This is a genomic window from Pedobacter sp. GW460-11-11-14-TSB4 (assembly GCF_059423705.1).
The window spans coordinates 1-115,343 of the sequence record NZ_JBWKYI010000013.1; the positions used below are offsets into that span (position 1 = coordinate 1).

93 protein-coding genes and 1 tRNA gene (1 of these 94 running past the window's edge) are annotated in these 115,343 nt (G+C 40.5%); 29 read left to right on the top strand and 65 right to left on the bottom strand.

Features of this window, described 5'->3' with window-relative positions:
• Positions 1-137: 137 nt before the first annotated feature.
• The 10 genes from AC07YT_RS14180 to AC07YT_RS14225 form a co-directional block, all read right to left on the bottom strand.
• Positions 138-902: an SDR family NAD(P)-dependent oxidoreductase gene (locus AC07YT_RS14180; RefSeq protein ID WP_086544784.1), complete on the bottom strand. Its 765-nt coding sequence runs from the start codon at positions 900-902 to the stop codon at positions 138-140.
• A gap of 71 nt (positions 903-973) precedes the next feature.
• Entirely contained in the window at positions 974-1,813 is an 840-nt protein-coding gene (kduI, locus tag AC07YT_RS14185) for a 5-dehydro-4-deoxy-D-glucuronate isomerase (RefSeq protein WP_086544783.1), read from the bottom strand.
• Positions 1,814-1,899: 86 nt separating this feature from the next.
• Complete coding sequence (locus tag AC07YT_RS14190) at positions 1,900-3,123, bottom strand: DUF2264 domain-containing protein (protein ID WP_086544782.1); 1,224 nt, start codon at positions 3,121-3,123, stop codon at positions 1,900-1,902.
• 346 nt (positions 3,124-3,469) lie between these two features.
• Entirely contained in the window at positions 3,470-4,654 is a 1,185-nt protein-coding gene (locus AC07YT_RS14195; protein WP_478358459.1) for a glycoside hydrolase family 88 protein, read from the bottom strand.
• Between the two features lie 67 nt (positions 4,655-4,721).
• A complete protein-coding gene (locus AC07YT_RS14200) occupies positions 4,722-6,752 on the bottom strand; it encodes a polysaccharide lyase family 8 super-sandwich domain-containing protein (protein WP_494945375.1) in 2,031 nt (676 codons plus the stop codon).
• Positions 6,753-6,841: 89 nt separating this feature from the next.
• Entirely contained in the window at positions 6,842-9,136 is a 2,295-nt protein-coding gene (locus AC07YT_RS14205) for a glycosyl hydrolase family 95 catalytic domain-containing protein (RefSeq protein ID WP_086544780.1), read from the bottom strand.
• Positions 9,137-9,261: 125 nt separating this feature from the next.
• Positions 9,262-11,013 carry a RagB/SusD family nutrient uptake outer membrane protein gene (locus AC07YT_RS14210; protein ID WP_086544779.1) on the bottom strand — a complete coding sequence of 584 codons (1,752 nt, stop codon included), beginning with the start codon at positions 11,011-11,013 and terminating at the stop codon, positions 9,262-9,264.
• A 97-nt stretch (positions 11,014-11,110) separates the two neighbouring features.
• Positions 11,111-14,221, bottom strand: coding sequence for a SusC/RagA family TonB-linked outer membrane protein (locus AC07YT_RS14215; RefSeq protein ID WP_086544778.1), 3,111 nt, complete (start codon positions 14,219-14,221; stop codon positions 11,111-11,113).
• A gap of 41 nt (positions 14,222-14,262) precedes the next feature.
• Positions 14,263-15,945, bottom strand: coding sequence for a RagB/SusD family nutrient uptake outer membrane protein (locus tag AC07YT_RS14220; RefSeq protein WP_086544777.1), 1,683 nt, complete (start codon positions 15,943-15,945; stop codon positions 14,263-14,265).
• Positions 15,946-16,031: 86 nt separating this feature from the next.
• Positions 16,032-19,091, bottom strand: a complete 3,060-nt coding sequence (locus tag AC07YT_RS14225; protein WP_086544776.1) for a SusC/RagA family TonB-linked outer membrane protein — start codon at positions 19,089-19,091, stop codon at positions 16,032-16,034.
• A 342-nt stretch (positions 19,092-19,433) separates the two neighbouring features.
• Between AC07YT_RS14225 and AC07YT_RS14230 the strand changes: the two genes are divergently transcribed.
• The gene (locus AC07YT_RS14230) at positions 19,434-23,483 is read left to right on the top strand and encodes a hybrid sensor histidine kinase/response regulator (protein WP_494945376.1); all 4,050 of its coding nucleotides are present in this window, start codon (positions 19,434-19,436) and stop codon (positions 23,481-23,483) included.
• Here the strand turns inward: AC07YT_RS14230 and AC07YT_RS14235 are convergent.
• Both AC07YT_RS14235 and AC07YT_RS14240 read right to left on the bottom strand, forming a co-directional pair.
• Complete coding sequence (locus AC07YT_RS14235; RefSeq protein ID WP_086544774.1) at positions 23,480-24,307, bottom strand: HEPN domain-containing protein; 828 nt, start codon at positions 24,305-24,307, stop codon at positions 23,480-23,482. The genes AC07YT_RS14230 and AC07YT_RS14235 overlap by 4 nt on opposite strands.
• Positions 24,289-25,476, bottom strand: a complete 1,188-nt coding sequence (locus AC07YT_RS14240) for a hypothetical protein (RefSeq protein ID WP_086544773.1) — start codon at positions 25,474-25,476, stop codon at positions 24,289-24,291. Before AC07YT_RS14240 ends, AC07YT_RS14235 begins: the two co-directional genes overlap by 19 nt.
• Positions 25,477-25,576: 100 nt before the next feature.
• On the opposite strand from AC07YT_RS14240, the gene AC07YT_RS14245 reads away from it, so the two are divergent.
• Positions 25,577-26,224, top strand: coding sequence for a LexA family transcriptional regulator (locus AC07YT_RS14245; protein ID WP_086544772.1), 648 nt, complete (start codon positions 25,577-25,579; stop codon positions 26,222-26,224).
• Here AC07YT_RS14245 and AC07YT_RS14250 read toward each other — a convergent pair.
• Positions 26,129-26,695, bottom strand: coding sequence for a hypothetical protein (locus tag AC07YT_RS14250; protein ID WP_494945377.1), 567 nt, complete (start codon positions 26,693-26,695; stop codon positions 26,129-26,131). The genes AC07YT_RS14245 and AC07YT_RS14250 overlap by 96 nt on opposite strands.
• 122 nt (positions 26,696-26,817) lie before the next feature.
• On the opposite strand from AC07YT_RS14250, the gene msrA reads away from it, so the two are divergent.
• The gene (gene msrA / locus AC07YT_RS14255) at positions 26,818-27,306 is read left to right on the top strand and encodes a peptide-methionine (S)-S-oxide reductase MsrA (protein ID WP_086544770.1); all 489 of its coding nucleotides are present in this window, start codon (positions 26,818-26,820) and stop codon (positions 27,304-27,306) included.
• A 371-nt stretch (positions 27,307-27,677) separates the two neighbouring features.
• Here msrA and AC07YT_RS14260 read toward each other — a convergent pair whose 3' ends face one another.
• From AC07YT_RS14260 to uvrA, 5 genes are all read right to left on the bottom strand, one after another.
• Entirely contained in the window at positions 27,678-30,119 is a 2,442-nt protein-coding gene (locus AC07YT_RS14260) for a bifunctional YncE family protein/alkaline phosphatase family protein (protein ID WP_086544769.1), read from the bottom strand.
• A gap of 25 nt (positions 30,120-30,144) precedes the next feature.
• Positions 30,145-30,984 (bottom strand): hypothetical protein, encoded by an 840-nt coding sequence (locus AC07YT_RS14265; protein ID WP_086544768.1) that lies wholly within the window; start codon positions 30,982-30,984, stop codon positions 30,145-30,147.
• 18 nt (positions 30,985-31,002) lie between these two features.
• Entirely contained in the window at positions 31,003-31,845 is an 843-nt protein-coding gene (locus AC07YT_RS14270) for a metallophosphoesterase family protein (protein ID WP_086544767.1), read from the bottom strand.
• Positions 31,846-32,339: 494 nt separating this feature from the next.
• Entirely contained in the window at positions 32,340-32,993 is a 654-nt protein-coding gene (locus tag AC07YT_RS14275; RefSeq protein ID WP_086544766.1) for a LysE family transporter, read from the bottom strand.
• A gap of 8 nt (positions 32,994-33,001) precedes the next feature.
• Positions 33,002-35,815 carry an excinuclease ABC subunit UvrA gene (uvrA, locus tag AC07YT_RS14280; protein ID WP_086544765.1) on the bottom strand — a complete coding sequence of 938 codons (2,814 nt, stop codon included), beginning with the start codon at positions 35,813-35,815 and terminating at the stop codon, positions 33,002-33,004.
• Between the two features lie 258 nt (positions 35,816-36,073).
• On the opposite strand from uvrA, the gene AC07YT_RS14285 reads away from it, so the two are divergent.
• From AC07YT_RS14285 to AC07YT_RS14295, 3 genes are all read left to right on the top strand, one after another.
• Positions 36,074-36,658 (top strand): RNA polymerase sigma factor, encoded by a 585-nt coding sequence (locus AC07YT_RS14285; protein WP_057933765.1) that lies wholly within the window; start codon positions 36,074-36,076, stop codon positions 36,656-36,658.
• An 88-nt stretch (positions 36,659-36,746) separates the two neighbouring features.
• Positions 36,747-36,941: a hypothetical protein gene (locus tag AC07YT_RS14290; RefSeq protein WP_086544764.1), complete on the top strand. Its 195-nt coding sequence runs from the start codon at positions 36,747-36,749 to the stop codon at positions 36,939-36,941.
• A 344-nt stretch (positions 36,942-37,285) separates the two neighbouring features.
• Positions 37,286-38,470, top strand: coding sequence for an MFS transporter (locus tag AC07YT_RS14295; protein ID WP_086544763.1), 1,185 nt, complete (start codon positions 37,286-37,288; stop codon positions 38,468-38,470).
• 265 nt (positions 38,471-38,735) lie between these two features.
• Here AC07YT_RS14295 and AC07YT_RS14300 read toward each other — a convergent pair whose 3' ends face one another.
• Genes AC07YT_RS14300 through AC07YT_RS14315 form a run of 4 tightly spaced genes read right to left on the bottom strand, consistent with a single transcriptional unit; the run spans position 38,736 to position 42,140 of the window.
• Positions 38,736-39,311 (bottom strand): hypothetical protein, encoded by a 576-nt coding sequence (locus AC07YT_RS14300; RefSeq protein WP_145954178.1) that lies wholly within the window; start codon positions 39,309-39,311, stop codon positions 38,736-38,738.
• A 27-nt stretch (positions 39,312-39,338) separates the two neighbouring features.
• On the bottom strand, positions 39,339-40,397 hold the full coding sequence (locus tag AC07YT_RS14305) for a fatty acid desaturase family protein (RefSeq protein WP_086544761.1): 1,059 nt from the start codon (positions 40,395-40,397) through the stop codon (positions 39,339-39,341).
• Complete coding sequence (locus tag AC07YT_RS14310) at positions 40,387-41,484, bottom strand: fatty acid desaturase family protein (protein WP_086544760.1); 1,098 nt, start codon at positions 41,482-41,484, stop codon at positions 40,387-40,389. Before AC07YT_RS14310 ends, AC07YT_RS14305 begins: the two co-directional genes overlap by 11 nt.
• 8 nt (positions 41,485-41,492) lie before the next feature.
• Positions 41,493-42,140: a hypothetical protein gene (locus tag AC07YT_RS14315; protein ID WP_086544759.1), complete on the bottom strand. Its 648-nt coding sequence runs from the start codon at positions 42,138-42,140 to the stop codon at positions 41,493-41,495.
• 205 nt (positions 42,141-42,345) lie between these two features.
• Here AC07YT_RS14315 and AC07YT_RS14320 point away from each other — a divergent pair, with 205 nt between their 5' ends.
• Complete coding sequence (locus AC07YT_RS14320) at positions 42,346-43,305, top strand: hypothetical protein (RefSeq protein WP_086544758.1); 960 nt, start codon at positions 42,346-42,348, stop codon at positions 43,303-43,305.
• Position 43,306: 1 nt separating this feature from the next.
• On the opposite strand, the gene AC07YT_RS14325 is transcribed toward AC07YT_RS14320, so the two are convergent.
• Together AC07YT_RS14325 and AC07YT_RS14330 are read right to left on the bottom strand one after the other, a co-directional pair.
• A complete protein-coding gene (locus AC07YT_RS14325) occupies positions 43,307-45,598 on the bottom strand; it encodes a multicopper oxidase domain-containing protein (RefSeq protein WP_086544757.1) in 2,292 nt (763 codons plus the stop codon).
• 15 nt (positions 45,599-45,613) lie between these two features.
• Positions 45,614-46,090, bottom strand: a complete 477-nt coding sequence (locus tag AC07YT_RS14330) for a DUF3347 domain-containing protein (protein ID WP_086544756.1) — start codon at positions 46,088-46,090, stop codon at positions 45,614-45,616.
• 355 nt (positions 46,091-46,445) lie between these two features.
• On the opposite strand from AC07YT_RS14330, the gene nth reads away from it, so the two are divergent.
• The gene (gene nth / locus AC07YT_RS14335; protein ID WP_086544755.1) at positions 46,446-47,111 is read left to right on the top strand and encodes an endonuclease III; all 666 of its coding nucleotides are present in this window, start codon (positions 46,446-46,448) and stop codon (positions 47,109-47,111) included.
• A 135-nt stretch (positions 47,112-47,246) separates the two neighbouring features.
• Positions 47,247-48,260, top strand: a complete 1,014-nt coding sequence (gene recA / locus AC07YT_RS14340) for a recombinase RecA (RefSeq protein ID WP_086549214.1) — start codon at positions 47,247-47,249, stop codon at positions 48,258-48,260.
• 114 nt (positions 48,261-48,374) lie between these two features.
• Here the strand turns inward: recA and AC07YT_RS14345 are convergent, their stop codons facing one another.
• The gene (locus tag AC07YT_RS14345; protein ID WP_057930348.1) at positions 48,375-48,572 is read right to left on the bottom strand and encodes a hypothetical protein; all 198 of its coding nucleotides are present in this window, start codon (positions 48,570-48,572) and stop codon (positions 48,375-48,377) included.
• Between the two features lie 223 nt (positions 48,573-48,795).
• A complete protein-coding gene (gene tsaD / locus AC07YT_RS14350) occupies positions 48,796-49,797 on the bottom strand; it encodes a tRNA (adenosine(37)-N6)-threonylcarbamoyltransferase complex transferase subunit TsaD (RefSeq protein WP_086544754.1) in 1,002 nt (333 codons plus the stop codon).
• A 74-nt stretch (positions 49,798-49,871) separates the two neighbouring features.
• On the opposite strand from tsaD, the gene AC07YT_RS14355 reads away from it, so the two are divergent.
• Entirely contained in the window at positions 49,872-54,302 is a 4,431-nt protein-coding gene (locus AC07YT_RS14355) for a translocation/assembly module TamB domain-containing protein (protein ID WP_086544753.1), read from the top strand.
• Between the two features lie 1,212 nt (positions 54,303-55,514).
• Here the strand turns inward: AC07YT_RS14355 and AC07YT_RS14360 are convergent.
• The 3 genes from AC07YT_RS14360 to AC07YT_RS14370 form a co-directional block, all read right to left on the bottom strand.
• On the bottom strand, positions 55,515-56,726 hold the full coding sequence (locus AC07YT_RS14360; RefSeq protein WP_086544752.1) for a bifunctional 3,4-dihydroxy-2-butanone-4-phosphate synthase/GTP cyclohydrolase II: 1,212 nt from the start codon (positions 56,724-56,726) through the stop codon (positions 55,515-55,517).
• Between the two features lie 139 nt (positions 56,727-56,865).
• The gene (locus tag AC07YT_RS14365) at positions 56,866-58,290 is read right to left on the bottom strand and encodes an LptF/LptG family permease (protein WP_086544751.1); all 1,425 of its coding nucleotides are present in this window, start codon (positions 58,288-58,290) and stop codon (positions 56,866-56,868) included.
• A 30-nt stretch (positions 58,291-58,320) separates the two neighbouring features.
• Positions 58,321-58,701, bottom strand: a complete 381-nt coding sequence (locus tag AC07YT_RS14370) for an START-like domain-containing protein (protein WP_029278206.1) — start codon at positions 58,699-58,701, stop codon at positions 58,321-58,323.
• Positions 58,702-59,855: 1,154 nt separating this feature from the next.
• Here AC07YT_RS14370 and AC07YT_RS14375 point away from each other — a divergent pair.
• A tRNA-Met gene (locus AC07YT_RS14375) sits at positions 59,856-59,929 on the top strand.
• 147 nt (positions 59,930-60,076) lie between these two features.
• Here AC07YT_RS14375 and AC07YT_RS14380 read toward each other — a convergent pair.
• Together AC07YT_RS14380 and AC07YT_RS14385 are read right to left on the bottom strand one after the other, a co-directional pair.
• Positions 60,077-60,901: a hypothetical protein gene (locus tag AC07YT_RS14380; protein ID WP_086544750.1), complete on the bottom strand. Its 825-nt coding sequence runs from the start codon at positions 60,899-60,901 to the stop codon at positions 60,077-60,079.
• Between the two features lie 141 nt (positions 60,902-61,042).
• Positions 61,043-61,516: a DinB family protein gene (locus AC07YT_RS14385; protein WP_086544749.1), complete on the bottom strand. Its 474-nt coding sequence runs from the start codon at positions 61,514-61,516 to the stop codon at positions 61,043-61,045.
• Between the two features lie 275 nt (positions 61,517-61,791).
• On the opposite strand from AC07YT_RS14385, the gene AC07YT_RS14390 reads away from it, so the two are divergent.
• A complete protein-coding gene (locus AC07YT_RS14390) occupies positions 61,792-62,562 on the top strand; it encodes a nucleotidyltransferase family protein (protein ID WP_086544748.1) in 771 nt (256 codons plus the stop codon).
• 180 nt (positions 62,563-62,742) lie between these two features.
• On the opposite strand, the gene drt3b is transcribed toward AC07YT_RS14390, so the two are convergent.
• Positions 62,743-64,941 carry an antiviral reverse transcriptase Drt3b gene (gene drt3b, locus AC07YT_RS14395; RefSeq protein ID WP_086544747.1) on the bottom strand — a complete coding sequence of 733 codons (2,199 nt, stop codon included), beginning with the start codon at positions 64,939-64,941 and terminating at the stop codon, positions 62,743-62,745.
• Complete coding sequence (gene drt3a / locus AC07YT_RS14400) at positions 64,941-66,575, bottom strand: antiviral reverse transcriptase Drt3a (protein ID WP_086544746.1); 1,635 nt, start codon at positions 66,573-66,575, stop codon at positions 64,941-64,943. Before drt3a ends, drt3b begins: the two co-directional genes overlap by 1 nt.
• 271 nt (positions 66,576-66,846) lie before the next feature.
• Between drt3a and AC07YT_RS14405 the strand changes: the two genes are divergently transcribed.
• A complete protein-coding gene (locus AC07YT_RS14405) occupies positions 66,847-67,308 on the top strand; it encodes a DUF4262 domain-containing protein (protein WP_494945378.1) in 462 nt (153 codons plus the stop codon).
• A 29-nt stretch (positions 67,309-67,337) separates the two neighbouring features.
• Here the strand turns inward: AC07YT_RS14405 and AC07YT_RS14410 are convergent, their stop codons facing one another.
• The 8 genes from AC07YT_RS14410 to AC07YT_RS14445 all read right to left on the bottom strand — a co-directional run bounded on the left by AC07YT_RS14410 (position 67,338) and on the right by AC07YT_RS14445 (position 78,448).
• Positions 67,338-68,150, bottom strand: coding sequence for a helix-turn-helix domain-containing protein (locus AC07YT_RS14410; protein ID WP_086544745.1), 813 nt, complete (start codon positions 68,148-68,150; stop codon positions 67,338-67,340).
• Positions 68,151-69,122, bottom strand: coding sequence for an aldo/keto reductase (locus tag AC07YT_RS14415; RefSeq protein ID WP_086544744.1), 972 nt, complete (start codon positions 69,120-69,122; stop codon positions 68,151-68,153).
• A 72-nt stretch (positions 69,123-69,194) separates the two neighbouring features.
• Entirely contained in the window at positions 69,195-70,040 is an 846-nt protein-coding gene (locus tag AC07YT_RS14420) for a helix-turn-helix domain-containing protein (protein WP_086544743.1), read from the bottom strand.
• Positions 70,041-70,157: 117 nt separating this feature from the next.
• Complete coding sequence (locus tag AC07YT_RS14425) at positions 70,158-70,646, bottom strand: hypothetical protein (protein WP_086544742.1); 489 nt, start codon at positions 70,644-70,646, stop codon at positions 70,158-70,160.
• Between the two features lie 293 nt (positions 70,647-70,939).
• Complete coding sequence (locus AC07YT_RS14430) at positions 70,940-71,788, bottom strand: NAD(P)-dependent oxidoreductase (protein WP_086544741.1); 849 nt, start codon at positions 71,786-71,788, stop codon at positions 70,940-70,942.
• A gap of 147 nt (positions 71,789-71,935) precedes the next feature.
• The gene (locus tag AC07YT_RS14435; protein WP_086544740.1) at positions 71,936-72,781 is read right to left on the bottom strand and encodes a sugar phosphate isomerase/epimerase family protein; all 846 of its coding nucleotides are present in this window, start codon (positions 72,779-72,781) and stop codon (positions 71,936-71,938) included.
• Between the two features lie 108 nt (positions 72,782-72,889).
• Complete coding sequence (locus AC07YT_RS14440) at positions 72,890-74,062, bottom strand: efflux RND transporter periplasmic adaptor subunit (protein ID WP_086544739.1); 1,173 nt, start codon at positions 74,060-74,062, stop codon at positions 72,890-72,892.
• Positions 74,063-74,071: 9 nt separating this feature from the next.
• Positions 74,072-78,448 carry a CusA/CzcA family heavy metal efflux RND transporter gene (locus AC07YT_RS14445; RefSeq protein ID WP_086544738.1) on the bottom strand — a complete coding sequence of 1,459 codons (4,377 nt, stop codon included), beginning with the start codon at positions 78,446-78,448 and terminating at the stop codon, positions 74,072-74,074.
• Between the two features lie 614 nt (positions 78,449-79,062).
• On the opposite strand from AC07YT_RS14445, the gene AC07YT_RS14450 reads away from it, so the two are divergent.
• Complete coding sequence (locus AC07YT_RS14450; RefSeq protein ID WP_086544736.1) at positions 79,063-80,178, top strand: acyltransferase family protein; 1,116 nt, start codon at positions 79,063-79,065, stop codon at positions 80,176-80,178.
• A gap of 82 nt (positions 80,179-80,260) precedes the next feature.
• On the opposite strand, the gene AC07YT_RS14455 is transcribed toward AC07YT_RS14450, so the two are convergent.
• The 11 genes from AC07YT_RS14455 to AC07YT_RS14505 form a co-directional block, all read right to left on the bottom strand.
• Positions 80,261-80,722: a (2Fe-2S)-binding protein gene (locus AC07YT_RS14455; RefSeq protein WP_086544735.1), complete on the bottom strand. Its 462-nt coding sequence runs from the start codon at positions 80,720-80,722 to the stop codon at positions 80,261-80,263.
• A gap of 30 nt (positions 80,723-80,752) precedes the next feature.
• Positions 80,753-83,014, bottom strand: a complete 2,262-nt coding sequence (locus AC07YT_RS14460) for a xanthine dehydrogenase family protein molybdopterin-binding subunit (protein ID WP_086544734.1) — start codon at positions 83,012-83,014, stop codon at positions 80,753-80,755.
• A gap of 29 nt (positions 83,015-83,043) precedes the next feature.
• Positions 83,044-83,691, bottom strand: a complete 648-nt coding sequence (locus AC07YT_RS14465; RefSeq protein ID WP_086544733.1) for a hypothetical protein — start codon at positions 83,689-83,691, stop codon at positions 83,044-83,046.
• Positions 83,692-83,774: 83 nt separating this feature from the next.
• Positions 83,775-84,251, bottom strand: a complete 477-nt coding sequence (locus AC07YT_RS14470) for a cupin domain-containing protein (RefSeq protein WP_086544732.1) — start codon at positions 84,249-84,251, stop codon at positions 83,775-83,777.
• Between the two features lie 2 nt (positions 84,252-84,253).
• Complete coding sequence (locus tag AC07YT_RS14475) at positions 84,254-85,315, bottom strand: alpha/beta hydrolase (RefSeq protein WP_086544731.1); 1,062 nt, start codon at positions 85,313-85,315, stop codon at positions 84,254-84,256.
• 20 nt (positions 85,316-85,335) lie between these two features.
• Positions 85,336-86,070, bottom strand: coding sequence for a carboxymuconolactone decarboxylase family protein (locus tag AC07YT_RS14480; RefSeq protein ID WP_086544730.1), 735 nt, complete (start codon positions 86,068-86,070; stop codon positions 85,336-85,338).
• Positions 86,071-86,099: 29 nt separating this feature from the next.
• On the bottom strand, positions 86,100-86,630 hold the full coding sequence (locus AC07YT_RS14485; protein ID WP_494945383.1) for a flavodoxin family protein: 531 nt from the start codon (positions 86,628-86,630) through the stop codon (positions 86,100-86,102).
• A 179-nt stretch (positions 86,631-86,809) separates the two neighbouring features.
• Positions 86,810-87,880 (bottom strand): alpha/beta hydrolase, encoded by a 1,071-nt coding sequence (locus tag AC07YT_RS14490; protein WP_086544728.1) that lies wholly within the window; start codon positions 87,878-87,880, stop codon positions 86,810-86,812.
• Positions 87,881-87,894: 14 nt separating this feature from the next.
• Positions 87,895-88,356, bottom strand: a complete 462-nt coding sequence (locus AC07YT_RS14495) for a nuclear transport factor 2 family protein (protein ID WP_086549212.1) — start codon at positions 88,354-88,356, stop codon at positions 87,895-87,897.
• A 46-nt stretch (positions 88,357-88,402) separates the two neighbouring features.
• Positions 88,403-89,386 carry an aldo/keto reductase gene (locus AC07YT_RS14500; protein WP_086549211.1) on the bottom strand — a complete coding sequence of 328 codons (984 nt, stop codon included), beginning with the start codon at positions 89,384-89,386 and terminating at the stop codon, positions 88,403-88,405.
• Between the two features lie 13 nt (positions 89,387-89,399).
• Positions 89,400-90,251, bottom strand: a complete 852-nt coding sequence (locus AC07YT_RS14505; protein WP_086544727.1) for an aldo/keto reductase — start codon at positions 90,249-90,251, stop codon at positions 89,400-89,402.
• A 149-nt stretch (positions 90,252-90,400) separates the two neighbouring features.
• Between AC07YT_RS14505 and AC07YT_RS14510 the strand changes: the two genes are divergently transcribed.
• The 3 genes from AC07YT_RS14510 to AC07YT_RS14520 all read left to right on the top strand — a co-directional run bounded on the left by AC07YT_RS14510 (position 90,401) and on the right by AC07YT_RS14520 (position 92,301).
• Entirely contained in the window at positions 90,401-91,303 is a 903-nt protein-coding gene (locus AC07YT_RS14510) for a helix-turn-helix domain-containing protein (protein WP_086544726.1), read from the top strand.
• Between the two features lie 168 nt (positions 91,304-91,471).
• Positions 91,472-91,723: an FUSC family protein gene (locus AC07YT_RS14515; RefSeq protein ID WP_086544725.1), complete on the top strand. Its 252-nt coding sequence runs from the start codon at positions 91,472-91,474 to the stop codon at positions 91,721-91,723.
• Between the two features lie 86 nt (positions 91,724-91,809).
• Positions 91,810-92,301: a cupin domain-containing protein gene (locus AC07YT_RS14520; protein ID WP_086544724.1), complete on the top strand. Its 492-nt coding sequence runs from the start codon at positions 91,810-91,812 to the stop codon at positions 92,299-92,301.
• A 29-nt stretch (positions 92,302-92,330) separates the two neighbouring features.
• Here the strand turns inward: AC07YT_RS14520 and AC07YT_RS14525 are convergent, their stop codons facing one another.
• From AC07YT_RS14525 to AC07YT_RS14535, 3 genes are read right to left on the bottom strand one after another with little or no spacing between them, the layout of a single operon-like run.
• Positions 92,331-93,851, bottom strand: coding sequence for a TlpA family protein disulfide reductase (locus tag AC07YT_RS14525; protein WP_086544723.1), 1,521 nt, complete (start codon positions 93,849-93,851; stop codon positions 92,331-92,333).
• 11 nt (positions 93,852-93,862) lie between these two features.
• Positions 93,863-94,621 carry a LytR/AlgR family response regulator transcription factor gene (locus AC07YT_RS14530; protein WP_086544722.1) on the bottom strand — a complete coding sequence of 253 codons (759 nt, stop codon included), beginning with the start codon at positions 94,619-94,621 and terminating at the stop codon, positions 93,863-93,865.
• Positions 94,618-96,360 carry a sensor histidine kinase gene (locus AC07YT_RS14535; protein ID WP_086544721.1) on the bottom strand — a complete coding sequence of 581 codons (1,743 nt, stop codon included), beginning with the start codon at positions 96,358-96,360 and terminating at the stop codon, positions 94,618-94,620. The genes AC07YT_RS14530 and AC07YT_RS14535 overlap by 4 nt, the downstream gene beginning before the upstream one ends.
• A 153-nt stretch (positions 96,361-96,513) precedes the next feature.
• Here AC07YT_RS14535 and AC07YT_RS14540 point away from each other — a divergent pair, with 153 nt between their 5' ends.
• The gene (locus tag AC07YT_RS14540) at positions 96,514-96,684 is read left to right on the top strand and encodes a quinol oxidase subunit 4 (RefSeq protein WP_478358398.1); all 171 of its coding nucleotides are present in this window, start codon (positions 96,514-96,516) and stop codon (positions 96,682-96,684) included.
• A gap of 53 nt (positions 96,685-96,737) precedes the next feature.
• Here the strand turns inward: AC07YT_RS14540 and AC07YT_RS14545 are convergent, their stop codons facing one another.
• Entirely contained in the window at positions 96,738-97,244 is a 507-nt protein-coding gene (locus tag AC07YT_RS14545; protein ID WP_086544719.1) for a hypothetical protein, read from the bottom strand.
• A gap of 30 nt (positions 97,245-97,274) precedes the next feature.
• On the bottom strand, positions 97,275-98,072 hold the full coding sequence (locus tag AC07YT_RS14550; RefSeq protein ID WP_086544718.1) for a DUF4382 domain-containing protein: 798 nt from the start codon (positions 98,070-98,072) through the stop codon (positions 97,275-97,277).
• Between the two features lie 194 nt (positions 98,073-98,266).
• On the opposite strand from AC07YT_RS14550, the gene AC07YT_RS14555 reads away from it, so the two are divergent.
• From AC07YT_RS14555 to AC07YT_RS14570, 4 genes are read left to right on the top strand one after another with little or no spacing between them, the layout of a single operon-like run.
• The gene (locus AC07YT_RS14555; protein ID WP_086544717.1) at positions 98,267-98,554 is read left to right on the top strand and encodes a hypothetical protein; all 288 of its coding nucleotides are present in this window, start codon (positions 98,267-98,269) and stop codon (positions 98,552-98,554) included.
• An 11-nt stretch (positions 98,555-98,565) separates the two neighbouring features.
• Positions 98,566-99,417, top strand: coding sequence for a hypothetical protein (locus AC07YT_RS14560; protein WP_086544716.1), 852 nt, complete (start codon positions 98,566-98,568; stop codon positions 99,415-99,417).
• Positions 99,418-99,422: 5 nt separating this feature from the next.
• A complete protein-coding gene (locus AC07YT_RS14565; protein ID WP_086544715.1) occupies positions 99,423-100,097 on the top strand; it encodes a response regulator transcription factor in 675 nt (224 codons plus the stop codon).
• 1 nt (position 100,098) lies between these two features.
• Positions 100,099-101,454, top strand: coding sequence for a sensor histidine kinase (locus tag AC07YT_RS14570; RefSeq protein WP_086549210.1), 1,356 nt, complete (start codon positions 100,099-100,101; stop codon positions 101,452-101,454).
• A 12-nt stretch (positions 101,455-101,466) separates the two neighbouring features.
• Here the strand turns inward: AC07YT_RS14570 and AC07YT_RS14575 are convergent, their stop codons facing one another.
• Positions 101,467-101,835 carry a hypothetical protein gene (locus AC07YT_RS14575; protein ID WP_145954177.1) on the bottom strand — a complete coding sequence of 123 codons (369 nt, stop codon included), beginning with the start codon at positions 101,833-101,835 and terminating at the stop codon, positions 101,467-101,469.
• A gap of 167 nt (positions 101,836-102,002) precedes the next feature.
• Between AC07YT_RS14575 and AC07YT_RS14580 the strand changes: the two genes are divergently transcribed.
• Positions 102,003-102,818: a helix-turn-helix domain-containing protein gene (locus tag AC07YT_RS14580; protein WP_086549209.1), complete on the top strand. Its 816-nt coding sequence runs from the start codon at positions 102,003-102,005 to the stop codon at positions 102,816-102,818.
• Between the two features lie 76 nt (positions 102,819-102,894).
• Positions 102,895-104,436 (top strand): FAD-dependent monooxygenase, encoded by a 1,542-nt coding sequence (locus tag AC07YT_RS14585; protein ID WP_086544713.1) that lies wholly within the window; start codon positions 102,895-102,897, stop codon positions 104,434-104,436.
• Between the two features lie 630 nt (positions 104,437-105,066).
• Here the strand turns inward: AC07YT_RS14585 and AC07YT_RS14590 are convergent.
• The 3 genes from AC07YT_RS14590 to AC07YT_RS14600 are packed head-to-tail and all read right to left on the bottom strand — an operon-like array spanning position 105,067 to position 108,346.
• Positions 105,067-107,340, bottom strand: a complete 2,274-nt coding sequence (locus AC07YT_RS14590) for an alpha-galactosidase (RefSeq protein WP_494945379.1) — start codon at positions 107,338-107,340, stop codon at positions 105,067-105,069.
• Positions 107,341-107,385: 45 nt separating this feature from the next.
• Positions 107,386-108,102 (bottom strand): DUF3667 domain-containing protein, encoded by a 717-nt coding sequence (locus AC07YT_RS14595; RefSeq protein ID WP_086544712.1) that lies wholly within the window; start codon positions 108,100-108,102, stop codon positions 107,386-107,388.
• A gap of 52 nt (positions 108,103-108,154) precedes the next feature.
• Positions 108,155-108,346, bottom strand: a complete 192-nt coding sequence (locus AC07YT_RS14600) for a hypothetical protein (RefSeq protein ID WP_086544711.1) — start codon at positions 108,344-108,346, stop codon at positions 108,155-108,157.
• An 89-nt stretch (positions 108,347-108,435) separates the two neighbouring features.
• Here AC07YT_RS14600 and AC07YT_RS14605 point away from each other — a divergent pair, with 89 nt between their 5' ends.
• Complete coding sequence (locus AC07YT_RS14605; RefSeq protein WP_086544710.1) at positions 108,436-109,197, top strand: response regulator transcription factor; 762 nt, start codon at positions 108,436-108,438, stop codon at positions 109,195-109,197.
• Positions 109,198-109,290: 93 nt separating this feature from the next.
• Here AC07YT_RS14605 and AC07YT_RS14610 read toward each other — a convergent pair whose 3' ends face one another.
• A complete protein-coding gene (locus AC07YT_RS14610) occupies positions 109,291-109,746 on the bottom strand; it encodes a hypothetical protein (protein ID WP_086544709.1) in 456 nt (151 codons plus the stop codon).
• A 231-nt stretch (positions 109,747-109,977) separates the two neighbouring features.
• On the opposite strand from AC07YT_RS14610, the gene AC07YT_RS14615 reads away from it, so the two are divergent.
• Both AC07YT_RS14615 and AC07YT_RS14620 read left to right on the top strand, forming a co-directional pair.
• The gene (locus AC07YT_RS14615; RefSeq protein ID WP_086549207.1) at positions 109,978-111,039 is read left to right on the top strand and encodes a sensor histidine kinase; all 1,062 of its coding nucleotides are present in this window, start codon (positions 109,978-109,980) and stop codon (positions 111,037-111,039) included.
• Between the two features lie 18 nt (positions 111,040-111,057).
• Complete coding sequence (locus tag AC07YT_RS14620) at positions 111,058-111,768, top strand: LytR/AlgR family response regulator transcription factor (protein WP_086544708.1); 711 nt, start codon at positions 111,058-111,060, stop codon at positions 111,766-111,768.
• Positions 111,769-111,823: 55 nt separating this feature from the next.
• On the opposite strand, the gene AC07YT_RS14625 is transcribed toward AC07YT_RS14620, so the two are convergent.
• Positions 111,824-112,564, bottom strand: a complete 741-nt coding sequence (locus AC07YT_RS14625) for an SDR family NAD(P)-dependent oxidoreductase (RefSeq protein ID WP_086544707.1) — start codon at positions 112,562-112,564, stop codon at positions 111,824-111,826.
• Between the two features lie 92 nt (positions 112,565-112,656).
• Here AC07YT_RS14625 and AC07YT_RS14630 point away from each other — a divergent pair, with 92 nt between their 5' ends.
• Positions 112,657-113,049 carry a winged helix-turn-helix transcriptional regulator gene (locus AC07YT_RS14630; protein ID WP_086544706.1) on the top strand — a complete coding sequence of 131 codons (393 nt, stop codon included), beginning with the start codon at positions 112,657-112,659 and terminating at the stop codon, positions 113,047-113,049.
• A 161-nt stretch (positions 113,050-113,210) separates the two neighbouring features.
• On the top strand, positions 113,211-113,669 hold the full coding sequence (locus tag AC07YT_RS14635) for a DinB family protein (protein WP_494945380.1): 459 nt from the start codon (positions 113,211-113,213) through the stop codon (positions 113,667-113,669).
• A 123-nt stretch (positions 113,670-113,792) separates the two neighbouring features.
• Here AC07YT_RS14635 and AC07YT_RS14640 read toward each other — a convergent pair whose 3' ends face one another.
• Together AC07YT_RS14640 and AC07YT_RS14645 are read right to left on the bottom strand one after the other, a co-directional pair.
• On the bottom strand, positions 113,793-114,761 hold the full coding sequence (locus AC07YT_RS14640; protein ID WP_086544704.1) for a helix-turn-helix transcriptional regulator: 969 nt from the start codon (positions 114,759-114,761) through the stop codon (positions 113,793-113,795).
• A 49-nt stretch (positions 114,762-114,810) separates the two neighbouring features.
• A protein-coding gene (locus AC07YT_RS14645) for a YdeI/OmpD-associated family protein (RefSeq protein WP_086544703.1) crosses the window boundary here: on the bottom strand, positions 114,811-115,343 show its 3' portion. It continues 61 nt past the right edge of the window; only the last 533 of its 594 coding nucleotides appear in the window; the start codon falls outside the window, past its right edge — the gene reads right to left on this strand; its stop codon occupies positions 114,811-114,813.

Below are 115,343 nucleotides of genomic sequence, written 5' to 3' on the forward strand. Positions count from 1 at the left end.
TCAAAATAGATTTTAATGGTTCTTTTATTTTTATAATTTAGTAAAATAAATAGTCAACTTTTTCAAGGACTAGACACTTTGTGGTTACTACTCTAGACTTCTGACTCAAGACTTCTGACTCAGGACTCAGAACTAACCTACCTTCCCATCCAACCGCCATCAACGGTCAAAATTGTTCCATGAACATAATCACTTGCTGGTGAGGCCAGGAATAAGGTTGGTCCTTTAAAATCTTCCGGAGTGCCCCATCTTCCGGCAGGGATACGCGATAATATAGAGGTGCTTCTATCCTGATCTTCGCGTAAAGCAGAAGTATTATCGGTTGCAATATAACCAGGCGCAATGGCATTTACATTTACCCCTTTTGATGCCCACTCATTAGCGAAAGCTTTGGTTAAAGATGCAATTGCCCCTTTACTCGCTGCATAACCAGGAACGGTAATACCACCCTGGAATGATAATAATGATGCCGTGAAAATCACTTTTCCGCTTCCTCTTGCAATCATCTCTCTACCAATTTCACGCGTTAAAATAAAGGGGGCCGTTTGGTTTACCGCAATGACTTCATCCCAATACTCATCAGAATGCTCAGCAATTGGCTGACGTAAAATTGTTCCGGCGTTATTGACTAAAATATCGATAACGGGATGGTCTGCTTTTACCTGAGCCGCAAAAGCCAGGGTATTTTCGCGTTTACCAAAATCACACTGGTAAGCATAAAACTTTCTGCCCAGCGCTAAAATTTCTTTCTCTACCGCACTGCCCTGAAGTTCGAGACTTGCAGAAACACCGATAATATCGGCACCCGCTTCTGCTAAAGCTAAAGCCATTGCTTTTCCTATCCCTCTTTTACAGCCGGTAACTAATGCAGTTTTACCTGCTAAATTGAATATGTTTGACATGTTTTTTTCTAAAGTTCTATTTTAAAGATCTCTCCACTTCGCTTTGTGCCAGTCGAGATGACGAAAAGAATTTATTTCAGTTCGGTAATGGCACAGTGGTCCATATCGCCATAATCAAGATTTTCGCCTGCCATACCCCAAATAAAAGTATAGTTGCTTGTGCCTGCACCTGAATGGATTGACCAGTTTGGCGAAATAACCGCCTGATCGTTCTGCATCCAAATATGACGGGTTTCTTGTGGCTGGCCCATAAAGTGGCAAACGCTCTGTCCTTTTGGAACTTCGAAATAGAAATAAGCTTCCATCCTTCTATCATGTGTATGCGCAGGCATGGTATTCCAAACACTTCCCGATTTTAACTCGGTCATACCCATTTGTAATTGACACGTAGGCAAAACACTATTTACCAATAACTTATTAATTATTCTGTGATTTGCGGTTTCAGGCGTACCTAATTCTACAATCTCTGCCTCAGCTTTGCTTACCTTTTTGTTTGGATAAGTATGGTGTGCAGGCGCAGAATTGATGTATAATTTTGCAGCTTCGCCAGGGATAGCAGATTCAAAAAACACTTCTTTGGTACCTTTACCAATATACAAAGCTTCTTTATAATCCAATTCGTATTTTTCGCCGTCAGCAGTAACAATAGCTTTTCCGCCAACATTAATAATACCCAGTTCCCTACGCTCTAAAAAGTAGGTGGCTTTTAAATCATCTGGATTTGGAAGTGCTATTTTCTGATCAACAGGCATTGCACCACCAACAATATATCTGTCAAAATGAGATAAGGTTAGGTTTACCTGGTTTGCCTCAAATACGTTTTCAATCAGGAAATTATCCCGCAAAGCAGCGGTATCCATTTGTTTAACTTCTTTAGGGCTTTGAGCGTAACGGCTTTCGAATTTATTCATTGGTTAAAAATTGAGTTTTGCGATAAGACCTGAACTGATATCAGATCCTATCCGCAAATATATTTATACCTTACTTATTATTTGTATTAATACTCAACTTTATAATCCTTTTTTATGGTTTCTCCACTCCAGGCCTTTAAACTGGTCCAGGGTGCAGGTGCATCTGTCCAGAATTTACTATCGGCTGGTAAACCCAAGCTTAAAAAGCCCAGCGTGGCCATATATAAACTTCCCGTTGAAGTGTAGGTATCTGCCACTTCCGGCTGATGACCGTTAAAGCCCAGCACCAGCCATCCCTTATCGTCAAAATTCTGCTTTCCATCATATAGTTTATGCATGACGGCGGTTAAGCCACCACGAACTTGCGATGGTTTTACATATTCAGGCAGTTTTTCCATTAAGGCTGTTTGGGCCAATGCCTGAAAGGCAGCTGTACGATAAGTGATCGAGCGGCCATAAGCCGGATAAGTGCCCTCTGGCGAAATAATCCTTTCTAAATACTCTGAATAACGCACCATTCTTTTCAATGCGATATCATAATCGGCCTGAGCTGCTCTTTTCTTGTCAACCAATACTTTTAACAGATCAACCAGCATCGGGTGGATAACATAAGAATTGTAATAATCCATGCTAAATTTTTCACCATCACTATACCAGCTATCGCCTACGTACCATTCTTTCATTTTATTGATCGAAAACTGAACACGGGCAGGATCATACTGCTCGCCGATGCTTAACAGAAAACCTTCGGTTAAACCTGAAAACAATAGCCAGTTGTTATAAGCACCACTACGGGTACGTAACGATTTAAATTCTTCTATAAATCTTTTTTTGGTGAGCTCATCAAGTGGTTCCCACAGCGCTTTTGGTGCACGCAAGAAAGCATGTGCAACATAGGCCGCATCAACAATAGGCTGACTTTCTGAGCGGTAACTGATATAATCGGGACTCTCGGGATTTACCGAATTGGCCAAACCTTTTAAAAGTTCGGTACGCATGGTTTTTCTAAGTTTACCTTCTGCAGAATCATCGTCTGGTAAAGCCAGCCACGGTGCAACACCTGCAATGGTGCGCCCTAGTGCTTCGAGATAAGTAACTTTAGCCGCATTTAAGCCATAACCTGGTGCTTTTTCTACAGGCATGTTCTTTTTTAACGTTTCGTTAGCCAGGTTATGGATTACCGGGTACGCAATACGGTTTAAGGTTTTAACCCAAAAGGCACGGTCTTCGGCGCCGGTGGCCGGTTTCTTTTGTGCATAAGCAAACTGCGAGAAGATCAGCAGTGCCGAAAAAATTAGTTTGTATTTCATTTTCTTTATAGTGTGAGTCTTAAAACTCAGTGTTAATTTTAAATTATTTGGAGAGCAGGTCTCTGCACTACTATTCAAGTTTCTTCCCGCTTTCCGTTTTACTCTCCCGATGAAAATCGGGCTCGTGTCCACTTCAATCGGGTCTAGGTGGCCTGTGAACTGCTACTATTTTACCCGATTAAGCGATCTGTATGATTTTGTATTGATCAATTTTTAGCTTCTTTTCCTTACGAATCGCCATGCTGTCCCAAAGCATCAACATCAGCATCCTTTAATGCAGGAAAGATCCTGAAATAAATTCAGGATGACGACGCTTTTTATTAAAATCCTGTCATGATCAATATCTTTACAAATACCATTTCTTGTATCTCGCCAAAGCCTCTAAATAGTAGTAATCGGCATAAACCAAAGGCACATCTATTTCGCTGTTTAACGGATAAGCACCGGTGCTATGCATTAATAAAAAGCCCCCGTTTTCGCCTAATTTTGCATGGTAGGCATTACCCGCGAGTGAATAAATCATGGTTTCTGCCGCAGATTTGAATTCAGCTTTTTCGCTTCCAGAAGCATACTGCCCCAGCTCTAACAATGCCGAAGCGATTAATGCACCTGCCGATGCATCGCGCTTGGCAAAAGGAATACCTTGCGCATCGAAATCCCAGAATGGTATTTTATCGGCCGGTAAATTTGGATGGTTTAATATAAAGTGTGCAATACCTTTGGCTTGTTTTAAATAGCTTTCATCTTTGGTAAAACGGTACATCATGGTATAACCATATAAGGCCCAGCCTTGCCCGCGCGACCACGCAGAGCAATTTGCAGCGCCCTGCCAGGTTGCTTTTTTAATGATTTCGCCAGTTTGTGGGTTATAATCTATCACATGGTAAGAACTAAAATCTGGTCTGAAATGATTTTTTAAAGTAGTATTGGCGTGTGTAATAGCAATCTCTTTATACTTTTTATCTCCGCCATTATCGCTTGCCCAGTTCATCATTTCGAGATTCATCATATTATCAATAATTACCGGACACTCCCACATTTTGCTTTTGTTCCATGATTGGATTGATTTTACAACCGGGCGGTAACGCGTAGCAAGAGATTCAGCAGAACGCTGAATTACGGCTTTATATTCTGCTTTGCCTGTTAAACGGTAAGCATTCCCAAAACTACAGTACATCATAAAACCTAAATCGTGGTTTCCAGTATAAGTTTGGTTGGGTTCTATTACTTTTAAGGCCAGCTCTGCCTCTTTTTTAATGTTCTGATCTTTGGTTTGTTCGTATATGTACCACAAACTGCCTGAATAAAACCCGCTGCACCACCACTTAATATCGTAATTTATAGATTTACCTTTGTCGAAACTTTGAGGTGTTTTGCCCTCAGGTATATTTTTAGCCAGCACTTTATATTGGTCGGCGGCGAATTTAAATTCATCGTTAATTAACTGGGCCATTGGCTTCCTGGCGGTTTGGGCAAATGAGCCAGCCCCCGTAAGCAGGAGTAATGCGGCAATTAAATTGATTTTTTTCATCTGTATATTTGTGTTTTTAAAGGTAATGAAGCGCTCCTTCGCAGCGCATATCATAGTCTGTTTATTATTATTCTTTTATTTTAAAACTCGCTGTAGCACCTGCAAAAGCGCCATCTGGCAAATTACAAGCTATGCTTTTTGGTTTTGATAAACCCGGCAGTTTAAGTTCTACATGTACAGTAGTATGCTCCTGTGCAGGATCTGCCAGGTAAAGCACTGGGCTTTTAGTATTCAACTCTTTAATGTAAACGGTACAAGGCTGATCAACATGGAGGAATAATCCGTTAACCGATAATGTGCCTGCCTTGTAAAACACAGCCTGCAACATATTTAAACCTATATGTTTTACCGCCTGGATTTCTTCTGTATTTTTTAATACCTGTATCATCGATCGGTTGTATTTCTTTAAACCTTTAGCATCAATTCCCGGCAAAACCAGGTATTGGTAGCTGGCATGCTGGGGATTTTGACCATGATTTAACCAGATTTTAAATACCTTATGTTGCAATTCGGTTTTGCTCTGAAATTGATTGATGCGGTACCAGCTTCCATTTTGGGGATTATTGCTAATCTCTAATTCCCCACCTTGGGGAAATATATACCCAATACTATCATGAAGTGCCCAGATTTCGCTGTTGCCATTAGCATGTGCGCCATTTGATGAAATGACCTCACCCCTCGACCAGGTCTGGTTAATGGTGGTGGTGATATTTTCTTTCGAATCACTCCTAATCCCAGCGCCTAAACAAACTATTTCCTGATCAAAAAAGAACCAGGCTTTTTTGGCCTGAACACTATCGTAGTTTAAATCGTAACACGAAACGCCATAAACACCATCACTAACTCCGCCTACAAATTTGGTTGTACCCGGAATTCCCCAATCGCTTTTAATGGTTGCGCCATGATCATCGGCATAATCTCTACTGGTGGTTCCGGGGATTTTATCCCATTCCCATACCGGCATCAGATTGGCATATTCAGCTCCATTGCGTTGAATATTGGTTGCCCCATCGGGTAAAAATTTCCCCAATATATTTTCGTTATTGCCACGCTCCGTACGCAAGGTTAGGGTAGATGCGCTTTGGACGCTAAAAGTATATGCAGGACGAACATGCAGTGTATAACCGCTTTTCCAGTATTGGTTGTGACCAGGTGTAAGCCCATAACCGGCAGGCTTTTTACCCGACGTTCTTAATGCTGAAGCATCCCAGTAAGCCGTATTTTCGGGATCGAATAGCTTAATTTTACTGACGATACCACCCAGACCGCTGCTTAACGAATCTTTACGGCTAATCCCGCGTCCGCGTACATTAAAATCGTAGAACGATCCTCTTATGGTTTTTAAGAAAGTATTTTTAAGGTAATTGACCAGAATAGCCAACTGATCTTTCGGCAAAGCATATTCCGTTTCCCTTAAATAAAAAGCCGCATTAACCGAATTTCCGGCAAACACCCTTCCATAACTGGCAATGGCCTGTTGTTTTCCATGTTGGTAATAACTGCCATCAACCTGAACACCTTCTTTTCCGTCGATTATCGCAATAGGTTCGAAGAGATATTTCGCCGCAGAATCTAGGGTCGCCTTATTCTGGGTTAAACAGGCCCGGTATAAATAATGTAACGCCTCATCAGAAGTGTTGGCACCATCACCAACTCTTAACTTTCTGATCATCCGTTTAATCAATGCATTCTCTAAGGCTGGAGGAAGTCCTGTTTTTGCACTGCGCATCAATATCAAGGTTTGCCCGATCGCTTGCGGATAAAAAATATCGTTGTACCACCAGTTTTTGTTCTTCGGGTTTTTATCCAGCCAGTTCTGTAACGATTGAACAATCGCGCTATGGAGCGCCGCGTTATTATACAGCTTGTTCGATGGGCGGATATAAACCGTTGCCATATCTTTAATCCGTTTTAAGGGATCATATTGGGCATCGGCATAATTAACATCCTGCCAGCTGCCATCAGTATTTAGATTTTTAAGGTGCTGGCTAACCTCATCAGCCAGGGGCTTATCTTTAACAAAAGTCTGCAAATCTTGATTAATCCGTTGCAGAATAATATTAAAAGGTTCGTTTTGTGCTTTCGATGATATACTCATCAGCACTAAGCATCCCGCCAGGAATCCAAGTCTAACTTTTTGGTGAAACTTTATTTTGTCGTTTGTTTTTTTATTTACGGCAAACATCATTATTTTTTATTTAAGCCCCAGAACCAGTTTTGATATTGACTATAAGGAAAATCTGGCGCTTGTTTTTCTTCAAAGCTAGCAGAAACCAGCTGTATGGTTTCTCCAATTATGGTTTTTTTAATTTCAATTTTGATTCTTTCGCCTTCTTTAAAGAGCTGATAACCTACTTTACTCCGCTTATTCGACCGGATGGAGAATTTACCCATGTTGCTCACTAATGTTAAGCTCCCTCCCTTTAAACTGTTTATTTTAATGTTTTTTGTCTCGCCATTTTGCATATCTGCGCTGACCAAAAAAGCACCTTCTGCCCTAAGCTGCTTAAACGACACATTTTTCCAGCTGGATGGAATGGCCGGGAAAATCCTGATTTTATCTCCCCAGCTTTGGATCAGCATTTCCTGCACCGATGTTGCTGCAGCCAATGGTGTTTCGATAACCGGCCCTGATTCGCGGTACAGGGTATTGACCTGCATAAAACGATCGAACAGTTCATTTAACCACTGGTAAGCCATATCGCCATTTCCCATACCGGCATAAATGGAGGCCGCACCGCTAAAAGAAAATCCAGCAAGCGCAATTTTATAAGAAAGCCAGTTTTTTAAAGATAAGCTGATCAGTTCCTTATTTTCTGGCTGCTCCCAATTCACCAGATTATATGGGTAAATCATCAGTAAGTGTGAATAATGCCTGTGCGAGCTGTTTAACGGCACGTCTTTACCAATCAAAAACCCGGTATCTCCAACGGGAAATGGTGCCAGGTTTTTCAATATCAAGTTCCATTTATCGGCGTCGGCATCTTTTAACTGCTGTGCTTTATTTACCTTAATTAAAGTTTGCAAAGCCCAGCTTAAACTCGATAAGGTATAATTTGCATCTTCTGCATTTTTGTATTCCGGAGAATGAGACATTGGAAAATGATAAATCCCCTTTTCATCTTGCTTAAGCTGATGAATTAAAAAATTTGCCGATCTTTTTAATAAAGGATAAATTTTAGTGCGGAGGGTCTGCTCATCTTTATTATAGACATAATACTGGTAATAATAATATAACATCCAGGTGAGGTTTGCAGGCTCAAAAGTCCCTTTGTTAATCTCTGCTTCCGTAATTGGGCTGACCAGATCGTAAGAAGAGCTCCTTCCTATGGCAGCAGCATCATTACGCCATTGCGCCGGAACATTGTTGATTAAGTTTTGCTGATGAACATTTAAGGCCTTAAACAACGATTCGCCTAATTCTAAATGATTGGCCGTAAAAATTGGCGAATAAGTAAGCTGGGTATTTAAATTCCACCAGATGGCTGGCCAGGGTGTAGCACTTGTCCAGGGACCCATTAAGTCGGCTATGGGTTTATCTGCACGGGTTATCGAAGCGAGTTTATAAAGCTGTATCCAATAAAAATTTTCCATGCGTTTATCGGGCAGGGCAACAAAACTCTGCTGATAATAGCGATGCCACCAATTGCGGTGTGCTACAATAGCTTCCTTACCGGAATTAAAGTTTTTAAGGTTAGTTAAGGCTTCTTGAGTTTCATCAAGATTATTATATCCATCGTAGCCCACACTCACCAGCAGTTTACCAGCACTGGCATGACCACTAATTTGATAAGCTGTGGTATAACCACCATTATTGAATAAGGGTTGATTACAAAAAGTATAACCGTTTTCAGTCGAAATTTTTACAGGCGGGTTTTCGGGATAGTTTGCAGGTTTATCTGTCGGGTAGCCTTGCAGGTATCTCGGGCTGATACTTTTACCCGGGTTCCATTTCCAGGCTGAAACTTTTTCTTGCTGCGTGGCATTAACCGAAATACTAATTACATTTTGATTGACTGCAACAAAGGCCGTAAAGGAGATTGTTCCCTGCGTTGTAGATATGCTGCCTTTGGCTTCGGCATTGTAAATATCGAGCTCAATTTTGGCACCTGTTATTTTACCTTCAGTTTTAAGCGTAAAATAACCGATGGGCAGACGCGATTGCGTATACAATTTACCTGCGGCAGGCATCAGTTTTTCGCGGTGATCGACCACATCACTCCTGCCAATATCGAAACGGATTAGACTGTCGTTTTCTTTATAAATATTGGTACCGAGCAACCCGTTACCCAGAATAATACCACTGTAATAATCTTTACCAAGATGATCCCATTTTAAGTTTTGCCTGGCCATAAAAACAGGCCAGTTTACCTCATTAGCTGGTATTTGCGCCACACAGGTAATGAAAGGCAATATCAGCAAGGATACAGAGAGGTATGCTTTCAGTAAGCTACGGGTGTATCTTAATTTGTTAAACGGCATTTCTATTTAATTTTCGCTTCAATAATAAATTTTAACATTTAAAAAAGCCACCAAGCCAGGCAAGGTGGCCCCAAACTAACGATACTAACCATTTTTTATCAGACTGAACTGATGTTTCATATTTTTTACCAGCCTGGATTTTGGATCAATGCGGTATTTTTTGCGATTTCTGAAGCCAACATCGGGAATAAACCATAGTTGGCTGGAAAATGATGTTCACGCACATCTACATATTCGTAGCTATAAGTATTGCCTGTTTTGGTAATCTTAACGCCACGTATTGGTTTTTCAAAATCAACCGCAGCTGTTTTCCATCTTCTGGCATCCCACATACGGTGTTCTTCCATAAACAATTCTACATCGCGTTCTTTTTGTATAATGGTGCGCATTTCATCTTGTGTAGCATCGGCCTTAATTCCATAATTACCATCTGTACCTGCAGTAATACCAGCACGCTCTCTTATTTTCCTTAGCTGGGCGTACACTTCTGCTACTGGTCCACTATACTCGTTAAGGGCTTCAGCATAATTCAATAAAATTTCTGCATATCGGATTAGCCCCCAGCACCGCTCTCCATTCCCTGTAGAATTTTCTAACAGATATTTACGTGGAAAGTAACCCGTATTAAATCCAAGCGGCCCACTTACAGCGTCTGTTGTGCCAGAACCTACATAAGTATTTACCGGAGCAGCATTATTACCGCTTAAAATCCAGGGTGCTCCGTTATAAATGACAGAATTGGCAAAACGGGGATCACGGTTGGCGTAAGGATTGGCCGGATCGTATAAAGAACCTGCTTCATTAATGGCTTTACCATTAATCATCGGAAACTTATCTACTGTTTGCTGGCTTACCGTAAAGGCATAACCACCAGATCTGCTCTGTGGCAGTAAAAAAGTTTCAAACTCACGTTGTGCACCCCTCATTGCCGCAAACAGGTATTCGCTGTTTACCCGCATCTGAAAAACCTTATAAAAGCCATATCCGTTTCTGTTGGTTGTACCGCTTGCCGCACCATTATCTACATATAAAGAATAGTTACCGGTATTGATAATATCCAATGCAGCATCGGCAGCCTTTTTCCAGCGTTCTTTATCGTAAGCAGCATAACCTGTTAGCTCACGCACTTCACCTCCCGTAGCAAGTTGACCACCGTTAAATAAAGGACTTGCGGCATATAGTAAAACACGCGATTTTAAACCCATGCAGGTTCCCTGGGTAATACGACCATAATTTTGGGGCTGAGAGGTTACAATGGTTACATTGGTCGGTAAATCTGCTTTTGCCGCGTCGCATTCTGAAACGATATAATTTACACACTCCTGGTAGGTTGATCTTTTCAAGTTAAAATCCTCGGTAATATCATAAACCTTATCACCCAGTAATGGTACACCTCCAAAAGCCCTGATCAACAGGAAATAATACCAGGCTCTTAAATACCTGGCTTCGGCAATCATGCCTTTTTTGGTTGCTGCACTTAATGGTGCACCACCAATATTCTGCAGAAGTACATTTACCCTTCTGATATTTTGATAAGGAACCGACCACATACCGGTAAAATCGCTATTGGTTGAGCTTTTAGACACCAGACCAAAGGCAATAACCACTGCTGAATTTTGGGTACCGTTGTAACGGCCCGCAACACCTTCATCAGCCGCACCCGAATGCCCACCGGCATCAAGGTACTGAATATCATATTGAAAGCCAACCTGCTGATAGATGCGCGTTAAAAACGCCTGGGTATTTATACTGTCGGCAAAGGTAGTTTCTTCGTTTAAGGTAGTTAAAGTACTCTCATCCAATAAGCCTCCTTTTTTACAGGAATAGCTGATGATGATAAGCGCAAATAAGGCTATGATGGAAATTTTCTTTTTCATCTGTATAATGATTTATTTTCTAGTTGATGAAGCTATCATGGGCATATTCATCACTATTTTTAAACAGCATGCCCATGATGGTTTCATGATCATTTAATTAAAATGTAACATTTAATCCAAGATTATAAATACGCTGGGTTGGATAAACACTGATTACCGTTGTGGTACTGTTTCCATTTTCAGGATCTACCTGGTAAAGGTCGGTTACGTTGGTCCAGGTAAGCAGGTTGTTACCATTGGCATATAGCCTTATTGCAGAAAGGCGTAGTTTTTTAGCCAATGCATTTGGAAACAGGTAGCTGATTTCTGCCGTTTTTAAACGCACATAATAATTGTCTCTCGTCCAAAAATCAGAGAAATTGTTGGTTGCGTTTGGAAAATTGGTTACCGCATTACCACCCAATCGTGGAAAGATAGCTGTAGCAGCTGTTTCTGGTGTCCAGCGTTGCAAATGTATCGGCTGATAGTTCGAGTTTCCAGGAGTAATAGTCTCCGAGTGGAAACGGGTACTATAACCATATGAACCCTGGAAAAATACATTCAGATAAAAGTTTTTATACCCGAAATTAAAGTTTGCCCCATAGGTAGTGTTTGGCAGGTTTGGTTTGCCAATTACCCCTTTATCGGTATCATCAATAATTTTATCCCCATTCAAATCCTGATATTTCATATCACCTGGACCGACTGCTGTTGTTGGTTTGGCCACATTAGGATCGGCGATTTCTGCTGCAGTATAAAAGCCTAAAAAGTGCCATCCAAAATACTGACCAATTGGGTTGCCTGTAGCCGCTAACCAGGGATAAGCAGGCTGTGCTTCATCTTGATACAGGATTTTATTCTTGGCATAAGAAAAGGTTAACCTAACCCCTGCCGAGAAATCGTTAATTTTTTCGTTGTAGCTTACCTCTCCGTCAAAACCTCTGTTATTTACTTTACCCAGGTTAACCGGTGGTAAACCTACCCCAATGGTAAAGGGAACACTTTGTCTGGTGGTTAAAATATCGTACCTGTCGTTGTTGAAATAATCGGCAGTAATTTTTAGCTTACCTTTAAACATGTTCAGGTCAATACCCACATCAAGTTTCTTTTCTTTCTCCCAGGTTACATCCAGGTTTCCTAAACTACCCTCGGTAATGCCGTTATATGAGGTAGGTGATGTACCAAAATTGTAAGAACCCGTTCCTAAAGTATATAGCTGAAGGAATTTTTTCGCCCCACCAATATCATCCGATCCCACCATACCATATGATGCTCTGATTTTAAATAAATCTATAAACTTGATATTATCCGAGAAAAATTTCTCTTCAGAAATATTCCAGCCTATCGATGCAGCAGGGAACCAACCTTTGGTTTTCGAACCTGTAAAACGGTCGGTACCATTGTAGGCGGCGTTAAATTCAATCAGATATTTGTTTTTGTAATCGTAACCACCCCTAAGCGTTGTTCCTGTAATTACTGTTGGCACTCCTGGACCTTGATTGGCATCACCTGTAGTAGTGGAATTAATTACACGGTTATCGTTATACAATATCAAACCATATACACGGTGGTCGCCAAAATTGCGATCGTAATTTAAAGATGATTGTGTACTTAAGGTACGGAAAATACTGGTATTGCTGTATCCTGCTGCAAATGGCGGAGTACGGTACTGCGTAGCATTTAATGGCAGGTAAAGCCCCGTAGCCGAATTATATAAGTAATAAGGTAATGCGGTCCTACTTGCACTTACGCTATAACTTTGGGCACTTGCATATGATAGTAATACTTTAGCCGCCAAACCAGGTGTAATAAAATCTAACTTCTGACTGGCGCTCGAAACAATATTCAGGTCATTATCAAAAGTTCTCGAATAGCCTGACTCTGCCAAACGGCCAATAATACTGGTATTTGCATTGGTTAACAAAGGGTTGTATGGGTACGAGCCATTTGGGTTGGTAACCGGGAAAGCCCAGGGTGGTAAATAACCACCACTGTAAATTTCGCCAACAATACCATTTCCGTTTGCATAATAGGCATTGCCCTGTTGTGAATTAAAAGGCTGGTTGGTTTCGCCGAAACGTCCGGTTAAATCTAAGCGGATACTTAAGGTTTTGGTTGCCTGAATATCTAAGTTCGATCTAAAATTATAACGTTTGTAATAGAAATTACTATTTACACCGTTATCTGAACTAAAATCCCTTACATTACCATTCTGCCATAAATAACCTGCCGATACAAAGTATTTTACACTTTCTGTACCACCCTGAAAATCGAGGTTCTGCCTGGTAATCATAGCACCTGGTTTAAAAATGGTTTTCCACCAATCAATATCAGGATGTCCATAAGGATCGGTATGATCTCGGTAAGCAGCCAAATCGGCGTCTGTAGCATAAGCTTTATTGGTTAAATCGCCCGAATTTCTGAGTGCCTCATTGTTTAATAATTTAGCCTCATAAGAATTTAAGAATTCAGGAGTATTTACATCCATCTGATAACCTGCCTCCGACTTTAGATTAATTCGTGGTTTACCGGCTAATCCTCTTTTAGTGGTGATCACCAATACGCCATTCGCACCTTTAATTCCATAAACAGCAGTGGTGGAGGCATCTTTTAAAATGGAAACAGTTTCTACTTCATTGGGATCGATATCGGAAACCTGGTTATAATCATATTCCACATCATCAACAATAATTAAAGGAGAGGTACTACCGGCATAAGTACTTACGCCACGGATAAAGAAAGCTGCCCCGTCTGCTCCAGGTTGGCCACTTCTTTGTTGTGAAGTAAAACCGGGTAATCGCCCTGCGAGGGTATTCTGGATACTTGCACTTGGATTCTGTTTAATCTCTGATGCCGAAATCGAACTGATAGCCCCGGTATTGGTAATTTTCTTTTGCTTACCAAAACCAACAACCAACACTTCATCCAGGCCCTTAGTATCGGCCTTTAAATTGATGGATACTACTGTTTTTCCAGCAACATTAACCTCCTGGGTTAAGTAACCGATTGATTTAACAATAAGGGTTTTTGAGGTGCCTTTTAAAGTAAATTGAAATTTACCTTCACCATCACTTACGGCTCCATTATTGGTTAAGCCCTTTTCTACAATTGTAGCACCAGGTAAGGGCCCCGAATTGTCGACTACAGTTCCTCTAATAACCGTTTGCGCCAAAGAAATGCCGGGCAAAAGGGTAAAAAGGATTAATAATTTATATAATATTTTTTGCATAATAGGTATGGTTATCATTTAACAATTTTTAGAATCTCCAATTACCAGCCTGGGTTTTGTGTTAAGTTTCTGTTCTTGTTCACCTCGCTGGCTGCAATTGGATAACGATACATCTTAGCGGCATCGAACGACACATTGAGCGCATTTGTTTGAGTATAAGAGAATGTGCCATTTGCATTTTTGATAATCTGCATGCCATGCAAAGTGCCATTCAATACGGTTCCGGCTATTTTCCATCTGCGTATATCCCAAAAACGCTGCTCTTCGAAAGCCATTTCCACCCTACGTTCATGTCTGATCGCCTCTCTCATTTCGGCCTGGGTCATAGTGGTTTTTAATCCATGTTGATATCCTGCTGTGCTGCCTATCGCAATACCCGCCCTTAACCTTAAAGCTTTTAACTGGTTAAAAGCTTCAGTTCTGTTTACGGCATTATCTGCAGCTTCGTTCATGGCCTCGGCATAATTGAGCAGAATTTCGGCATACCTGAAAATCGGGAAATTGTGTGTTTGATTGCTGTAAACCGAAGCACTTTCAAAAGTTTCGTTCAAAAATTTACGCATGTAATAACCGGTCCGGGTTTGCACGTTTACCGCACTTCCAGGTCTGTCTAAACCTCCATCATAGGTTTGGATTATTCTATTTAACCATTTTGCGTTGTTGTGAAAAATAGTTCTGTAAAACCTTGGATCTCTGCCTGTGTAAGGATCTGCGGCATTATATCCTGATGCCGGATCACTTATCGCTCTACCATTAGCCATATCAAAAGCATCAACCAGTTCTTGCGTAGGGCTGGTGTAACCAGAACCCGATGCATTGGTAGCCGTATATCCGACAGGTGCATTCCTGGTTTCGAGATCGAAAGTTACTGCTCGCTGGTAGGCAAGAATAACCTCACTATTTTTACGTGTGTTAAAAACCGAAGTATAAGCGGCAGTTAATGAAAATATATTCAGGTTCATTACATCTTTAGCCGCCTGTGCTGCCGCAGCCCATTTGGTTAAATCGTTAGTTGGATTGTTTAATGGACTGGCATCGTATAATAAAATTCGTGCTTTTAAGGCAAGTGCAACGCCCTGGGTTACCCTTCCATAATCTTCGTCAGCAGCCAGCGTGTTATCGGGTCTGGCGATAGCCTTTAAAGCATCACATTCATCAACCACATATTTTACACATTCAGCGTAAGTATTTCTGGGCAATTGAATATTATCATCTAGGCCTAAAACCTTATCACCCAATAATGGTACACCACCAAAACGTTTAATCAGTTCGAAATAAGCAATTGCTCTAAGTATTCTGGCTTCCGATTTCCAGAACACTTTTAATCCTTTTTGATTTAATGGCACCACATCAATATTGGCCAGGAATATATTGGCCCTTCTAATGGTTTTGTAATTATTGTCCCACGAGTTATCTACAGTAGCCACGGCAGAAATACGGCCGTTAACAAAATACTCGATGGTGCTTGCTGGCGATGAACTAATGGCATCATCAGAAGCTGCATCTAATACATCATTGCCTATTCTATTGTATCCATTTGGCAGATAAGAATAAATATCTGCTAAAAATGTTTTGGCCTGTATGCCCAGCGAGTCTGTTTTATCGAAAACGTAAGTAATATCCTGACTGGTTGGCTCTGTTTCGTATAGTGGCTTTTTACATGCCGTAAAACCAATGATGGTAATGGCTAAAACACCAACTATTTCTTTTATCTTAATTTTCATCTGTTTCTAATTTGTTTTTAATGGTGATGAAATGCTCATGATTCAGAATTCCCCTGAACGCCGTGAACTTTCATATCAACCCAGCATTAAAATTTCACATTTAAACCAGCGTTAACCACTCTTTGCAGCGGATAACCATTTCCGTAAACCTCAGGATCTACCCTATTATAAGCTGATAATGTAACTGCGTTTACAGCATTTACAAAAAAGCGGATTGAAGCCAGTTTTAGTTTACTGGTGAGCAGTTTCGGAAGTGTATATCCTAACTCAACATTTTTTAGGCGTACATAACTTCCATCGTGCAACCAGTATGATGAGACGGCTTCGTTATTCGGGTTTGAACCAATAGTTAAGCGCGGCTGTGTGGCAGTGCCTGCCGTGGCAGGTGTCCATCGGCCAAGATTTTGTTCAAATGCCTGTCCTAAACCATTGTTCTGGAATGCCCATTCTGTTGAGCCGGAAACATAAACATAACGGTTTTGAACACCCTGTAGCAGGGCAGAAAAATCGAAACCTTTATAGCTAAAACCTAAATTTAAACCATAAAACCAGATTGGATTATTGTTTTTGAGTGACTGAATATCAAGCTCGTTGATAATGCCATCGTTATTTAAATCTTTATATTTAATATCGCCTGGTACCGGGCTGTAGCCTTGTATTTTTGCACTTGAATTAATCTCGGCCTGGTTTTGAAACAAACCATCGGCGATATAACCAAAGGTTTGATCTTCGCGCTGCCCTGTTCTAACCATCCATGGGTATGGCCTATCGATCTCATCCTGATATTGAATGATTTTTTGGAGCGAGAAAACATTCGGAGCAATGTAATAGTTAAAGTTACCGATATTATTGCTGTACTTCAGGTCGAACTCTACCCCCGAATATCTGTTGATGCCTATGTTTTCTGCAGGATAGGAAGTACCCAATAATGCCGAACTCCTTCCTCTGGTTTGGACCAGATCAAAATTCTCATTATTGAAATAATCAGCAGCGATGGAGAGCTTGTTGTTAAACAAACTTGCATCAATACCAAAGTTATATTGGTTTGCTTTCTCCCAGGTAATGTTCAGGTTAGCCAATGTACCTTCTGTTGTTCCGGCGATTGCTGTTGGCGTGGTGCCATAATTGTAAGTACCACCCGTTACATAATATTGCTTATAAGCAAAATAACCAGCATTTGCATTACCTGTATAGGCATAGTTGGCTCTTACTTTAAGCGCATTTAGCCATTTGGTATCTTTTAAAAAATCCTCTTTCGCAATATTCCATCCTAAACCAAAGCCATAAAAGAACCCAAAGCGATTGCCCTCCTCATATCTGTTTAAGCCGCTATAACTTAAAGCAACCTCAGCCAAATACTTTTCTTTATAGTTATAATCTAGCCTTCCGGATAAATTACTAAAGATCATTGGGATTTGATTGGCCGTTTGCGCACTTTGCGAATTGTATTTTAAAAGTGCATTAATACTGTGATTACCATAAGTTTTATCTAGCCCGGCAGAAAAATCAACAAATAAATTTCTGCTCTGACCAGAATTGGTAGAAAGATTAATCTGCTGACCATCTACACCAAATTTCTGATATACATCAGGATTGGTACTCGCCAGTTTGTAAACCGCATACTGTTTGGTGCGGATAATGTTTTCTGATACACTGGTATTAAAACTGGCCAGGGCTTTTAACCATAAACCTTTGGTTACATTATCGAGCGTTTTCCGTAAAGAGATATCCGCAGAAACATCTCTTGTACTGTTATAAAAATAACCAGAGCGTGTTGTTGCTGCCCATAAATTGGTTTGATAATCAGAACTACCAGCCAGCGAGCCATTAGGATTAAAAACAGGATAAGCATTATTTGGTGTAGCAGCCAGTTGCGCAAAAATATTATTACCACCAAAGTTTGATAAGGTTGTACCAGTCGTAAAAATGGCAGTATTGGCCCCTGCTCCGCCTGGCTGGTTGCCATTTTGGATGCGACCAAATAAGTTTAAGTTTAATAAAGTTGTAGGCGTAATATCTATATCGATATTCGTACGAACCAAGTACCTTTTATAATCGGTATTGGTACTGTAAGTATTTTGATCATCCTGTTTAAGGATACCGCTCTGATTGAGATAATCTACGTCAAGAAAATATCTTGTAGAATTACCTCCACCATAGGTATTTAAATTATACCGGCTAAAAACTGTATTTGGTTTTAAGATCGTCCCATACCAATCTACATCAGGATGAAATACAGGGTCCGATCCGGTTGCCCAGGCATTTAAATCAGCAGCAGTATAACGTGGTGCTTTTCCATCGTTTGCCAATGCTTCATTGTATAGAGTAGCGTAATCAAAAGCACCTAAGGGCTGGGGCAATTTAATAGCCGATTGTAAACCTGCCTGTGCGGTTAACGAGATCCGCTGTTTTCCAACTTCCCCCTTACGTGTGGTTATCATCACTACACTGTTAGAAGATTGCTGCCCTAACATTACCGTAGATAAACCATCTTTTAGAATAGTTACAGATTCTATTTCCTCAGGGTCGATAGAAGGATAATCTCTCGGCACGCCATTAACTAAAACTAATGGTACATTTCCCCTAACTGTAATACTTGTTCCATCGGCACCCGGCCTGCCGCTGCTTTGTAAAGTATACAAACCAGCCAATCTACCAGATAATGCATTATTTATTCCGGCTACCGGAACCTTAATTAAATCGCTGTTATAAACGGTTGAAGTAGATTGCAGGTTGGTTGTTACGCTTTGTTCGCCATATAATACGGGTGTAGTAGCCTGGCGTTTTTGACTTTCGCCTAAACTCACGTTCAATAAAGCCTGATTCGCTTCTACCTCTTTTACCAGATAGCCGTTAAGCGTAAAGACTAAAACATCGCCTTCTACAGCACTTATTTTATACTTCCCGTTTTTATCGGTAGAAACACTGGTTCCGGTTTCTTTAATCGAAACCTTTACACCAAACAATGGATTACCAAAGTTATCGGTCACCGTTCCAGTTACTTCCAACCTATGGTTTTTAGTAAACCCAATTTTTCCCTTTACATGGCTTTTGACTCGTATGGTATTTGCATTGGCCACACCTGGGCATACAGCGTATACGGTTAACGAAAAAAGCATTAATTGCTTAAAGTAAGTTTTCCTCATATAGTTCTTGTTTGTTGGCTAGTTGCTTGTCCGGTGTTAAGGAATGGCAGGGCATTCGCTTTACTTACGGATAAATTTTGGTTATTAAATATTTGGTTATCACAATGCAATCAGTTACAAATGCATAGGGTCAAATCTATTTAGAAGCGAAAAAAAGAAGGGGGTAAAATCCTAAACAAATAGGTATAAAAATCCTAAATAAAGGCAGAAAACAGCATTAAACAAGGCAAATAATCAGATAAAGTGTTAAAATTGCTTTGCCAAACGTATTTGATTTTTATAATAGAAACATTTTGTACTTTTAATCAGGTAAAAGCTAAACATCCCTCACTTTCTGCCAACATGAAATACCTGCAAACATTTACTTTAGTATTTTTTATCATTGTAAGTAATGCTCAAAACAAATATGCTTTTAAACACCTCAATGTAGAAAACGGGCTCACACAAAGTTCGGTATTATCTATTGCTCAAGATGCCAGGGGTTTTATCTGGTTTGGCACCCGGTTCGGGTTAAATAAATACGATTCTAAATCTTTCAAGGTATATTATCACGAAGAAAATAATGAGAAAAGTTTAAGCAATGCGTCATTTCTCTCGTCTATTTTAGCGTTAAAAGATGGAACATTATTAATTGGCACCTCAAATGGGCTGAATAAATATAATGAAGGGGATGATAACTTCGACCACTATGTGCACAACAGTAAAGATCCCAATAGCATTAGTAATGCTGGAATAAGTTGCATTTTTCAGGACAAAAAGAACCGCGTTTGGATCGGTACCACAAATGGTTTAAACCTGCTCAGCACCAATGGAAAGTATAAGTTTAAACGCTTTTTAGATAAGCAAAAGCAACGCCAGCAAATTTATGCCATTACAGAAGACCATAACGGAACATTATGGTTAAGTACAACTTATGGTTTAGTAAACATGCGCTTTAAAGATGGGAAAATACACCTCAGGTATTTTAAAGATTTTAGCGAAGAGCTGAACAAAGCGATTGATAACCACATTACAACCATGGTTGAAGACCGAGAAAATAATTTATGGATCGGCACCAAACAAACGGGTGTAAGCAAGTTAAACCTCAGCACGGAAACCATTACGAGCTACCAATACTCCAGTCTTAACCCAGCAGGAATTAGCAGCAATAACGTCCGCAAAATTATGATGGATCAGGAAGGTAAACTATGGATTGGAACATTACATGGTATTAACATCTACAATCCTGCCACTAAAAACTTCAGTTCCCTGCATAATATCCCCGAAGATCCAACCAGCCTGAGCCAAAACTCTGTTTACGATATTTATCAGGACCGGCAGGGCATAATATGGGTAGGCACCTATTATGGAGCCATTAATATGGTATATCCCAATTATACACCCTTTAAGGTTTATAGAAGCACTACAGCGCCAAATGGCTTAAGCAGCAACGTAGTCAGCTCGATCATGGAAGATCAGCACCAAAACCTCTGGATTGGTACCGAAGGCGAAGGGTTAAATTACTACGATAGAAAAAACGATACTTTTACCCGTTATAAAAATAACCCGAACGATCCCAAAAGCTTAAGTGCAAATTTGGTAAAATCGGTTATACGGGATAAAAAAAACAGAATTTGGGTAGGAACACATTATGGAGGGTTAAACCTTTTTCAACCAGAAACCAAAACTTTTGTCAGATATACCAAGCACAAAAACGATACCTCATCCATTAGCAATGATGAAATTACAGCCCTTTTTGAAGATAGTTATGGGCGCTTTTGGGTAGGCACCAACGGTGGCTTAAATAGCTTTAACAGTACTACCGGTAAATTTATCCGCAACCGGGTAAACGGCTTAACCGATGCGGTGCATTACATTTTTGAAGATGCCAAAAGATGCCTTTGGGTAGCGACCAACTCAGGTCTTTACCAGTTGAAAAAAGATAGCCAGCGGTTTATTAGCCGCGTTGCTGCCGATCCGGAAATTTTGAAATATAACGAAATCACTTGCTTAACTACCGATAAAGCTGGTTATTTGCTCATGGGCACTTCGCATAACGGTTTGTTTAGGCTCAACCCTGGTCGCCATAGCTATTCTAGAATGACCACATTTGATGGCTTACCCAGCAACAACATCATGGGCATACTGGAAGATGATTTTAATAACCTTTGGATAACTACCGACAAAGGTTTATGTAAATACAACCCCAGGCAGAAAACTTTTAAAACATACAACATTAAAGATGGACTGCCGGGCAACGAATTTAATTACAAGTCATTTTTGAGAGACAGTAAAGGTGCCTTTTTCTTTGGTGGATTAAGTGGAATGGTGAGCTTTTTTCCCAATGAAATCAAAGAGAACAAAAACACCCCACCAGTTATTTTTACAGGATTAAAACTGTTTAATAAACCCATAGCACTGCATACCGGAGATGGTTTACTTAAACAAAACATCAGCACCATTAAATCAATTACCTTCGAATCAGATCAGAATGTATTTTCAATTGATTTTACGCTACTCAACTTTATTAAATCCGATAAAAACCGTTATGCCTATAAACTGGGAGGCTTTGAAAAAAACTGGAACTATGTAGATATCCCCTCAGCCAGTTATACCAACCTCTCGCCCGGAAACTATACACTTATGGTTAAAGGAAGTAATAACGATGGCCTTTGGACCAATGAAACCAGCACCTTAGATATCAAAATTCTGCCGCCATTTTACAGAACATGGTGGGCCTATCTGTTTTACTTTTGTGCTTTTGCAGCCATTTCCTTTGTATTTATACGTTACTTGTTGATAAAAGCCGTACTTAAAAAAGAAAAAGAAATTAATGAACATAAGCTAGAGTTTTTTACCAATATTTCTCACGAAATACGCACGCCTTTAACCCTCATCGTTGGTCCGTTAGATAAGTTGATCGAAAACGCTAAAGACGATCCTGCCCTGAACCGGGATCTGCAACCGATAAAAAATAATGCCGACCGTTTGATGAACTTAGTTACCGAACTGCTCGACTTTAGAAAGGCAGAAAGCGGAAAAATGGCCTTACATGTAAGTCCTGGTGATGTGGTAAAATTCTGCAGGGAAATATTTCTGGCTTTTCAGAACATGGCGATTTCTAAAAACATCGATTACCAGTTCGAAACCACACAGGCAGCAATTGAGCTTTATTTTGATAAGGTTCAAATGGAAAAAGTGATGTTTAACCTACTTTCAAATGCCTTTAAGTTTACACCTGTAAACGGAAAAATCAGCCTAAAAATAGAAACAGAAAAGCAATTGGTTAATATTAAAATCTGCGATAATGGCAAGGGTATTCCTTTGGAGAACCAGGCCAGTTTATTCACCAATTTTTATCAGGCCAATGCCACTACCACCATTGGTACAGGTTTGGGCTTATCGTTCTCTAAAAGCATTGTAGAACTGCATCATGGCCAGATTAGTTTCGAAAGTACCCCTAAAAATGATAAGGCCTTTGGCAATACGGCTTTCACTGTAAGTTTAAAAACAGGAAAAGAACATTTTAATCCATCCGATTTTATTCCCGATTATGTTTATTACGACGATGCCTTAAATTACAGCCTTAGTACTACAACGCAGGTAACCGAACAGATTAAGGAGGATGATGTACTGCAGGATGATTCAGGGAAAAACAAAAAGAACAGCATCTTACTGGTAGAAGATAACGAAGACGTGAGAACCTTTATTAAACAGGCTTTAAGCCCTTCATATCAGATATATGAGCGCGAAAACGGGGCAACCGGACTAGAATGCGCCTTAGATCTGATTCCCGATTTAATTATCAGCGATGTAATGATGCCCGTAATGGATGGCTTAGAATTATGCCGGAAACTTAAAACAGATGAGCGAACCAGCCATATCCCGGTAGTTTTATTAACGGCAAGATCGGCTTACGTACACCAGGTAAACGGTTTCGAAAACGGAGCTGATGCCTATATTATGAAGCCATTTAACTTAAAGATACTCGAACTGAACATTCAAAACCTGTTAAATGCCCGGGAAACCGTTAAAAAAAAATTTGCACAGGTAATTACGCTCGAGCCCAGAAACATGGTGATTAATACCACCGAGCAGCATTTTTTAAATAAAATTATTCAACTTATCGAAGACCGGATTGCCGATCCTGATTTTGATGTACCTACCTTATCAGCAGAAGTTGGGATGAGCCAACCTGTGTTATATAAAAAAATAAGGGCACTGACCGACCTTTCCGTAAACGACTTTATTAAATCGTTGCGGATAAAAAGAGCCGCTCAATTACTTAAACAGGGTACAGGAAATATTGCCGAGATTGCTTATTCAGTAGGTTTTAACGACCGGAAATATTTTAGCTCAGAGTTTAAAAAACATTTCGGCAAAACCCCGAGTGAGTTCATGAGCAATGATTAACCAGTAAACCTTTCCGTAACCTGCTGATCGAAATGATTGTTCATAATTGCCTGATATACCTGTTCTGCAACATGGTGCAATAAATCTAGTTTTTCAAACAGGCGTATTACATCTGGTTCACCAATCTGGTAATTGTTTTCATACCGAACAGCCAGGTAAGCCTCATCAAGCAAATGCAACAGGCAAAGTTCTTCCTCATCATCGCTAAATAGCTCAGACAGCTGTTTTACGTAAGCTTTAATATACAGTTGATGGGCTTTGATGCGGTGTGTTTTTTTATCCTTTCCCATCACCAAAACTTCAACGGCCCGGTACGTTAAATCGAAAACCTCGTGCAGCATAAAAGTGCAGTATTCGAAATTTTGTTGTTTAAAATAGAACTTTGCACCCGATAAAAATTGGTTGGCTTTATTAATTTCTTGTCGATAGATGCTTTTAACCCGATCTGCAAGGAGGTGAGCTGTTCCACGATCGAGAAAACTTCCAGATTTACTGAATAAAGCGTTTTGAGCCCCAGTGGCATAGTAAAAAAACAAACTCCCATCCAGCAAAGCCTGCTCAACCTCGTGTACATGAAAAACCCGGTAACTAAATTCCATTTGCCCGGTAAATACAATATTTAGTACTGGTGTTAACTCGTTCAAAATACGTACATGTTTAATCGAAACCATAATCAGCATTTCCTGCACCGCTTTACCGGCAAAAAAGTGGGTGTGGAGATAAATATACTGAGTGGGTACCGCCGCTGTTACACCCTTTAACAAGCGCATAACAGTTTCTTCTTTTACGGCATAATGGCTAAGGTTTAAAAATTTATTGCGCATAAAGGCCTCCTTTCCGCTTTAACATCATCACTTAGTGAAGGATTTCCGATGATCAGAAAAAAAGCTTCCACGATCATCAGCATGGCTTCATACTGCTCAAATAAAAATTCCTTATCCATCAATTTAATGCTGCTCCCGGTACTAAATGCTGCATACAGCCATTCTAAAAGCCCTAAGCGCAACTGTTTAATTTTTTCAGGAACAAAAAAAGACTCCACAAACCGGTAAGGGTTTTCGATATGTTCGGCAGGGAGTGTATTTACTTCGCAGAGCCCCTCATTATACACATCGTTTGATATGAAACGCCCTTTCGTGGCAACCAGGCCTTCGGGCAAGTCTTCCTGATAAATTAGTTTTTTGCTTGCAATTAAATAGCCGGTATTAAGCAATTTTGTAAACTGGTTATAAAGGAAAAAATAATCGGCAACATCACTTACACGGTTATCTTCTGACAAGGCTATTTTATACCATTTTTTCAGGTAGGCTTTGTGACCTGCAAGGTTATCCAAACTAAAGAAAAATTCAATTGCCTGAAATGGATCATCAAATAATTCCTGATCAAAAGCCAGTGGCGATGTACTTTCGAACATGGCCATGTGATAATAGCGATCGAGACTTTTAAAACTATTTTTAGTGATTACCCTTTCGTGGATGAGCCAGCAGGCCTCCAGCATTTTTTTAGTGTTTTCATAAAACGGAAAAATATACTGGTCCCAATCCAGATCGAGCTTATTTTCCAATCCGGCCAGTAACCATTCTTTGTAAATTAATTTATAGCTCTCCGATTCAAAGAAGATAAAAATATCGAGAAAGGTAAATTTTGGACTTTCCATTTCCACTTTGCTCAATAATTTCGGACAATATTCAAGCAAAACCGCTTCGCGTGCCAGGCTGCATTCATCAGCCTCAATCGCTTTTACAAAGGCCGTATCGGTTTCAATCCGATTAAAAATTAAATCTGAATAATCGAACAGCGGCAACAGCTTTTCGTAAAAAACCAACAGTTGCGCAGGATGCTTTTGCGGCGAATAATCAAATTCGTTTTGAGGTGGGTTTAACCAGTTTTTGAGAAACTGTAAATGATGGCCTATACCATTTGACAAAAAAAAGCTTTCAATAGCATCAATAAATGCCATCGTTTCTTTTTTAAAATTTGAGATCCCTTCCATAGCCGTATATTTTTAAATGATTATATTAGCTAACGAATTTAGCAAAACAAAATAAGTTTAACTATTAATTATACATAAAACTTATTAACATCTTTACCTTATGAATGAAAATCAGCGCTTAAAAACACTAATGGATTTGTTGGGATTTAGAACCCAAAAAGATTTTGCTATGGCGTTGAATATCAAACAAGGCTCTCTTTCGGATATTTTAAGAGAAAGGATCAATGTATCCAATTCCATTAAAGATAAACTCGAGCTTAAATTCGATGTAAATTTAACCTGGCTTGAAAATGGAACCGGCGAACCCTTCTTTAAAAAGAAACGGGCCGTTGGCGAAAGCAAAGAGGGTGTTCCCTATTTTGACATGAGCCTATCTGATGCTAAAGAGCTCATCGTAGAAGAACAACGCGCAGAATACCTGGTAAATTACCTTCCCTTTAACGATTGCACCGCCTATTTACCGGTTTATGGCGATAGTATGTATCCCAAATATGCCGCAGGTGAAATTATAGCCATAAAAGAAATTACCAATTACGAAATCTTACAGTGGGGCGAAGCTTATGTGATAATGACGGATGAAAACAGTAACAGTCTGCGTACCATAAAATTAATTTTTCAGCACGCCGATGAGAGCAAACTCATCCTCCGTTCTTCAAATCCAAATTTCAAAGGCGATACGGTAATCCACAAAAAAAGTATTCAGGCACTTTACATCATCAAAGGAAAAATTACACGGAATATTATCTAGCAGAACAGTTTTCAGTTCGCAGTTGGCGGTTAACAATTTATAGCTAAACTGAAAATTGCAAATTGCCAACTGAACCATATAGTCCTCGTTTGTAACGAGGATTGATGAGATTCGCATTTGTAATGCGGTTAAATGATTTTGGGGATAAAACCAGATAAAAAGCACGCCCAAAACTTTAAAATTTATTACTGCGACTTTAAAACTCCTTACTGCGACTTTAAAACTTTCTACTGCGACTTTAAAACTCCTTACTGCGACTTTAAAACTTCCTACTGCAACTTTAAAACTTACTACTGCGACTTCAAAACTTCTTACTGCGACTTTAAAACTCCTTACTGCAACTTCAAAACTTCTTACTGCGACTTTAAAACTCCTTACTGCAACTTTAAAACTCCTTACTGCGACTTTAAAACTTCTTACTGCGACTTTAAAACTTCCTACTTCGACTTCAAAACCACCGCCTGCACACATGAAACGATTAACCGTTCGATCAGAACTTCTTATTGCAATTACAGAACTGCCAACTGATAACTAATTACTTTCCTTTTACACATCTTCGCCGTACCTTTATTTAATTAAAAAAGGAAAGATATATGAATACTGAAAAAGCCATTCTTGCAGGCGGCTGCTTTTGGGGAGTAGAAGAACTGATCCGTCATTATCCTGGGGTGATCTCCACAGTGGTTGGATATACCGGAGGTGATGTTCCCAATGCCACTTACCGGAACCATGGCACACATGCCGAAGCCATTGAAGTTACCTTTGATCCAACTGTTTTAACCTATCGCAAATTATTAGCATACTTCTTCCAGATCCACGATCCGAGCACACGAAACCGACAGGGAAATGATGTAGGTACATCCTACCGTTCTGCCATTTTCTACAATAGTGAAGAACAGAAAAACACGGCAAATGCATTGATTGCCGAGCTGGATGCTTCTGGCAAGTGGCCTGGAAAAATTGTAACCGAGGTGGTACCTGAAACCGATTTCTGGAATGCTGAAGAAGAACACCAGGATTATTTACAGAAAAACCCTTACGGTTATACCTGCCACTTCGAAAGACCAGACTGGAAATTATAAATAAGATCGTTATTACAAGGCACTGCTTGCCTCGACTCTTCTTATAGTGGACAGATCTTTTAATTTGGGTTTTTTATGCACTTTGCTAAACAACGTTAATAAAGTTCAGGCTTTGCCGAAGAACTTCGTCAATCCTGATCCCCGTGGTCTGTGTCCCCACAGACCACCTAGATTTTTAGCAAAAAATTTATCCATTTCGTTGCACTTCAGGAAATGATGATATAAATTCATCTGGATAAATCCTTGATGTAACGTAGAAAAACAAAATGGTCTGTGAGGACACTGACCAAGGAAGCAGATCACTCAAACAAAAAGGCAACTTCCTGAATCGAAAATTGCCTTTTTGTTTAAAATGTAATCATGACTGGTCGCTAATCATCATCATCTTTTTTCTTCTTCTCGAGAATGACAAAAGCACTCCGTTTTGGCGCCGGCATTACCGATTGTTCGCCTTTCACCGATTTCCACACCACTTCGTTTAAATCTAAATCCGGTGCCGAATCTTCCTTGGCAAAATTGAACAGTTCAGAACGTCTGCTGCTCTCATTTACGGCCACATTCCTCGTATCTAAATCAATAAGCGGCTGAATCACATTATAAGGTGTAAAATCAGGCGTAGCCGTAAAACATTCGTATAAAGGCATGGCTGCAGCATCGTACTGGCTCATGGGCGGCAATCCTAAAATAAGTTCCATTGTTCTTAAAAACCCGGAAGTAGAATACATGGTATGAACAGGCGTATTTCTTTTTACGTAAGGACCAACCACATAAGCCGGCGAACGGTGTGCATCAACATGATCGGGACCGTTTTGTGCATCATCTTCCAGAATAAAAACAACCGATTCTTTCCAGATTTTGCTGTGCGATAAATGCTCCAAAATACGGCCAACCGCCAAATCGTTATCGGCAACTGCCGCCTGTGGCGAGTATTTACCTTTCTTTTGTCCGCTGGTATGATCATTAGATATTCTTAAAGTATTAAACTGGGGTACAACACCCGCAACCAATAACGAATCGAAATCATGCTGCCAGGCATCTACCCGCACCTGATCTTTAATGTCCATGTCAAAACCCGGCGAAGCGGTACACATATGGCCTTGCAGTGATTTAATATTTGCCTTGCCATAATCGCCAAACTCACCATAACTGCGGTAGCTTACCCCGGCCCTTTGGCAGTAATCCCAGATAAAACCACCTTTTGGATAGGTTACCGGCCTGCCGCCTTCGAAGCTGGTGCTTCCACCACGTGCACCATAACTGGTTGGCCATGTTTTCTCGACTACATCTGTGGCGTAAGCAGCCATGCTCCAGTTGTGTCCATCGGCACTTACCTCCGCATCCACATAGAAATTATCCAGCAACACATAGTTTTCGGCAAAAGCATGCTGGTTAGGTGTAATTTTTCTGCCGAAAAGTGTCAATTTAGAATCTCCGTTTCCTTTTGGCATATCGCCAAGCACCTGATCATAGGTTCTGTTTTCTTTGATGATATAAAAAACATGTTTAATAGGCGATTTTTCATTCTGTTTACGCGGAATAGGATTTCCGGCTTCACCATCGGCAGTAATCGTCCGTTTATCAGTAAAAGGTGTATTGGCATAAACCTGTTTGGTATATACCTTTAACTGTTCAGGTTTTGGCGCGTCGATAAAAGATAAGGTACCTTTAAACAAACCAGCAATATACTGCAGTCTGCTATTGGCCGTACTGCCCATGTGATAACCGCTGTTATCTACTTTAGAAATGGGTTGTGGCCCCTGAGGGTTCGCCATAGGCGTATTCCCTTTACCGTTGGTAACGAGAATTTTCGAACCCAGAACCTTCACACTGGTTGGATACCAGCCTACCGGAATAAAACCCTGACTCAGGCTTAGTCCAGGTTTACTTACATCAAAAACGGCTAAACAGTTATTGTCAGCATTGGCAATGTACAAAGTTTTTTCGTTGGCACTTAAAGCTAAACCATTAGTAGTCGAGCCTGTTAACTGCGTGGCATAGAGTGTAGTAGCAATGGTTTCAATTACCTTATTGTTCAAGGTATTAATGACCGAAACGGTATTATCGTTTGCATTGGCTACAAAAAGAATATTGCCTTTTTTATTAAGCAATAGTTCATTTGGATGATCGCCAACCGGAATACGCTGTGAGATGTTTTCTGATATCAGATCGATTACCGCAACTGATTTCCCGCCCCAGAGCGAAACATAGAGTTTACTTTCATCCGTTGATAAAACACAACTGTAGGCAATTGCCGGAAGCTGGATTTTTTTAAGGATCTGCTTTTCTGCTGGATTGATGATGTATAAACTGCTATCCTCTTTGGTTACGGTATATAGTTTACTGTTGTTTTTGTTTACCACAATCCCTGCCGGACTGATTTTTCCTTTTGGCCAAACCGGACCGAGTTTAATCGTATCGCTTTTGCCCAGTTTACCGTTCTGAATATTAAAATCCAAAATCCAGTTATCGTTACCACCTGAGGCATACAGGTGTTTTTCGTCTTTACTAAATGCGATTCCATACCACGATTTGCTCAGGACTTTTTCATCAATAATCTTTTCTGTTTTGACATCAAGCAATTGTAACGACTGGGTACTTTGTCCGTTGTTGGTAATGGCAAGATATTTACCCGAAGCGCTCAGTTGCATGTTTAAAGGCAAATCGCCCAATTGCAGCGAATGCCCCGCCGGACTCAGTTTCCATCCATTGGGCAATAAAATCTGCTGGGTGCTTTCGTTTTTGCCCGGCCATTGTGCAAATCCTCTTTGGATAAAAAAGAAACACAAGAGTAATAATAAGTATGATTTTTTCATTTTTCTTAAATTGAAGATAGCAGCACTAGCGATGAAGATTAAAATTAACCAGGGCCCTGATGGTATAACCATTACCAGACGCTACTGAACCAATTTCGCGTATAGCCTCTGATGGAATAGCCTGACTGCGGGTTGCATAAAAAACAGGTCCGCCGGAAATAGAGAACGAAAGTTTTGAATGGTTTGGTTCCAGATTGATTGAGGGCCCAATCATTACCTTTGCACCACCTTCTGCCTCGTCTTTTTCCCAAAACCCTTCTAAATCCTGTCCTAAGGCTTCGAAACCAAGGTACAAAACATTAGAAACGCGGTGCTGATAGCCAAAACTCGTAATAAAATCAAGCTTATCCCTTGTTTTATCAAAAGCTTTTTCGAAGCGAAGATTACCCGCCATTCTCCAGTTTGTTTGATCGAATGAAGCAGTAATCCGGCTAATCGCAGAACCTACGTTCGACCAATCTCTACTTAAGCCTAAACCAGCACCTAATCTAAAACCAGCTAAGCCTTTACCGCCCACAAAATCTCTGATTACTTCAGCTTGTTCTGCACTGGTTACGCCCCCTGAATTGGCAAAACCGATTGCAGCAGTGGCATACAAAGTAAACCTGCTGCCCAAATATCCCTTAACCCCAAACTGTTGTCCTAAACCATCATAACCGAACTGTCCATTGGTTCTTTCTCCATAACTCCCTGAATAATGGATATTCCAGCGGGGATTTTCTGCGGTTAGCGTGTTCAAAGAAAACAAAAAGGGTTGTGCAGCGTCTGTCCCAATCTTAACTTCCGACTGACCTTCTGTAATCTTTTGGGCAGAACAATTCAGTGCAATACCTGCAAAAGTGATTGCTAAAAGTATCTTTTTCATTTTAGTTTAATATATCAGTTAGAATTTCGTTTCATTCAACAGTGGTGATCCACTTGCGTTAACCTGATAAGTTTGGATCTTATCATTTTCATCAACCTCTACAATCCGGTAACCTTTGTAGGCTGTGCCCCAGTTTCCACCAATATGGGCATCGAAGAAATGAGGAAGTTTATCAGTATAAAAGACAGCATCGAGACTATGGTCATGTCCATGGAATACGGCTTTTACATTTGCATAGCTGTGCAGGAGCTTAATCGTATCCGGACATTCTACAAAAGGACTTTCGGGCACCCAGAAATGAGGTGGGATATGCAGCACCACGAAAACAGTTTTTAGGTTTTTAAACTTATCGAGCTCCTGTTTTAAAAAATCGTTGTTAGGGCATAAATAAGTTCCTTTGGTATCTGAAGTGTTGGCCAAAACGAAACCTACTCCATTTTTTTCGAAAGAAAAGTTATCCTCGTAACCAAAAACCGATTTCCAGATCTTCGCGTCGGCATGATCGTGGTTACCCGGGATAGCATAAAAAGGAACTTTAAGTTTATCGTAATATTCTTTTTTTACTTCTGATAATAGTTCCGGACGATCGTGTACCAGATCTCCATTAATGATCACAAAGTTTAAAGGATTTTTATCGTGAGATTCATTTAACCACTTTACAATATTTTCGTGATGAAGTTTATAATCTGTTCCGGGCTGGCCATAATGCCCATCGGATGCAATGGCGAAACGAAGTTTAGGTGCTTTGCCCGGTCTGGCGGGAGCGCTGTGTTCTTCAGCAAATGAGGAAAGAACCGGCGAAATACTGGCTACTACAGCAGCGGCCAAACTATTTTTCAGAAAAAATCGTCTGTTAGACATAAGGATAAGATATGTTTTGTATCAAAGCCCAATATTAGCTTGGTTAGGCTTCTTAAACATAAATTTAATGTTATGATTAGGTTAACCGAAGCATAACTATGTATCAATTTTATAACAGAAACATGCTGTGGATCTTGCCTTTACTATATTCCCCGGTCTGTGTCCTCGCAGAACGAAAAACAAATAATTTCTTCCTATTGAATACTTGACAAAAGCCAACTGGAAGGTCTGTGAGGCCATAGATCTTGGAAAGAAAACGGTTGTTCGATCTTCAGCGAGCTCAGACCGATAACATTTCCAAGATAATAAACCAAGTGCATCTGTTCCGTGCTTTCCGTGTTTCCGTGGCAAAAAAAACAAATTACCAATTCAGGAAACTTCCAAAAAACAAAAGGTCTGTGGAGACACAGACCTTGGGATAAGGTATTTAAGTAGATCCTTCGACAGGCTTAGGATGACAATTCTATATTTATGATACAACCGCTTTGATTAGACTATAGAATAACGATCAGCTGTTTTACCACCAGATAGGCCGCCAATGCATATAAAAATATCGCAATCGATTTATTAATAATTAAACTGCTCAGCGCAAACTTTTCCTGAATATAAGTTGCAAAATGCGCATATAGGTAAAGTGCCAGTGTAGAACCCACACCGGAGCCCAAACTAAAGATTACCAGTGACAGGTAATCGGTTTCGATCCATTGATGTAAAATCACATAGTTACCAAAAAACAACCAGAATGGAATCTGAACAGGATTTAACACCCCTAAAATCAATCCATATAACACACTCCCACTGCGTTTATCTTCTTTTTTATTGCTGGTTTTGGGTACTTTTTTCCTGTTTTTCCAGGTAATCGTTCCCATCACCAAAAACATCACGATCATGAAACAATCGACCAAAGTACTTAAGCGCACTTCACTTACCGCTTCGTTCGGATTGATATCGCTCATGGCCCAGCGGGCAAAACGCATCATCCCAAAGGTGAAAAATACTTCTACGCAAGAGAAGGAAAGAATAAAGTACCAAACCTGGCGCATGCCTTTGTTAATGGCGAGCTGCGCAACGGTGAGATTAATATTGCCGGGAGGAATATACCCCATGGCATTGAGAATGATGCCTATGAAAAACGTTAGAAAAAGCATTGCCGAAATTATGGATTTAAATTTAAATGCGATGCTAAATATTTTCCGGTGTACGATTTTTCTACCTGAACTAAATCTTCGGGTATGCCTTCAAATACCACCTGACCACCGCCATCGCCCCCTTCAGGGCCGATATCGATAACCCAATCAGCACATTTAATCATGTCCATATTATGTTCAATCACCAAAATCGTGTTCCCTTGTTCAATGAGTGTATTCAGTGCTTTTAACAGTTTTTTAATATCATGAAAATGCAGTCCAGTTGTTGGCTCATCAAAGATAAACAGCGTTTTATTGGCATTATTTCCTTTAATTAAAAACGACGCCAGTTTAATACGCTGCGCCTCACCACCCGATAAGGTATTAGAAGATTGACCTAAATGCACATAACCCAAACCTACATCAACCAATGGATTTAATTTATTGAGGATCTTTTGTTCATCCTTAAAAAACTCAACCGCTTCTTCAATGGTCATATCCAAAATTTCGGATACGTTTTTCTCTTTATAGGTCACATCTAAAACCTGTTGTTTAAAACGTTTACCGTTACAGGCTTCACAAGGCAGGTAAATATCGGCCATAAACTGCATTTCGATCTTCACTTCGCCCTCACCCTGGCAAACATCGCAACGGCCGCCTTCTACGTTGAAAGAGAAAGCAGCTGGCTTTAAGCCTGCAGCTTTTGCAGATGCTAAACCAGAAAACAGCGCACGGATATCATCCCACGCTTTAACATAGGTAACCGGATTAGAACGGCTGGAGCGACCAATCGGATTCTGATCGACCATTTCTACAGCGCTGACCAGATCGTAATTGCCAAAAATGCCATCATAAGCACCCGTTTGTTCACCCGCGTAATTTCCGATTGCTTTTTGCAATGCCGGATATAAGATTTTTTTAACCAAACTGGTTTTTCCTGATCCAGAAACACCACTTACTGCGGTAAAAACACCCAACGGAAACTTCACGTCAATATTCTGCAGGTTGTTTTCCCTCGCACCTTTAATCAGGATATGGTCTTTCCATTTACGGCGTTTATCCGGAATGGCAATTTTTTCCAATCCCGACAGGTAACGGCCGGTTAAACTATTTTTATCTTTTAAAATCTCCTCGTAGTTACCACTGAAAACTAAATTACCACCATGGGTACCAGCCTCAGGGCCAATATCGATAATGTAATCGGCTGCGCGCATCATTTCTTCTTCGTGCTCCACCACTAAAACGGTATTGCCTACATTACGGAGCGAGATTAATACTTCAATCAGTTTATTCGTATCGCGTGGGTGCAATCCGATACTCGGTTCGTCCAAAACGTAAATAGAACCCACCAAACTACTTCCCAATGATGTGGCCAGGTTAATCCTTTGCGATTCACCACCCGAAAGCGTATTTGATAAACGGTTTAGGGTAAGGTAGCCTAAACCTACATTGTTTAAATAAAGAAAACGGTTATCAATCTCTGCCAGTAAACGTTTGGCAATTTTGGTATCGTTAGTATTTAATTTCAGCTCGTTAAAGAAAACCAGGGCTTTTGCCAAAGGCATCAGCACCACATCGATAATCGATTTTTCAGCAATCTTTACATAAGAAGCATCTTTACGCAAACGCGAACCTTTACAATCCGGACAAGTGGTTTTACCGCGGTAACGGGATAACATGACGCGGTATTGAATTTTATAAGTCTGCTCTTCCAGTTCTTTGAAAAAAGCATCCAGGCCTGCAAAATATTTATTCCCTGTCCAGAGCAACTGTTGCTCTGTTTCGGTTAAAGCACTATAAGGCCGGTGGATCGGGAATTCGAATTTTGGCGCAGCTTTGATAAAATTCTGCAACCACACATTCATTTTTTCGCCACGCCAGGGGGCAATGGCATTATCGTAAACACTTTTGCTCTTATCAGGAATCACCAGATCTTCATCAATGCCGATTACATTTCCATAACCTTCGCAGCGTTTGCAGGCCCCATAAGGGTTGTTGAAAGAGAAAAAGTTTGGCGTAGGTTCTTCGAACTTTATTCCGTCCAGTTCAAAGCGATCGCTAAAATGTTTCGTAGTACCCTGGGCCTCTACATAACAATCGCCTTTACCTTCAAAAAAAGCTGTCTGCGCCGAATCGGCCAATCTGCTTAAAGTTTCTTCCTCCTGATTGGTTACAATACGATCAATCAGGATCTGAACGGTTTTATCATCTGTAAGTTCTGCATCCTTAAAATCAGCATCATCTAAAACTGTTTCTATCTTTTCTATTTTATCATTAATCAGGACCCTTAAAAATCCTTTCTGTAATAAAATAGCCAGTTCTTCTTTAATCGTACGGTTATTGTGCGGATATAGCGGGCAAAAAATGGTTACCGTTGTATCTTCAGGCATGGCATTTACATAATCGACCACCGTGCTTACCGAATCTTTTTTCACTTCTTTTCCCGAAACAGGCGAAATGGTTTTCCCGATACGGGAGAAAAGCAGTTTCAGGTAATCGTAAATTTCTGTCGAGGTACCGACGGTAGAACGCGGGTTGGAAGTAATTACCTTTTGTTCGATGGCAATTGCCGGTGCAATACCTTTAATATAATCAACATCGGGTTTATTCATCCGGCCCATAAACTGGCGGGCATAAGAAGATAAACTTTCTACATATCGGCGTTGCCCCTCTGCATATAAAGTATCAAATGCCAGCGAAGATTTCCCCGAACCAGACATACCGGTTACCACCACAAGTTTGTTTTTTGGAATGGCAACATCGATGTTTTTGAGGTTGTGCACACGGGCACCTTTTATGATAATATTTTTATGCGGATCTTTTTCGGCCTCTTTTTTGCTCATGTATGATAACGAATATAATGTATAACCCCAGAATGTTGTTAGGGTTTTAAGAACATACAAAAATAGGGTACTGAGATGGTTAATTTATTTTTTAACATTTTATTTTTTGTTTTTTGATAAAAAAATAACTTTCTTTGAATATTAACAACCTCAAAACCAAACTGACACATTCAAAAAACATAGGAGAGCAGCTATAGAAATTAAACATCTACAAATTAATTTTTAGCAAATAGTACGGGATTTAGTGTAGGTAAACCTATGAATTTACAATCATATAATGATCAGGACCTGGTAAAGGTATATATTACCGGGAACGAGAATGGATTGCAGGAACTTTTAAGAAGACATAAAAGTAAAATTTATACCTCTATCTACTTATTGGTGAAAGACCAATATCTGGCGGAGGATATTTTTCAGGATGCTTTTATAAAAGTAATTAATACCCTGCGATCAGGAAGATATAACGAAGAAGGCAAGTTTTTGCCTTGGGTAATGCGTATTGCGCATAATCTGGTTATCGATTATTTCAGAAAAGAAAAGAGAACACCAATCATCACCAGTGCTGATGGAATGGATGTATTCAATATGCTACACTTTTATGACGAGAGCGCAGAAGATAAAATGCTTCGCGATCAAACCCATAAAGATTTAAAAGCAATGATCCATTTATTGCCCGATGAGCAGAAAGAAGTGCTCCTCATGCGCCATTACGCCGATTTAAGCTTCAAAGAGATTGCTGATTTAACTGACGTGAGCATCAATACCGCCTTAGGCCGTATGCGTTATGCCCTTAGTAATTTGCGTAAAATGCTTAAAACAAAAGAGATGACCTACAAAGGGTAGTGAAAATGTTACATAAAATTTTTTAGGGCTTGAAATAAAGCATCTGAACTATCGTTAAGTTTATAAAACTTATCACATTCAGTTGCTTATGACAAAAACCTCTACATCAAAAACAAATGTAAATTTACCTACACCTAACATGTTTCAGCCTAAAACTGATATTGAATCGGACGCAGAAATCGACTTATTTTATGATCAAATCAAAGGTAAGTTAGATAGACTGGCTAAAAATCCTCAAGATGAAACCATCAACAAGATTTTAGCTTACAGCCGTACAAAGTAGTAAATCTTTACATGAGCCAAAAAAGCTTGTTTCACAGGGTGGGACAAGCTTTTTTTTGTGCCTATGGATGATGGAAAATGTAATATGGATGATGTGTGAATTCTGGGCTGATCTAATGGTTGATCGTCAGACAGCAATTTAATCCATCAATCCATTTGACCATGAGCTATTGACTTTCTAACCATAAGCTATTTTACAACAACATCCTACCTCTTCCATTTCACCTCTCCCATCCTCCATCCTACCTCTCCCATCTTACATATGGATAAATGGCCTAATTTTTACAATCCCCTTAAATAAAAAGCCTTACCTTTACATAGTGTAATTTTAACACTAAGTACGCTATGAACAAGAACTTGCTCCCACTCACTTTAGGCGGTTTAGGCATCGGCATAACAGAATTTGTGATGATGGGTTTGTTACCCGATATCTCTAAAGATTTAGCCGTAACCATTCCACAAGCCGGACATTTAATTTCAGCTTACGCTTTGGGCGTGGTTATCGGTGCCCCGTTATTGATTATGATTGCGGGTAAATATCCACCAAAAATGATATTGATTGCTTTGATGATCATGTTTACGGTTTTCAATGCTTTTTCAGCATTTGCCCCAACTTTCGATACCCTGTTTATTGCCCGATTGCTTTCAGGCTTACCACATGGTGCATTTTTCGGCGTGGGCTCGGTAGTGGCCAGCAGAATCGCCGAAAAAGGGAAAGCGGCTCAGGCCGTATCGCTCATGTTTATGGGCTTAACCATCGCCAATATTGTCGGCGTACCGCTGGGCACCTTTATTGGTCACAATTTCTCCTGGCGCATATCTTTTGCTGTTGTGGTATTTGTTGGTCTGGTTACTTTATTAAGTTTAAAGTTATGGTTACCTGCTTTAGAAGCCACTAAAAACCGCGATTTAAAAGCCGAACTAAGTTTCTTCAAAAAAAGAGAAGCATGGATCATCATTTTTATGATTTCAATCGGAACCGGTGGTTTATTCACCTGGTACAGTTATATCGCCCCGTTAATGACTGACGTTGCTGGTTTTTCGCCAAATGCAGTAACCTATATATTAATGTTAGCGGGTATTGGTATGTTATGTGGCAATTATATCGGTGGTATACTGGCCGATAAATTTTCGCCGGCAAAGGCATCTGCAGCCTTGTTATTAACTATGGTGATTACCCTAACCATTGTGCACTTCGTATCGGCAAGTCAGCCCTTAGCTTTAATTATGACTTTTGTTACCGGCGCTGTCTCTTTTGCGCTGGCTGCTCCTATACAGATGTTAATGATCCAGAGCGCCAAAGGTTCCGAAATGCTGGCGGCCTCGGCCAGTCAGGCGAGTTTTAATATCGGTAATGCCCTGGGTGCTTTCTTCGGTGGACTTCCGTTAGTATATGGCTTCGATTATACTTCGCCAGCCTATGTTGGTGCCGCAATGGCTTTGGTTGGTGCTTTCTTTGCATTTTGGCTGATCAAAAGTAACCAGGGGCTAACCGAACAGGTTAAAGTACCCGCTGCTTCTTTTCACTAAAAATATTCGTCATTGCGAACGAAGCGGTATTTTGTGATGGGAGTGAAGCAATTTATAATATTGCATTTTTTTTGGAAAACATAGGTTAGTGCAAGAAAAAATTGTCAGTCCTGCTGTCCGCTTATCCCGATGAAAAATCGGGACCGCTCCCATCAGGTTTAAAATGAAGGGTCATACCGTTAATTAAAAACCCAGTGCGCCATTTTTGAATGAGTGAATGAGAAAATATAATCATTCGCTCATTCGAAACTCCATCATTCAATAATCACTTCACTCTATCTCTCAAACGCCCAAAGGTAGCGCCCACCGAGAAGCCACAAAAGCTATTCGCGCTATTGAGATTGGCACTTATTCCAAGGGTTAACGCTGCAGCCCTCCCAACCAAAAAACTGGTCCTTACTTCTATCGGAATGCCAAGAGTTCGGGTGGTAACAACTTCATAAACATCATGATCAAACAGGCAAAACATAGACTTGCAGGTATTGTACAAAAATGCGCCTCTTGATATCTGTTCCGTAAATGCCAGCCCTGCACCAAGCTTGATGTTGATATAGCGTTCGAAACTATAACTTTTGCCTACTATAATCCCAACATCAGAAATACTGGGATTAGGCTTATCTCCAAAAAGCTCGAATTCTGAAATACCCGATGATTTAAAAGCAATGTAATTGGTTTTACGCTGCAAATAAAGATGAAGCTCACCATAACCACCATCTTCGGTTCCTTTACCTCCGCTCAAAGCTATACCATAGTAAAATTTATGATTTTTGTGTAAGGTGTCTTGTTGCGCTGACGCAGCTGTAAACCCTAACAAACAAAAGCATATCAATAAATATTTCATAACGTTCAATTTAGATGAGTATGAGGACTATGCGGCAGCTCCCATTCTTTTAAGCAGCTTTAAATGAGATTTTATCCCGCCGAAATAACTGGTACAATTGGGTTTTACACCACTTTCATTTAACATTTCGTACAATATTTTACTGATCTGCGGGTAGTATACATGGTGATAATGCGGAAATAAATGGTGGGCAATATGATTGTTAAAACCACCTAAAATAAAGTTCGCCGTTTTACTAAAAGGATGCATATCGTTTGAGCTCTTAATCTGGTTCATTAACCAGGAAGCATTGATGTAACCCTCCGCATCTGCTTTCGGATATTGCGTTTCCTCTACATGATGGGTCATAAAAAACGTGAATAACAAAAATAGCGATTGACTTAAATGCATCATCAAAAAACCAAACATAACTAAGTACCATGGCTGAGCCGAAAAAAGCATGGGCAATACCACTAATAAACTGATGTAGACTAATTTCTGAAGCGCAAAAGACAGGTAATACTTAAAACTCTTTTTAACGGCAAAGCCATCATTGCTAAAAAGAATGACAAAATCTTTAATAAAAATCCAGAACAACGAATAAGTAGTATAAGCCAATGGCGCATACAAATGCTGATAAGCATGGAACCAATAATGTTTACTATCAGGCACCACACGGATCAGCTTTGATATTTTAAGGTCTGAATCATAATCTTCTACATTTGGTGCGTAATGATGCGAATTAACATGGCGCAGTTTCCAGGCTTCGGCATGCGCACCAACCAATGTATAAATAGCCACAAAGCAGATATGGTTTAGCCGCTTACTTTTAAAAATGGTATTGTGCGAAAAATCGTGCGAAAAGTTAAAGGCAAAGAGCAAAGAGATAAAACCATATAGCACAAAACAGCTTATAAAACTCATCGGACCGGTAATTTTATACAAGGTTAGATAGGCAAATACCGTGAGCGAAAAATACACCAGAAACTTAGCGGCAATCATCCTCATAAAAGCAGGTTTATCAATCACCAGCTCCTGCTCTACACGTTTGTATATCGCTTTTAGCAACCGACTATCAGCCGCTACATGAATGTGTTTATCCTTCATATCGCATCGGAATTAAATGTTCACTTTTACCCATCATTTTCAAAAACCTGAAATGCGAGGCCAACGATTCACCGTACGACATTTCCATGTACGTAAGTTTGTGCTTTTTAGCTAATGCCTTAAAAATTGGAATAATGTGAAGGTAATGCACATGGCAAACATTAGGGAGCAGATGGTGTACGGCATGGGCGTTAAAGCCACCCAATGTCCAGTTTAGAAATTTACTTTCTGCATGGTAATCTATAGAAGTAAGCAACTGCAGTTTCGGCCAGCTCATGTTCAATTGATTATCTTCATCGGGTACCGGATGGCTCACATAATCTGATAAGTGTGCAACGCCCAACACCGCCACAAATAACAACGAAATGATAAAATGATTCAGCAGGAATGCCATCAAAACTACTGCCCAGCCGAAAGGCAACAGATAAACTGGCAACACAATCATATAACCTATATACAAGAGTTTATACACCACCAGCTTTATGGCTTCAATGCGGGGAATTTCCACTTTAATCGTCCGGCTCGATAAATTGAACAACAATAGGCTTTCTCTAAAAAAGAACCAGTTAATAGAATAAAAGAGATAGAGAAACGGCGCGTAAATAAACTGATACCGGTGGTACCCTTTTAAAGGCTGCGATTCGGTCATCCTAAACAGGGGATTGTTCAGCACATCAATATCGCTACCTTCTATGTTCGTATATAAATGGTGCGATTCGTTATGGTTTTTACCCCACACATAGGCATTATTGCCCTGCAGATTAAAACTGAGAGAGAACAATAATCGGTTCCAAAACTTGCTTTTAACCGCTACACCATGGGCAGCATCGTGCGAAACATTAAAAGCGGTTAACAAAACAGAAAGCCCCATCAGCAGGTAAAAAACATAAAATGCCAATACTGAATCGCTGGTGATCATTAAAATATAAAACAGGATGTCCAATCCGAAGTATAAGAAAATCTTAAAAAACATCTTCGCGTTCCCGGTTTTCTTCAATCCATTTTGAACAAAATACAGTTCTACCTGCTCATTTAATTCTTTATAGAATGCTGAGCCTTCATCCTTTATAAATCTTAATTTGTTCATGTCGTTATTTATTTAATCCTTTTAAAATGATAAGCAGAATCGTAAGAACGACCTGCCCCTATAAATAGTAAAAGTGCACCAGAACTATCATAAGCATGATTCACGATAAGTCCTCCGTCACTTGCTAAACCAATGCGTGTTTTTTCACTCTTTGAACCCCCTAAAATGTAGGGCACTCCGTGAAATTCCACATATTTATTCCCCAATAGCAACAAGCCTCGTGATTGCAGTTTGGCCGATAAGGTTACGCTATCAACAATCAAATTGTCTTTTTTAAAATGAAAGCTGATTTGGTTATCCTCCATCACCTTTAGATCTACAGTGAGGTTTTCAGAAGGTTTGAAATCGATTTCGCGTTTGCTGATGTATCGATGAAAGCGCTCGGTTGCAGGCTGATTACCAAGCGTTTCGGCTACCCCTTTTTTGGTATAAATCAAATCAGGAAATAACTGGTAGGTACCCGAAAGTTTTGATACTTCATCTTTATCCAGTTTAACCTTATGGCGACTGATGGGCCTGTCAGAGAAAGAAGCACAGCCCGAAAAAAACAGCCAACAAGTAATGATGCAGACAGACTGCTTAAAGTAACGTGGGTTATCATTCAGCCTACTGTAATGGGCATGAGGCTGAATGGAGGTTGAGCTTAGCATATTCATTTGATGTATTTTAAATTGTTAATCAAATCTAAAACACTGAACATTACGCCATTAATCTTAAAGATTACTATAGATCATAAAAATATCCTTTAAAGAAATTTATGAATCTATAATATGATTATAAATTATAATTATTAAATTAACTGTCGACAATAATCCATTCGATTATTAAAAACGTTAAGATTTCATTTATAAATTAATCTTTATGGATAATCAGCAAGCATTATTTTTTCAGGCCATCAAAGCAGCCTTACCTGAATACCAGAACCTGGCGCTGAGTGTAGCCGAAGAGTTAGGAATAAGCACCAATGAAGCCTATAAGAAAATCAGGGGCGACAGCAACCTTACTTTCCAGCAAATCATCAAACTTTCTGATTGTTTTGACGTGCCTTTCCTGTACAGCCCGAAACAATCGTTATCTGTTACTTTTAGCTATTTAAGTGTAAACGAAGATTTAGATATGGTTGGCTATCTGCGGAATTTATTGGATAACATTAAAGCCATCAAGAACAGCCATAAAAAACACATCACCATCACCACTGACGATATTCCTTTATTTCATTTTTTCAAGTATCCCGAACTCACAAGTTTCAAACTCTTCTTTTGGGCAAACAGCGCCAATAATCTAGAGATGCCGTTCAGTTCTTCTTTCCTGTCTGATGAAATTATTAAAATTTCGCAGGAGCTGCATAACACTTACCTGGAAATACCAAGCACCGAAATTTGGTCTAAAGATACCGTAACAGGCACACTTGAACAGATCAGGTATGCATTTGAAGCCGGGCACCTTACAGATACCGAACTGGCCGTGAAAATTGTAGAACAGGTAAGGTATTGCCTGACCGATATGAATATGTATGCAATCAGCAGTAAAAAAACCATCGACCCTAGCCATACTTTTAACTGGTACAACTGCGATGTACTGGGAAGCATCGCTTACCTGGTCGATTTTAAAGACCGTATGGCCTGCTACAACAGGTTTAATACTTTTAACTATTTAAGAACTGAAGACCAGGCCTATTGCAAACAAACTAAACAATGGATGCAGGGCCTGATTATGAAATCGGTTTCTTTTAGCGGGCAGGGAGAAAAACACCGCAATAAATATTTATATAATGCCTTTGCCGAATGCGATAAATTGTTGAGGGAGATTACTAATGGTTAGATCAATAATTAAGCGTTAAACCTGCGCCAAAACCCATATCACTATCGTAGTGCGCAGAAATGCCCATGTATTTCGTGGTAATAAATTTAAGTCCACCCATAAACTCTTTATCACTGTTTACCATAAAACTTGCCCTCAAACGCTTAGAAATGGGTATATCTTCCCGCATTAACTGCAAACGAACATTGCCATCGTGGTACACTTCTGCCTGCGCAATAATCAACATAGGTAAAGTATAGGCAAGCCCCACACTAAACATGGTTCTTTTATCCTTTGTACTTTTTTGGCCAAAAATATTACTTTCCTGTTCGCCAGCCTCCATTTTCCGGTAGCGCCAGTCGAAACCCACAAATGGCATTAACCACTGCATCCGATCTACATAACGGCCAATATGGGTTTCAGTTTCAAAGCCGTGCATTTTATTATAACCTAAGCGCCACTCCGTTCCAAAACTCCAGCGTGTATTTGCCAACATGGCCATACCGTCGTTTCCGTTGCTGGCAAAATCGTTTTCGGCCATAAAATGAAACATCCTGTCATCAGCATAAAGTTTTCGCTGTGCCAGTTTAGGGTACGGAATTTCGGGGTTTAATGGTGAGTTTTCATAACTAAAAATTTTACCCATCCCGCTCATCATGTGGTATAGAATATGGCAGTGAAAAAACCAATCGCCACTTTCAGAAGCGCTAAACTCAATGGTATCGCGCTCCATGGGCATGATATCGAGTACATTTTTTAAAGGCGCATAATCGCCCTGACCATTAATTACCCTAAAATCGTGCCCATGCAGGTGCATAGGATGACGCATCATACTATTGTTATATAAAATGATCCGCAGGTTTTCGCCCTTTTTGATGAGGATTTTATCTTCTTCTGAGATGGTTTTATTGTCCAAAGTCCAAACATAACGGTTCATATTGCCCGTTAACTGAAACTCCATTTGCCGGGTTGGGGCTTTAGGCAAAGTCGTTTTTTCAGGCGAGCGCAACATATCGTAATTTAATGTTGTTATCGGACCTTTCATGCCTTTGTCATTGCCCATATCATGACCCTGGTGTGCATCCGAAACAACCGTATCTCTCCCCGCGTCATCCAGCTCAGCATACATGACCGTATTCATATCCATCACCTGATTCTGCATTTTCATCCCATCCATCTGCACCAGATTGCCGTTCATATCCATCATTTCGTTCATCATTTTCATGCCTTCGAAATACTTCAATTTGGGCAATTTTTGAGCCGGCACTTTCTGCCCGCTGCCCAGCCACAGCGAAGCCGATTTGGTACGATCTTCGGGCGTTACCAAAAACTCGTAACTTTTATTTTCGGGAACAGTTACAATTACATCATAGGTTTCGGAAACGGCAATAATCAGCCGGTCTACCTCTACCGGCGTTACATCGTTACCATCATTAGCCACTACCGTTATTTTACCACCGGCATAAGTGAGCCAAAAATAAGTAGATGCTCCTCCGTTAGCAATACGCAATCTTACTTTATCGCCTGCTTTAAGGTTGTTGGGTACCTGGTACTGATTTTTTCCATTCACCAAAAAGGCTTCATAATATACATCACTCACATCCATGGCGGTCATCCGCTTCAGTTCGTTGGTGAGCTTGGTTTTAAAGTGTCCGCTTTTTATGGCCTCAGCATAACTCTGGGTAGTGCCTTTTTTTATCGCGAACCAATCATTGGCATTATGTAATCTCCTGTCCACTTCGTGGGGCATCATATTGCTCCACTCACTTAAAACAACAGGCACTGTAGGTATAGCCGGTTCTTTTCTTTTATTCAAAATCATCGCACCGTACATTCCAATTTGCTCCTGCAAACCAGAGTGACTATGGTACCAATGCGTACCGTTCTGTATAATAGGGAAACGGTAAACATGGGTCTTATTGGGTTCAATAGGCATTTGGGTTAAATACGGAACGCCATCATACTGATTTGGCAGAAATAACCCGTGCCAATGTAATGAGGTTGACTCTTTAAGTCTATTATGCACATGTATTTCTGCGGTATCGCCCTCTGTAAAGGTTAGCGTGGGCATGGGTATTTGCCCGTTTACCGCTATGGCTCTTTTAGCTTTTCCACCAAAAGTTACGGTTGTATCAGCAATATACAAATCATAACGAACAACCCCTGGCAGTTTGTTGTTACCTACAGTTTCGATATCGCTTGTTTTCTGGGGATTTTTTTTGGGGGCAGCTGCTTTTACCTCGTTGTGCTGATGTTGGCCAAAAGCAAAACTGCTGAGCAAAATACTAAGGCAACAAACTAAAATAAACTTCATTTTGTAGCGTGTGTTTTATTTAAGTACTTCGGCAACCTTACCACAAGTTAACATTTTATTGCCATAATATGGATTCTTTATCGCCTCACCTTCGCTTAACCAATAGCTTTTTTTCATCGGACAATAAGCGTAATAAACAGGCTTATCGTTAAGTTTTATGGCTTTTACCAGTGCATAAAAATCGGTTGATAATGACGTGAAATGATCTCTTTGATGTTCGATATCTTTACTCTCGGCAATGTGCTCGGCATCAAATAATATTTTATCACGCAATGCTTTTGAAGCGTTGGTTTTTTCGCTGGCTTTTATAGCGTTAATTAATACCGTAGCCTTCGTGCCGGCCAAGCCTGCATTACTGCCGATTAAAGCATCTTTAACATCGTAATAGGCTTGAAGCGGACTAACCGCTGCTGCTTTTTCCTGTGCCGATACACTGCCTGCCACCATTAGCGCGATGACATTGATCGTAAATAATTTAAATAACTTTTTCATTTTGTGTTTAAGTTAAATGTTACCAGTATTTTCCCACACCCGGCAGCAACTTGCTTTTTTGCTTTAACTCGCCAAACCGGAACGGGTTTTATTTTTAAACAAAGCTAGCGGCATAGCCTCTCGGGATGTTATACTTTTACCGAAAATGTTTATATAATTATCGCCTACAATCGGGTAATGCGTTTGGCGTTAGGTGGTTGGCGTGAATGAAGTAATTAAGCTTTATTTATGCAATAAATTATCTCCTCATGATAATAAATCGCAGTTTTACCTCTCCCATCTTCCATTACCCTTCATACATTTTCCATCTTACATTTCCCATCTTACATTTTCCATCTTTCCCCTATATTTGCACATGCTTAAAAAAGAACGCTACAAACTTTTTGTAGAACATTTTTCGGCCAAGCAGCCTGATGCAGAAACCGAGTTACATTATCATAATCCCTATCAGCTTTTAGTGGCGGTAATCCTTTCTGCACAATGCACCGATAAAAGGGTAAACATGGTAACCCCTGCACTTTTTCAACGCTTTCCTAATGCCAAAGCTTTAGCCGAAGCTACCCCCGATATTGTTTTCGATTACATCAGAAGCATCAGTTATCCCAACAATAAAGCAAAACACCTGGTGGGCATGGCGAATATTTTGCTTAACGAATTTAATGACGTAGTGCCTTCGGGCATTGATGATTTACAGAAAATGCCTGGTGTGGGTCGCAAAACGGCCAATGTAATTGCCTCGGTAATTTATAACGCCCCGGCAATGGCGGTTGATACCCACGTTTTTCGTGTGGCCAACCGTTTGGGTTTAACCAATGGCAAAACTCCATTGGCGGTTGAAAAAGATCTGGTTAAAAACCTGCCCGAACACGATATCCACATTGCACACCACTGGCTTATTCTGCACGGACGTTATGTTTGTGTAGCCAGGAGCCCTAAATGTGAGGTTTGCGAAATTACCTACATGTGCAGGTACTTCGAACGTTTAACCGCTCAAAACGAAAGAGATAAATTAAAAGCTTAAAAAATTATTTTCACTTTACTATTGACATTAGCTAAAAAACATTTACCTTAGCTAAATATATTAGTATTATAAATATCAACATTTAAGCATATTAGCCGATAATCGATTATATTTACGCAATCAATGAAAAAAGACATGAGCACTGCAAATCCAGATAAATTAAAAGCTTTACAACTTACTTTAGATAAACTAGAGAAATCATACGGTAAAGGTACCATCATGAAACTTGGCGATTCTGCCGTTGAGCCGATAGATTTTATTTCTACCGGATCAATCAGCTTAGATATTGCTTTAGGTATTGGCGGTATTCCAAAAGGCCGTGTAATTGAAATTTATGGACCAGAATCTTCTGGTAAAACAACTTTAGCTACACATATTATTGCCGAAGCACAGAAAAAAGGCGGTATTGCTGCTTTTATCGATGCAGAGCATGCTTTTGATCAGTTTTATGCAAAGAAACTAGGTGTAGATACAGATAACCTTTTAATCTCTCAACCAGATAATGGTGAGCAGGCATTAGAAATTGCCGATAACTTAATCCGTTCGGGTGCTATAGATGTCATTGTAATCGACTCTGTTGCGGCTTTGGTTCCTAAAAGTGAAATTGAAGGCGAAATGGGCGACAGTAAAATGGGTTTACATGCCCGTTTAATGAGTCAGGCATTACGTAAATTAACCGGAACGATTTCTAAAACCGGGTGTTGCTGTATTTTTATTAACCAGTTACGTGATAAAATTGGTGTCATGTTTGGTAACCCTGAAACCACAACAGGTGGTAATGCATTGAAATTTTATGCATCGGTACGTTTAGATATCCGTCGTATTTCGCAGATCAAAGATTCTGATGAAGTTTCCGGTAACCGCGTTAAAGTAAAAATTGTTAAAAATAAAGTGGCCCCTCCTTTCCGTATTGCAGAATTTGATGTGATGTTTGGTGAAGGTATTTCTAAAAACGGTGAGATTATCGACTTAGGTGTTGATTTTGGTATCATCAAAAAAGCAGGATCATGGTTCTCTTACGGAGATACCAAATTAGGACAAGGTAGAGATGCCGTAAAACAATTGTTAAGCGACAATCCTGAACTTGCAGAAGAATTGGAAATTAAAATTAAAGCCGAAGTAACAGGCGATAAACTGGCTGAGAAATAAGCCAGGCTTCAATGCTACAATATTAAAACGCCCTGCTAAAATTATCTTAGCAGGGCGTTTTGCTTTATACGTTATGCTGATTTATTTACAGGCTTTGCTGAATAAGCGCAGCTATTAGTTTTGACTAAAAATGGCGCTAAAATCTTTGGTTACATACACTATAACCAACAGTGCAGCGATTACCAAGGCACCCAGGATAATTACCCCCCAACTCCCTTTCAGTTTGTTTTTATCATTTCTGATTAACCAATATAAAATACCAATCAGCGGTATCGCACAAACAATCCAAAATATTAACGATGCTCCAGTCATATGTATATTTAATTTAATAGTTTTTATTAGTCCGAGGTCGGGTGTCCGAAGTCGGAAGTTTAAGAGCAGATTAATTTTTCAGTTGGCAGTTTTCAGTTTTCAGTCGTCAATCCTTAGCCAAGGAAGACACGGAACTTCATGATGCGTTATTCCAGTGCGGAGTCTAAAGTCCTTAGTCGATTGCACAAATGACCAGTGAACTAATGACCAATGAACCATCCCTTTAAAACTCCATCCGCGCCATTGGCGAAACATCCTGTCCTACAAAATCCTGCTTCAGGTATTTCTGGTAACCTGCTATGGCAATCATGCCCGCATTATCAGTGCAGTATTGAAATGCCGGGATGTATATCTTCCAGCCCAACTCATCGGCTGTTTGTTGCAGGCCATTTCTTAAACCAGAGTTTGCCGAAACACCTCCTGCAATAGCAATTTCATTAATTCCGTATTGTTTTGCTGCTTTCTTTAACTTGTTCAGCAAAATCTGTACAATACTATGTTGAACCGATGCGCAAATATCATCTAAATTTTCGGCAATAAAATGCGGGTTCTCTTTTTCCTGTTTCCTGATAAAATACAGAATAGAAGTTTTAAAACCGCTAAAACTAAAATTCAAATCGGCAATTTGCGGTTCGGCAAATTTAAAGGCAAAAGGATTTCCATGTTGCGCATGTTTATCAATCAGTGGTCCACCCGGATAAGGCAAGGCCAGTAATTTTGCGGTTTTATCAAAAGCTTCACCGGCAGCATCGTCTAACGTTTCGCCTACAATTTCCATATCAAAGTAATCTTTTACCAGCACAATCTGCGTATGTCCGCCCGAAACGGTTAAACAGATAAAAGGGAAACTAGGCTTAGGATCATCAATAAAATGCGCTAAGATGTGCGCATGCATGTGATTGACAGAAATTAAAGGTATATTTAAAGCTAATGCAAAAGATTTTGCGAAAGAAACACCAACCAGTAACGATCCTAAAAGACCAGGACCACGTGTAAAAGCTACGGCATTAATGTCCTGTTTTGTAACTTTAGCATTAATTAAAGCTTGCTGTACGGCAGGCACAATATTTTGTTGATGTACCCTTGAAGCTAATTCAGGTATAACACCACCATAATTTTGATGAATTGTTTGGTTTGCAATAACATTGGCAGTAATTTTGCCGTTGTTACAAATAGCAACGGATGTATCATCGCAAGAAGACTCGATAGCAAGTATAACAGACAAATTATTAATATTTAAGCTGCAAAATTATTAAAAAACTATTTAAAATACTCCTTTGGGTAATCGCATCAATAATCTTGCTGCTTGCGCTTCTTATTTTTTCGCTACAATTTAAGTCCGTTCAAACTTATTTTGCGCAGAAAACTGCTGCGTACTTATCAAAAGAGCTTAAAACCACCGTTTCCATCAAAAGTCTTTACATTAAACCCTTTAAATCTATCGTACTGGAAGATTTATTGATATTGGATTTACAAAAAGACACTTTATTGAGAACCCCGGAGTTCATGGTCGATATTAATCAATTATCCATTGATAAAAAGATTATCGATATCAATACCATTCAAATCAACAACGGGCGGTTTTTCCTAAAGGATTTCAAAGATAAGTCTTCTAACCTCGATTTCATTATAAACTACTTCGATTCTGGTAAACCCACTGTAAAGAAAAAGAAAAGTAAGCCATATGATATCAATATCAGCCGTATTATTTTAAACAAATTTGCCTTCAGGTATAAAAATTACGCAGCAAAAGATACCACTCAGGGCAAAAGTGTAAACTTCGATAATGTTGATGTTAAAGAACTCAGCGGTATTTTTGAAGGGCTCGATACCAAAACACATTTGGTTAAAACCAACATCAAAAACCTGACTTTCAAAGAAAGAAGCGGATTTTACCTGAAAAACCTGACTGCCCAAACCACGATAGACAGTAATGCCATTGAGCTGAAAAACCTGTTGCTCGAAACCAATCAGAGCCGTTTAACCGATTACTACCAAATGCGGTTTAAAAGTTATAAAGACTTTAACCACTATGTAGATAATGTGCGGATGAAAGCCATTTTTAAGGATAGCCACATCACCTCCAGGGATGTTGCTTTCTTTGCGCCTGAGCTGAGCACGATGAAACTCGATCTGGATGTTGATGGCCAGATTACAGGTTTGGTGAATAACCTTAAAGCCAAAAAGCTATCGTTAAGAACCGGAAAAGCCACACACATTAAAGGCGATTTTATTTTAAAAGGGCTGCCGAAATGGAAAGAGACCTTTATGGACCTCAACATTGAAATGGCGGGCACGAATAAAACCGATCTGGATGAAGTGCTGGCTGGCATTACCAACAGCAAGAAAAAAATTGTTCCGGTAATTGTAAACAAATTTGGCAACATTAACTTTAACGGAAGTTTCACCGGTTTCCAGAACGACTTTATTGCCTATGGCGAATTTAAAACCAAACTGGGCCGTATTGTTTCGGATGTGAACATGAAAATCGATAAAAACGATGTTCCTTCTTACACCGGGAACGTAAAAAGTTATGATTTTAACCTGGGTAACCTGATTGATGAAAAAAGCCTTGGCCGCATCAGTTCTTCCCTATATGTTAAAGGCCGTGGCACGGAGCTTAAAGAGTTAACCGAGAAAATAAACGGTGATGTAACCTATATCGATTTTAATGGTTACCGTTACCACAATGTGAAAATTGACGGAACTTTTAACAAAAAGTATTTCGACGGTAAGCTGAGCATTAACGACCGCAATGTGAAACTGGTTTTTGATGGCGGGGTAAACCTGAATCCAAAACTGCCGGTATTTAACTTCAATGCCACGATTTCTAAAGCAAAATTAAAGGCTTTAAAACTGCTGAAAGATTCGTTGCAGGTTGACGCTAAATTTACCACCAATTTCTCGGGTACCAACCTGAACAATATATCAGGCAAATTATTAATTGAAGAAATCAGGCTGCAAAACCCGAAAGGTGTTTACAGTGTCGATTCGGTGCAGTTAATGGCCAACGGTATCGGTACGAGCCGCGTACTCGATATCCGCTCGGACATTTTAGATGCCAGCATTAAAGGTGAATATGATTTAAATTCGATTGTTTCTTATTACAAAGCCATCGCCAAAACCTACATCCCTTCCTTAAAGGCCGATATCATCAAATACAAAAACCAGATTTTTCAGTTTAACCTGAAAGTTAAAAAGTTTGAACCGCTGGCGCAGATATTTGTACCAGGCCTTGAATTAGAAGAAGGTGCAACGGTAACAGGTGATTTCGATTCGCGTAATAATACCGCAACGCTGAATGGTTTTGTGAAGAAACTGAAATACAATGGCATTGTGGTCAACAATATTATCCTCGATGAAAATACCACCACCCAACAGCTTCAACTGATTGTCACCTCCGATCGTGTGCAGATTAACGATAGTTTATTTATTAAAGATGTAAACATTTCCAATATCCTGCGGAACGACAGTCTGGCTTTCAACGTAAAAATGTCGAACGCGGAAGAGGATAATCAGCTCGATTTAAACGGTTTGGTAGAATTTACCAAAAACCAGGATACTACGGCAAGGTTAAGCGTATTACCTTCGATCTTAAAAATTAATAACGAAGAGTGGCGCATCCAGGAGAAAGTACGCATTGTGCTCAACAATGGTAAAACCGAGATCAGTAATTTCGATTTAACCAACGGAAAGCAGCAGGTGATTATTGATGGATTAATTTCTGAAGATCCGAAAGATTTAATTAGTGTTGGTTTTAAAGATTTCAACTTAAAAACCCTGAACCCTTTTACCAAAGGCTTTGGTGTTAAATTGGGTGGAAACCTGAACGGGACAACCGATTTATATGGGGTATTAAAAGCACCCAGGGTAACCGACGATTTAAAAATCGACTCGTTAAACTTTAACGATATCTATATCGGCACCTTAACTGATACCTCATCTTACAGCAACGAGAACAAAAAAATAAACGTATTTACCCGCATCATGGCCGACGGTTCGGAGACTTTTAAACTGACCGGAAATCTGGATCTAAAAGAAAAAGAAATCGACCTTGACGTAAAAATGGACGAAAGCAAGCTCACCATTCTCGAGCCTTTTGTGAAACAACTCGTATCCAATTTAAAAGGAAATATTTCTGCTGATTTAACCGTAAAAGGTAAATTAGAGAAACCGGAAATTAATGGGAGTCTATCGTTAGATAAAGGACAACTGATGGTAAACTACCTTAAAACCACATATGTGATTACCGATAAGGTAGAAATCAATAACAGCGTCATTAAACTCGAAGATTTTGTCCTTAACGATTTGGAAGGCCACGAAGCCACCGCAAATGGTACGGTAGATTTAAACGACATTAACTACCCTACCTTGAACGTTAAGGTAAATGCAAACAGTTTAATGGCCTTAAATACCACCGCGAAAGACAATTCGGTATATTATGGCCGTGCCTACGGTACTGGTGTGTTTACCTTTACTGGTCCTACCAATAAAATGAAGATTGATATTAAGGCGAAAACGGAGAAGGGAACCGTATTTAACCTGCCTTTAAACAGTTCTGAAACCATATCGGACAAAGACTTCATTAATTTTGTAAGCCGCGATTCGACTGTACTGGTGAAGAAAAAAACCAACTTTGATGGTTTAACCTTAACCTTCAAGTTAACCATCGATCCGAATACCACGGCGAATATATTTACTACCCTGGGTAATTTAAGTGGCAAGGGTAATGCCGAGCTGAACTTAAACATCAATAGTTTCGGCGATTTCGAAATGTCGGGCGATTATATCATCGAGACCGGAAGTTTCGACTTTACAGCCCAGGAGGTTATCAATAAAAAATTCGAAATCAGGCAAGGTGGAACCATCCGCTGGACGGGTAACCCTACCGCTGCACAGATCAACTTAAAAGCAGTATATGCATTGAGGGCGAGTTTAAATGACCTTTACAAGGCCGCCAACCGCGATGCCAGCAGTAACGCCAACCAAAGGGTAAATACCGAGGTAGAGATGGGATTAACAGGATTACTGTTAAAACCAGATATCAAACTGGATATCAATTTCCCTGCACAGCCTTCTATTAAAGAAGAACTGCAAACCTATTTAAGCGATCAGAACAACCTGAACTTACAGGCATTCAGTTTGATTATCCGAAGAAGTTTTGCGCCAGGAAATGGCGGCGAATCGATCGGAAACCAGCTCAGTTCTACCGCAACCAGTACCGCTACGGAGTTGGTATTTAACCAGTTTAACAATGTGCTTTCTTCCTTAAACTTAAACTTTGTCGATCTGAACGTACGCTCTTTAAGCGAGGCCAATGCATCGTTTAAATTCTTTAGCGATCGTTTAATTATTAATGCAGGAATTGTAGACCGGAACAGTGTGAACGATTTTACGGTGATCGATTTCTCTAAAGACAATGTAGGCAGAGAGGTTGAGGCACTTTTCTTAATTAAAAAAGATGGAAGTTTAACCGTAAAAGCGGCAAATAAACCACCTACGCAACAAAGTATATTCTTAAACAGCGGGATCAGCTCAACTGCAAACGTAACCTCTTTTGGTTTGGTGTATACCCAGCAGTTTGATACGTTTAAAGAGTTTATTCAGAAAATTTCGGGTGCCTACCGCCGGAACCTGAAAAGGAAACAAAGTCAGGCCCCTGTTAAAACGAATAAATCGATTAATAAGGAAGCGATAATTAATCAGAGCAAAGGGAACCAACGGAGGTAGAAGGGGTTAGAGGTTAGGGTTAAGGGGTTCTTTCTGGCCATTGGTTCATTGGTTCATTGGTCAATAGTTCATTGGCCATTGGTTTATTAGTCATTGTTTCATTTTTCCAACCATCGTCATTGCCAGGAACGAAGTAAGACTTCAATAGAATGATCGTCATTCCCGCGCAGGCGGGAATCTTAAAGCGCAGGCTAGTAACGATCGTTGTATGATTGCTCCCAGAAAGATCCTATCGTGTGGGCACATCTTTCGATTTTGGTTTTTTATGCCCTTTGCTAACCAGCATTCATAAAGTTCAGGCTTTGCCGAAGAACGTCGTCAATCCCAAGTGGCAGAAAAATCAAAAAAACAGTTGCAGAATAGGACAAATAGCACTACCAAACCTTAAACGCAGTGGTTTTGTGTTCAATAATCATGATTCCCAGCTTTTAAAAGGTATTGAACACAAAACCCGAAGGGCTCAATCAGACCAAAGAAAATAAAAACAAATCCTGATTAAACGAAGTGCCGCTGTTTTTTTGATGAGCCTGAGGAAGTGAGAAGCCACCTTGATGGATTGACAAAGCGCTTTGGGTACTTTGGCGCTCCAAAATGCGCCAGCATTCTTGAGCACAAATAAAAACAACATATCTGCGAAAAACTACCATGCCCCCGCGGCAGAGAGCGGAAAAAAATGATATTTGTGACCACAAGATAGTTTTTTTAAGAACAAGAGGCTCTTACTAGCAGGAAAGATGCTGACCCCGAAGCTTCAGGACAGCAGGACGATCGCTTTTAGAATATGCCAAAAAATACAAGCTAACAAAAATGAGTCCACACGACAGGAAAGATCGGAATAGGCTGTCGGCTGAAAAAGCTTTCGGGCAATGACGATTCCTTGTAGCCTATTACGTCTTTGAAGCAATAAAGTCTACTAATAAAATAAATTCAGCATGACACGCCCCCTAGATTAGCAAGCGATAAAAAGCAGATATATGCTGCTGCTAATATTAATCGACTTAGGTTATAAAGATCCTGAAACAAGTTCAGGAGGACGAATCCCAGAAAAAATAGATCCCGAGACAAGCATAAGCGGATGAACCGAAGGATTACAAATACGCATAAAAAAACCAACAATCGAACACTTGTTCAATTGTTGGTCTTGTATAAGTTTTCAATTCACAATTTTCAGTTTGCACCATGCAAACTGTCAACTGCTAACTGCCAACTGAATTATCCTTTCATAATCGAATGGCCCATTTTATCTCTTTTGGTGGTCAAATAACGTTCGTTATGCACATTGCTGGCAATTTCGATTGGGATGTTTTCTACCACTTCCAAACCATAACCGATTAAACCGGCTCTTTTGGTGGGGTTGTTACTCATTAAACGCATTTTAGTTACACCTTCTGATCGCAGGATCTGCGCACCCACACCATAATCGCGTTCATCGCCTTTAAAGCCTAATTTAATATTCGCTTCTACCGTATCGAAACCGGCATCCTGTAAGTTATATGAACGTAATTTATTAATCAGTCCGATACCCCTGCCCTCCTGGTTCATGTATACCACGATACCTTTACCTTCTTTTTCGATCATTTCTAGTGCTTTGTGCAACTGCGGCCCGCAATCGCAACGGCATGACCCAAAGATATCGCCCGTTACACAAGAGCTGTGTACACGCGCTAAAATAGGTTCGTTGGCATTCCATTCGCCTTTAGAAATGGCCAGGTGGGTGGCGTTGTTATCTAACTGCGTATAAGCGGTCATTTTAAAATCGCCCCAGGCGGTAGGCAAATCGATGCTCACCTCTTGTTTAATCAAACTATCAATGGTTAAACGGTAGGCAATTAAATCTTCGATGGATATAATTTTTAACTGGTGCTGTTCGGCAATTTTAAATAAATCCGGAAGTCTGGCCATTTCGCCATCTTCTTTCAAAATCTCTACCAATAAACCTGCAGGTTTCATGCCGGCCAGGCGGGCTAAATCTACCGCAGCTTCGGTATGACCTGCACGGCGGATGACGCCACCATCTTTAGCAATTAAAGGAAAAATATGTCCCGGTCTGCCCAACTCTTCAGGATTGGTTTTAGGATTAACCAGGGCTAACATCGTTTTAGAGCGGTCACTTGCCGAAATGCCTGTGGTACAGCCGTGACCAACCAGATCGACTGAAACCGTAAAATTAGTTTCGTAAGCAGCCGTATTTTTACCCACCATCAGGTTAAGGTTTAACTCTTTACAACGTTCTTCTGTAAGTGGCGCACAGATTAAACCGCGGCCGTAAGTAGCCATAAAATTGATGATCTCGGGCGTTGCGTTTTCAGCTGCCGTTAAAAAATCACCCTCGTTCTCTCTATTCTCATCATCTACAACAATAATCACTTTACCAGCTTTTATATCTGCGATGGCCTCTTCTATTGTGTTTAATTTTGTTTGCATTTTATAAACATTATGGGGCAAATGGTGTGTAAGGCGTATTAAAATCAATTTATACCACAAACAATAACCCGTACAAATGTACAACCTTATTGAGCAATATTTGGATTAAAATATCATCTGTAAGTAAAGGAAAAGCTGCCTATTTTTCCTTCTTTTTAAACAACTGAATGAAGAGCTGCTTGTAATAATTTACATCAAACAAGGCCGAATCTACTGTAGCTTTATAGGTTAAAAAGGCCGCCAGGGGCGATAAAACAATCACGGCAATCCACATCCCGAAGATCGGGTTTAGATTACCTTCACGTGCTGATTTTTCGGCCACCGTGGTAATAATGTGGTATACCAGGAAGAAACAAATGGCCACCACCACGGGTAAACCCATGCCCCCTTTTCTGATAATGGCACCCAATGGTGCACCAATAAAAAACAACAGGATACAGGATGCAGCCAGGGTAAATTTACGCTGGTACTCAACGGTTGCAAAAATAATTTCACCGGTTAAATCCGTTTGGCGCGGGCCCCAGTTGGGTACGTGCTGCATAATATTTGCAACCGTATTGTTAGCATTATCGAGGGCCATTTTACGCGATCCGTTAGGGATGTCCTTTAGGATGACATCATCAATCTCTTTCGGTACGGCTTTAACCTTCATATAACCTTTCGTTACATTAAACTGCTTAAAGTTACTGGTGAGATTGGCAATGGTGCGTATCTTCATCGTATCCAGTTGCTTGTTCAGCGAGTCGCGCTTTTTTGTAATGCCTTTCAGGTTTAACATGGGCGTACTGTTTCCGAAAGCATTCGGATCGGTGGTACTGGGGTCAAAAGAAGACATATCGAAACGCGGCGAGGTTTCTTTAAAACGGTTGCGTGTAAAAATCTGCCTTGGATTGTACATCCCGTTTTTCGAAGCCTGCTCCTCGTATTGCACACCATTTTTAAGGTTAAGCACCAAAAACTTACCGTCGGAGGTTTTATTCATTTTACCTTCTCTGGCCAGAATCACCTTCGGAATGCCGTTATTCTCCCGGTGATCGTAAATCATGATGTTGTGCAGCGTACCGTCTTCCTCTTTCGAATCGACACGGATGGCATAACCCGGAATGGCATTGTTAAAAACCCCTGGTTTAATTAAAAATGAAAGTTTTTTATTCCTGATATCGTACAGCAGCGAACCAAATTTTAAGTTGGCTTTGGGCAGCATGTAGTTGGCGAAAAAGAAGGAGGATACCGTGAGGATCAAAATCACCACAAACAGGGGGCGCATGGCTTTCTGCAGAGAAATCCCTGCCGATTTAATAGCCACCAGCTCATAATTTTCGCCCAGTGTACCAAAAGTCATGATGGAAGAAAGTAATACTGATAGTGGCAGCGCCATGGATACGTTGGCGGCCGAGGCGTAATACATCAGCTCCAGAATGGTGTACCATTCGAAACCTTTTCCAATTAAATCATCAATCCATTTAAACAGAAAAAACATTAATAGAATAAACATCATAACAAAAAATGTTGCTATGAATGGCTTCACAAATGCTTTTATTAATAGAAGATGTATTTTTTTCACCCTACAAAGGTAAACAATACGAAGATAATATTATGCACCCAATACGCTAATCAGATAATCGATCTGGTTGTCCCAGATTAATTTTTTCTCTGCAAGAAGCTCATCGGTAGTAAAATCAGTAATCGAGAGGGCTACATCATTTGTTAGTTCGTCCTGTACAATTTCCATCTCAAAATAACATTGAGGTTCATCGTCCAGCCACTTAAATTTAACCAGCTTATTTTCTTTAATGGAAACCAGTTTTGCTTTTTGCTGCTCATCGTCCCAGGTAAAAGTATATACCTGATCGCGGAAATTCACATCGTCCGCAAACCATTGCGATAAGCCGTTTGGCTCACTAATAAAACTATACAATATTCTTGGTGACGATCTAACTTCGTACTCTAGTGTAAATTTTTTCTTTTCTGCCATGTTAGTACACTACCAGGATAATTTCCGGACTATTTTTTAATATTATTTTTCTAAAGAAAGGTAATTTATTCTATATCTGCAACAATATAATTTTTATTGGATTTTGGTGGTGGTTTACTAGTTCATTAGTCATTGGTCATTGGTTCATTTGTCATTCGTTCTTTGATTATTGAGGTTAATCGGTTAATTGTTTAAATCGGTTAATCGACTAAGGACTACCGACTCCGGACAATCATTGGTTCACTGGTTCATTAGTCATTGGTCATTTGTTCATTAGTTCATTGGTTCATTGGGATTAATCGACTATGGACTAACGACTCTGGATTCAGGACTCCAAACCGATCGTTTCAATCTCCTATCCACGCCAAACGCCGATCGCCAAACGCTGAGTAGCAATCGCTAGCTCAGTTGTTCTTTATCGAATAATGAACTGATTTTATACCTATGATTAGATCCTGAAATAAATTCAGGATGACGAATGCGAGTAGGTTAACCGACTAAGGACTCAGGACTATTGACTTCGGACTATCATTGGTTCACTGGTTCATTAGTCATTGGTTCATTAGTTCATTGGGATTAATCGACTAAGGACTACCGACTCCAAACTGATCGTTTCAATAATCCACACCAAACGCCGATCGCCAAACGCAAAGTATTGATTGCGCTTATATGAACCTTATATGTCTTATGTGGTTAAGAAACGCAGGGCGGCTAATTGTTTTAACAACCTTCATCCACGCGCCAAACGCTAGCTCAGTTGTTCTTTATCGAATAATGAAACTGATTTTATACCTATCAAAAGATCCTGAAATAAATTCAGGATGACGAACGCGAGTAGGTTAATCGACTCAGGACTACCGACTCTGGACTCCGGACTCCAAACTGATCATTTCAATAATCCACGCTAAACGCCTCTTTTTAAACAACTCCAGACTAACCGCCATCATAATAAGGTTATTTCGTGGTAGTTTATAAGCCTGAATAAGGTGGTATCCGCTTGATTTTAAACAGTTAAAATCATTTAAATTTACTGAGCAATAAGGCTTTAAAGGATTTTTCACATTTCTTTTTAATAGAATGTATATTTATTCTATATTTGCAACTCTTAAAAATAACCACATCGATATTTACGTTATACAGTAAATATTAAGCCCGGCGGGGTAGCTCAGATGGTTAGAGCGCAGGATTCATAACCCTGAGGTCGGCAGTTCGATCCTGCTCCCCGCTACTGAGAAAAAGCTCATCGAATGATGGGCTTTTTTTTTGTTTAAAGGTTTTTAATTAATCTCAAATGTTAAGCTCTAGCAAACAAACACAGGTGGTAGGCCTGCGCCAGCGAGGGCTACGACCAGCATTAGGGCGTGAACACCTTAAACTATTTCTTTTTCATTATTTTTTCAAATTCGGCCTGGGTTAGAATTTCTAAAAATTCATCGCGAAAGTGCCATGCAGATACATATCCGGCTGAGACAATGAAACTGATCACCCAGGTGGTCTTTCCCTTCCATAATTTAAATGCACAAATATCTGTCGCGGTAATATAAGGACTTGTTTCACCTAAGTGTTGATGTGAGGATGCTTCTATCTTGTCTATACCACCGGTTCCCAGCGGAATAAGATTGTTATGAAGCTTTGTTTTTTTAATGATATTATTGTCTTTGTCAAAATTAATCAGGTAATCATTTCCTAATAACACTTCATCCGGTGCGCTTTGCCCGGTGATGACATATACTTTTTTTGCCCCATTTTTTATGATCGGAACAAGATTTAAACTGGTATTTTCATAAAATTTAAAAAGCGTGTCGCTTGAAACAGCCTGTGCAGCTTTTGACCGGATGGCATACAAATCTTTTTCAACTCCGGTAAATTTTCTTGTTGTGGTGTCTATACGATATTTAGACGAATCTAAACTACGGTTGAACTTAACTGTCGCCAATACTACCGGATCGTCATTTTTAGAAAAAAAGATCGTGGTCATTTCTTTTGCTGTCTCATAAGAAAAATATCCCCCGGATAATTGCTTCTTCCCGCCGAACCTGGAGCTGAAAATCTGTGTACTATGACCTGAAGCCCATTCAGAACGATAAAGCATTTCCCCCTCTGCTTTAATGTTATCAGCAATCTTTTTCAGCGCATTTGTTTGTGCTGTTGCGTTTTGCAACAGGATAAACAGGGTAATCAATGTGAACAGTTTTTTCATTAAGGCGAAGCGCTTGATAAATATTTGGTGAATATAAATAACCTTTCGGATTTTGTATAACGGTTGCAATTTCAAACGTTCAGATCGTTAGCTATAAAAGCTATATTTCTAATTTTGGGAGATAGTTTAAGATTATGGACTTCATTCTTTGACTAACAGCTTCAAATAAGTAAAAATCTGCCCGCTATGTTCCGCTTCGTGATAGTTAGCGGCTTGCAGGGCCTCGACATGATTTTTTACTCGAAATCCGACCGGTAAGTCAAAGGGCTCATAGTTGACAAATAATCTGGATTCCAGATCTGATTCAAGGTGGTTAACGGTCTCAATCAGTAAATGTTTTACCTCATTAACATCTGGATTAACTCCCCAGGAACGAGGAGACGATCCAATTTTGAAGGACTCCATAAATTCTTTAGAGATATACATGGGTAATCCACTACGCATATACATATGCCGCTGTTGAGAAGTGATGCAATGTCCTATTTGCCAGATGATATTATTGTTAAAACCTACTGGAATTTTAAATAATATTTCGTGATTACTTGTTTCAATTAAGCGCAACAGTCTATTCCTGCTAGCTCTTAAAATTTCACATTCAAAATGTACATTAATCATTTATTTGGTTTAAGTCCTCAGGAACAGAAGAATTCGTCATGCGCTCTAAAGTAACTTTTTGACATTAAAGTTCAAAATTTACCTCTGTTTAGGAATCTACGTACTAGGTTTATATGGATACATTTGTTTTTTTTGTTTAAAGGGATTTGAACTAACCTCAATTTCCGCTCGAGCTAACATGCACACGTGGTAAGTGTGCGCCAACGAGGAGCTTTTTTTTGGGATTTAATCTGTATCTAAATTCAAAAAACTATTTTTGCGTTCAAACAATAGCTATGGTTGACATTTTATACAATTATTATAGATTTGGATCTGCCAGTTCGAATGATATCGACATTTTAATTGACCATCCTCAAGCATTGGGTGCAGAGTCAGACAAAGAATTGTATCAGAATTTGAAAAGAAAATTCCCTGAAATAGCGCATTGGGATATTAATATCATTCAAATAGACAACGGTAAAATAACCAAATCAATTCCATCTAAGGGTAGTATAGATGCTGTGCACAATAGTCTGGCCGATACATATGCCCTACACAAACAAGCTCATGCTTTTCCCTTAATTGGTAGACAAAAACGAAATATCCTCTTGGCAATTATTAAATGCACAAAAACATTACTAACTATTTTCAAAATAACGAAACGAAAAGAATACTACAAACATGATCTCCGACCTATTGTTATAAATGGAAATTTCGAACAAATACTAAACAAGATAAATCAATTGAATTTTAGCGAATCGTTGTTTGATGATCCACAAAGAAATTTAGACACGTATAAAAGTCTGATTTTTCGTGTAGGTCAAACGATAAGCTTAATTAATGGCATTGAGGTTTACACCAAAGAAGATTTCAAAAAGTACTACCCTGACCTTGCAAATATTATTGACCGTAAAATCATAGATATTGTCCCCCTTTTTTCAAAATACCTAAATTTATTAACGGAGGAAATTAAATTCTTAGGCATTAAACAAACATTGAAAAATGTTATCCAATACGATGAAACAGAAATTGACTTTAGAACCGAGAAAAATATCACAAATAGTTAAATAACCTTTGTTATTATCAAACAATAACCTACTGTGAATATTTTGATCATAGGGAGTGTAATAAAAAAGCAGCTCCCAATCAAAGCTACTTAAGTCCAAATGGACGCCGATTAAGGCTACAGATTGTGCTGGTGTGTGGCAGTAAAGCCTCTAATTTGATTGGTGCACAACCTAAATATCTTAAGAATACGGCTCAGATGGTTTCTTCGCATGTAATTCCTCTGCTAAATTAAAGTTTTTCCATTTGATAAACCAATATCTCTGGTGATTTTTGAAACTCAACAAAATTGGTTTATCTCTTTTAGTTACACCAAACATATGCATCATTTTTTTCTTAAATTCTGCATCCAAAAATGGACAGACCATCAGGTCAAGAAAAAGCAGAGTAAGTTCTGAATTCCTCCTTCTTCTAGAACTTGCAACGCATTTAATTTTCTCAATAATATGGATTTCTAGTGCTTTTTTAATGTTTATATATATAGCAATGTTTTCAATATAAAACAGTAAGCTCGTTATAGCAAAATAATTCAATTTATATTTAGGCAAAAAATGTTGTGTATCCACGCCATCTTTCCATATTTTCTCAAAACTAAAAAAAGCGGCTATTTGGTCAACAGTCAACCTATATGGCCTACCTAGCTCTCTTAGAACAACAAGCAAATATAATGTTTCTAACTGAACATGTTCTTTCATTTTATGCTTCCCTAGAACCAATGTAATATCATCTTCTATTTTTTTAAATACTAGGTGCGTATTAATTGAGCTAAAGCGTTTAAAGTGTCCTTTTTTGCGAATCTTTTTCCCATCAGTTGATATGACCAAACTGTCAAATCTATAATTACCTTTAACATAATCTATCACAGTGGACAAGATAGTACTGAACTTAATCGTAGAATTAACTCGTGGAGCAACCGTGTAAATAAAAGAAGTAAAGTCTAGCAGTTCAATTAAATATCGAATAAATGTATACTCCTCTTTTTGCTTTTCGAAACTGGAGAATGTATCTGGGTTTTCAGTTTTTTTAAACTCATCTTTGGATACCGCTTTAAAATGCTTCTCGAATGCAAGAATACTATATTCCAGCCGCGTATTAATTAATGCTAATGTGTAATTTGCAATATCTTTATATTCAACCTCCGCTTCGCTTATAATTATTTTAAATCTAGTAATTAGATAATTAGCATCGCAAAAATTTTTAACATATGTATTAAGAGTACCTTGATAATCCTTAAGCTTTTCTGTGCTGTCTATTATAATACCTGCTCTTTCATCTAAAAGCTCAACTATTCTAGATTTTGCAATTGTCAACTCAGTGATTAAAGGCTTAATGTAGAATTTATTCTTTATCTCACTCACTGATAGCTTATACTCTTTAAACATATTTCCATAAAGCTCAAAAATTCTCGCTCTTGTGCTCTCATCGTTATAAAAAATAAAGAAATCATCAACATAGCGGAAAATTTCGTAATCTTTTTTATGTAGGATATCTGATCCTCTCAATTGCTTTTCAACTTCGACATCAATATGTTGTAGTATTAGCTCAGCAAATATCCTGGAAGCTTCAGGGCCAATTAGTATGCCATTTGTTTCGCCAAAGTTTGCATTTTGCATAACCCGATCAAATCTACCTCCGAAAGTCATTTTGGATTCATTCAATTTATCCTTTACCATTTCCTTGTTAATCAATGCCCAAGCTAGGGAATGGGTATATATACTGGTAAAACATCTCGAGATGTCAAATTTAAACATCAGATCAAACTTCTTTTCTGCCCGATGATAATAATAATCTTCATAAAACTTATAAATGTTAGAATAGCGTTCATAAGTAAAAAAGGTTTTCAGCGTATCATACTCCTTACCACCTATCTCAACAGAATCGTCTTTATCACCTAAAAGTTTATCGTGAAGAGAATCCTTCACATATACATACTTTGCAATATCTTGAGGTTTTCTAATGGAAAACGGGGATTGTTGGGAGTAATAAATGATTAGCTCCTTAAATTTATCATAAAACTCAACGATTTCCAGTTGATTTTTAGGATGCATAAGAGCAAGTTCACGATACTCAGCTTCTTTATGAGTGATATTGTATTTGAATGGAACTCTCATGTGATCCTTTTTTGGTAGTTTGTGAGTTGCACCGATTACTTTTTCCAAACCAAACAAAATCTCCATTATGAGTGCTAATGGCTTGTCATTATAAACTCTTGACCAAGATATGGTTGTTGCACTTTCATCACCAGATAGTTCCACTTTATATCTATCTAAAAACTTGTAGAAATGCCTATTTGAAAAAATTATTGGCGTTTCATAAGGAAGCGTATCCGATAGCACTACTCTGTACCTTGAGTGATTAAGTTGTTTTCTTTTTGACCTCATCACTTCCAGATATTTACTATTTTTTCAAAATTTGATCTTAACACATTTCCTTCTGCATCTTTCATTTTGGGCATTTTTTTTGTAGATAAATTATAAAAAGTCTTGTTCTTAAAGCCATCAGCAAAACTGAATCTTTTCAACCTTGTCATTAAAACTCTATCTGTCAAAGGATTTAAATATTCATCTATTTTTGTCCCTAAGATTTCGTCTAGCTCTACTAAGCTTTGACAATCTGGATTAATAAGACTATTTGCATAAAAAATTCCAATAAAACCTTTCTTGGGTTTAGTAAGTTTTGTGTTTCTAGTTAAATATGCCAAACGATAATGTAACATTTTACGGGCATTCAGATAATTATATTTCCTCGTTGCAATAAATGATTGCAATACTAGAGTGATCCTTTCGGCATATTTCCGCATTTTATTATCAGACAAAAGTACAGTTGTACAAATGCCGTCTTTTATAATGAATTTATAACCTAAAAAAGTTATTACCGTATTAGTTTTATTTTCAAATAAGTCACACTGAAAGGTTTTATTGTTTTCAATATTCTGTTTTTCGAGATTCAGAATGGATTCGATCTCTCTCAGTCTTTTATTTAAGGGCAAAAACACGCTATAAATCTGTTTCTCTATAGCTGCGAAGTACGGCGGGGCTAATTCTCCTTTCTCTTTATTTATCAATTTGGCTATTGCAAAGAATTTTTTATTCTCATCACTTTCTTTTTCTATAGTTTTTAAATAACGATAAACATATCCATCGTCCAACTTTTTATTAACTTTTAGTTTTTCACCAACTATTATCGCCTCAACACTAGAAAGAAAGGCTTCAGGTACATGACTTTTTGAAGTAGGTGTGAAAACAACTATTATATCATCAACATATCTTGCGTAATATCTAACCCCCTCTAAACGTCGTATATTTTCATCAATATCTCGCATATAGAGCTCTGCTAGATAAGCACTAACACCAACGCCTCTGGGTATGCCCTTCTTATTGTCACTATTCAATTGTCCTGTCAGCTTATTGTATTCATAGAAAAGATTTCTTAAAATTTTAAGTGATTGAGGGCTTAATAGAGAATTTTTCGTTAAAATCCACATTAACTTTTCTTGCGAAACACTCTCATAAAAGCTCTTAATATCAGTACGAACGATATATTTAGGGAAATCATCAGTAAGTATATCCTTAAACTGTTTGACGATTAAATGTCTTTCCGAATGAGAAATATTAAAGGTTTTTCGAAGATTATATTGCAGTTGTTTCATTACAAAAAAAGTTGCAGGCGTCTTATCTATTGTATAGATCTGCTTCCATGTATTATTATCAAAAAACTGATTTAAACGCAAAGAAAAATCCCGTTGATTAACATGTTGGCTTATGTAAAAGAGAAAGTTTTCTAAAATAATATCGCGTTCAGTTTCTGCTTTTAAAAGTTGCGTCTCCAGCTCTTCTATAGAAGTATCATCCGCAAACTCATTTTTCAGTTTTCTTATTTCCTTTTTTAACGCAGAAGCATCCTCTGCCGCTTCAACGTATTTATTATCCAAAAAGCTAGTATTGAACCGAGCTTTACGGTTTTCAACTTCAAAAATAATGCGAAAGTTATTATAGGAAAAGGACTGGTCGAGCATGAGAGTTTAGATTGGATTAACATTAAAACATAAAAAAATTCAAAACACTTGTTATCTGACATTAAGTTTAATCCTATCAATACAAATGGGAAAATTAGTTATATTCAATAATCTAAAATATCAAAATTTAATTGGCATATGCATTTTATTTAAAAAAATCCCCCCTGCTAACGTACACGTGCCGCGTGTGTCACTAAATTCAATCCGAATAGCTAATAAAACCGGAGTTGCCCATATTTAGATTATCTGCTATTTTGCGAAAAGTTTTGTCATGAAGATAACTGAAGCACAAAGGAAAAAATATTTCAAAGAAGTTAATGATGATATCCGTAAATATGGCTATCATACCACTGTAGTATTGGAAGCAGAAAATTCTACACCTTTTGCTTATTCAACAGGGATTTATGAGTATTTCAAAATCCCGGAGTTGTTCATTTCGGGTCTCGGTCCAAACCTTTCGGGGCAATTAATTAAAAACTATGCAGATCAATATAAACTTAGGGCTGTTCCGCTAAATAAAAGAATTACAGACTTAACAGAAAGATTTCCGGTATACTTTATCAAGGTCACCAATGAAAGTTTATCTGATTATGTGTTATCTTCAATCAGGCATTACGGGAACGAAAAATATGAGTATTTACAACTCATATTTCCGGACTTAAATGGAAATTTTCCAGATGAGCGCAACTACGATTATGACCAGAAGATTTTTGGGAAATTCGAACCAAAATAAAAAACTTATTTAGTGCATCTTGGTATACCTTACGCATTTAGCGCCGTAGGTGCCATACCAAACTTCTTTTTGAAGGCATGCGAGAAATGCGACAAGCTTTCGAAGCCCAGATCGAGATAAATGGCAGAAGGTTTCTGGTGTTTGCTTTCAATGAGGTGTTTGGCTTCCCTTAGCCGTTTATCCTGCAGCCAATGACGGGGTGGAACACCGAATGTTTTCAGAAAATCACGTTTGAAACCGGCCAGGCTGCGACCCGTCAGCTGGGCGAATTTTTCGATGGGCACATTAAAATGATAGTTGCTCAGCATAAACTTTTCCAGGTCGATTTTATGCTGTTCAGAAAAGTCGAACAAAAAGTTTCGCAATGCCGGCAGGGCAAGTAACAGCAATTTAATGCCTTCTTTCACTTTCAAAATGCCCATTTCATCGGTCATGGTGGCGCCCGAGCTTCGGGCATAGGGAATAATCGATTGAAAATAGCCTTTCAGGAATTCATTTGATGGAATCAGGATATTGGGCGGACCGATGTATTTCTGGTCTGCCGTTAACTTTTCTTCCAATACGATCTTACGTAAGAGTTCTTCCTGCAACGATATCACGATGGTTTCATAGTTCCCTCCGGGCAGCGGTGTTTTGGTGAGCGTGCCCAGCTGGTTTTTGCCAATCAGCAGTACTTCGCCTCCGGTCATCGAAAGGTTTTGACCGGAGGTTTCTAAGGTAAACTGTCCCGAAACCTGCAGTACCAGGGTATGGTGGTTCCAGAAACACACTTTCTCTTTCCGCTGGGCCGAGAGGTATGAATAAAAGATGACACCGGGGAGGATTTCTGCTGGACTGGTCATTTAGCGTTGTAAGTAAGTACCACCACGTATGGCACCTATTGCAAAAGTAGTATTTAAAGTATTCATTTCCTGCGGGCTAAATACAATATCCATTGCTTTAAGATTTTCAGGTAAACGCGATCTGCGACTCATGCTCACCAGAGGCATGATGTGATCACCCTGTTCCTTTACCCAGGCAATGGCCAGCTGCGTAGGTGTACAGCCTTTATCCCGGGCCATTTGTTTCAAGACTTCTACTTTTTCGAGGTTATGAACCAGATTTTCGCCCTGAAAACGGGAGAAATGGCTATGGTAATCGTTCGCTGCAAGCGGTGCTTTCATTTCACCGGTTAATAAACCTTCTGCGGTATTGGCAAAGGCAACTACGGCAATGCCCAGTTCTTTTGCTGCCGGCAGCAGTTCGCTTTCGATCTGACGGTCGGCCAGCGAATAACCAATTTCGAGCGCACTGATGGGGTGAGTATTGTTTGCTTTACGAAGCTGATCAGCGGTAATTTCAGACACGCCGATGTGACGCACTTTACCTTCTTTAATCAGGTCGGCAACCGTTCCGATGATGTCTTCTACGGGCACGCTGTCGTCCATTCGGCAAGGCTGATAGAGGTCGATGGTTTCGATACCCAAACGCGTTAGCGAGTAATTGATAAAATTTTTGATCGCCAAAGGTCGCAGATCTAATCCCAGCCACTGGCCGTTGTGAAAGATGGCACCAAACTTTACGCTGATAAAGGCCTCATCGAGCCGATCTTTAATCGCTTTGCCAATTAACATTTCATTATGTCCGGCACCGTAAAAGTCGCCTGTGTTTAAAAAATTAATGCCACGATCTAGTGCCTCGTGAATGGTAGCTATGCTTTCTGCTTCATTGGGTGTAGCACCACCCCAAATAGAAGACATCCGCATGCAACCCAAACCAAGTTTAGATACGAAGGGGCCATTCTGACCCAACTGAATTTTTGTGATGTTGTTCATGAAACAAAGATCAGCATTCGAAACACCGGAGGCTTTCTTCTACGGCTCAAATATTTTGTCTGTACGGCTCAGTTACTGGCGTTCCCGAAAATCACTGGGTGTACACTTATACTTATCGCGAAAGCTTTTGGTAAAATTGGCCAGATCATTATAACCACAATTAAAAGCAATGTCTTTAATCCTTTCGTTTGAAATTAAGAGCAGTTCGGCCGCTTTTTCGAGCCTTTTGGTTTTGATATAATTGGCTGGTGTATCGTTGTAATGTCTGGCAAATTCGCGTTTAAAAGACGATAAACTCAAATTATTCAGTTGTGCCAGGGCATCGATATTGAGTTGTTCGAACAGGTTGGCCTCAATAATTTGCTTAAAGGTATAGGTAGCAGGCGAAAAAAGCTGTGCAAATATGGTTTGTATGGCCCGAGCATTAGCAGTTTGGGCCAGCAGCAGGATAATTTCTTTTAACTTTAAAACCAGTATATCTTCGTTAACCAGTGCGGGATGCTGAAAATAAAACAGCAAACCTTCGATATATTTTTCGATTAAAAAATTGTTGCTTAACACTTCGGCACTTTTGTTCGAAACCATACGGCCGGTTGCCTGAAGGATAGCGGGCATCTCCCGGTCGTAAATCCGTTTTAAAATATCGGGATGAAAATTAACGACCATCATTTCGTTAACACCTCCTTCATTTAAGTTACTGATGGTTTTGCTGGCTTGTATACAATTTAAAAACAAAGCGTGTTTATGCGGTATATTTACGCGATCTTCGTTGCGGTGATATTGCATTTCACCCTGTAACATGTATAAAAAACAGGCATTATCGGTAATGGGAAAATCGAAGGTAAAAGGTGCCTTGATCCTGATGTTCTGGATAATGGCTTTACCAAACAAATCGTATTTTTTATGGTCAATGATCATATTAAAAACCTTCAGCTATAAAAATAGCAAAACTAATGCATGCTTTGGCCTTTCTGCCCCCATGCATTAGTTGATATATGATAGAATATCTTTTATCCGAAAATCACAAGCTTTACTTTACCGTATTTTAAGCGCTTGACGTAGTTTAATGTACTGGTAAATGGCGCCGGCAATAAATGCGATTAAGAGCACCAGCAAGGTTTGGGCAATGATCGGATCGGCAGGGTTTTTAGCCAGTGGATGCCCCAGCGGAACCCGGGTAAAGGTTTCATTCACGGTGGGGATGAGCGACAGAAAGAAGCTGAAAGAGAGTAAAAAATTCTCTATATAACGGGCCCTGTTACTGCCGCTTCGCTTTACCGAAAGCCAAAAAGCCACCACCACTAAAATAAAAATGAATACCGAAAAAATATGCCCGGCATTAAAGCCTCCATGTTTGGAGATGCCTAATGCAGTTAAAGCGGTAACGCTAGTTGTATAAAAGTATATTTTACCACTAAGCTGCGTTAAATCAATTTTGCCAAAGCGTACAAATGAAATGATTGCCGCTACAATGGCTACAATACCAATGATGGTATGAAAAATTCCTAAACCTGATAGTCCCATAGTCTTTTTGTAATTATGTAATTATTGTTTACAAAAGTGACTATAGTAAGCTTAAGGGGTTTTGTGTATTCGTTCAATTCATTGGTAATCTCGTTCAAAATTACATTCTAGCCTCATTCTAGCGCAAGTCTTAGTGTCACTGGCCGGAAACATTGGCCAGACTTGTGCTTTCATTAAATTAATCTCATTAACGAATTTTATTAGTCAAATATCCTGAATGCACAAGTCATCCTGCCCGTTGTCCCCTACACTAAGACTTGCGCTAGTGAGGTATTTTATTCGACCTAAAACTTTCAGAGGTTATCCTTAGCGATTACACTCCAGTCATCCGAGCCATGGCCTTTTGCAATCCAGTTATCCATTTGTGTTATAACGGCAGGCAGAACGGTAAGGTTTACGCCATTTTCTTTTGCAGCATCTATCATCAGGCCGGCATCCTTACGTGCCATATCGAGTTCCCAGGAGGGATGTTTAAAATCCCCTGCCCTTATTTTATCGAACCTGGCAGGAACACCTGCACCAGGATTCCATGAGCTAAACAGTGAGGCCACTTCTCCAGAATCAATGCCGAGGGCTTTGGCCAATCCAAGGGCATCAGCAAGTCCTGCAGTAAGCGAGATGAGAAAAAGGTTACCGATGAGCTTTATGCCGGCTGCTTTTCCTTCTTCAGGACCAAAATTAATCAGTTTACCAGTCATTTTGGCCAGTTCAGGTTCAAGATGCGCAATAACAGCCTGATCGCCCGACACGAGCATGTTCCCGGTTCCTTCCAGTGCATTTGGCGGTCCCATAAATACCGGCGCATGCAGATAAGTAAAACCATTACGTTTCCACTGTGCCGTTCTTTCGATTGCGCCTTCCACTGAGGTTGTGGTATGGTCGATAATGGTGATGCCCGGCGAAAAACCTTTGCTGGCAGCGGCCAGTACTTCATTTACGATTGCATCATCCTTCAGGGTAAGGTGGATAACAGTTGCACCTTTTACCGCCTCAACCACATTTTCTAATGCTTTTGCGCCATCCGTTTCCAATGCCTGTGCTTTTGATGCAGTCCTGTTCCATACCTGTACCGCTTCGCCACGGCGCAGCATGGCTTTAATAAAACCCGTTCCCAAAAGGCCGGTTCCCAAAAATGCTTTCATAGAATATTTTATTGATCTGATAAAGGTAACGAATGACAGGCATTTCAGGCAAAGAAAAATCTGGCTGATCCTGTCCATACCGGTATATAAATTGATATGCGGCCTAAAAACCGCATATCAATCATGAATTTACATCAATTTCAAATATTAACGGGTAGCATCGCAAACTCCCTTAAAATAGCCGACTGATTCAGCTATTCCGGCTAAGGGATCTTTCATGTCTTTTTCGTATTCCAAACTACAGCAGCCCTGGTAATTCACCTTTCTCAGCATTTTTACATAGGCCGGGATATCAATTACACCACGACCGAGTTCGCAAGTGGTACCTTCATTTGCCGCTACCGTTACATTTTTTAAATGCATATCAAAAATCCGTTTCGAGAATTTCTGAAGGTCTGCAACAGAATCCCGCCCATCTCTTTTGTTATGTCCCATATCAAAGCATATTCCAACACGTTGATCCAGGTTTTTAATCAGATTATAAATGCTTTCCGCATTTGGATATAGTTTATCCTGGGGGCCATGGTTATGAATGGCATAACGAATATTATATTCCTTTGTCTTTTGGGCCACATACTCCAGGTCGGCATGGGCCGGAATTCCGATCAGTAAATCAACACCTACCCTTTTTGCATAATCAAATGCCTGATCAATCTCTTCCTTATTTTTGATGTAAATAGGTCCCACGGCATATCCAACTACATTATTTTCTTTCAGTTTAGCATGAAAGGCTGTAATTTCTTCTGCTGTACTTTTAAAAGGCAAATGAAAGTCTTTAATGCAGAGGTAATGTACATCAACCTTTTTCATCATTTTAAGTGATTCATCGAGGTTAAAGTTCAGAAAGCTATAACCGGCGATGGCTAATTTAAAAGCATCTTTAGCCGCAACATTTGGTTGAACAGGCTCCGAGAAAACTGAGGGAATATTGGTCAGCGAGGCTGCAGTTAGCCCCAATATTCCGGTTTGTAAAAAATTTCTTCTTGTGGTCATCTTAATTTTATCTGGCGACTAAAGTTAATATTTAAATTGATGTAGTTCAACGTTCAGGGAACCCGATATGACAAAATTTATCCATAAATCGAAGCCCGACTTGAACCTTTAATGTTCCTCGCCTTCCTCTTCCGCATTTTTCACCTTACTTAACAGATCGTACGCGCCTTTTATCACCACCCTCCCCTCACCGATCTGCTCCGCAAAAGAAACCTGTGTATAACCGTTTTCGGCAACACCTGTTTTTACTTCCATCATCCGGTACCGGTAAGGGTTGGTGCCCTTAGCAGCAGGCTGATCGATAAACACGAATTTTTTGCCTTCAAATTCAACAATGGCCGCATCGGGTAAGGCTTCTACCTTATTCATGCCGCTTTCCACATAAGCTTTCAGGTACATGCCCGGAAGCAGCTGTGTATCTTCCTGATCCAGGTGGCAGTGAATCTGTACCGTACGCTCTTTACTAATTTCCCTGCCGATGAGGTAAACCGTGGCCATGCGTTCCTTTTCCTCGTTGGCCAGTACAAAGCGAACCTTCTGCCCCAGCTTAAGTTTAGGAACATCCTTTTCAAATACCGTAAGCTCTGCATGCAGGTGCTCGGTATCGGCAATTTTGAACAACACATCAGTGGTACTGGCAAAAGCACCTATATTGGTGTTCACCTGCGTAACATAACCCGCCATTGGGGTATAGAGGTTAAAGGTTTTCTGGATCTGTCCTTTCTCAAGTGCTGCGAAACTGATATTCATAATCGAAAGTTTTGAACGTTGTCCCAGTAATCTGGCGCTCACACTCTGGTATTCGCTCCTTGCTTTCTGCAGTGCTTTTTTAGAATTGACGTTTTCCTTTGCCAGTTCTTCCTGGCGATCGAGCTCCTGTTTTAAAAACTGCAGCTGACTTTTATAATCCAGATAGTCTTGTTGCATCTGAATGAATTCCGGGTTCTGCATTACCGCCACAAGCGCCCCCTTGGCTACACGCTTTCCTTGCAGCATACTGGTGCTTTTTACAATCCCTTCCAGCGGTGTGGAGATAGATACCAGGCTTTGCGGAGGAAGATCAAGCATGCCATTTACTTTGGTTGTTCCGCTTAATTCTTTCTGCTCTATAGCGCCCAGCGTAATTTCCGATAACTTATACTGCTCCGGGGTAAGGCTTACGATATCACTTGCTTCGTGAACGGCCTCTTTTTCGGGCTCCTTTTCCGTATTGGGACGGCTACAACCAGCCAGATAAAATGGAAAGGATACCAGGATAAAATATTTATATATAGATCTCATGAGCTATGTTTATAATGATTGGTGATTACCGGTTAAAAATTCAATCTGATTGATGCTCTGGCTTAACTGGAGCAGGGCCATCAGGCGCCCCTCGTAAATACCATTTGCCTGTTTAAGGTTCAGCAGGTATTCCGAATAACCTATTTCTCCGTTCTGATAGGCAATCCGGCTGTTTTTTAAAATCAGTGCGGCATTGGCCAGCGCCGAAGTCAGAAAATAGTCGTAACGTTTCCTGTTTTTCAGGTATTCGCCCAGGGCTTGCTGATACTGGCCAGTTAGTTTTCGCTGCTGAAGTTCCAGGTCGTTCGAGGCCATATCCCTGTTAATCAATGCGGCTTTTGCCTTCGCAGCATGGGACCTGTAAAATAGCGGAACAGAAAGGCCCACCTGAAAGCCCTGAAAACGTTTGTCACGGCCAAAGAAAACATCATTTCCGTTAACGTTTTGAAAACCCGTTAGCGACTGGTTAAAATAGCCAAGTGTAAAATCGGGTAATGCTTTGGCAAGTTCGACTTTCCGCTGTTTTTCGGCGATCACGATCTGTTGCCTGAAATAAGCAATGGCCGGATTTTCATTTAACAGCGCCGTATCTCCAATCGAAACTTCGGGTGTTTCTTTTAAAAACTTGTCGGCAATTAGGGGAGCTCCATTCCTGCCCAGAAGCGTAGCCATCTGCGCGGTATAAATTTCGATATCAGACTGGTTTTGATCGAGCAGGTTCTGTACCTCCTTGAGCTGGGTCTCGGCGGCGACCTTTTCGAGCAGGTTCCCCTCGCCTGTTTTGTACTTCAGCGAAGCAGATTTCACAAAACCCTTGTAAATGCTGTCTTGCCCGAGCAGCAGTTTTTCTTTCGAATACAGGTATTGAAGATTCGTATAAACGGTCTTGACCTGAAAAATGAGTTCATTTTTACCCGAAGCCACCTGAAGCTGGCCTGCTTTAATGCGTTCATCCCCGAGTGCCGCATTTGCAGCAAAAAGTGTGGGGAAAGGAATACTTTGCGAAACGGTAAAGTTGTTGTCGTTTTTAACCAGACTGTTGTACTGCCCGTAAAGCATAGACACTTCAGTTTTGGGCATTTCAAAGGCACTTTTCCGCAGCGCCTGCTGCAGCCCTACGCCGAGGTTCGCCCCGCTGATTGCCTTGTTATTTTCCAACGCCGAAGATACGGCCTGCTCAAGGGTTAATGCCGTCTGGGCATTTGCAGGTTGCAATCCAAACAGGACAACAAACAGCACCATTATTCCCGCTACCGGAGTTATTTTTATTTTTTTCCTGCCTATTTTTTCTACCCAGATATAAAGTACCGGAAGCACCAAAAGGGTAAGCAGTGTTGCAGAGATTAGTCCGCCGATAACAACGGTTGCCAAGGGGCGTTGTACTTCAGCACCGCTTCCACCCGAGATGGCCATCGGAAGAAAGCCCAGTGAAGCCACAAGTGCCGTCATAATCACCGGACGAAGCCTGACCGAAGTTCCTGTTTTAATAATTTCGAGCATATCTTTCATTCCTTCTTTTTTTAACCTGTTAAATTCACTGATCAGCACGATACCATTTAGTACCGCCACACCAAAAAGTGCGATAAAGCCGATGCCCGCAGAAATACTAAATGGCATAGCCCGTGCCCATAGCGCGAATACGCCACCAATAGCCGACAGTGGAATTGCCGTAAAAATTAAAAGCGCATGTTTAATGGATGAAAAAGTAAGATAGAGCAACAGTAAAATGAGCAGTAGTGCCAGTGGAACGGCAATCCCCAATCTTTTAGTGGCGGCCTGCAGGTTCTCAAAAGTACCGCCAAAAGTTGGGTAATAGCCTGGCGAAAACTTAACCTCCGCATCAATCTTCTGCTGGATTTCCTTGACGATACTTTCCACATCTCTTCCCCTCACATTAAAACCAACGGTAATCCGCCGCTTTGCATCATCGCGTTGGATCTGGTTTGGCCCTTCTTTGTACTCGATATCCGCCAGCTGTTCAAGCGGGATCTGGTTGCCATTGGGTGCGGTTACGAAGAGGTTTTTCACATCTTCCAGTGACTGCCTGTTTTCTTTTTCCAGGCGGACAACCATATCGAATCGCTTTTCACCCTCAAATACAAGACCTGCAACCTCTCCGGCAAAACCCGAGCGGATAGCGGTATTCACATCCTCAATATTCAATCCGAACTGCGCAATTTTTTCGCGGTGAAATTTAATGATCACCTGAGGCAGCCCGGAGGCCTGTTCAACATACACATCCTCAGCGCCTTCGATTTTTCCGGCGATAGCGCCGATTTTTGATGCGTAGCCACTCAGCTTCGAAAAATCTTCGCCATAAACCTTGATCACCACATCCTGCCTTGCACCGGTCATGAGTTCATTAAAGCGCATCTGTATGGGCTGCTGGAACCCAAAAGTAACCCCCGGAATATACTGTTCCAGTTTGGCCTGCATTTTTTCGGCAAGTTCATCCCTGGTCGAAGCATTTGTCCAGTCGCCCTTATCCTTTAAGATGATGATCAGATCACAGGCTTCTACCGGCATGGGGTCGGTGGGAATCTCGCTGGAGCCGATCTTTCCGATTACTTCTTTTACCTCAGGAAAATTGGCCTTTAATACCTTTGCTGCCCGTGTAGATGCTTCGATGGTTTGAGAAAGACTGCTTCCGGTAAGCACCCTGGTTTCTACGGCAAAATCGCCTTCCTCTAATGTGGGAATAAATTCTGCGCCCAGGTAATTGAAAATAATAAGACAAATGACAAATAACCCGATTGCAATGCCCACCACGGCCACCCGCACCCGAAGCGCAAAATTGAGCATTGGCGTATACACCCTTTGAAAAAAGGACATGATTTTGTCTGAGATATTTCTTTTGGTGCTGATGGTTTTGTTCAGGAACAGCGCACTCATCATTGGTACATAAGTTAAGGATAAGATGAAGGCACCCAGGATTGCAAAAGCCACGGTTTGGGCCATAGGCCTGAACATTTTGCCTTCTATACCCACCAGTGCCAGAATCGGCAGGTACACGATGAGGATAATAATCTCGCCGAAAGCGGCGCTGTTACGGATCTTGGATGCAGATTCAAAAATCTCTGTATCCATCTCCTGCTGGCTTAACCTGTTTTTGTTCTTTCGGATCCCCAGGTGGTGAAGGGAAGCTTCTACTATGATTACCGCACCATCTACAATCAGGCCGAAATCAATGGCACCCAGGCTCATCAGGTTTCCACTGACGCCAAAAAGGTTCATCAGGCATACCGCAAACAGCATGGCAAGTGGAATAACCGAGGCTACGATGAGTCCGGCACGGAAATTTCCCAAAAGCAGTACCAGCACAAAGATCACAATTAAGGCACCTTCTGCCAGGTTTTTGGTCACTGTACCAATAGCACTGTTTACCAGTTTGGTACGATCGAGGAATGGCTCGATAACAACTCCTTCGGGAAGGTTCTTTGCGATCTGATCCATCCGGGTTTTTACGTTGGCAATAACCTTGGAAGAATTGGCACCTTTAAGCATCATCACTACTGCCCCTACTACTTCGCCCTGATCATTTCTGGTCATGGCACCATAACGGGTGGCCGCACCAATCCTCACCTCAGCTACATTTCGGATCAGCACTGGGATGCTGTTCTCATTGGTCCGCACCACAATGTTCTCAATATCCGCTATACTTTTGATAAGTCCCTCGCTTCGGATAAAATAGGCATTGGGTTTCTTATCAATGTAAGATCCGCCGGTATTCTGGTTGTTTTTTTCAAGCGCCTTAAAAATATCGCTGATGGATATGTCCATGCTCCTGAGTTTGTCGGGATTGAGGGCAATCTCATACTGCTTGAGGTATCCCCCAAAACTGCTGACATCTGCAATGCCCTCTACACCCAGCAGCTGGCGGCGAACAATCCAGTCCTGAATGGTGCGGAGTTCGGTGGCATCATATTTCTTTTCATATCCTTTTTTGGGATGGATGACGTACTGGTAAATCTCCCCCAGCCCGGTGGTTAATGGCGCAACTTCGGGCGTACCGATGCCTTTCGGAATGGCCCTTTCTACTTCGGCAAGTCTTTCACTTACCTGTTGGCGCGCCCAGTAAATCTCTACATCTTCCTTAAATACCACCGTTACAACAGAAAGTCCGAACCTGCTAAAGGAACGGATTTCTTCTATTCCGGGAATGGTGGCCATGGTTTGTTCTACCGGATAGGTTACAAAGCGCTCAATATCCTCTGCGCCGTTGCTTGGCGAGGAAGTAATGATCTGGACCTGGTTATTGGTAATATCGGGAAGCGCATCTATGGGCAATTGCCGCAGAGAATAGATTCCCCAGGCAATCAGCGCCAGCATCATAATTCCCACCAGCAGTTTCTGCCTGATGGAGAATTGTATTATTCTGTTCAGCATTGTTGTTTAAATCAAAAATCAATAAATAGCGGGATAACATTGCACCGTGTGGTGCAACATGTGCATGCTTTTCATGGACAGTGCCATGAGCTCAAAAAATTGATTAAACGATTTTAGGCGGTTGCCAGATATCGAGTGGTTGTTTCTTTAATGCCGAGCACTGGAAAACCGGGTAGGGTTTCCGGAATACCGGAACAATCAGGTCTGTTAACTTTTCGGATGGGAAGTGCTGACCAACAGAACAGCAGGCACAGCTGCAGAATGGCGGACAGGATTCTCCGTGCGTATGTTCAGCTTTTGCATGATCGCTGTGCACAGTGCTTTCGGTGTGTGATTTGGAAACCATATCCTCCTTGTCCTGGCAGGGCATGAGGCCCAGAAGGATCAGATAAAGAGAAAAAAGGAATACCAGGTTTTTCACTAAGGGCAAATGTAATGATTAAAGTTTTTAATTCATAAAGCCCGTTTTTATTTTAAATCGTGTTCTGTTTTGATCGGCAAAAAACTATTATCTTTTCAACAAGCCTCAATACGTTACGTATTATTGTGGATGCAAAGTTATCAGGTAAAGAATGTTGGTTATTTTTACCCATTGCAATTTTACCTGCTATTACATGATAACTAACCTGAATAATGCGCTGGCCACCAAGCCACACTATACCATATTAGACGGTCTTCGCGGTATCGCGGCTATCATCGTTGTTACCTTTCACCTCACCGAGCCTTTAGGAACCGGGCACCTGGATATTTTGGTTAACCACGGTTACCTGGCTGTAGATTTTTTCTTTTTATTATCAGGCTTTGTAATGGGCTACGCTTACGACGACCGGTGGACTAAAATGACGGCTGGCAATTTTTTTAAACGCCGCATCATCCGTCTTCAACCCATGGTAATTTTGGGGATGACACTGGGTGCTATCGGATTTTATTTTACAGATTCTACCATATGGCCATTGATTCATACCATTCCGCTTTGGAAGATGCTGCTGGTGCTGCTGATTGGTTATACGATTCTGCCTATACCCTTATCGCTTGATATACGTGGCTGGCAGGAGATGCATCCCATGAATAGCGTGGGCTGGTCGTTGTTTTTTGAATACATAGCCAACATCCTTTATGCGGTGTGGATCAGGAAGTTTTCTAAAAGGGCTTTAAGTATTTTGGTTGTTATCGCTGCCATCGCATTGGCACAGCTGGCCATTACAAACGGCGATGTAAGCGGGGGTTGGACACTGAATATTGAACAGGTACGCATTGGTTTTACCCGCACCCTGTATCCCTTTTTTGCCGGTCTGTTACTCTCGCGTATCGCAAAACCAACCCGGATTAAAAATGCCTTTTTATGGTGCAGCCTTTTAATCGCTATGGTATTATATATGCCGCGGATTGGCGGTGCGGAACACCTGTGGATGAACGGAATTTATGAATCCGTTTGTATCATCATTGTTTTCCCGCTTATCGTATACCTGGGCGCCAGCGGTGTGCTGCATACACAAAGAGAGCACAGGCTATGCAAATTTTTAGGGGATATATCCTATCCTTTATACCTGGTACATTATCCACTGGTTTATTTTTACGTGGCCTGGATCAGCAATCATAAAGGCACAACAATCGTGCAGGCCTGGCCTTATGCCCTGCTCATTTTAACAGGCAGTATTGTTTTGGCCTATGCTGTGTTGAAATGGTATGATGAGCCTGTACGCAAATGGTTGCAGAAAAAGCTGGCCTAAATCTGGACTAGACCTCATCTGGTTTGGTCAAACCTCCAGTGCGCATACAGGCCGCCATGCATTGAAGTTGCTTACAGGGCATTTATACTTTTTGCTGTTCTTTAGCTGCCAGCTGAATGGCTTCCCTAATGCGCAAATAGGTGCCACAGCGACAAATATTACCGGCCATGGCATCATTAATATCCTCATCAGTAGGGTTTTTATTTTCTTTGAGCAGCACCGCAGCCGACATAATTTGTCCGGCCTGGCAATAACCGCATTGCGATACGTCCAGTTCGAGCCATGCTTTTTGCAGGGGATGGTTATTCGATTCGGACAAGCCCTCTATGGTTACCACTTTTTTACCCTGGGCCCTGCTTATTTTGGTTACGCACGAACGCACAGCTTCACCATCGAGATGTACCGTACAGGCGCCGCATTGTGCCACCCCGCAGCCATATTTGGTTCCCACTAAACCAATGATATCGCGGAGCACCCATAACAAAGGTGTATTGGGGTCTGCATCAACCTTATAGTTTTTCTTATTGATATTTAGCGTGATCATATTAAAAACATTAATGATAATAGAAATGGATTAAACACTACCTGCATTTGTTTGCGGCATCGCAAAAGGCTGCTGATAAAAACGCTTTCCGGTGGCTTTATGTAAAGCATTTGCCACGGCACCAAATACAGGCGGGAAAGGCGGTTCACCTAATCCTGTTGGGTCAATGTCGTTCTGCACAAAAAAGACTGCTATTTTTTTTGGTGCTTCGTGCATCCGGATGATCCGGTATTTATGGAAGTTGTTTTCTTCTACCACACCATTTTTATGTGTCAAACCGCCATACAAACTGTTTCCAATACCATCAACAACTGCGCCCTGAACCATGTTGGTAGCGGCATCAGGATTGATTACAATACCACAATCGATAGCACTGAATACCCTTTCTACATAAGGTTCTCCGTCTTTCACGATCATATCTACCACATGCGCCGCATAAGAATTATGACAGAAATATGCGGCAACCCCGCGGTTGTAATTTTTATGGTCGGCACCATTCCATCCCGATTTTTCTTTAATCAGTTTCAGCACACCAGCATAACGATCTGCATCGTACTCATTGTTTTTACCGACCGGATTTTCTTTAGCTCTTTTTAACAGTTCCAAACGAAAATCAATCGGATCTTTGCCCATGGCTTCGGCCAGTTCATCAAGGAAAGATTGTTCAGCTGCCGCATTAAAGTTAGATCTCGGTGCCCTGAATGCCCCTATTGTAATATTAGAAGGAATTTGCCAGCCCTCGGCAAGATAATGATCTACCGCCCCGGCCGGAAACCTATTCGCGTGGATGGCATGTTCGGGAATACCGCCCCCTTTAACATGAAAGGCCGTTAGGTTTTTATTCGAATCTAAGGCAGCCCTATAGGTAGCGGTATACATTGGACGATAAATGCCATAGGTAGTATCGTCTTCGCGACTGTAGATCAGCTTTATAGGTGCTTTTGTTTTTCTGGAAATTAGTGCTGCTTCTACCAGGTAGTGCCCATAGGCCCTTCGGCCAAAACCGCCACCCATGCGGGTCATCTGGATTTCGATCTTATCGGCAGGAAGTTTTAAAACTTTCGAGAGTGTAGGCTCTGTCCATCCTGGAGCCTGCAAAGGTCCCACGAGCAATGCTTTTTCATCGGTAACATGTGCAAAGAAATTCATGGGTTCCATGCAGTTATGGGCCAAAAACGGCGCAGTATAAGTACGCTCGATCACCTGTGCTGCATTTTTAAAAGCAGTTTCTGGGTCACCGTCTTTTCTTAACTGCTGGGCAGGTTTAGCTGCATTCTCCAACATCTTTGCATATTGGTCGGTTGTATTTTCGATTGTTCCAGGGACAATCACTTGCCTGCCCCCGTTCCTGCCTGCCATAGTATCTTTGGTATCACCGGCAGGCATCCACTCTACGAGGAGTTTTTTCCGGGCATTCATCACCTCCCAGGTCGTTTTACCTACTACCACCAACAAATCATTAAAAGTGCGCACATCGAATCCGCCCTGTTCAAATCCATCTTCGTATAGCTTTAAACTGAAAACATCTTTAATACCGGGCATTTTTAAGGCCTGCGAGGCATCGAAAGATTTAAGTTTCATACCAAAAGCAGGTGGATGCTGGATCATCGCAATCAACATTCCCTCATGTTGGTAATCAAGGCCAAAAAGTGGCTTACCACTAACAATCTTACTACCTTCTACATTTTTCTGCGAATTTCTGACAACATTAAAATTCTTTACTTCCTTTAATTTAACGCCTTTTGGGACAGGAATAGTGGCTGCCTTTGAAGCAAAGTCGCCATATTTACCTTTTTTACCGCTTTTTTCGTGATAAAGCACTCCGGCCCTGGTTGTTATTTCTGTTATAGGCACACCCCATTCCTGCTCCGCAGCCTGCATTAACATATTGCGGGCTGTTGCTCCGGCTTCGCGCAGGGGGCGCCAGTACATCCGCATCGAATTACTTCCGCCGGTAAATTGCGGACCCAATTTCACATTATCGTGCGGTCCCATTTCTACCACTACTTTATTCCATTCTACCTCCAGCTCTTCCGCTACGATCATTGGAAGGGAGGTCATTACATTCTGTCCGAACTCTGGATTTGGGCAGATGATTTTGACTAAATTATCTGGCGTGATCTTCACATAACCGTTTATTTCACTCCACTGCACAGCTGCTTCTATTTCTCCATTGTTGGTAGGCATAGCTAATTTGGCCAGCCCGCTAAAATGGATCATCAGTCCTCCGCCCACAAGTGCAGAGGTTTTAAGAAAGGCGCGTCTGCTGTTGTCAGTCTTAATCTTTTCCATGTTGGGTGTATTGATAAATGAACATTTGATTATTTTTCCGGAGGTGCATAAGCGCCTGTGATCAACCAGGTAATCCAGGCCTTTTTAAATTCGGCATGGCTTAATGGTGGTAATTTTCGCCCTTCGCCAGGATTCCAGCCAGCTAGCACAAGACCGTCATCGGCATGCTCGATCAGTTTTTTGATATCTTTATTTCCATTCTGTTTCAGGTCGGTAAGCTGTTTAGCCAATTGCCGTGGCGATCTCCCCTGGAAAACCATTTTCATATTTGCGGGTGGTAAATGCCAGTTGGGATTGCCCGGAGGGGTATGAAGCCCAGGTGTGTTAGTAGGCTGGTGGCAGTTTGTGCATTTCATCGCATAAACGCCTTTACCATCGCTTCCTCTTTTGGGTAACATGGCATGCAGGTGACTGTCATCTCCCTGAAGCGGAACGTTGCCTGCGGGATGGCAGTTCATGCAGCGTGGACTCATCAATACAGCATATACTTTTTCGAAAGCCTTAACTGATGCAATACTGTCTTTCTTTACCACCTGCAATGGGTTTGGCACAGCGCGTTTATTGCCCTGTCCTAAACCTGAAGCCATTATACATACCAACGATGATAAGATTCCCATAACCAGGAAGGCCCTAAGGGCTCCCCGCTGTTTCCCTTTGTTAATATGCTGGGTATTCATCTTTTGTGCTGTTAGTTGTTATATCTAAATATAGTTAAAATTTGTAGCAATGTACTTGGCACTCATTCAGCTTTAACTCTTCATTACTTTCCCTTAGCGAGGTAAACGCTATCGCTCACCACCTCCAGCCAAACGGTTGGTCCTTTTTCGCGTCCTGTAATGGCAACCTGAACAAAAGCACTGTCGGCACTTGCCCCATGCCAATGCGCCACATTTGGTGGACATTTTATTACATCGCCCTTGCGGAGTGTAACCTTTGGCTGGCCTTTTTCCTGGTAATAGCCTACACCGCCAGTGGCTAATAAAATTTGTCCAGCCGGATGCAGGTGCCATTTGCTTCTGGCGCCAGGTTCAAATGTAACATTACCAATACTGTTCGGATTTATGCTGTCGCCTTCAACCATGGGGTGCAGATAAACGGTTCCGGTAAAATTATTGTTCGTAACTTTTTCACCTTTAGGAAAAACCAAATCCGTTTTTGTTGTTGCCTTTTGATTGCTTACACAGGCGGTAAACAAAGCCAGCATAGCGGGAAGGAAATATTTAAGATTATCTTTCATGATTATAAGTTCGCTTGATAAAAACCTGTTAATTTCTTCACCGCCTGCGATACATACTCCGGTTTCCAATAGGTTTGGATATGAGTGGCGCCATCAATTAGAAATAGTTCTTTCTTTTTGGCGTTGGTTGCTTTTTTAAAGGCTTCTGCTGTCATATAATAAGTATCGGCTTTGCTACCAGCAATCATTAATAAAGGCTGATCGATTAAGTCCATGTTGCTGCTGGCATCAAAAGTCATCAGGTCGAGCAGGCTACTCATGGTATATTTAAAGGTCGAGTTGGGATGTGCATGTGTTCTGTAATAATATACATATCCTTCACGGTATAAATCAGTTGGGATTTTGGCAATTTCCTCATCTGTTGGATTGGCCAGGCTTGCATAAATCACATCTCCACCTGCAGCTTCCTGCGCGCGTGCATTGGTAGCCTGCTTTAAACGTTCCTGTATGGTTGCTAGCTGTGTGTTCATAAAGCCATTGCGCCTTACCTCGCCAGAGTTAAACATGCTTAAGGTTGCAACAGCTTTAAAACGTTTGTCGGATTGAGCGGCCTTTAAAGTATAACCGCCACCACCACAAATACCTAAAACACCCAGTCGATTTACATCTACCCCTGCATAATGACTAATAAAATCGGCCATACCATGAATATCTTCGATGCGGTTTGTAGGTTTATCTACATGGCGCGGCTGTCCGCCACTGGCACCCTGATAGGCCGCATCGGCAACAATGGTAATGTAACCTTCTTCGGCCAAACGTTGCGCGTACAATCCGGCTGTTTGCTCTTTAACCCCTCCATTGGGGTGGGCCACCACTACAGCAGGATATTTCTTTGATGAATCATACCCGGCAGGTGTATAAATATTGGCAGCAATATCAATCCCATCTAGTTTATAGGTAACGGGATGAATGTTTACTTTTCCAACTTCATTCTTGCTAATGGCTCCCTCATAAACCAGCGTATAAGGGTTTTGAGCAGCTGCTCTTGTATTACTTTGTGCTTCTGCATTATCTAAGCCCGCCATTGTGATGGCTAAGGCTATTATTGAGGTTATTTTCTGCATTTTGATGACTATTCTAAATTTTACTTCTTGCTTTTCAGCACTTCATTTAAAACGACTTGTGCCGCATCAGCTTCTTTTTTCCCGATTGACTGCGCGATAACACCAACGAACTGCTGTAATTGGCCGGGCGATAGGCCTACATTTAAACAGATACTCAAATGCGAATTTAACATCGGCTCTGCCCCACCAATGCTGCTCAGTACAGCTACGGTTACCAATTCCCTTTCAGCATAAGTCAATACATCCCGCTCAAAAATATCGGCAAAGAGGTGTTCCTTGAGGAAAACTTCAATTTCAGAAGCGAATGCCGCATACCCTGTTCGTGGCCCATCCTGTGAAGCTCCGGTTAGCTTTCCCAAAATTTCCTTACCACGCTCATATTTAGTCCTATTGTCGTTTACAGGAGAAGGTTCTGCTCCGCGCTGATCAGCGATGCCTTTAGCTTTTCTTTCTTCCAGAACAGCCATTAGCGTTTGAAGCCCCCGGATACTTCTTGGGAAACCACAATAAGCATAGAGGTGCACCATGGTTTCTTTTGTTTCGTTTATAGTTAAAGCCGCATCGAGGCCAGCGTTCAGTTTTACTTTCAGTGCTGGCAGATCTCCTTTTGCGGTGAGGCCTGCAATGGCAATGAGGTTTTGCTGTTTTGCACTTAAAGTACTTTTCGCATTGCTTGATTGAGCCATCAGATTTGCAGGTAAACTAAGGGTGACACCCAGTACGAGCGTTAATAAGTTTATATTGAATAATTTCATAGATTATTTTTTCAGTAACCGGTTAATTCCTACTTGAGGAGCTTAATCTCCTGCAACCACTTTACAACTTCGGCCTGCGCCTGTTTTTCTTTTTCACCTTTCATTATAAAATAAATTCCGTCGCGTTCTTTACCTCCCTGCGTAGAGAAACCGGCTAATATTTTGCTGGAAGGCGCCAGTTCTTTTACAGTTTCAAAACTGCTACCCGTACCATAACCTGCATTGGTATTAAAAGGCACCAGTATTTTTCCTTTCAGGTTATATTGTTTCAAAAAACTTTTCATTGGCGGAGGAAGTTGCATCCCCCAGGTAGGAAAACCTACAAAAACTACATCGTATTTTTCGATGCTATCAATAACCGTTTTCAGTGGTGGTAAAAACCCTGTTTCATTTTCCCTGGATACCTGATCAACGATTGTTTTATAATCTTCAGGATATGGCTTTTGCAATTCCAGCGCCACTAATGTTCCACCGACCTTTAGGTGTATCATATCTGCGATTGCCTTGGTATTTTTGGTCCGGGACAAATAAACGATCAAAACTTTCTTGTCCTTCAACATTTCCCCCTGGTCAGCAACGGAAGACTGTGCTTTTGAACAGCCAGACAATAAACAGATTGCTGTACTTATTAGGATACTTAGTGTAATTTTCGTTTTCATCTACTTGATCTCCTGTAGATACAAAGTTCACAGGATTAAAGCCTTTTGGAGTAGATGAATTACAGAGATTACAACCAATATTACTGATCCAATCCTTTATCTTTTAACCATTTGGACAATACATCAGCCACCTCCACATTGTTTAGATCAGCAAAAGGAAAATGCGTATTTCCCTTTATTCCGATCTCGGGAAGATGGATTACCGTTGCGTTGCCTCCATGTTTATTAATGGTTGCAACCCAGATCTTCGCCATTTCGAGCCCTGAACGCCAATGGTCTTTGTTCCATACGGTGGTAGGCTGGGCTGCAATGTTATCGCCGTAGTACACCACAATGGGGATTTTCGTCAAGCGGTTAAAGTCTTCGAGCGGTATTTCAACGCCTTTTAACTCGCCAAAAAGACCTGCAGATTTGATGGGTGCTGGCAATTCTCCCTGCGGAAACACGAAACCACTATACGGTTCGTACGCTACTATAGCTTTAACTTTATCATTTTTAATGGCAGTTAACCAACCAGGCCCACCTCCTTGTGAATGTGTTACCAGGATACCTTTTCCAATTTTGTCGAATAACTGCGATACCGCATCTCTGACCACAACGGCATCAAAAGCGCCTGTATTCGGGGTCATTTGCCTGTAAAACTGTTCGAGTGAAGCAGAATCTTTCGGAAACTGCACATTTGGAAAATAATCGGGATAATTACCTATGCGAAACTGACTGAACCAGAACTGTTCGTCGGGAGTTGGTGTTAATGTTGCGGCAACATTACTCTTTCCTGCATCGCCACGTCTGGGCTGATCGAGCAGGTAAACACTAAACCTGCGTTTTAGAAAAATATTCTGAAAACCCGCCCTTCCATCTGGAGTGCTTTCCCATGTTTTTTTCGATTGTCCGGCTCCATGCAGAAAAACCAATGGGTATTTACGTGCTTTTACCGGCACCTGATAAAAAGCATAAGCATGGTCGCCATGAAAAGTCTGCCCCTGAGGTTTCAATGCATCCTTAATGTCGAATACCCCAGGTTGTATGCTTTTGGTACCGCCAACCAGAAAACTGCCCTGATCTGCAATCATTAGTGGCTTTTGACTTTGTCGGGCAAATAAAGTTGATCCCATCAACAGCGCGACAACTGATAAACATAACTTTTTCATCGTATGGCTTTGTTTTAACGTTGTGGGCCAGGGCTATTCACTTTGGTAAAAGAAAGCGAGCCCATTTTCCATTTTCCACCCTCTTTTATATAAACCTCGGTGACAATAAAAGGATTGGTAACTTCGTTTCCACCAACCACTGCCAGCAAAGTAATGTTATTTAACAGTATGGCCGTATTCCCAATAATATTTACGGAAACCGCATGGATATCTGCTTTTTTATAATGGATGCCGCCGCTTTTAATCACCGCAATTTCCCTTTCTTTTCCCCAGCTTCCGCCCATGTGCACGAAGACAGCTTTTTCATCAAATAATGCGCTTAGCGCATCTACATTTTTGTCTGCCATCCAATCCCACTTGCTTTTAGAAAGTGTAATGATCTCCTGCTGGGCTTTTGTAGGCGTGTTATCTGTTTGTGCTTTGCATAATGACACACAAAAGATGAAGAAAAATAATCCGATAATTGATGTTCTCATGATCATGTTTTAGGGGTTTATAAGATTGTTGATTAATTTGATTTATTTACCTGCCAACCATTTTCTGGCTCTGCTCAGGGTAGCGGTGACCCTGCACTTCAATTTTAGCTACCGCAGTTTCGATTTCGGTGAGTTCTGTTGCGGATAACTGAATCTGAGCGGCACCAAGGTTTTCTTCCAGACGATACAATTTGGTTGTACCCGGAATAGGAACAATCCAGGGCTTTTGAGCAAGCAGCCAGGCGAGCGCAATTTGTGCAGGCGTGGCATGCTGTTTGGTTGCAATGCTGCCCAACAGGTTTACCAACACCTGGTTTGCTTTCCGGTTTTCCTCAGAAAAACGTGGCACAGTATTGCGGAAATCGGTCTTATCGAAGCTTGTATTTTGATCGATTTTACCTGTTAGAAAACCTTTACCAATCGGACTAAAAGGGACAAAGCCAATTCCAAGTTCTGCTAATACAGGTAATATTTCCTTTTCCGGTTCGCGCCACCACAGCGAATACTCGCTTTGCAGTGCAGTTACGGGTTGTACGGCATGTGCTTTTCGTATAGAAACTACGCCAGCCTCCGAAAGTCCGAAGTGTTTTACCTTACCTTCTGCAATCAGGTCTTTTACTGTACCTGCCACATCCTCTATTGGTACTGCAGGATCAACACGGTGCTGATAGAACAAATCTATACGATCGGTACGCAGCCTCTTCAGCGAAGCTTCTGCTACTGCCCTGATATTTTCCGGACGGCTATCAAGTCCTTCACTGGTTCTGGCATTTTTAAAACCAAATTTGGTTGCAATAACAACTTCATTGCGAAAGGGTGCCAGCGCTTCGCCAAGCAGTTCTTCATTGGTATATGGCCCATAAACTTCAGCTGTATCAAAAAACGTAACTCCTTGTTCAAATGCCGAACGAATTAGTTCTATCGCTTGGTTTTGATCGGCAGCCGGACCATAACCAAAGCTTAAGCCCATACAGCCTAAGCCCAATGTAGATACTTCCAATCCACTTTTCCCTAATATTCTACTGTTCATATTTATCATTTTATTAATGTCCCAGCTTTCTTTCTCCAAGCCATTTCACCATTGCCGGGTCGCGGTGATCGAAAAAACTGCTGGATTTGGTATCCATGCTCTTAATCGAGTTCATATCATCATCGCTCAGTTTAAAATCAAAAACATTTAAATTCTCGGCCATACGTTCTTTCCGCACCGATTTTGGGATAGCCACTACACCGCGCTGGATAAGCCAGCGGAGAATTACCTGAGCAACAGATTTGTTGTACTGACTGGCAATGGCAAGCAGCAGCTCATCATTAAAAATATTGTGTTTCCCTTCTGCAAAAGGCCCCCACGACTCGATCTGTACTTTATTCTCATTTAAGAAACGCTGGGTATCGAGCTGCTGATGAAAGGGATGTGTTTCGATCTGGTTAACCGCTGGGGTAATTTCATTGTGAATGATCAGATCAGCTAAACGGTCGGGATGAAAATTACTCACGCCAATGGCCCTTACCTTTCCTTCCTTGTACAGCTCTTCCATCGCACGCCACTCGCCATACACATCTCCATAAGGCTGATGGATCAGGTATAAATCCAGGTAATCTAATTTTAGCTTTTTTAACGAGGCTTCAAAAGCTTTTTTTGTATTTGTATAACCGTTTGATTGTATCCAGAGTTTGGTGGTCACGAATAGCGCCTCTCTCGGTACATGGCTGTTTTTAATCGCCTGGCCAACTGCTTCCTCATTCATATAAGATGCAGCAGTATCGATTAAACGGTATCCGGTATCAATTGCATCCAATACGCTTCGTTCGCATTCTGCCAGGTCTGTTACCTGAAATACACCGAAGCCCAAAAGCGGCATCTCAATGCCATTATTTAATTTAACTGTTTCCATATCCTGATTGTATTACAAATATCTGCTCAATAAGTAAGTGTATTGGTATACAGATTCCTGCTTTTACTACCAATATTACTGATCGCTGATTGCGCGCGGTGATAAGCCCGGCGAATTGATTAAGTTTGTATGAGCAAAGACAAAAGGCGATGGAAAAGGAATTTAATTTTAATACAATCAGTGCGTATAATGATTTCAATAACCACGAAACACATCATCCATTGGTTAGTGTAATCGATTTTTCAAAAGCAAAAGAAAGAACAGGTTCAAAAATGAATTTTGAGCTGTACTGTATTTTTCTAAAAGATGTGAAATGTGGCGATCTGAAATATGGCCGTCATTATTACGATTACCAGGCTGGAACTTTGGTTTTCATCTCGCCGGGACAAACCATCGATGTGGAAAATAAAATAGATTATTACCAGCCCATAGGGCATGGATTGGTATTTCATCCCGACCTGATCCGCGGTACTTCTCTTGGAAAAACCTTAAGTGAGTATAATTTCTTTAGCTACCACACCAGCGAGGCCCTGCACCTATCGGCTAAAGAGCGGCAACTGGTATTGGATCTGTTCGCTAAAATTGACAACGAACTTCAGCAATCTATCGATAAACACAGTAAAAAGCTAATTGCCTCCAATATCGAACTGTTACTCAATTACTGTGACCGTTTTTACGACCGCCAGTTTATTACCCGCGATACGGTTAACAAAGGTGTGCTGGAAAATTTTGAGGAGTTACTAAATGGCTATTTTAAATCAGAAAAACCTTATTCAATTGGTCTCCCTTCTGTTGCTTATTGCGCTGAAGAACTTCATTTTTCGGCTAATTATTTTGGAGACCTGATTAAAAAAGAAACCGGTAAATCAGCACAGGAGTTTATTCAGGCTAAGATTATTGATGTGGCCAAAAATAAAATATTCGACAGCAGTAAAACGGTAAACGAAATTGCTTATGAGCTTGGGTTCAAATATCCACAGCATTTTATCAGGCTATTCAAAAAAAGGGTTGGCAGTACCCCTAACGAGTACCGGAGCAACCAGACAGCATAAATTTTAACCAAATCGTTAATAAATTCATTCTTGAAAAACTTCTGATTAAAAGCTCCACGATAGATGGGCTTTTTTTGATTAAACCTAATTCACAGTTTTCAGTAATTGAGTCTATCGCGTATATTTGAACGTGACCGACAAGACGATTACGCTCAAAAAACAGGAAAAATGATACAAAAAGAATTAACGGAATTAACAGATGAGGAATTGTTGCAGGAAGCAAAAAAGAAGAAATCAGCAGCCATAACCAACGCCGTATTAATTGGTTTTCTGGCTGGTGTGGTATTTTACAGCGTGATGAAAAACAGTTTAGGTTTTTTGACACTCATCCCTTTATTTTTCATCTATAAACTGGTCAATAATTCGAAATATGACAACCAGGAATTAGAAAATCTTTTAAAAGAAAGAGGCTTGAAATAAGGAAGGTGGCTGATGATCAGAAATTGATGGCTGACCCTGGCAAATGGATTGAAGCGTAAAAATATACATCGAAAAATCTAAGAAAGATGGAATCTAATATCAGGATCATTAATAAAAATGAAGGCGAATATTTAGGCATAGCCGGAGGTAATTACAGGATCATCATTTCTGGTGAGCAAACCAGTGGCAACTATGCCGTTATTGAAATGACGGTTCCTCCGGGTGGCGGCCCACCGCCGCATGCGCATCCGGATACACAGGAAATGTTCCATGTATTGGAGGGAGAAGTTGAATTTAAAACGGAAAGCGGCAAAGAAATCGTTTCAAAAGACGGCTTTGTCAATATCCCCCTTGGCGGAGCCATTCATTGCTTTAAGAATATCTCTGAAAAACCTGCACGACTGCTTTGCACGGTAGTACCCGCCGGACTGGAAAATCTATTTCAGGAAATAGGTGCGCCTGTCCTTCCCGGACAAACGCTACCCATTCCTGAATTAACAGAAGAGCGAAAACAATTATTAAAAGAGATGGATTTGAAATACAACCAGCAAACCTATCCGAAGGATTTTCTGGGATAATAAGTTCGTTACAGTGCTTAATATATCGCTTAAAGCCCTGCTACTTTTTTGAGGCTTTCTCTATTCAAAGCTCCCATGTGGCTAATCACTTTTGAATTGGCTTTACCATTCATGTCGACAGCTACATAAGTTGGAAATCCGCCTTCTGCATTCAGGATCGTTCTTAACTGCGCCAAGACTTTTTCATTGATGAAAACATGGGTACCAGGAATCTCCATTTTGACAATGTTCTTTTTCCACAATTCCGTATTAGAACCGCTAGTAGTACACAAATAAATGTAGACTACTGGCAAATCCTTATTTTTCTCATGTAGGCTTTTGCTCGAAGGCAGATCTGCTAAACAAGGTCCACACCAGGTAGCCCAGATATCGATGATCAGTGCCTTTTTGGGGAATTTTGATTTTAGATTAATCAGTAAATCTTCCGCTTTTATTTTTTCATCTACTTCATAAAGGTCAGCCTCAAAAGGTAATTTCACTAAAGGTTTGCCAATGTTTGCATCTTCTGGTTGTTTTGATGTGGCAAATAAGTTTTCTACCTTTTTTTGATTAAGATTAGCTTTGGCCAGTTCGTTTGTTGATACGCTTTTGCACCAAGGCGTTGTTATACTATTGATGATGTTTGGATAAACGGTGGAAAACAGGTCTTTATAATCATCTAGAAGAAACAACTTCAATATATCCGATTTCTGTGGGCTATACAAACTGTCTATTAAGGCAAGCGCACCCGGCAGCCCTTTTCCCTTTGTCAGTTTTTCACTCGTAGAATAGCTTTGCAGATATCGGTAAAAAGTGGAGCCATCATTACTTACAAAATAAGGTTTGTGATTGCTAACCTCATTAAAAAGTTTAACTGGCATCAGATTGTTCCGATAGGCTACGCATATATTTCCGTAAAAACCGGATAGGGTTTCGTTTTTGATTGCCCAGGCATAATCGGAATGATCGGCAATAAATTCTTCATCAATCTGGAGTAGCGCATTTTTTATAGAATCAATTTTCGTTAGAAAGAATTCTTCGCTATGTAGTTCTTTCAGCTTTCTAAAATTGTTGAGGCTTTTATCCAGATCTGATTTCTCTTTACGTTTAAAAAGGACATTTTTATTCATTACGGTGTTCAGCTTTCCGTCATCGCCCAGGTATTCCACTCCGTCGGCAATCATAAATGCCCGCTTCTCTAGTTTCTTTGCATCGAGCACTACGGTTAGTCCTGAGTTAACATAAATGCCCGCGTAGAGATAGGGACCAACAGTTAACCAGATTTGCTGATAAGGTAAATTCTGATCGAGCACAACTTTTGCCAGGCCGGCGGCATCTGTTTCTACAAATTTGCTAACCTGAAAACCAACGCCCATCTGTACCAGCGTTAATTCGATGTTCACCTTTTTGATACTATCAGGAAGGTTTTTGACCTGAATGCTTAATGTTGCCGGCTTGCGGTTGGCAAGGTAGCTACTCATTTTTTCATCCTCCATTTGAAGAGGGCCGCTGCTTTGTGCATGCACCTGGACACAGGTAAATAACAGTAAGAAATATAAGATACGTTTCATTTTGATTGGTTTTATTTTTTTATGGTGTTTAATGCTTTAAGTACGTTTTCTTTTTTGCCTCTTGAAATGGGTATGCGTGTATCGTCGTTTAATAACAGGTAACCACTGTCCTCTTTAACCAAACTTTTTATGAATTTTGCATTGACTAAATGAGACTGGTGACAGCGGATAAAATCGTAATTGCTAAGTATTTCTTCGTATTCGAAGATGGGCTTTGATACCATAATATTTTTGCCATCAGCAAGATAGAATTGAGTGTAGGCATTGGATGATTCACAGCGAATAATTTCATCAGTATGGACAAACCTGATTTCTTTGGTGGAGGCCAGGGCTAATTTGTGGTCTTTTTTGGCATCTTTATTCTTAATGAGCTCCATTAAGTTTTCCAGCTGAACGTTTTGTTTACGCTGATTCAGCTTGGCTTCAACTTTAAGAATTGATGTTTTTAGCTCCTCTGGATTCACCGGCTTAAGCAAATAATCTATAGCGGAAAATTTCACCGCCTGAATGCCATACTGATCGAAGGCGGTTACAAATATCACTTCAAACTGGTAGTGTGGTAATGCTTTGAGCACATCAAAACCATTCTTCTCCGGCATTTGTATATCCAGGAACAGTAAATCCGGATTGGTAGCGACAATGGTCGAAATGGCATCATCGGCATTGGTGGCCGAACCTACAACCGTAACAGGCAATTCATGCTTCCGGAGTAAGCTTACCATGGTTTCAATATTGTTTTTTTCGTCGTCTATTATTACAGCTCTTATCATATTAGCCAGTTTTTGAAGTAGATGGTAACTTGTGTTTCGTTTTGTATTCGGTTTACAGAAAATTCAATCTGCTGGGCATTAAGTGTTTGGTTCAATAGTTTGATTCTTTCTTTAGTGAGCTGCAGCCCAAATCCATTTGATGGATTATGTTGATCGAATCCCCTGCCGTTGTCCCTCACCTGAACAGACATATCGTTGCCTGTTTTATCAAATAAGACCATAAGTCTTCCTTGCTCCTGCAGTGAAGATATTCCGTGTTTTACGGCATTCTCTACCAGCGGTTGTAAAAAGAGGCTCGGGATCTCTATGGCGTTGCTGTCTATCTGACTGCTTGCTTTTATCTCATAACTGAACCCGAAACGTAATTTTTCTAGATTTAAATAATTCTCCAAAATCTTTATTTCACTTGATATGCTTACAAATTCGTTGTTAGTGGCTTTTAACGATTCGCGCATCAGGTTACTGAATTCGATCAGATATTTGGATGCATTTTCGGAATCGTTTTTGGTGATCAACCCCTGGATCGAACTCAGTGCATTAAATACAAAATGCGGATTAAATTGCGAGCGGATAGATTTGAGCTCGGTTTGTACCAATTGCTTTAAGGTATCCTGGGCTTTGAGTTTTTCAGTCTGTTTAGCCGAGCGCCGCAAAAGCACAATAAATCCAACGGCTAGCAGAACAAGCATACAAAGACCTATTTTGGTCCATAGGGTTTGATACCAGGCCGGATGGATGGTAAATGTATATTTGCATACATGTGTACGTTGCACACTGTAGCGGATCAGCAAGTCGTATTTACCTGGCGAAAGATTTTTGAGCCAAACCAGGTTAAAATCGAAATCGTTTACTGCCCAGCCAGTACTGTCGGCACCTTTTACAAGGTTGTATTCGATGATGTTTTTAGACTTGATGATATCGTCTAAATAAAAGATCAGGTTATTTTCATTGGATCGGAATTCCTTTTTCAATTTTAGGAGTGTAGAATCCTTAGCCCAGTCTATGGGTTTTTCATTTATCCTCAGGTCTTTCCATTGTTCTTTAAAAATGCTTAGAAACTCAGGGAGCTGCGAAAATGTAAATACACCAACCACTCTGGGCTGCCATTTTACCCAGTAGGCAGATAAGGAAGTTTTAATGCTGTCTGGCTGGTCTGTTTGCCGCACCTGAAAAGTTAAGGCTTTGCCATAAGCGCCTTTAAACTGCCCCAGATAAGCCGTCACATCATCAATTTTAGTAGAGTCGGCAATTTTGGTCATCCAATACGTATTGGTAAATACTTTCGGCGTGGTCCAGGGTAATACCACCTTTTTATTATTTTCCAGCACCCTGAACTGGTATTTAGCCGCATTTTGAGCATTAATGCCATTTACGGTGATGACAATCCCGGTTGAGTCAAAGATGGGCACCGCAAATACACCGGCATAACTATCTCTGGCCTGGGCATATACCCCCGATTGTTTATTGGAATAGGTTTTTAATTGTGGTATTTTTTCCAGCACATGTTTGTAGTTTACCGCCAGTTTGTTGGAATAAAAGGCCGAGATTAATAGGTTATTCTGCTGTGTAAATCTAGAATTGTGGCTGTAAAATGTATTGGAGAAATATTTACGAATAGAATCACCATGCTGATCATGTTTTATAACAGGGTGGACACTATCCAGGTTCATCTCCAGCTTTTGTGCAAAGCAAAAGATCTGGCAAAAATAGAAAAGGATAAATAGGATGGTACTGCGCATCTGCTTGTTTGAAATTATTAAGTTCAAAGTAAAGGCTTTCAATCATTGCTTGTATACGCTGATTTGAATCTGGTAGATTCTATTTTGAATCAGGTAAATTCGATCACCGAAAGCGCGGTGAGCAATTGGCACAGTTATCGCTTAGTTCCCATTATGAAACAAATATATCTTATTGTAGCGTTGTCGGTAATGCTGCTTAGCAGTGCTTGTTATAGCACCAGAACTGCTGGTAACAGCGGCAAAGTGCCCCCAGGACAAGCTAAAAAAGGAACAGGCTCAAAATCGGCCAAACCTTTTGCCCCAGGACAACAAAAAAGGAATTAAAAAAGAAAACCCTCCAAAATCTGGAGGGTTTCTTTCTTTAATTACACAAACAACTAATGTTTTCCTTTACCGTTTCCATGGCCTTTGCCATTTCCGTTTCCTTTATTAAAATGCGGTGAGGATTTTCCCTTATCACCTTTATAAACTTTGGCATTACCCTTCGCCGCCGAATATTTTAGCCCTTTGCTTTTCCCTATAGCCGATTGGCCATGATTGCCTTTAAATTTGGCATATTTTACTTTGTGGGTTTCAAAATAACGGTAAGGCTGAGGAGAATTAATTACCACCTTATAACCGTTATATAAATCGTAGCCCCTATATCTCGGTGGAAGCGCTGTGGTAAAAACCCATCCTCCGCTACCTAAATAAATAAACTGTTTTTTAGGCACATAATAATAACTCTCAATATCAGGCAGATAGTAATAATCTACATAATCATATCCGGTTGGACCCCATGCAGGCTGTGCGCCAATATTGATGTTTACACTTACCTGGGCTTGAGATTTAAAAATAAGGCCGCTGCTGACCACCATTAATAACAACAAGAATAACTTTTTCATCGGTTTAAATTTAGATGTGAACAATTCGTTTTACGGTTTTAAAGTAACCGTTCCGAGCAGTGTATTTTCCCCTAAAGCTACTTTAACAGCAGTAATGGTGCTATCTCTATAACCCACAACCGGTACGAATTTAACCGAGTAGGTACCCGAAGCTAAGCCACCCACTGTAAATTTACCTGTTAAAGGATCTGCAACGGTACCTACGGTATCTGTTCCTGCAATAACCAATACCTCAGGATGGCTGGCCAAAGGCAAAACAGTTCCTGAAATTAATCCGGTGGTTGCTGATGCAATTCCACGTACTACTGGTTTTAATAAATATTTTCCGTTTCCGGTACTGACGATCGATTTCGCTGCATCAAAATCTAACAGCAGTGTATAAGCAGCGCCTTCAACCAGTTCAGGATTAGCCGTTAATTTCACCTTCCAGCCAGATGTTTGTGCACTAGGCGTTTTAAGTTCCTGCTGAACGCCATTGACCACAATCGTATTTCCGGTTTCGTTAAGTACCAGTCTGATTTCAGTAATTTCTCCCGATGGCATTTCGCCCGAAGCAACCAAAATATCAGGGTTACTGGTGCCGATTCTAAAATCAAGAATATCGAATATACCCGTACTGGCCGCAAATACATAAGGTTTATCACCCGATACCAGCACAATCTCTTTTACACTTAAATTAATCTTATCGAAGTTACCCGGAGCATCAGTCATTTTAATCTGAACTTTAGTGGTTCCCTGGCTTGATTCATTTTTTTTACATCCATAAAAGGCAATCATCCCGATTACAACGAAGACCGCCAAAATGGTATTTACAAAATTTGTTTTCATAACTATAGATTTTATTTAAAGTTTTACGCTTCAAAGTTGAAGGCCGAAGATGAAACCAACATGAAATTTAAAATTTATTTTTTTCATCTTATTTTCATGTTGCCAGTCTACTTTTGAAATGTGAGCGCACCATGTATGGTGGTTTTTAGGTAGGGTTTACCTCTTAGGGGGTAAACTTTTTTTATATTTATAAAATGATCCGATTCGCCGTTATTTTTTGTCTGGTTATTGCCCCGCTTTCGGGTGTTTTCGCCATGCGCCAAGATTCTACCACTTTGAGTGTAGCGAATCTGCAAGAAGAACAAGTGATAAAAAAACAGGACAAAGGAAAAAAAGACAAACAGCCTGAAAATCAAAAACCTGAGCCGCTTCAAATCAAAGAAGTACCAAAAGCCAAAAAGCAGCTAAAACCCATGGCGGTAAGGCCTAATGTAAAGGTAAAACCCATCAAGATTATTAAACCCAAGATTAAAAGGCCGTAAAGGATAAATATATGCGCATACGTCTCTTAATTTTATTCTCGTTTTTGGTCATATCGAATGTAAAGGCACAGCAAGATTCGACAAAAGCTACGCTTACACTGGCGACCATGTATAATAGTAACATTAACTATTACGGACAGGTTACCCCTGAAAAATATCCTTATGTACTCTTTAATGCCACATTACGATTTCCTAACGGTTTGTATTTTTCGGGTGGTGGTTATAAACTGCTAAATTATGGCTCAGCCATTTCTGAAACCGATTTAGGCATAGGTTATGATTATGATTTTAACGAAAAACTCACTGCAGGACTAGCCTATACCCATTCTTTTTTTCCTTCCAATTCTCCTTTGCTCCAGGCATCCAATAATAATAACATCAATGCATCGGCAGCCTACCAGTGGCCCTGGTTTAAAACAGATCTTAGTGTAGATGTGGCCTTCGGAAAGCAAACCGATGGATTTATCAGTTTTGGAAATTCAAAAGAAATCGAACTGGGAACGGTGTTCAACGAGAAAAACCTCATTTCAGTTACACCAGCCATCGAGATTACAGCGGGCACTACCCATTTTTACGAAACATATATCATCGAAAAAAACAAAAGGCAGAATTCGAATGGAAACGGAAAGGGAAAAAGTGATATAGCCCCCGGAATCGTTAACGGAAATACGACATCGGTAGTGGAGAACACAGTCAATCAGTTTAAACTATTGTCGTACAATTTTAAGTTACCTTTAAACTGGAGTAACGGAAATTTCCTTGCAGAGGCCAGTTATCAGTTCTCTATACTTGGAAACAGAAAAGAAGAGAACGTAAAACACCAGCAATCTTTTTTTGGTTTAGCAGTTTACTATCAATTTTAATCGGCGTGAAGGTATTGATTGTAGAAGATGAAAAAACACTAGCCTTTGAAATGGAAAAATTCCTTAAAAAGGCTTTTTTCTTATGTGATCTGGCCCATAGCTTTAAACAGGGCGTTAATAAGCTGGAGCTGAACCAATATGATTATGTGCTTATTGATTTAGGTTTGCCGGATGGGGATGGCTTTGAGCTGCTGGGCAAGGCAAAAAAAAGCAATCCCGATGCCGCTTACATTATTCTTACGGCCAGAGGTAAATTAGAAGACCGGGTGGCGGGCTTAGACATGGGCGCAGACGATTATTTAGCGAAACCCTTCTTCTTACCCGAACTCCAGTCGCGCATGCAGGCCATTGCAAGGCGAAAATTTAAGGTTACCGAAGAATTAATTCCACTCGGAAACTTTAGTATCGACCTGCAAAAACGTTTTGTATTTTTTGAGGAGGAGCAGATTGAGCTTTCGCGCAAAGAGTTTGACCTTTTGAGTTACCTTTTACTGCATAAAAACAGGGTGCTTACCCGAATACAATTGAGCGAACATATTTGGGGCAACTTCGTAGATGATGATTACGATTCGAACTACATTGATGCACACATTAAAAATATCAGAAAGAAATTAAACATTTACGCCCCTACCGAATGGTTAGAAACCGTTCGGGGCGTTGGTTATAGAATTAAAAAATAATTTGAAACTATCTACTAAACTCACTTTATTTATTACCGGATCTAAACTTGCCATTGTAGGTCTGTTTATTCTATTGCTCCCTTTTCTGATCCGGCAGATCGCCTCTAACTACACCAATTTTTCACTTCGGAACCAGCAGAAAAAAGTAATCCAAAACATCAATAAAAAAGGATTAGATTATTACTTCGAAGGGGATAACAGTTATGGCAGCTACACCATGCTTAAAGATGAATATATTGCACTCGAAACGGTAGCGCAAACCCTGAAACTAGATACCATACGCGACACCAAACGTATTGTAGAGCAAGATACCATTGCTTATCGGGTACTCAGTTTTACCTTTAAAAAAAATCAAAAAAACTACCTCCTTGAAATCGGTAAAACCACTGCCAGCATTAATCTTTACAATGATGCATTACAACGTTTTGCCTTATATGTGCTCATCATTCTTATTGCCTTAAGCATTATTATAGATTTGATTTTTACCCGGCAGCTAATCAAGCCACTTGGGCAGATTATTAAATTAAGACTAAGCAATAGCCGGTTCCCTTTTAAAAAGAAACATGGCCATATTAATACCAGTACACAAGATTTTAAATACCTCGATCATTCCCTTATTTCATTAATGGACCAGATTAATGAGGCTTTTGAAAAGGAACGGGAATTTACCGCGAATGCTTCGCATGAGTTTATGACCCCCATTAGTATTTTACAAAACAAAATGGAAAACCTGCTTACTGAAGAATCAGCATCCGAAACAGTACAGGAACACATTGTGGATATGATGAAAACACTGGAGCGGTTGAAGAAAATATCGCGATCGCTTTTACTTATTTCAAGAATAGAAAATGAGCAGTTCTCTAAACAGGAAGAGATAGCACCGCAAGTACTCCTGAATGAAATAGTGGAAGAAATAGGCCATAGGCTCGAAGAGAAAAACATTCAGATCGACATCAACCTCAGCCATAATCAGCGTTTAAGCCAGATCAATCACGATCTTTTATTTCAGCTTTTTTACAACCTCATTAACAATGCCATTAAGTTTAACAAAGAAAATGGAAGTATACAGGTTGCTGATCTTATTGAAAAAGGTTATTATTCCATTCAGGTTAGCGATAGTGGCCAGGGTATTAAAGCAGAAGATATACCGCATGTATTTGATCGTTTTAAAAAAACCGGACATGCCGAAAATACCGGTTACGGATTAGGTCTTGCCATTGTTAAAAGCATAGCCAGCTACCTTAGCCTAAAAGTTCAGGTGAGCTCAATACCAGGGGAAGGAACAAGTTTTAAAGTGGTTTTCGAAACAGCACAAGGCGGAAACGAAAAGAAAGCTAAGGGAGCAGATGAGGTTTAATGTCCTCATAAATCAGGGTGTTAGATCAAATTTTTTACCGAATAAAACAGCTATTTTCTTCCTTTTTTCCAGGTAGTTTTTCAAATCGTCACCCGAATTAAACTGCATTTGTTTACCATTACAATAAAACGGTCTTCCGTATGTACTGCTATAATACGATTTATAAATATTGATCACTTCTTCACCATTATATTCATACAAAACAATACCATTCATATCAGGATAATTGGCAATATCCTGAAATTCGTTTTTAAGCCAGGCTAAATTCGCTAAAGGATTTTTTGTTCCACAGGCGGTGGTATTTTGATCATAAGAAACATCCTTTTTTTTACATCCGATCATGCAGGTTAAAAGCAGTATGGATATGATTTTTAGTTTCATTTTTTAATAATGGCTTGTGGTCATCTTTTTGGTTAGCTATTCTGATAAACGAAGATAGTCATTAGTCATTCTTTTTCAACAAAATAGCGACTGAAAACCCCTGCAAACTTTTAGCCAATTGAAAATAAGTGTAATAAGCACTACCTTCGAATATGCCATTATTAAAAATGCATCATCAAGAATTCGAAGCTCCTGAGGAACTGCAGGACACGATAAAATGCTTTTGGTACAACAGAAGAGTATCTGGAGCGCAACTATCGGGTTTTGAAGTTATACCTGATGGTTATGCAGAAATTATTTTTCATTTTGGCGGCGGATGTAGCATTTCGGTTAACGGAGAATTGCAGCCTTTACCCTCCCCTTTTATGATGGGTTTACTTAATCAGCCGGCCATATTTTACACGAAAAACCGTTTTGAAATCATTGCGATCAGGTGTTTTCCATGGACGGTGTTCGATTTACTCGATCTCCCATCCGAAAAACATGACTTACATCTGTTCGAACACCCCATCGCCAGGCTTCAGGCTGAGCTGAATGCATTTGTTATTGCCGGCCAGATAGATGAAGCTGTGGCAAAGGTTAAATCGTATTTCTTACAGGCCAGGGCGCAGCTTGCTCCCAACAGCATGTTATTCAAAGCCGGGATGGCGATGCAGGAAGCAAAAGGCACCATACCCGTGAGCGAGGTTGCAGCCGCAGCCCATGTAACCGTACGTACACTGGAAAGAAACTTTAAACGATCTTCCGGCCATACCGTGAAAGATGTATCCGGCCTGATGCGTTTTGAACAGGTGCGTAATCAATTGTGGCTTGATCCGGATGCCAGTCTCGCCAGTTTGGCACATGAGTTTGGTTATGCCGATCAACCCCACCTCAGCAGAGAATTTAAACGTTACAGCGGCACCAGCCCCGCAGCATTCGCCCGGAAAGCCAAAAAAGGCAAACAGATATTAAGCAATGGTATGCTTAACCTCTCATCCTAACCTCATCTAGCGATTGTCGCGTTTATACAAGCCTAATACCCGGGCATTCCAGAATTTTGTGTTTTAATCATACGATATGAACACTACACATTCAAATAAAATTCTCGAACGCCCAGATGCCTTTTACGATGTTATTATTTCAGGCGCTGGTCCTGTAGGTTTGTTCCTGGCCTGCGAACTGGCTTTAGCCAAATGTTCGGTACTGATAATCGAAAAGGCAGTGGAGGCGCACTCACCTTTAAAACAGCTTCCCTTTGGCATCCGGGGTTTATCGGCGCCAACCATTGAAGCACTTTATCGCCGTGGTTTGCTGCAAGAACTTAAAATACATCAACACCTTAAAAACCCACATCAAAATGCCGTTCAGGGACCCCGCCGACAGGCAGGGCATTTCGCTGGCATTCCATTTCACGATGGCGATATTGATAGCACACAATGGAAATATCGCCTGCCAGGTTCTACACCTACCAGTTTAATTACGGAAATGGAGGAGCTGGAAACCATACTTTCCCTGCGTGCAGAAACCCTGGGCGTTGAAATTAAACGAGGTTTTGCCGTTACAGGCTTCCATCAAAGCAGCGAAGGTGTAACGGTACAAACTGCTGGTCAATCTTTCGAAAGTAAATGGCTTGTGGGTTGCGACGGAAGCCGAAGCGTGGTGCGTAAGACTGGCGGTTTTGAATTCGCGGGTACTGAACCCGAATTTACCGGTTACTCAGCTAAAATAGACCTCGCCAATCCAGAGTTGCTTAAACCCGGACGAAACGTAACGCCAACAGGCATGTACATGCAATCGCAGCCGGGTTACCTGGCCATACAGGATTTTGATGGCGGTGCATTTCATGGTTCGGCCAAGGCCATTACGCGCGAACATTTGCAAGAGGTACTGCGCCGTGTTTCAAACACCGATGTCACCATCAGTAAGCTCCATATTGCCAGCACCTGGACCGACCGGGCAAGGCAAGCCACAAGCTACCGTAACGGACGCATACTTTTAGCCGGCGATGCTGCGCACATTCACGCGCCTTTAGGCGGACAAGGGCTTAACCTGGGTTTGGGCGATGCCATGAACCTGGGCTGGAAGCTCGCAGCCACTATCCACGGAAAAGCGCCTGAAGGTTTACTGGATAGTTATGGTACAGAACGGCATCCCATTGGTGCGCAGGTACTCGATTGGTCGCGCGCCCAGGCAGCCATTATGAAACCTGAACCTAATGCCCGCGCTTTACATGCCATTATTACTGACCTGATCAATACCATTGATGGTGCCACCTATTTTGCGGGCAGGGTTTGGGGCGTTTCTACCCAAATTAATCTCGATGGGAAGCATCCACTGGTTGGATGCAGTGTTCCTAATTTTGAATTTGAAGATGGGAGAACCATTGGTGAATTGATGCACAGTGGCCGGGGCATATTGCTCGATTTTGACCAAAATACTTCACTCAAAAAGTTGGTTAATGAATACAACGACCAGATCGATTATATTTCGGCAACTGCAAAAAATCAACTGGGCCTTTGCGCGGTATTGATCCGCCCCGACGGGATTGTTGCCTGGGCTACTGAGCATGATATTGATTACAGCGAGCTGCAAAAAGCAATGGCACAATGGTTTGTATAAAAAATCAGCATTTTGATTAACGAGGTTGTACCATAATTAGTTACAAATATTATTTTTTCCGCTCTCTGCCGCGGGGGCATGGTACTTTGGAGCGCCAAAGTACCCAAAGCGCTTTGTCAATCCGGCAAGGTGGCTTCTCACTGCCCCAGGCTCATCAAAAAAACAGCGGCACTTCGTTTTGTGTTCAAGACCTTAATAGGCTGGGAATCATGATTATGGAACACAAAACCACTGCGCTTAAGGTTTGGTAGTGCTATTTGTTCTATTCTGCAACTGTTTTTTTGATTTTTCTGCCACTTGGGATTGACGAAGTTCTTCGGCAAAGCCTAAACTTTATTAACGTTGGTTAGCAAAATGCATAAAAAACCCAAATCAAAAGATGGGTACATACGATAGAACCTTTCGGGGAAGCAATCTTACAACGATCGCTACCATCGTACGCATTAAGATTGCTTCGTTTATCGCAATGACGACCTTTCTCTAAGGATCTGTCAATGCAAGCTAGCTTAAATACGTTTTAAAGTGTTTCGACTACTTGTCCCGATTCTTCGGGAAGCTCAACATGACAGCATTTGAGGTAAAATCACCTTTGTGATACATCCTCATTTTCTTTGGGATATTTCAACAATCCTACTCCATCTTAAGCCAGGTATAGCCTTCTGCCTTGATTTTGATTTTAAGTTGAATTTTATTTGCCGCATCTACCACATGGCTTGTTTTCTTTCCGGCTTCATCGGTTACAAGCACATTACGGGTTAAACCTGCATAATACAAAGGAACCGATATTACCCTTTCGATATCCTGATCTAAAGGATTATAAAGCATTAACAACCCCTTTGTTTTCAGACTTGGGCTTACATGCAAAATGCCATCCCAGTCTCGGCCATCGGCCCTGCGTAAGTGGATAATGTCGCTATTGAGAATTTCGCGGTATTGTTTGTACCAATTGATTACACCTTTTACGGTTTCTTTGGTGGCTTCGGTATCATACAAACGAGGCCCACGATAACAGGCCTGCACCCCTGCCCCATAATATTGCATCATCAATTGTTTATAGTCTTTCAGGTGATCGGCGAGTGGCTCGAGCACGGCTTCAGCTCCTCCTCCCTGATAAGCAGTTAGTGGCACAAAACCCCAGCCCATACTTGGTGTTTTCTCCCAGGTCCCGTCAAAAATATTCTGTCGGTTCAGGATCATCTGGTTAGCCCTTGGCAACGAAAAGTTCACCTCACGATAGCCAATTGCAATTTTATTGGTACCGTCTAAAAAGTACCAGTCTGGTGCATTGATGTAAATTCCCCTTTCGCTTAACCAGTGGTAAAGTTCTTTTTGGATTTCCATTTGCGTCCATTGGCTATCGGCCAGCCCTTTGTGTCCCGGATGCGTGGTCGAAGCACATACATCACCAGGGTAAGGCCCGTCATTTTCCCAGATATCGAATCCTGTTCTTTGAAAAAAGTATTTGATTTTATCGCGGTAGCTCAAACCCCATTTACTGCCAAAACATGGTGCATGACCAAAAAAGGCACCTCCGGGTTTTCCCGTCAGCGGACTAATCACATCATCTTCATCACTAATTCTCCGGGAACTAAAAAGCGAATAACCGCCAATCTTTATATTTTTAGCATGGGCATATTCGGTCAGGTTTTTCCACTTTTGGATATTAGCCGCAGTAGAATCTTCCATATTCAGGTGGCTTCCAAAACTTAAAATCAGCGCTTCGTATCCGGTTGCCGCACACTGATCAATGGCGCTCTTTACCTGCTGATCGTTTTTGCTCACCAGGTGCATAAATATTGGATTTTGAGTTGTCCATGGTGCAATCATTCTATACATTTTACGAATGGCTAAACCTCGTCTTTCCCGATCGTAACCATCCATTAAAAGTTCATTGCTGCGGATAGAACTGAATACTTCACCAGCAGCCAGTTCAACATTCACCCCTTTATCTGGGTATACTTCCAATAAACAAGGGGTGGTTTTATCGTAATTCACCTGCGAGGTATAAAGGCTATCGGCTTTCCAATGTGTGCTCTGATCACTTAAACTGTACTTCATGGCATTGTTAAAAGCAAAATTACTCTCAATATAAATACCATGTGGCGTTTTCATTTTATCGGTACTGCCCACAACAGCGCTTTCCTCTTCCACCACGCCCAGGATTTCATTTACCACCTGTTCAACCTTAATAGCAGCATTCGTTTTATTCTCTACGGTAACCCATTTGGTCATCAGCGGAATTCCGTCATACAACGCATAATTTACCTTAACCAGCACACCGTTTAGTTTAGCATCTGCACTTTTATAGGTAAAAGTTAGTGTTTTGCCTGTTGGATTTTTCTGATTGGCCGTCCACATGGAGCCCGGTTTCCATTTGATAAACTGGGGCAATGCCATGATTTTATAATCCTGGAACTGAAAATCACCTTCACTGGCTCTCAAACTTCCAAGCATGCCCGTGGTGATGTAGGCATTCTCTTTCTGGCCATATAAACCGCCGATATTGTATTTTTTACCATTAATGCTTACCTGGGCTTCGGGCTTAACTGACCGGAGTAACTGCTCGCCGGTACTCAGATTACGAAGATCGGTACAGGCCACATTTGGCGATAACCGGAATACCCGTTTAAGGAGCCCATTGCTTAAAATAAGGTCTTTTTGATCTGCACTTTTAAAAACAGCTGCAACGTGGCCTTCTCCATGCACCAGCCAATCAACCGTGCTTAAATGATCCTGGCTGCTTTTCCAAACCGGCATTTGCTGGGCGAAGGTTTCGGTACATCCAACAGTTAAAATGAATGCAAACAGCAAAATAATGGCTTTATAAAATGTATTGGTGCTGCCCGTCGGCAATTTGGTTAGTTTTCGGGCCGTTATACTTTTCAGCCTCCTTAGTTTCAGCATATTCTTTGTTTCGGTTGTGCTAAAATATGGAAATTTTACGAGCGTTTAATGTCTGATCAACAGATCGATTGAAACGCCCAAAAGCACTAACAAAATTCCAAATATGAACATGCCCAGGCAGTAAGCAATCATTGCCTTTACATAGTTTACTACTTTTTTCCCGTTAAAAAACTGTGCAATGGCCCAGGTACTGTAGGCTGCCGCGGTAATACCCGAAACTTTCATTAAACTGATTTTGCTAAGTCCTTCGGCAATGGCAAAAACAGAAATGATTAACATGCCAATGCCCATTACAAAACACAGGAGGATTAATATTTCGAAAAAGTTGTAGTTATATTTTTTAAAAAACAGTTTTAACCACAGGGAAATACAAACACCCATTAAAATATTGGCATAACCATAATGGCCCTGCACCCAATCGTAAATTAAACCAATACTTGTTTTTTTTACCTCTTTAAATTCAACATAACCTTCTTCAATATGGAAGAAATGACTAATTACCGTATAAATTAACGAGCAGACAATGATAAATATAACAGGTTTCACCAATCGGCTCCGGTTATCGGCAATGAATGTTCTGATGTTTAGTCCGGGCCTGATCAGCAGTTCTTTTACCGTGAACAATATTCCTTTTTCGAAATGTAAGATATGTTGAATTTCATGCAGGATATAATGTGCATCTACCCTTTTAATCTGCATGGGCTGACCGCAATGGCCGCAAAAATTAGTGTTAACGGTTTGGTTACAATTTTTACAGTTCATGGTATTGGGTATCATAAAAAACTATTGATTGGTATGTGGCATAATTTGATTTTTAAAGAAATAAATACCTGTCCAGGCGATAAACCGCTCCATTACCTGAATAAATAAAATAAAATTTTGCCTTGAGCAGAACCAATGTGAATACGAAAACCAAACCCAATATGACGAGCACGATTAAAGCGCTCTTTAAAGCCAGTTTACGCTTGTTTAGTTCTACAAGGTTTAATTCGGGGTATTTTTTCATGTTCAAAAAATGTTCGCTGTAAAAGTGAGTACAAAAATATTTTCAAAGGCTACACTTTAGTGTAAATTTGCGATTAAGCCATCCCCAAAATGAAAGATCCGATTACCTCCGCTTTGCTGACTAAGAATAAGGTTGAAAAAGTATCAGCCGAAGACCTTCTCCAGCAGCAAAATTACATGGAAGCGATAAAGGCTTTTGCGCGTTTAACCTACGAAAGCGTATATGTGATCGATTACGAAAAAATGGCATTTGAGTATGTTTCAGAAAACCCCTTGTTTTTAGGTGGTTATTCGCCCGAAGAAGTATTGGGTCTGGGTTATGAATTTTATTTTAAAAATGTTCCTGAAAAGGATCTCACCTTATTGAGCCTGATTAACGAAGCCGGATTCGATTTTTTCGCAAAACTGCCTGGCGGAGAAAAAAAACACTATAGCATTACTTACGATTTTCATCTGAAAAACCAGGAAGGTAAATCCACGCTGATTAACCATAAACTGACCCCCTTATTTTTAACCAGTGAAGGGAAGTTGTGGAAAGCGATGTGTATTGTCTCCATCTCGCACCATCAGCAGGCGGGTAATATCTGTATTTACAAACAGGGTACCGATGAGCTGTGGGAACTCAATATCGAAAATAAAATCTGGCAGAAATCAGCGAAACCAAAACTAAGCCAAAGGGAAATCGAAATTTTGCAACTGCACGCCCAGGGCTTAACCATTAATCAAATTGCCGAAAAAATATTTGTTGCCCCCGATACCGTAAAATATTACAGGCGAAGGATTTTTGAACGGCTGGAAGTGAGTAATATGGTTGAAGCGCTTTCTCGGGCGGTTAACAGCAAGATGATTTAATTAAGTGGCAAAGCAAACAATAAGGCCTTAACCTAAAAATGCGCCCAGCAATTTAACCTGAACGCATTACTATTTAACAATGCTAAAATAATTTTAAAGGTCTAGGATCGCCAGCGTTTCGCCCTTAGGAAGCTCCCTGGCGGTGTACTGGAGGCTCAATTCGCGGTTGGCATTTTTCTTCTCCAATTGCAGCAGTTCTTTTACGGCTATCGTCATATTCAGATCTGAACCGGTAGCATTGGCAAAAGCCCATTTTTTCAGCGTATTTCCTTTATCATCTTTTAAAAAGATAATCCGATCGGTACCTACACCCTTTCCGGTACAATGCCTGTAATTGATCCGCAACTGATCGCTTTCTTTAGCCGCATCCAGTTTAAGCATTCTTAAACTCAGGGGCTGGTTTACAGCCTGCTTTAAAATGAGTTTGTTGTTGAGGAAAATTTCGTAACTGTCTAACCCAAATTTAGCGGTAAAACCAAGGGTGGTAAAACACAGGGTAATCAGCGCAAACATCTTAATAAACGCCTGATTGAATTTGATTTGTTTCATGTGACACGTTTTTAGTGAAAAATTTGATTCTTTCTACACAATATTAAGTTATTGGGAAGGGCAAGAGAAAAATAATAGACGAACAACCAGAATAATAGATATCAGTCTTTTTATGATTATATTCATCTACTATTTATGTCGTTTGTCGATATAATTTTGCGGGCTAAATACTTTTCGTTTCCTTTATCATCAACGGCATTAACCGTACCAACAACTCATCATTACCTAAAAATGGACACACTGGACAAACCGCTTAAACTGCCGTTTTCTAAACGCAGCGTTTCATTAAAATATGTTTTGATTCATGTTGCGTATTGGTTGCTCATTACAGGATTCTTTATTTATGAGAAAAAGTACCTCATCTATAAAGCCAGCATGCCCTACTTTGTGGCCTGCGTAAGTGGTAGGATTGTATTGCTGATGATCATCGCGTACCTTAATCTCCATTACTTTTTACCCAGATTTTTGCTTAAAAAACGATACTTCGCCTATTTTGGATGGGTACTCATTTCGGTAATAGGGTATTTAACCGCTCAGAGTCTTTTCGATTATTATTTATATGGTTATGTGGTAGGTCCCATGCGCAACAGCCACCTCATGGAGAGCTTATCATACAACTTTTTTAGTACACTATGGTACCTGGGTTTAATGCTCGCCCTAAAACTAAGTATCGACTGGTATGGCCAGCAGCTTATTATCCAGAAGATAACCGTAGAGAAACTAAACGCAGAGCTTAACTTTCTCCGTGCGCAGGTCAACCCACATTTCCTGTTTAATGTATTGAATAACCTCTATGCACTAACCCTTAAAAAATCGGAGCTTGCCCCGGATGTTGTACTTAAACTATCAGAGATGATGGAATATATGTTGTACGACAGTAATGACGAAAAGGTATTGTTAGAAAAAGAGATCAGTTATCTTCATAACTATATCGAACTCGAGCGATTAAGGTTTAGTGGAGCGGCCAATATTGTGCTGAACAGCGATGCTACCCTTAATGGAGAGGAGATTGCACCACTGTTACTCCTTCCACTCGTAGAAAATGCCTTTAAACATGGACTCAGCAAACAAACTGAAAGCAGCTGGTTAAGGATAAATATCGGATTGAAAGGATCAATATTGTCTTTCCTGATCGAAAATGCCAAACCATCTTCAATAAGCGACAAAAGGAATGGAGGTATAGGCCTGATCAATTTGCGAAACCGGCTCGAACTACTTTACCCCAATCAACATCAACTGGAGATTGAAGATAAAAACAACATTTTCAGCGTCAAATTGATCATTGAACTGTAGATTAAACCATTAAAAAACATGCTAAACGTTATTGTTATAGATGATGAACCTCTTGCCCTCGAAATATTGGAGGGTTATCTGAAAAGAACTGAAAATCTGTATTCGGTATCGTTGTTTAGCCATGCTGGTGAAGCTTTACATTACCTGGAAAATAATAAGGTCGATGTATTGTTGCTTGATATCGAAATGCCCGAAATGACAGGAATTGAATTCCTAAAACGTTTATCAGAGCCGCCGCTTACTATTTTTACCACTGCCTACCGCAACTATGCCTTTGAAGGATTTGAGCTTGGGGTAATCGACTTTTTACTTAAACCGATTTCCTTCCCCAGGTTTTCGGCTGCAATGGATAAAGTAAAAGATTTCCTTGCGCTTAAATTACAAGATCACAAATTGGAAACGGATGCACCCGAGCCCGGATTTATCTTTGTTAAAAGCGGGATAAAAAGGATTAAACTTTATTTCGATCAGATTACGCATATCCAGGGTTTAAAAGATTATGCTATTATTCACACACCAATAGAAAGGATTGTGATTAAAGGCTCGATAAAGATGGTACAAGAAATGTTCCCTGCTCCGCTTTTTATTCGCGTACACAAATCCTTTCTAGTTGCCCATAAGGCAATTAAACGGATAGAGCACAACAGGATCATGATCGGCACTCACCAGATCCCGATCGGGCGGAACTACCGCGAAACACTGGAGCAAAAGATTAATTTAAGCAGATAAAACTTTGGCCGGGATTTGCTATCCCAACCAAAGTCCCGTTTTATTGGAGATCGCATTAAGCATTCAATCCGCCGTCGATTGTTAAAAACGAACCGGTAATGTATCTCGCTTCTTCACTTGCGATAAAGCTCACAAATGAGGCAATATCTTCTACTGTACCGTAATCTGGCAAGGCCATACGGGTTCTCAGAAAATCGGCCAATGGTGCATCAGCTGGATTCATATCCGTATTAATTGGCCCGGGCTGAACCAGGTTTACCGTAATTTTTCTGGCACCAAGGTCGCGGGCTAAACCGCGTGTAAAACCCTGAAGTGCCGATTTGCTCATGGTATACAATGTGGTTTCAGGACCAACAGCATTATCGCCCATGTTGCTGCCAATGGTAATGATGCGGCCACCTTCGGGCATAGCTTTTACAGCTGCCAAAGCAGCTACAAAAACCGCCTGTACATTAACGGCCATAATTTCGTTATAATCTTCAAGGGTATGTTCTTCAAATGCTTTGCCAATGTAAATACCGGCATTGTTAACCAGCACATCGATACGGCCAAAATCGGCGATGGTTTTAGCCACGGCACCCGTTACTTCACCGGCTATGGTACTGCTTGCTTTTAATGCAACCGCAACTCCACCGGCAGCTTCAACCTCAGCCACTACCGCCAACGCTTTTTCAGCTGAATGGGCATAAGTAAATATCACTTTTGCACCTTCTGCAGCTAACCTTTTTACAATCGCTGCGCCAATGCCACGACTTCCTCCTGTTACCAGCGCAATTTTATCTGTTAATTTTTTCATGTGTATTTTTTAATTTTTCTGCTAAAGTAAAAGAGATACTTTACATTTGCAGGTAAGCAGCAAATTGTTAGGTACTAACAAAAAAGTAAGAAATGAGAAAAGAAACATCAACTAATGCTTTGAACGAAAAAATGATGATCGACAGCTGTGGCATGTCTTCATCACTGGCTGTAATTGGCGGAAGGTGGAAACCTGCAATATTGTGTCGCCTTTCTTATGGCACCATGCGTTATGGCGAACTTAAAAAAGACATTATTGGCATATCAGAACGGATGTTAGTGGCACAGTTAAGAGAACTGGAGAAAGACCAGATCATTACACGTGTTGTTTTTCCGGAAGTACCACCAAGGGTAGAATACCGCCTGACTGATTTGGGCCGTACCATGAAACCGATGCTGGATGCGATGTCTGACTGGGGCAATATGTACCGCGAACAGATCAACCAAATGCAAAATTCATCTGCTTCAGTAGTGCTGGATAAGTAAGCGGAAATCTGGTGAACCTGTGATCTTTTTAAGACTATACTGCTTCCCGATTCAAAAAATTTTAATAAAAAATAACATGTTGTTTTTCGACTGACAAACAGCTGTCATAGTGCGGATATAACTTTGTTTTATTAAATGAATATCACATCATGTCAGCAATTATGATTACTAAAAACGAATTACTACAGCATTGGTTAGGCCACAGAAAACTAACCAGAAAAACCATTGAAAAATTTCCAGAAAAAGAATTATTCGAATTTTCGATCGGTGGAATGAGGCCTTTTTCTGCCTTAATTAAAGAGTTATTATCAATTGATGTTCCTGGTTTAAAAGAAATGGTCACCAGAGAAACATCGCCATTTAGTCACGATCTTCCGCTGAATACCAAGGAAGAGATCCTAACAAAATGGGATGAGGATACCCCAAAAATTGTGGAATACTTTAACCAGATCTCCGAAGATCAGCTTCAAGAAACCATTAAGTTATTCGGGCAGTACGAGTTTACAATCATTAGCCACCTCTTGTATTTCATTGATAACGAAATACACCACCGCGGCCAGGGTTTTGTGTATTTAAGGGCCTTAGGTATTGAGCCTCCATTTTTCTGGGACCGTTATTAAAAAAAGCAAGAGGCTGTATCATAAAGGCTATTTCACCTCAGATACTGTCATGTTGAGCCTGTCAAACACCTTACGAGGTATTTAAATAAGTCCTTCGACAGGCTCAGGATGACAATTCTATATTTATGATATAGCCTCTTTGTTTTTTAATCTCTTTAAACCAGATTCCATTATCTCAACCAGTTCATTATTCAAATGGGCTGGTTCTATAATTTCGGCTACATCAACAAATTTAACAAACCAGCGCACGAAAGAAACTTCAGAAAGAGAACAGTCGAAGTACATGACCACAAAATCATCTGAAATTTCTTCGCCTGTAAATCCGAAAATCTGTCGTTCCCAATATAAAAAATGCGCATACTTCCGGTCTACCCTGATTTCGATTTTCAGCATATTTTCGGATAGGCCTTTATCCCTGAATTCATTAATTGGCGGGTGTGTAATGGTGAAACTTTCTTCGAGTATGGAAACTTTTTTAATCCGGTCTAATCTAAAATTGCGGTAATCTTTCCTTAAATGGCAATAGGCTAAAAGATACCAAAGACTGTGTTCGTAAAATACACCGATTGGTTCAACAGATCGGCTAACCGCATGAATATCTCCACTTTTGAGATAATTGATATGGGTTATTTTTTTCTTTAAGGTACTATTGAGTAAAACATCAATAATATTGGGCAGATAATCTTTAGATTTTAAGTCGTTTTTAAGATGTACGGTATCTTCTAAATGTAGAAAATCTCTTTTTTGATTTACCTGAAACGAACTTTTTATTTTGATCAGCGCGGCTTCGAAATGTTTTTTAACAAAGTCGGTTTCATGTTTTTGCATCACTTTTTCGGCAACCATTAAACTGAGAATTTCTTCCTGGCTAAACCTCGATGGTTGCAGCCTAAATCCTTCCATAATCGAATAACCAGATCCTAATTCATTTACGATCGGAATACCGGCAATCTCCAGGGCTTTTAAATCCCTGTAAATCGTTCTTAAACTGATTTCGAACCGCTTTTGTAATTCATCTGTAGTGACTACGGATTTTGATTGCAGCAGAAAAAATATCTGTAGTATCCGGTCAAATCTTTTGGTAATATCCATTTTTAAAATGTAGGTATTTACATTAACAGTAATTTAGATGGTTTGCACGCTAGCGGCGAAATGGCTTTGGCAATACGTTTTCAGATGAAGAATTTACGAGTTCCAGAATTCTGTTTTGCCGGGTTTCTGTTTTTTTGGCTAGCACAATCCATTGCAGGAGGGATTTTTTAACCGATTTACTTAAGCCAAGAAAAAAAATCTTAGCGTCTTTTCTGGTTTTAAATTCTGTAGCTAAATCTTTAGGTATTTTAAGTGTTTCAGCTGCATCTAAAGCTTTCCATGAGCCGTTTTGTTTAGCTTTTTTAATGGCTTTTAAGCCTGCTTTGGTCATCAGTTCTTGTGCCAATAGTCGCTTTACCTTTTCCTTATTAATTTTCGACCAAACGCTATTGGGTTTCCGTTTACTGAAAAACTGCATAAACGTCTTCTCATCTATCGTTTTTTTTGTACTGTCTATCCAGCCGAAACAAAGGGCCTCATCTACAGCTTCACTCCAGGTAATGCTTGGCAAACCCGTGCCTTTCTTGCTATAAACAAGCCAAACCGACGATTTAAGCTCATGATGCTCAACTAACCAGTTCC

What these genes read in the sequence shown, in the direction of transcription:
- AC07YT_RS14490 (WP_086544728.1), bottom strand. Translation starts at nt 87,880, where the DNA reads ATGAAAAAGTTATGTTTATCAGTTGTCGCGCTGTTGATGGGATCAACT.
- AC07YT_RS14555 (WP_086544717.1), top strand. Translation starts at nt 98,267, where the DNA reads ATGATCCGATTCGCCGTTATTTTTTGTCTGGTTATTGCCCCGCTTTCG.
- AC07YT_RS14510 (WP_086544726.1), top strand. Translation starts at nt 90,401, where the DNA reads ATGGAAAAGGAATTTAATTTTAATACAATCAGTGCGTATAATGATTTC.
- AC07YT_RS14535 (WP_086544721.1), bottom strand. Translation starts at nt 96,360, where the DNA reads ATGCGCAGTACCATCCTATTTATCCTTTTCTATTTTTGCCAGATCTTT.
- AC07YT_RS14500 (WP_086549211.1), bottom strand. Translation starts at nt 89,386, where the DNA reads ATGAACAGTAGAATATTAGGGAAAAGTGGATTGGAAGTATCTACATTG.
- AC07YT_RS14230 (WP_494945376.1), top strand. Translation starts at nt 19,434, where the DNA reads ATGAAATACCTGCAAACATTTACTTTAGTATTTTTTATCATTGTAAGT.
- AC07YT_RS14630 (WP_086544706.1), top strand. Translation starts at nt 112,657, where the DNA reads ATGAGAAAAGAAACATCAACTAATGCTTTGAACGAAAAAATGATGATC.
- AC07YT_RS14210 (WP_086544779.1), bottom strand. Translation starts at nt 11,013, where the DNA reads ATGAAAAAGAAAATTTCCATCATAGCCTTATTTGCGCTTATCATCATC.
- AC07YT_RS14540 (WP_478358398.1), top strand. Translation starts at nt 96,514, where the DNA reads ATGAAACAAATATATCTTATTGTAGCGTTGTCGGTAATGCTGCTTAGC.
- AC07YT_RS14265 (WP_086544768.1), bottom strand. Translation starts at nt 30,984, where the DNA reads ATGAAAAAGATACTTTTAGCAATCACTTTTGCAGGTATTGCACTGAAT.
- AC07YT_RS14215 (WP_086544778.1), bottom strand. Translation starts at nt 14,221, where the DNA reads ATGCAAAAAATATTATATAAATTATTAATCCTTTTTACCCTTTTGCCC.
- AC07YT_RS14520 (WP_086544724.1), top strand. Translation starts at nt 91,810, where the DNA reads ATGGAATCTAATATCAGGATCATTAATAAAAATGAAGGCGAATATTTA.
- AC07YT_RS14435 (WP_086544740.1), bottom strand. Translation starts at nt 72,781, where the DNA reads ATGACCACAAGAAGAAATTTTTTACAAACCGGAATATTGGGGCTAACT.
- AC07YT_RS14505 (WP_086544727.1), bottom strand. Translation starts at nt 90,251, where the DNA reads ATGGAAACAGTTAAATTAAATAATGGCATTGAGATGCCGCTTTTGGGC.
- AC07YT_RS14455 (WP_086544735.1), bottom strand. Translation starts at nt 80,722, where the DNA reads ATGATCACGCTAAATATCAATAAGAAAAACTATAAGGTTGATGCAGAC.
- AC07YT_RS14250 (WP_494945377.1), bottom strand. Translation starts at nt 26,695, where the DNA reads ATGTGTGCAGGCGGTGGTTTTGAAGTCGAAGTAGGAAGTTTTAAAGTC.
- AC07YT_RS14405 (WP_494945378.1), top strand. Translation starts at nt 66,847, where the DNA reads ATGAAGATAACTGAAGCACAAAGGAAAAAATATTTCAAAGAAGTTAAT.
- AC07YT_RS14620 (WP_086544708.1), top strand. Translation starts at nt 111,058, where the DNA reads ATGCTAAACGTTATTGTTATAGATGATGAACCTCTTGCCCTCGAAATA.
- msrA (WP_086544770.1), top strand. Translation starts at nt 26,818, where the DNA reads ATGAATACTGAAAAAGCCATTCTTGCAGGCGGCTGCTTTTGGGGAGTA.
- AC07YT_RS14385 (WP_086544749.1), bottom strand. Translation starts at nt 61,516, where the DNA reads ATGATTAATGTACATTTTGAATGTGAAATTTTAAGAGCTAGCAGGAAT.
- AC07YT_RS14640 (WP_086544704.1), bottom strand. Translation starts at nt 114,761, where the DNA reads ATGGATATTACCAAAAGATTTGACCGGATACTACAGATATTTTTTCTG.
- AC07YT_RS14370 (WP_029278206.1), bottom strand. Translation starts at nt 58,701, where the DNA reads ATGGCAGAAAAGAAAAAATTTACACTAGAGTACGAAGTTAGATCGTCA.
- drt3b (WP_086544747.1), bottom strand. Translation starts at nt 64,941, where the DNA reads ATGAGGTCAAAAAGAAAACAACTTAATCACTCAAGGTACAGAGTAGTG.
- AC07YT_RS14200 (WP_494945375.1), bottom strand. Translation starts at nt 6,752, where the DNA reads ATGAGTATATCATCGAAAGCACAAAACGAACCTTTTAATATTATTCTG.
- AC07YT_RS14190 (WP_086544782.1), bottom strand. Translation starts at nt 3,123, where the DNA reads ATGAAATACAAACTAATTTTTTCGGCACTGCTGATCTTCTCGCAGTTT.
- AC07YT_RS14380 (WP_086544750.1), bottom strand. Translation starts at nt 60,901, where the DNA reads ATGAAAAAACTGTTCACATTGATTACCCTGTTTATCCTGTTGCAAAAC.
- AC07YT_RS14320 (WP_086544758.1), top strand. Translation starts at nt 42,346, where the DNA reads ATGGATAATCAGCAAGCATTATTTTTTCAGGCCATCAAAGCAGCCTTA.
- AC07YT_RS14560 (WP_086544716.1), top strand. Translation starts at nt 98,566, where the DNA reads ATGCGCATACGTCTCTTAATTTTATTCTCGTTTTTGGTCATATCGAAT.
- AC07YT_RS14245 (WP_086544772.1), top strand. Translation starts at nt 25,577, where the DNA reads ATGAATGAAAATCAGCGCTTAAAAACACTAATGGATTTGTTGGGATTT.
- AC07YT_RS14460 (WP_086544734.1), bottom strand. Translation starts at nt 83,014, where the DNA reads ATGGAAAAGATTAAGACTGACAACAGCAGACGCGCCTTTCTTAAAACC.
- AC07YT_RS14625 (WP_086544707.1), bottom strand. Translation starts at nt 112,564, where the DNA reads ATGAAAAAATTAACAGATAAAATTGCGCTGGTAACAGGAGGAAGTCGT.
- AC07YT_RS14465 (WP_086544733.1), bottom strand. Translation starts at nt 83,691, where the DNA reads ATGAATACCCAGCATATTAACAAAGGGAAACAGCGGGGAGCCCTTAGG.
- uvrA (WP_086544765.1), bottom strand. Translation starts at nt 35,815, where the DNA reads ATGAGCAAAAAAGAGGCCGAAAAAGATCCGCATAAAAATATTATCATA.
- AC07YT_RS14430 (WP_086544741.1), bottom strand. Translation starts at nt 71,788, where the DNA reads ATGAAAGCATTTTTGGGAACCGGCCTTTTGGGAACGGGTTTTATTAAA.
- AC07YT_RS14525 (WP_086544723.1), bottom strand. Translation starts at nt 93,851, where the DNA reads ATGAAACGTATCTTATATTTCTTACTGTTATTTACCTGTGTCCAGGTG.
- AC07YT_RS14445 (WP_086544738.1), bottom strand. Translation starts at nt 78,448, where the DNA reads ATGCTGAACAGAATAATACAATTCTCCATCAGGCAGAAACTGCTGGTG.
- AC07YT_RS14390 (WP_086544748.1), top strand. Translation starts at nt 61,792, where the DNA reads ATGGTTGACATTTTATACAATTATTATAGATTTGGATCTGCCAGTTCG.
- AC07YT_RS14575 (WP_145954177.1), bottom strand. Translation starts at nt 101,835, where the DNA reads ATGAAACTAAAAATCATATCCATACTGCTTTTAACCTGCATGATCGGA.
- recA (WP_086549214.1), top strand. Translation starts at nt 47,247, where the DNA reads ATGAGCACTGCAAATCCAGATAAATTAAAAGCTTTACAACTTACTTTA.
- AC07YT_RS14305 (WP_086544761.1), bottom strand. Translation starts at nt 40,397, where the DNA reads ATGAAGGATAAACACATTCATGTAGCGGCTGATAGTCGGTTGCTAAAA.
- AC07YT_RS14235 (WP_086544774.1), bottom strand. Translation starts at nt 24,307, where the DNA reads ATGCGCAATAAATTTTTAAACCTTAGCCATTATGCCGTAAAAGAAGAA.
- AC07YT_RS14290 (WP_086544764.1), top strand. Translation starts at nt 36,747, where the DNA reads ATGACAAAAACCTCTACATCAAAAACAAATGTAAATTTACCTACACCT.
- AC07YT_RS14240 (WP_086544773.1), bottom strand. Translation starts at nt 25,476, where the DNA reads ATGGAAGGGATCTCAAATTTTAAAAAAGAAACGATGGCATTTATTGAT.
- AC07YT_RS14195 (WP_478358459.1), bottom strand. Translation starts at nt 4,654, where the DNA reads ATGAAAAAAATCAATTTAATTGCCGCATTACTCCTGCTTACGGGGGCT.
- AC07YT_RS14275 (WP_086544766.1), bottom strand. Translation starts at nt 32,993, where the DNA reads ATGCTTTTTCTAACGTTTTTCATAGGCATCATTCTCAATGCCATGGGG.
- AC07YT_RS14595 (WP_086544712.1), bottom strand. Translation starts at nt 108,102, where the DNA reads ATGAACTGTAAAAATTGTAACCAAACCGTTAACACTAATTTTTGCGGC.
- AC07YT_RS14475 (WP_086544731.1), bottom strand. Translation starts at nt 85,315, where the DNA reads ATGCAGAAAATAACCTCAATAATAGCCTTAGCCATCACAATGGCGGGC.
- AC07YT_RS14515 (WP_086544725.1), top strand. Translation starts at nt 91,472, where the DNA reads ATGATACAAAAAGAATTAACGGAATTAACAGATGAGGAATTGTTGCAG.
- AC07YT_RS14480 (WP_086544730.1), bottom strand. Translation starts at nt 86,070, where the DNA reads ATGAAATTATTCAATATAAACTTATTAACGCTCGTACTGGGTGTCACC.
- AC07YT_RS14450 (WP_086544736.1), top strand. Translation starts at nt 79,063, where the DNA reads ATGATAACTAACCTGAATAATGCGCTGGCCACCAAGCCACACTATACC.
- AC07YT_RS14180 (WP_086544784.1), bottom strand. Translation starts at nt 902, where the DNA reads ATGTCAAACATATTCAATTTAGCAGGTAAAACTGCATTAGTTACCGGC.
- AC07YT_RS14330 (WP_086544756.1), bottom strand. Translation starts at nt 46,090, where the DNA reads ATGAAAAAGTTATTTAAATTATTTACGATCAATGTCATCGCGCTAATG.
- AC07YT_RS14530 (WP_086544722.1), bottom strand. Translation starts at nt 94,621, where the DNA reads ATGATAAGAGCTGTAATAATAGACGACGAAAAAAACAATATTGAAACC.
- AC07YT_RS14590 (WP_494945379.1), bottom strand. Translation starts at nt 107,340, where the DNA reads ATGCTGAAACTAAGGAGGCTGAAAAGTATAACGGCCCGAAAACTAACC.
- AC07YT_RS14440 (WP_086544739.1), bottom strand. Translation starts at nt 74,062, where the DNA reads ATGAGATCTATATATAAATATTTTATCCTGGTATCCTTTCCATTTTAT.
- drt3a (WP_086544746.1), bottom strand. Translation starts at nt 66,575, where the DNA reads ATGCTCGACCAGTCCTTTTCCTATAATAACTTTCGCATTATTTTTGAA.
- AC07YT_RS14345 (WP_057930348.1), bottom strand. Translation starts at nt 48,572, where the DNA reads ATGACTGGAGCATCGTTAATATTTTGGATTGTTTGTGCGATACCGCTG.
- nth (WP_086544755.1), top strand. Translation starts at nt 46,446, where the DNA reads ATGCTTAAAAAAGAACGCTACAAACTTTTTGTAGAACATTTTTCGGCC.
- AC07YT_RS14545 (WP_086544719.1), bottom strand. Translation starts at nt 97,244, where the DNA reads ATGAAAAAGTTATTCTTGTTGTTATTAATGGTGGTCAGCAGCGGCCTT.
- AC07YT_RS14325 (WP_086544757.1), bottom strand. Translation starts at nt 45,598, where the DNA reads ATGAAGTTTATTTTAGTTTGTTGCCTTAGTATTTTGCTCAGCAGTTTT.
- AC07YT_RS14360 (WP_086544752.1), bottom strand. Translation starts at nt 56,726, where the DNA reads ATGCAAACAAAATTAAACACAATAGAAGAGGCCATCGCAGATATAAAA.
- AC07YT_RS14295 (WP_086544763.1), top strand. Translation starts at nt 37,286, where the DNA reads ATGAACAAGAACTTGCTCCCACTCACTTTAGGCGGTTTAGGCATCGGC.
- AC07YT_RS14470 (WP_086544732.1), bottom strand. Translation starts at nt 84,251, where the DNA reads ATGAAAGATAATCTTAAATATTTCCTTCCCGCTATGCTGGCTTTGTTT.
- AC07YT_RS14420 (WP_086544743.1), bottom strand. Translation starts at nt 70,040, where the DNA reads ATGATCATTGACCATAAAAAATACGATTTGTTTGGTAAAGCCATTATC.
- AC07YT_RS14260 (WP_086544769.1), bottom strand. Translation starts at nt 30,119, where the DNA reads ATGAAAAAATCATACTTATTATTACTCTTGTGTTTCTTTTTTATCCAA.
- AC07YT_RS14615 (WP_086549207.1), top strand. Translation starts at nt 109,978, where the DNA reads ATGGACACACTGGACAAACCGCTTAAACTGCCGTTTTCTAAACGCAGC.
- AC07YT_RS14225 (WP_086544776.1), bottom strand. Translation starts at nt 19,091, where the DNA reads ATGAGGAAAACTTACTTTAAGCAATTAATGCTTTTTTCGTTAACCGTA.
- AC07YT_RS14315 (WP_086544759.1), bottom strand. Translation starts at nt 42,140, where the DNA reads ATGAATATGCTAAGCTCAACCTCCATTCAGCCTCATGCCCATTACAGT.
- AC07YT_RS14300 (WP_145954178.1), bottom strand. Translation starts at nt 39,311, where the DNA reads ATGAAATATTTATTGATATGCTTTTGTTTGTTAGGGTTTACAGCTGCG.
- kduI (WP_086544783.1), bottom strand. Translation starts at nt 1,813, where the DNA reads ATGAATAAATTCGAAAGCCGTTACGCTCAAAGCCCTAAAGAAGTTAAA.
- AC07YT_RS14425 (WP_086544742.1), bottom strand. Translation starts at nt 70,646, where the DNA reads ATGGGACTATCAGGTTTAGGAATTTTTCATACCATCATTGGTATTGTA.
- AC07YT_RS14270 (WP_086544767.1), bottom strand. Translation starts at nt 31,845, where the DNA reads ATGTCTAACAGACGATTTTTTCTGAAAAATAGTTTGGCCGCTGCTGTA.
- AC07YT_RS14580 (WP_086549209.1), top strand. Translation starts at nt 102,003, where the DNA reads ATGCATCATCAAGAATTCGAAGCTCCTGAGGAACTGCAGGACACGATA.
- AC07YT_RS14635 (WP_494945380.1), top strand. Translation starts at nt 113,211, where the DNA reads ATGATTACTAAAAACGAATTACTACAGCATTGGTTAGGCCACAGAAAA.
- AC07YT_RS14600 (WP_086544711.1), bottom strand. Translation starts at nt 108,346, where the DNA reads ATGAAAAAATACCCCGAATTAAACCTTGTAGAACTAAACAAGCGTAAA.
- AC07YT_RS14415 (WP_086544744.1), bottom strand. Translation starts at nt 69,122, where the DNA reads ATGAACAACATCACAAAAATTCAGTTGGGTCAGAATGGCCCCTTCGTA.
- AC07YT_RS14285 (WP_057933765.1), top strand. Translation starts at nt 36,074, where the DNA reads ATGAATTTACAATCATATAATGATCAGGACCTGGTAAAGGTATATATT.
- AC07YT_RS14495 (WP_086549212.1), bottom strand. Translation starts at nt 88,356, where the DNA reads ATGAGAACATCAATTATCGGATTATTTTTCTTCATCTTTTGTGTGTCA.
- AC07YT_RS14585 (WP_086544713.1), top strand. Translation starts at nt 102,895, where the DNA reads ATGAACACTACACATTCAAATAAAATTCTCGAACGCCCAGATGCCTTT.
- AC07YT_RS14220 (WP_086544777.1), bottom strand. Translation starts at nt 15,945, where the DNA reads ATGAAAATTAAGATAAAAGAAATAGTTGGTGTTTTAGCCATTACCATC.
- AC07YT_RS14550 (WP_086544718.1), bottom strand. Translation starts at nt 98,072, where the DNA reads ATGAAAACAAATTTTGTAAATACCATTTTGGCGGTCTTCGTTGTAATC.
- AC07YT_RS14310 (WP_086544760.1), bottom strand. Translation starts at nt 41,484, where the DNA reads ATGAACAAATTAAGATTTATAAAGGATGAAGGCTCAGCATTCTATAAA.
- AC07YT_RS14485 (WP_494945383.1), bottom strand. Translation starts at nt 86,630, where the DNA reads ATGTTGAAGGACAAGAAAGTTTTGATCGTTTATTTGTCCCGGACCAAA.
- AC07YT_RS14205 (WP_086544780.1), bottom strand. Translation starts at nt 9,136, where the DNA reads ATGCCGTTTAACAAATTAAGATACACCCGTAGCTTACTGAAAGCATAC.
- AC07YT_RS14410 (WP_086544745.1), bottom strand. Translation starts at nt 68,150, where the DNA reads ATGACCAGTCCAGCAGAAATCCTCCCCGGTGTCATCTTTTATTCATAC.
- AC07YT_RS14605 (WP_086544710.1), top strand. Translation starts at nt 108,436, where the DNA reads ATGAAAGATCCGATTACCTCCGCTTTGCTGACTAAGAATAAGGTTGAA.
- AC07YT_RS14610 (WP_086544709.1), bottom strand. Translation starts at nt 109,746, where the DNA reads ATGAAACAAATCAAATTCAATCAGGCGTTTATTAAGATGTTTGCGCTG.